Source organism: Streptomyces cyslabdanicus (genome assembly GCF_052663305.1).
This window is the reverse complement of sequence record NZ_JBQRUW010000001.1, coordinates 1-111,533: the sequence shown is the minus strand read 5'-3', so window position 1 is coordinate 111,533 and position 111,533 is coordinate 1. Positions and strand designations below refer to the sequence as shown.

Below are 111,533 nucleotides of genomic sequence, written 5' to 3'. Positions count from 1 at the left end.
CCGCCGCCCGAACGGTAGGTGACGCCCGGCCCGGACGGCTGGTTGTAGAAGATGAAGTCGTCGTCCGAGCGCACCTTGCCGTCGGCGGTGAGCAGCAGGCCCGATACGTCCAGCCGCACCGGAGCGGCGACGTCCACCGTCACACGCGCGGCGGCCAGAGGGATGTTCGAGCCGGGGGTCATAGCTGTCATGTGGGAGGTAACGACCGAGGGCGCTTTGCCGTTCCCTTACCCGGCGAACGGGGGAGCGCCCTCTGCGGCCCCGGGCCGGCCGGTCCTCGCTACGGCACGACCACGATCTTCCGACCGACCCCGGACGCGAACTGGTCCAGCGCTTGGGGGTACTCGTCGAGAGGCAGGCGGTCGCTGATGAAGACATCGGGGTCCAGCACCCCGTTGGCGAACAACTCGGCCGCCCGCTCGTAGCTGTGGAGTACGGCCATGGAACCGGTGATGGTCAGTTCCTGGTTGTAGATCCGGTACGGGTCGATCATCACCCGGGTCGCGTAGTCGGCCACCCCGAACTGGAGGAACGTGCCCGCCTTCGTCACCCGGTCCAGGCCGTCCTGGATCGCGGCCGCGTTGCCGGTCGCGTCGACCACCACGTCCCATCCCTGCGGCCGGTCCAGCTCGTCCGCGTTCGCCGCGGACGCCGACACGCCCAGCTGCCGGGCCGTCTCCAAGCGGGCCGGGTTCACGTCGACCACGTCCACGCTGGCCGCGCCTGTCCGCTTGGCCAGCTCCAGCATCATCAGTCCCATGGTCCCGGAGCCGTAGATCAGCACGTGCGCGCCCAGGCGGGAGCGCAGCACGTCGTAGCCGCGGACGGCGCACGACAGCGGCTCGATCAGGGCCGCGTCCTCGGTGCGGACGTGTTCGGGCAGTTTGACGCAGTTGGCGACCGGGGCCACGGCGTACTGGGCGGCGCCGCCTGCTGTGGTCACGCCGATCGCGGCCCACCGCTCGCACAGGTTGTTGTGCCCGTCGCGGCAGTAGCGGCACTCGTAGCAGTACAGCGACGGGTCGACCGCCACCCGGTCGCCGACCGACACCTCCGTGACCTGCGTGCCGACCGCGGCCACCTCGCCGGCGAACTCGTGCCCGGGCACGATCGGCAGCTTGGGCGCGAACTCGCCCTGGAGGATGTGCAGATCGGTGCCGCACAGCCCGCAGGCCGCCACCTCGACGACCACCTCGCGCGGTCCCGGCGTCGGGTCGGGGACCTCGGTGACGACGGCGCGGCCCACGGACTCGATGACGGCGGCCTTCATTTGACGGCTCCCAACGACAGGCCCTGGACCAGTTTGTCCTGGGCGGCGAACCCCGCGGCGAGTACCGGCAGGGAGATGACGAGCGACGCGGCGCACACCTTCGCCAGGAACAGGCCCTGGCTGGTGATGAAGGTGGTGAGGAAGACGGGCGCGGTCTCGGCGACCACACCCGTGAGGACCCGCGCGAACATCAGCTCGTTCCAGCTGAAGATGAAGCAGATCAGGGCGGTCGCCGCGATGCCGGGCAGGGCGATCGGGGCGACCACGCGGCCCAGCACGGTCGGCAGTCGGGCGCCGTCGATCTGGGCTGCCTCGATGATCGCGACCGGGACCTCGGACAGGAAGGACTGCATCATCCAGACCGCGATCGGCAGGTTCATGGCCGTGTAGAGGATGACCAGTGCCCAGATGTTGTCGAGCAGGCCGGTGTTCTTCGCGAACAGGTAGATCGGCAGCAGGCCGGCCACCAGGGGCAGCATCTTGGTGGACAGGAAGAAGAACAGGACGTCGGTCCACTTCTTCACCGGCCGGATGGACAGCGCGTACGCGGCGGGCAGCGCGAGGAGGAGGGTCAGCAGGGTGGAGACCAGCGAGGCGGTCATGGAGTTGATCAGCGCGGGCCAGGGACTGGCCCCGCCGGTCAGCCCGAAGAACTGCCGGTAGCCGTCCAGCGTCAGCGCGGCGGCCACCGACGGCGGGTTGGTCGCCGCGTCCGCCTCGGAGTGGAAGGACGTCAGGACCATCCAGAGCAGGGGCAGCACGAACACGAGTCCGGCCAGCCAGGCGACGACGCCCAGGGCCGCCCCCCGGAACCGGCCGCGCGGGTTGCCGTACCGCGGGGTGGTGGCGACGGTGGCCATCAGCGGGACACCTCCTCACGGAACAGCGACGACACCACGCGCAGCGCGAAGGTCGCCAGGATGATCGAGCCGATCACGACGACGACGCCGGCCGCGGAGGCGAGGCCGTTCTCGTGCGCCTGGTAGAAGGTCTGGTAGATCGTGTACGGCAGGTTCGCGGTGCCCAGGCCGCCGGAGGTGATGGTGAACACCGCGTCGAAGTTCTGCACGATGTAGATCGAGCCGAGCAGCACGCCGAGTTCGAGGTAGCGGCGCAGATGCGGCAGGGTGATGTGCACGAAGATCTGCCAGTTGCCGGCCCCGTCCATCCTGGCCGCCTCGAGCAGTTGTGAGTCGCGGCTCTGCAGTCCGGCCAGCAGGATCAGCATCATGAACGGGGTCCACTGCCAGATCAGCGCGGCCTCCACCGCCATCAGCGGCATGTCGGAGATCCAGTCCGGCTGGACCGCCCCGTCCCCGCCGACGGCGTGCAGGATGCCGTTGAACAGCCCGTACTCCGGGTTGAACAGCAGGTGCTTCCACATCAGCGCGGCGGCGATCGGCACCAGCAGGAACGGCGCGATGAGCATGGTGCGCACGGCGGCCCGGCCGCGGAAGCGGCGGTCCAGGAGCAGCGCGAGCAGCAGGCCGAGCAGCAGGCTGACCAGTACCACGGTGACGGTCAGCAGGATGGTCGTCCACACCGAACTGCGCAGCTCGGGATCGCTCAGCACCTTGCCGTAGTTGGCGAATCCGGCGAAGCGACGCCGGTCGGGGTAGAGCGCGTTCCAGTCGAGGAACGAGATCACCAGGGTGGCCACGAAGGGCAGCTGGGTGACGACGATCATGAAGACCAGCGCCGGCAGCAGGGGAGCCCGGGTGGCCCAGGCCCGCATGCGGTTCGGGCGCCGGGCCGCCGGCCGTCCGGGGACGGCGGCGGCGCGGGCCGGTGACGTCAAGGTCATGATCCCTCGTACTTCGCGGCGACTGCCTCGGCGAGCTTCTGGGACTTCGTCAGAGCGCTGTCCACCGACTGGCGTCCGGCGATGGCGGAGCTGATCTCCTGGGAGACCTTGGTGCCCAGGTCGGTGAACTCGGGGATGCCGACGAACTGGATGCCGGGCGCGGGCCGGGGCTGCACGCCCGGGTCCTCGGGCTTGGCGTTCGCGATGGCGTCCCGGGTGACGTCCGCGAAGGCGGCGGCCTCCTTGCGGTACTGCGGGATGTCGTAGGTCGAGGCGCGCTTGCCGGCCGGGACGTTGGACCAGCCGGCGTTCTCGCCGGCGAGCTTCTCGTAGTCCTTGCCGGAGGCCCAGGAGATGAACTTCCAGGCGTTCTCGGAGTTCTTGGACGCCTTCTGGATGCCCCACGCCCAGGTGTAGAGCCAGCCGGAGCCGTCGGTCTTCTCGACCGGGGCCGGGGCGTAGCCGATCTTGCCCTTGACCGGGGAGCCGTCGGCCTCCAGGGAGCCGGCTCCGGCGGTGGCGTCGTACCACATGGCCGTCTTGCCCTGGGTCATGTTGTTCAGGCACTCGGCGTAGCCGGACTGGGCGGCACCGGCCTCGCCGTGCTTGCGGACCAGGTCGACGTAGAACTGGGTGGCCTCCTTGAACTCCTTGGAGTTCAGGCGGGCCTTCCAGTCCTTGTCGAACCAGGTGCCGCCGTAGGTGTTGACCACCGTGGTCAGCGGCGCGATGACCTCGCCCCAGCCGGGCAGGCCGCGCAGGCAGATGCCCTTCATGCCGGGCGTCGAGCCGTCGATCTTGGCGGCCAGCTCGCCGACCTGCTTCCAGGTGGGCTTCTCCGGCATGGAGAGCCCCTCCTTCTCCAGGACGTCCTTGCGGTACATCAGGAAGGAGGACTCGCCGTAGAACGGCTCGCCGTACAGCTTGCCGTCGTCCGCGGTGAGCGCCTTGGTCATCGGCGGGAGGATGTCGCCCTGGTCGAAGGCGCTGTCCTTCTTGACGTGGTCGTCCAGGGGGTGCAGCCACCCGTTCTTGGCGTAGATCGGGATCTCGTAGTTGCTCAGGGTGGCGACGTCGTACTGCCCGGCCTGGTTGGCGAAGTCCTGACTGATCTTGTCGCGGACGTCGTTCTCCGGCAGGACGGTGAAGTTCACCTTGATGCCGGTGTCCTTGGTGAAGTGGGCGGCGGTCAGCTTCTGCAGCTCCACCATCTGCGGATTGTTCACCATCAGGACGTTGACGGAGCTGCCGCCGGCGGATCCGGATCCGCCGGCGCCCGAGCAGGCGGCGAGCGGAGCGATCAGCGTCCCTACCGCCGCCACGGCGAAGAGGGTCCGTGGCGAGCGTCGGCTCTGGGTTCGCATGGGTACTCCAGGAGATGTTGACACTGAGGGGGACTTGTGGGGGAACGAGGACGCCTCACGGGGCGGGTGGGGGGTGAGGTTGTGCGGGGTGCGGGGTGCGGGGTGCGGGGTGCGGGGTGGCTCGGCGGTCAGACCCGGATGACCTGCGGCCCGAGCAGGGAGTAGCGGTGTGCCTCGGTCGCCGGGAGCAGAGTGCTCGTCACGATCGCCTCCAGCGCGCCGACTTCGGCGAACCGGCAGAAGCTGACCGCCCCGAACTTGGTGTGGACGCCCGCGAACACCACCCGGCGCGCGGCCCTGACCGCCTGTGCCTTCACCTCGCTGACCGCCGGGTCGGGTGTGGTCAGACCGTGTTCGCGGGAGATGCCGTTGGCGCCGATGAACGCCAGGTCGATGACGAAACCGGACAGCATTCTCGTCGTCCAGTGGTCCACGGTGGCGAGGGTGCCGGAGCGGACCCGGCCGCCGAGCAGCAGCACGGAGATGGTGCCGGTCTCGGCGAGCGCGCCCGCGACCGGCAGGGAGGCGGTGACCACGGTCAGCGCGCGGTCCCGGGGCAGGGCCTCGGCGATGAGCTGCGGGGTGAAGCCCTCGTCGACGAAGACCGTTTCGGCGTCCCCGAGTAGTTCGGCGGCGGCGGTCGCCACCCGGCGCTTCTCGGGTACGTGGCTGGTGGCGCGGAAGGCCAGGGTGGTCTCGAAGCCGGCGCTCTCCACGGGGTAGGCGCCTCCGTGGGTACGGCGCACCAGACCGTGCTCCTCCAGGGACCGCAGGTCCCGCCGTACGGTCTCCTTGGCCACGCCCAGGTCGGTGGCGAGCGCGGTGACGTCGACCGATCCGGACGCACGCGCCAACCGCACGATCTCGCGCTGGCGCTCCTCGGCCGTCCCGTGGCTCATGGGTCGACCACCCGCTTCCTGGTTTCGATGCCCGTTCGGGCCCGGTGTGGCCCTTGCCGGATGTTCTACAGCGGGTGCGCGGTTCTGACCAGGCTTGTTTTGAGTTTGCTCCTGCCCGTTTGCGCCCGTTCGGCTCGGGTAGTGCCCGCCTCGGACCTGCACGGGGGCGTCCCGCGGCGTGGGAACGGGCAGCGCGGATGCCCGAAAATGAGGGCGGGCGGGCCCGTTCGGTGCCCGCCCGCCCTCGACTGCGTCGATTTCCCGCCGCGTCAGTAAGGCCAGATGGGCGGGTCCGTCACGAACGGGCCGCCGATGTAGACATGGGCCTTGTTGTCCGGGTCGGGCTCGCCCTGCTCGGCGATCAGCTTCTCGGCGTACCGCTCGGAGTTGTCCTGCGGCTCGTAGCCGAGCGCCCGCGCGCCGGACAGGTCCAGCCACAGGCGGGTGTTGGCGGAGACACCGTGGACGACGGTGTGGCCCACGTGCTCGGCGGTCAGGGCCGCGTGGAGGAGGCGGGCGCAGTCGGCGGGGCTCATCCAGAGGGAGAGCATCCGCACACTGGTCGGCTCGGGGAAGCAGGAGCCGATGCGCACCGAGACGGTCTCCAGGCCGTGCCTGTCCCAGTACAGCTGGGCGAGGTCCTCGCCAAAGGACTTGGACAGGCCGTAGAAGGTGTCCGGGCGGCGCGGGGTCTCGACCGGCAGGGGCGGTTGGCCGGGGCCGGGGTGCGGGGTGTGGCCCACCACGTGGTTGGAGGAGGCGAAGACGATCCGCCGCACGCCCTCCTCACGGGCCGCCTCGTACAGGTGGTAGGTCCCCTCGATGTTGGCCTTGAGGATCTTCTCGAAGGGGGCTTCCAGGGAGATGCCCGCGAGGTGGATGATCGCGTCGACGCCCCGGACGGCCTCGCGCAGGGCGTCCCGGTCGGAGAGGTCCGCGACGATCGCGTCCGGCTCGCCCTCGACGGGCCGCATGTCCAGCAGGCGCAGCGCGTAGCCGTGGTCGGGCAGCAGGCCCCGCATCAGGGTGCCGAGCCCGCCGGCGGCGCCGGTGAGCAGAACGGTGCGGGGAGCGGGCATCCTCGGACTCCTTGAGGGTCGTTCCTGTGTATGGACACGATTCACATGGATGGACACGCTATGAACAGGCGCCGTACCCCGTCAAGTGTGTCGCGCACACGCGAAATCCGCCCCTGTGTTGCCGGTTTGCGCGCTTGACCTGCCCGAATGGGGGCTCCTAACGTGATCGCGTTCATGAGCATGGACATGGCTCAGAAGCGTGCACTCGCCCGGCTGATCGAGCGTGGCCGCGCGCTGCTCGACGAGGAGGAAGCGTGAAGACCTCGGCCTTCGTCTACCCCTGGGACGTCAACGGCGACCCCGAGGCGCCCGGCCGTCTCGCCGCCCTCGGAGTGGAGCAGGTGACGCTCGCCGCCGCCTACCACTCCACGCGCGCACTGACGCCCCGCCACCCGCGCCACCGGGTGGTCACCGCCGAGCACGCCGCGGTGCTGTATCCGGTGGACGACCGCTGGGAGGGCCGGACGCTGCGTCCGTATCCGGCGGGCGACTGGGCGCCCGGCGACGCGTACGGCGAGGCGGCGGCGGCCCTGGCCGAGGCCGGTCTCGAGGTGCACAGCTGGGTGGTCCTCGCGCACAACTCCCGCCTGGGCGCCGAGCATCCGGACACCTCCGTCGTCAACGCCCACGGCGACCGCTACCCGTGGGCGCCGTGCGTCGCCCGCCCCGCCACGCGCGCGTACCTGACCGAGTTGGCCGCCGAGGCAGCCGTCCGCCCCGGGGCGCGCGGCACCGAGCTGGAGTCCCTCGGCTGGTACGGGCTCGCCCATCTGCACGCCCACGACAAGACCGCCGGGGTGGGCCCGGGGGACGCCGGGCAGTACCTGATGTCCCTGTGCTTCTGCCCGGACTGCCGCGCCGGTTACGGCGAACAGGGTCTGGACCCCGACGAGTTGGCGCACGCCGTACGGTCCGCCCTGGAACCGGTGTGGCAGGGGGCGCCCGCCGGCGAGGGCTGGGCCGGTGTGGTCGACCTGCTCGGCGAGACCAGGGCGGACGCCACGCGCGCCTGGCGTGAGGGGACCGCCCGCACCCTTCAGGAGGCGGCGGTCGCGGCGGTCCGCGCGGCGGCCCCCGACGGATTCCAGGTCCTGCTGCACGCCGACCCGGTGTCCTACCACTGCGGTGCCAACGCCGGGGTCGACCCCGCCCACATCCTGTCCGTCGCGGACGGCGTGGTGGTGCCCTGCACGGGCGGTTCCGGCCTGCTGGCCCCGTTCGCCGAACAGGGCCGTCCGGACGCCGTCCTGGCCGCCAACTTCACGATCGTCTCCGGCATGGGCGGCAGCCCGGGCACCCTCGCCGAGGACGCCGCCCGCGCGCGGGACCTCGGGGCGAGTGAACTTCGCCTGTATCACGCGGGGTTGGCCTCGGACGGCGACCTGTCGGCGGTGCGGTCGGCAGTGCGGGGCCTGTGAACAGTCTCGGGGACCATCGGTACAGCGGTTAACGCTAAGCCGGTGATCCTGAGCGTCTGGGGTGCGTATCGAGTCGTGATCAATCTGCGGGCGACGGGGCCTGGTCCGGTACGTCATCTTGCGTGACGCGAGCGCAAGTGACGGACATGGGGAGTTCATCGGGCCGTACTCGCCGATCGGCCAGTACGGCCCGTACCCCGCGTGGCCGCGGCGGCAGTTCGACCGCGTCGTGGAGCATCTCGGGGCCGTCTCGGAATACCTTGGGCGTGGCCGAGGCCGACCTGACCCTCGTGCGTGAAGCAGTACAACGAGCGCAAGCCGACGGCGTACGAGCACGCGTGGGAAATGCGGGACGCGTAACCCGGAAGCGGAGGAGGACGGCTCCAGTGCGTGATCACCCCATGGTGGAGCTACCGGAGCGGTCCTCGCTCGTCAACGTGGACAGTGGGCTCCGACGAGAACACGTCGGCATTCACCGGGCCATAGGCGATGTTGAAGGTGTCCAGCCAGTACGACCAGTCCCGCACACCCGCCGCGCTGCTGAAACGGTAGTTGAGCTGCCAGCGGACCCACTGGCCGGAGGCAAGGCGCACGGCTGGGGGCCGTCGCGGCCGAGGTGGTATGGCGAACAGAGACTGTACTCGGGGAAGGACGCGCAACCGACCGTCGGCTTCACGAAGCTGGACGTCGACCTTGCGCAGGTCTTCCTCGACGCCATGGGGCTCGAAGCCGTCTCGCTCATGCATGCGGACCACGTGGGCAAACGAGGGCGGCACATACGGGACAGTGAAGCCGACGGGGGCCGCGTTCCTACGGGCGGCGGCCTCTCCTCCGCGGGACTGTTTCGTCCAGGACGTCCGTATCCACTGGACGGTGATTTCCACGGCCTCCACCCCTGCCACTCCATCGAAAATCTCACTCTATGCGCGCGGCTTCTCCGGCCCGCACCAACGTCGCCAACGACCCGAAAGGCCGAGCACTTGCTGCGGATGGTCGACCCGGTCGACGACACCTACCGTCGGCAGGTGAACCGCCGGCTCACCGTGCAGGAGTCGCGTCACAAGCTCGCCTGCGACGTCTGCCACGGCAAGCGCGGCACCATCCACCAGGCGTACCGCGACGGCATGGAGGACCAGCCCGGCGCCCTCGGCCTGGTCCTCGACGCCATCGTGCTCTGGACCACGGGCTACATCGACGCCGCCGTCGCCCAACTCCGCGCCGAGGGGCACGAGATCCGGGACGAGGACATCGCCCGCCTGTCCCCGCTCAAGCACCGCAACCTGAATTCTCGGCCGCTGTGGCTTCACCTCCTCCACCCCGGCCGCCGGCGCCCTGCGGCCCCTGCGAGACCCGGATGTGCCGGAGCTGGGCGAGGACGACGACGGGGGTGGGCAGGATTAAGGGTGACCGACCAAGGTGGTGATGAGCTTGCGGGTCCTTGCCTTGGTCAGGCGCTTCGCGGCGGTGACGGTCCGCTGCCCGGGAGCCCGCGACTTGCCGGCCGACGGAAGGTGAGGGAATTGCCCGGTGCGATGGTGATCAGTGAAGAGGTAGGGCCGGTTCGCCATCAGAGGCCAGCGGAAGTTTGGGATTGCTCGTTGTCCGGCGGGACGTCGGCAGGTCTCGGGAGCGCCGGATCGGGGAGAAGAGCAGGATCAGTGCGGCGAGCGGGATCCCCGCTGTCGTGATGGCCATGGCGGTGCGGAGGCCGAGTGCGGTTCCGAGTATGCCGCCGAGCAGTGCTCCGATGGGGATCGCTCCGTAGCTGAGGAACGCTGTGCTTGCGGTGAGACGGCCGAGGAGATCCGGCGGGCAGTAGCGTTGCTGGAAGCTCGCCTTGATGATGTTGCCGGCGACGACGCCCGCGGAGACGCTGAAGCCCCCTGTCACGAAGAGCAGGATCCCGGCTCCGCCGACGGTCAGTGGGATGAGTAGACCGAGTGTGGGAAGTCCCAGTTCGAACAGCAGTGTTGCGCGGGCCGTGCCGATCCGGTGAGCGACCCGGCGTGCGGCGAATGCCCCGGCTACGCCTCCGGAACTGGTCGCCGCGATGAGTGCGCCGACCGTCCCCGGGGTCAGGTCGACGCTCCGGACCAGGAAGACCACTTGGATTGACTGGTATCCCATAAGGGCCAGGTTGGAGGCGGCTCCGAAGAGTGTGAACGTGCGGAACCAGGGGTCGTAGGCGATCAGCCGCAGGCCTTCGCGGACTTCGCTGACCAGTGAGGTGGGGCGGTGTTCGGTTCTGGTGATGCGTGGCTCGCGATGCCGGATGCCGGCGAGGCACAGGAGGGAGACGAGGAATGTGGCGGCGTTGGCGAACATCCCGTTCACCGCACCTGCCAACTGTGCGATCAGGCCGCCGGAGCCGAGCCCGGCAATCTGCGCGGCGGATGCGCTGCCGTGCAGTTTGGCGTTGCCCTCGGGCTGGTCATCGGGTTCCAGAATGGTGGGGAGATAGGCGGTGTAGGCGGTCTGGAAGAACACCGCTGCCGTGCCCGTCAGCAGGGCGACGGCCAGCAGCAGTCCGATACTCAGCCGGCCGGACCATGCGGCGACGGGGACGCCGGCGAAGAGTACGAGGGAGACCGCGGAGGCGGCCAGCATGACCGGTCTGCGCCGCAGCCGGTCCACCCAGGCACCGACCGGGAGACCGATGATCAGCCAAGGGGCCCAGGCAGCGGCGCTCAGCAGGCCGACCTCGAACGTGCTGGCGTGCAAGGTGGAGACGGCGACCAGCGGCATCGCCACCCCGGTGACGGACGCGCCGAACTTGCCGGCGGTCTCGCCGCACCACAGCAGGCGGAAATCGCGGTGGCGACGCAGGAGGCCACCGCGTGTGCCGTGGCTCATGCGGAGCCACGCACCTTGCGGGGGAAGGACTGGAGCTGTACCACGACGGGGAGCGCGTCCGGGGCGGGCTCGGCGTCCGGCGCAGGGGTATGGCGGGCGATGACGGCCATCAGCTCCGCGTTGAGCGCCTCCAGCTGCTTCGGGGTCATCCGCAGGTCACTCCAGTCCGAGACGGTGCCGGCGCTCCGCCACCTGTCGTCCCAGTCCTCGCTGAGGTAGTTCACGACCCGGCCGTAGTACTGCTGTACCAGTTCGTGCAAATAAACCGACAGCGCACCCCGGGTGTCGGGATCGTCGCGGAAATCGGCAGTGTTCAGCTCATTGGAGACGTCGACCCTTCTCCACCAGCGCTCGCGTTTCGTACCCCGTCCGGTTTCCTCCTCGATGAAGCCGTGCTCGGCGAGGTGGCGCACATGCCAACTGATGGTGCCGGTGTTCTCCCCGAGCCGTGCGGCGAGCCTGGTGGCGGTAGCAGGGCCGTCCAGGCTGAGCAGTTCAAAGATGTTCATCCGCAGCGGGTGGGCCAGCCCTCGCAGGCTGCGCGCATCGAGGCGTCGGGTCGGCTTGGCGGGCTGCGACGTGCGTTCAGGTTCGTCGGGCATGTCGACAGCGTAGGTTGCAGAGTCTTCTCTGCATAGGAGTTTATGCAGAGGGAACTCTGCCAATGCTCGCCGTCGCCGGACAGATCGAGCGCAACTACATCTGGGAGAAGACCCTGGAGGGCCAGGTCATCGCCGCGGCCAAGGGCAACCACGGCGGACGCCCGAAGGTCATCGACGACGACATGCTCACCTTCGCCGTCGCCCTCAAGGGCAAGGGCGTCCCTGTCCCCGAGATCGCGAAGAAGCTCACCATCAAGAGCGGCAAGAGCGTGGGCAAGTCACCCTCGGTCGCCTCGCTTTACCGGGCGCTCGCAGAAGCCGAGGCCGTCGCGGCGGACGACAGCCTGCCGTTGCGCCCGAAGCCTGTACGCATCCGCCGGCCTGGAGAGCCGCTCACCGCCGACGAGACCGACCTGTACGAACGGCTCCAGGGCCATTCCCACTCAAACGCCGAGCTGCGGTAGACGCGCTCCCGGCCTGCGTCGAGCCCGTGATCATCGGCTTAGCGTCAACCGCTGTACCGATGTTCCCCGAGGCCGGTGAAGCAGTAGCAGTGACGTGGCCAGCAGCCCCAGGGCCAGGAGCGTCAGGAGCACCGGCAGGGAGGCGACGCCGACCAGAGCGGCACCCGCGGCCAGGCCGACCACGTTGGGGACGAAGACCAGCGTGTTCGCCGTGGCGGCCGTCCGGCCGAGCAGTTCCGCCGGTGTCTCCCGCTGTACGGCGGTGAACGCGGCGATCAGTACGCATGGCAGTCCGGCGCCGTTCGCCACGCTGCTGACCAGGGCCACCGGGTCGGACGGGATCGCGCGCAGGGCCACGCCGGCCGCCGTGAGGGCGATGCCGAAGGCCGCGAAACGGCGGCTGCCCAGGCGGCGCAGGGCGGTGCCCGAGGCGAGACCGATCGCCACCGAACCGGCGCCCTGGACGGCGTACAGCACCCCGGCGTACGCGGGCGCGTGGCCGAGGCGGTCGACGACGGCGTAGAGCAGTGCGCCGGCCACGCCGGTGAACAGCATCGTGGCGCCGCCGGCCAGCACCAGGGGCCGCAGCCGCGGGTGGGACCACAGATGGCGGGCGCCCTCGGCGGTCTGCGCGCGCCAGGAGCTCTCGGGCCGGCGGGGCTTGTCCTCCCGGACCCGCAGCCTCGCGTACAGACCGGCGGCGAGCAGGAACGTGGCCGCGTCGAGCAGGGCCACGCACCGGCCGCCGTACGCCGCGTACAGGCCCGCGCCCGCCAGTGGGGCCAGCAGCTTCATGCCCTCGTTGGCCGTCATCCGCAGCCCGTTGAAGTCGCCGAGCAGCTTCGCGTCGACGGCGGTGGCGACGACCGCCGACTGCGCCGCGTCCTCCACGACGCCCGTGGCGCCGTAGAGGAACAGCACCCCGTACAGCACCCAGACGCGGGCGGGGGCGTCGACGGTGAGGAGGATCGGCAGCAGCGCCGCCAGGAACAGGTTCGTGCCGATCAGCACCGGCCTCCGGCGGGCACGGTCGGCGAGCGTGCCGAGCGCCGGGCCGGCCAGGGTCGGCGCCCACATCGCCAGCAGGCACAGCGCGGCCAGCCCGTCCGAGCCGGTGAGGTCCTTGACCCACACACCCGAGGCCAGCCACAGCGCCGACGTGCCGAAACCGGAGACCACCACGGCGGCCAGACACACCCCCGCCGCGCGGTCGCGCAGCACCCGGAGCAGGGTCCATTCAGTCGTCATACCGCTCGATCGTCGCCCTAAGACCCCGCCCCCGGGATCCGGCAGGTGCCGTAGAACCCGGCGTGCCCGGGTGGGACTCCACCGGCAGCCCTCGGTCATGTCACCGGTGGGCGACGGGGTGCGAGGGGGCGGCGGTGACACCGGCGGAGCTTCCCGGAGTTGCGGCGGCACACGGGTCCGGCCGCCGAGCGCCCGGCTGTCACACCCGGTGCCTTCGCACACTGACGCCCCCGCCGACGGTGCTCGCGCCCGACCGCGTCGCGAAGGCGAACGCCCGGCACGTGCCACCGCGCTGCGTCCGCCGGTGCAACCGCCCGCCCCGCACCCGCCGTTGACGGCGCGATTCTCCTGTGCCGGAAGCATTGACGAAACCCCGGGCCCCTCTTACCTTCATCGCGTCGTACTTCGTACGTCATATATGAGACGCGATACGCGAGACCAGGAACTCGCGATCCGAGCCGTGATGTGATCGACGAGATCCGAGAGGCGCGCATGACCTCTGTGCCCACGCCGATCCCCTCCCGCACGCAGGTCGTGCTGGAAGGGATCAAACACCGCATCCTCACCGGGCGGCTGACGCCCGGTCAGGCCCTGGTCGAGACTGAACTCGCCGCACAGTTCGGGGTGTCCAAGACCCCGGTGCGCGAGGCGCTGAAGACCCTGACCGGCACCGGACTGGTCGTGATGAACCAGTACAAGGGCGTCACGGTGCGCGAGGTGGACGCGGACATGGCACGCGAGGTCTACGACGTACGGCTGCTCCTCGAGCCGGAGGCGCTGCGGCGTTCGGTGTGCCGCGGCGCCTCCCTGGACGCCGCCCGCGACGCGCTGAAGCGGGCCGACGAGGCCGCGGACACCGCCGAACGCTCCCTCGCCAACCGCGAGTTCCACCGCGCCCTCTACCTGCCCTGCGGCAACCCGCTGCTCGGCCGGATGCTCGACGAGGTCCGCGACCAGGCCGCCCTCGTCTCCGCCGTCGCCTGGTCCGCCGACCCCTCCTGGGAACGGGAGGCCACCGAGCACCAGGAGATCCTGCGGCTCGCCCTGGAGGGTGACGCCGACGGCGCGGCCCGCGCCCTCCACGCCCACATCGCGTCGTTCGTGCAACGGGCCTTCCCCACAGCGGAGTCGAAGGCCCAGGGAGAGGACGGTCAGGCATGACAACGGCGTTCGAGACCCAGCGGGCGGCTCTGGCCGACGTGGTGGCGATCCCGGTGACCCCGTTCACCGAGGACGGCGGCGTCGACGGCACCACCTACCGGGCCCTGCTGCGCCGCCTGCTCGACGGCGGCATCACGACGCTGACGCCCAACGGCAACACCGGCGAGTTCTACGCCCTCACCCCCGAGGAGCGGCAGCGGGTCACCGAGATGACCGTCGAGGAGGCCGGGGGGCGGGCGGCCATCCTGGTCGGCGTCGGCCACGACGTGCCCACCGCGGTCGCCTCCGCCCGGCAGGCCCACGCGCTGGGCGCGCAGATGGTCATGGTCCACCAGCCCGTGCACCCCTACGTCTCCCAGGGCGGCTGGGTCGACTACCACCGCGCGATCGCCGAGGCCGTGCCCGAGCTCGGCGTCGTCCCCTACATCCGCAACGCCCAGCTGCCCGGCGCCCGTCTGGCCGAACTCGCCGACGCCTGCCCGAACGTCGTCGGTGTCAAGTACGCCGTCCCGGACGCCAGCCGCTTCGGCGCCTTCGCCCGGGACGCGGGCCTGGACAGGTTCGTGTGGGTGGCCGGCCTCGCCGAGCCCTACGCCCCCTCCTACTTCTCCGCCGGCGCCACCGGTTTCACCTCCGGCCTGGTCAACGTCGCCCCGGCCGTCTCGCTGAGCATGCTGCGGGCGCTCAGGGCCGGCGACTACCCCGCCGCCATGAAGGTCTGGGAGCGGATCCGCCGCTTCGAGGAGCTGCGCGCGGCCAACGGGTCCGCGAACAACGTCACCGTCGTCAAGGAGGCCCTCGCCGCGCTCGGCCTGTGCCGCCGGGACGTGCGCCCGCCGAGCAAGCCGCTGCCGGAGAACGAGCGCGCCGAGGTCGCCGCCATCGCCGCCGGGTGGTCGATATGAGCGCCCGGCCGAGCGAGAGGCGCCCGGAGGACCTGCGCAGCCACCAGTGGTACGGCACCGACGGCCTGCGCTCCTTCAGCCACCGCGCCCGCACCCGCCAGCTCGGCTACCTGCCCGAGGAGCACCTGGGCAAGCCGGTCGTCGCGATCCTCAACACCTGGTCCGACATCAACCCCTGCCACGTCCACCTGCGCGACCGCGCCCAGGCGGTCAAGCGCGGGGTGTGGCAGGCGGGCGGCTTCCCGCTGGAGTTCCCGGTCTCCACGCTCAGCGAGACCTTCCAGAAGCCGACCCCGATGCTCTACCGCAACATGCTCGCCATGGAGACCGAGGAGCTGCTGCGCTCCTACCCGGTGGACGGCGCGGTCCTGATGGGCGGCTGCGACAAGTCCACCCCCGCCCTCCTGATGGGCGCCGCGAGCGTCGACCTGCCCACCGTCTTCGTGCCCGCCGGGCCCATGCTGCCCGGCCACTGGCGCAGCGAGGTGCTCGGCTCCGGCACCGACATGTGGAAGTACTGGGACGACAAGCGGGCCGGCCTCATCGGCGACTGCGAGATGGCCGAACTGGAGAGCGGCCTGGCCCGCTCGCCCGGCCACTGCATGACCATGGGCACGGCCTCCACGCTGACCGCCGCCGCCGAGGCCCTCGGGGTGACCGTGCCCGGCGCCTCCAGCATCCCGGCCGTGGACTCCGGTCACGACCGGATGGCCGCCAAGGCGGGCCTGACCGTCGTCGAACTGGTCCACAGGGACCGGAAGCTGAGCGAGATCCTCACCCGCGAGGCGTTCGAGGACGCGGTCACCACCGTCCTCGGCCTCGGCGGCTCCACCAACGCGGTGATCCACCTGATCGCCATGGCGGGCCGCGCGGGCGTCACGCTCACCCTCGACGACTTCGACCGCATCGCCCGCACCGTCCCGGTCCTCGCCAACGTCCGCCCCGGCGGTCAGAAGTACCTCATGGAGGACTTCCACTTCGCCGGCGGCCTGCCCGGCTTCCTCTCCCGCATCCCCGACCTGCTCCACCTGGACCGGCCGACGGTGTCGCACGACACCCTGCGCGAGCAGATCGCCGGCGCGCGGGTGCACGACGACGATGTGATCCGGCCCCGCGACAAGCCGGTCGCGGACGAGGGCGGCGTGGCCGTGCTGCGCGGCAACCTCTGCCCGGACGGCGCCGTCATCAAGCACATCGCCGCCGAACCGCACCTGCTCGGGCACACCGGACCCGCCGTCGTCTTCGACGACTACCGGACCATGCAGCGCACCATCAACGACCCCACGCTCGGCATCACCGCCGACAGCGTGCTCGTACTGCGCGGCTCCGGCCCCAAGGGCGGACCCGGCATGCCCGAGTACGGCATGCTGCCGATCCCCGACCACCTGCTCAAGCAGGGGGTGCGGGACATGGTCCGGATCTCCGACGCCCGGATGAGCGGCACGAGTTACGGCGCCTGTGTGCTGCACGTCGCCCCCGAGAGCCACGTCGGCGGACCGCTGGCGCTGGTGCGCACGGGTGATGCGATCACCCTCGACGTCGAGGCCCGCACCCTGCGACTCCACGTGGACGACGAGGAGTTGGAGCGCCGCAGGGCCGAGTGGACGCCGCCGCCCGCACGCTACGAGCGCGGCTACGGCGCCCTGTACTCCGAGCAGATCACCCAGGCCGACACCGGCTGCGACTTCGAGTTCCTGGCCCGGCCGGGGAAGGTGCCGGACCCGTACGCCGGGTAGCCGGCCCGGCGCGCCGGCACCGAACCGCCCCACCCCTGCCCCTGCCCCTGTGCCGAAGTGCCTCACCCACGTGTAGATAGCAAGCGCTTCCTATGGACTGCCGCACTGCCCCACTCCGAGGAGAACAGTCATGGCCCAAGCCGCAGCCGTGGCGAAACCGCCCGCGCCACCCCGGCGGCGCCGTGCCTCCGCCACGCCGCGCAGGCTTCCGTACCTGCTGATCGCCCCGGCCGCCCTGCTCATGCTGGGCTTCATCGCCTACCCGGTGCTCAGCGTCTTCTACTACAGCCTGCAGAACTACAACCCCACCAAGCCGTGGCGGAACGGATACGCGGGCTTCGACAACTTCGTCCACGCCTTCACCCAGGACCCCCAGTTCTGGGACACGCTGATCTTCAGCGCCAAGTGGGTCGTCGTCGAGGTCGGGCTGCAACTGCTCTTCGGACTCGCGCTCGCCCTGATCGTCAACCAGACCTTCGTGGGCCGCGGGCTCGGCCGGGCGCTGGTGTTCTCCCCGTGGGCCGTCTCCGGCGTGCTCACCTCCGCGATCTGGGTGCTGCTCTACAACTCCCAGACCGGCATCACCCGCTACCTCGCCGACATGGGCCTCGGCTCCTACGGCACCAGCTGGCTGTCGGACACCTCCACGGTGTTCCCGGCGGCGGTGGTCGCCGACCTGTGGCGCGGGGTGCCGTTCTTCGCCATCCTCATCCTCGCCGACCTCCAGTCCGTCTCGAAGGACCTGTACGAGGCCGCCGAGGTCGACGGGGCGGGCCGGCTCCAGCAGTTCTGGCACATCACCCTGCCCCATCTGAAGGACGCCATCGTCCTGTCCACGCTGCTGCGCGCGGTGTGGGAGTTCAACAACGTCGACCTGCTCTACACCCTCACCGGCGGCGGGCCGGCCGGCGAGACGACCACCCTGCCGCTCTACATCGCCAACACCAGCGTGGACGCCCACAACTTCGGCTACGCGTCCGCCCTGACCACGGTGGCGTTCGTCATCCTGCTCTTCTGCTCGATCGTCTATCTGCGGCTGAGCAAGTTCGGAGGTGAGAAGTGATCACCGAGATCGCACCCGCGCCCGAGCGCGCGGAATCCGAGTCCGCCCGGCCGCCCGGCAGGCGCCGCGCCTGGGACGAGGTCCCGCGCTGGCACATCTACCTGCCGCTGTCCGTGTACCTGCTCTTCACGCTGGTCCCCTTCTACTGGATCCTGCTGTTCGCGCTGCGCCCGGCCGGCTCCACCTCGCTCGTGCCCTGGCCGATGACCTTCGACCACTTCGAGAAGGTGTGGACCGAGCGGAGCTTCGGCCTCTACTTCCAGAACAGCGTCCTCGTCGGCGTCGCGACCCTGGTCCTGACCACGGTCGTCGCCCTGGCCGGCGGCTACGCGCTGGCTCGCTTCGACTTCCGGCTCAAGCGCGGCTTCATGCTGGCCCTGCTCTGCTCCCAGTTCGTGCCCGGTGCGCTGCTGCTCGTCCCGCTCTTCCAGATCTTCGCCGAACTGTCGATGATCAACTCGCTGGGCAGCGTCGTCATCGCCGAGACCGTCTTCCAGCTGCCGCTGTCGATGATCCTGATCAGCGGCTTCATCAAGAACGTGCCGCCGTCCCTGGAGGAGGCCGCCTGGGTGGACGGCTGCAACCGCTTCTCCGCCTTCCGGATCGTGGTCCTGCCGCTGCTGCGTCCCGGGCTGATCGCCGTCGGCTCCTTCGCCTTCGTGCACGCCTGGAACCACTTCCTGTTCGCCCTGATGTTCCTCTCCGACCAGAGCAAGCAGACCATCCCGGTCGGTCTCAACACCCTGATGAGCGCGGACAGCGTCGACCTGGGCGCGCTGGCCGCGGGCGGCATCGTCGCCGCCGTACCCGTGGTGATCGTGTTCGCCTTCATCCAGAAGTGGCTCATCACCGGCTTCAGCGCGGGGGCGGTGAAGGGATGACGGACCCCACCACGCCGCTGCCGGTCGTGCTCGCCGGCGCCCGCGGTCACGGCCGCTGGCACCTGGACAACATCCGCCGCCTCCAGGACCAGGGCCTCGTTCGGCTCGTGGGGATCTGCGAGCTGACCCCGCTGGCCGAGGACGAGATCCCCGACGGCCTCGGCACACCGGCGCAGTCCGCCGACTTCGGCGCCCTGCTGGACGCCACCGGCGCGCGGATCGCGGTGGTCTGCACGCCCATCCCGACCCACACCGACCTGGCGCTCACCGCCGCCGGGCGGGGCGTCCACCTCCTGCTGGAGAAGCCGCCCGCCCCCTCCTACGCGGAGTTCCGCCGCATGGCCGACGGGGTCGCCGAGGCCGGTGTGGCCTGCCAGATCGGCTTCCAGGCGCTGGGCTCGCACGCGCTGCCCGCGATCCGGGAGCTGGTCGCGAAGGGCGCGATCGGGACGGTCACCGGGGTCGGCGCGGCGGGTGCCTGGGCGCGGGACGAGGCCTACTACCGGCGGGCGCCCTGGGCGGGCAGGCGCCGCCTGGACGGCGTCGACGTCGTCGACGGGGTGCTCACCAACCCCCTCGCGCACGCCGTGTCCACCGCGCTCGCCCTGCTCGGCGCCACCCGCGCCGAGGACGTCACCGGCATCGAGACCGAGCTGTGGCGGGCCAACGCCATCGAGGCCGACGACACCTCCTGCGTCCGGGTCACCACCCCGCACGGGCGGGCCGCCGTCGCGGCGACCCTGTGCGCCGAGCGCCCCGACGACCCGTACGTCATGGTGCACGGCGCCAGCGGCCGGATCACCTTCTGGTACAAGCAGGACCGGGTGCTGCTGCAACGGGCCGGCCACGGCCCGGAGGAGTTCGAGCACGGCCGCACCGACCTGCTGGAGAACCTGGTCGACCACCTGACCACCGGAGCCGGACTGCTGGTCCCGCCCGCCTCGACGGGCGCCTTCATGCGGGTCGTCGAGGCGATCCGCACGGCCCCCGACCCCGGCGAGCTGCCGGCCGGCTCCTGGCGGCGGCTGGCCGACGAGGGCCGCCGGGTCGTGCCCGGCGTCGACGGGCTCGTCGCGGCCGCCGCCGACACCCTCTCCCTGTACTCCGAGCTGGACGCCGACTGGGCGTCACCGAAGGAGGTGACCGCGGGATGACGGACTCCCCGGTCCTGCGCGTGGCGGGCCGCCCGGTCGCGCGCTACGTGACCCGGCCCGAGCTGCCCGACCGGCTCTCCCCGCGCCCGTATCTGCACCCCGTCACCACCCTGGCCGGCACGGCGGTCACCGAACTCGGCCCCGCCGACCACCCGCACCACCTCGGCGTCGGTGTCGCCGTTCCCGACGTGGACGGGCACAACTTCTGGGGCGGGCGCACCTTCGTGCGCGACCGGGGGCCGACCGAGCTGGACAACCACGGCGCCCAGCGGCACACCGGCTTTCCCCGGCGCGAGGCCGACCGGTTCGAGGAGGAGCTGCGCTGGGTCGCCGCGGGCCGTGAACTGCTGTGCGAGCGCCGCACCGTGGCGGCCACCGGACTCACCGCCACCGCCTGGGCCCTGGACTTCACCTTCGCCCTCACCAACGCCACCGCGCGGACACTGTCGATCGGCAGCCCCGCCACCAACGGCCGCCCCGGCGCGGCCTACGGCGGCTTCTTCTGGCGGGCCCGCAAGGAGGAGCGGCCCCCGCTCGTCCTCACCGCCGACCGGGACGGCGAGGCGCGGGCCCACGGCACCCGCGCCGACTGGCTGGCGCTCGTCGGCGGCACCTGGACGCTGGTGTTCGCCGGAGCCACCGGCGCCACCCGCGAGGACGCCTGGTTCGTGCGGGCCGCGGAGTACCCGGGGGTGGGCTCGTCGCTGGCGGCCGAGCGGCCGCTGGCGATCGAACCGGGCGGGACCGTCCTGCGCCGCGTCGTCACCGTCGTCGCCGACGGCCGGCTCGGCCGGGACGAGGCCGGGGAGCTGGCCCGCAAGGCGGCCCAGTCGTCTCCCACCCCCGACGAGCTCTGACCCACCCGCAGTCAACAGTCGGGAGCTGCTGTGGCACGTCCCTCGAGCAAGCGCTTACCGGCGAGTCTTCCCGCGTCGCAAGCCTCAAGCGCCGCGCTCCACCTCCTTGTTGGATCCAGAAGAAGAGAGCTGATCAATGAAGATCAACATCCGTAGAAGCAGGCGTGCCGCCGTGGCCGTCGTCCTGGGTTCCGCGCTCGCGCTGACCGCCACCGCGTGCGGTGACGACGGCAGCGGCTCCGGGAAGAGCAAGGGTTCCGAGGGCTCCGGCAAGGGCGAGATCACCTTCTGGGACAACAACGGCGGTGTGCGCACCGACGTCTGGAAGCAGATCATCGCGGACTTCGAGAAGAAGTACCCGGACATCAAGGTCAACTACGTCGGCATCCCGGCCGCGAGCGCCCAGTCCAAGTTCGACACCGCCATCCAGGGCGGCGGACTGCCGGACGTCGGCGGCGTGGGCACCGCGATGCTCGCCGAGATCGCCGCCCAGGGCGCCCTCGAGCCGCTGGACGACCGGCTGGCGAAGAGCGAGCTGAACGGCAAGCTCAGCGAGAACGTGCTCGGCGTCAGCAAGGCGGCGGGCGGTGGCGACACCCTGTACCAGGTGCCGACCTCGGTGAACAACGGCACCCTGTGGTACCGCACCGACCTGTTCGAGAAGGCAGGACTGGACGCGCCGACCACCTGGGGCAAGTTCTACGAGGCCGCGGACAAGCTCACGAACAAGGGCAAGAACGCGTTCGGCTTCACCATCCGCGGCGGCGAGGGCTCCATCGCGCCCGCCCTGGACGCGGTGTACGGGCAGACCGGCATCACCTCGTTCTGGAACGGCGACAAGACCACCGTCAACGACCCGAAGAACGTGGCGGCGCTGGAGAAGTACGTCGCGCTGTACAAGAAGGACACCCCGTCCGCCGACGTCAACAACGACTTCACCAAGATGGTCGCCCAGTGGGACAGCGGCACCATCGGCATGCTGAGCCACAACCTGGGCTCGTACCAGGACCACCTGAAGGCGCTGGGCAAGGACAAGTTCCGCGGCATCCCGAACCCCACGCTGGACGACGGCACCCGGGTGCAGGTGTCCAACCCGGTCGACGGTCTCGGCCTGTTCAAGGCGAGCAAGAACAAGGCGGCCGCCTGGAAGTTCATGGAGTTCGCCGCCTCGGCCGCGGAGAACTCCAAGTTCAACGAGTCCGCCGGGCAGGTGCCCACCAACGTCGACGCCGCCCAGGACGACTGGATCCAGCAGGCCGAGCCGACGAAGCTGGCGGCCGAGGCGCTGAACGGGGCCGACACGAAGATCGTGCAGCTGCCGTACTACCTGCCCGACTGGAACACCATCTCCAAGGCCGACAACGAGGCGAACTTCCAGAAGGTGCTGCTCGGCAGGATGAGCGCCAAGCAGTTCCTGGACACGCTGGCCGACCAGCTGAACACCGCGCAGGCCGAGTGGAAGCAGAACCAGGGCTGACGCCGGTCGACGAAGGCGGACGGTCCCGGGACCCCAGGTCGCCTGTCCGGGCCACGGGCCGTCCGTGGCCGGGCGCGCGGTTCCCCGCGCCCGCGCCCTTTCCCGCCCACCACCTGTTGAAAGGAAGACCCGCACCGTGCGTATCCAGAAGTGTCATGAGCGTGTCATCACGGCCGCCGTCGGCTGCACCGCCCTGGTGCTCGCCGTCACCGGCACCGCCTCCGCGACCCCCGGGCCCCACACCCCCGACACCGCCCGCCAGGTGCTCGCCGCCAAGGACGGCTGGGGCTCCTACGGCACCGGCACCACCGGCGGCGCGAACGCCGACGCCGCGCACGTCTACACCGTCACCACCTGGGACGACTTCAAGGCGGCGCTCGCCGCCGGCGGCAGCGCGCCGAAGATCATCAAGGTCAAGGGCACGATCGACGCCGACGGTCCGAGCTGCTCCGCCTTCGAGGTGCCCGGCTACGACTTCGACACCTACCTGAAGGCCTACGCGCCCCAGACCTGGGGCCGCGACCGGAACCTCGACGGCGAGCCCGACGACAGCCCCGAGGGGCTGCGCCGCGCCTCCGCCGCCCTCCAGGACAAGTACATCAAGGCGAACATCCCCGCCAACACCACCATCGTCGGCGTCGGCAAGGACGCGGGCTTCAAGGGCGCCAGCCTCCAGATCAAGAACGTGGACAACGTCATCGTCCGCAACCTCACCCTGGAGAGCCCGCTGGACTGCTTCCCGCAGTGGGACCCCACCGACACCGCCGACGGCAACTGGAACTCCGAGTACGACAGCGCGGTGATCACCGGCTCCACCCATGTGTGGATGGACCACAACACCTTCACCGACGGCGAGCACCCCAACAGCACCCTGCCGTACTACTACGGCCGGATCTTCGAGCAGCACGACGGTGAGCTGGACATCGTCAAGGGCGCCGACCACGTGACGGTCTCCTGGAACGTCTTCGAGGACCACGACAAGACCATCCTCATCGGCAACAGCGACAGCGCGTCCACCGCCGAGATCGACCGCGGCCACCTGAAGGTGACCCTGCACCACAACCTGTTCAGGAACCTCGTCGAGCGGGCCCCGCGCGTCCGCTTCGGTCAGGTGGACTCCTACAACAACCACTACGTGGCCAACGCCGGCTACGGCTACAGCCTCGGTGTCGGTATGGAGTCCCAACTCGTCGCCGAGCACAACGCGTTCACGCTGGCGCGCGGGGTCGACGCGGGCCTGATCCTCAAGAAGTGGAAGGACTCGCCGGTCAGTGAGTCCCACAACTACGTGAACGGCAAGCTCACCGACCTGATCGCCGTGCACAACGCCCAGGTCCCCGACGAGACCCTCCAGCGGGGCGGGGACTGGACCCCGACCCTGCGCACCCGGATCGACAACCCGAGGGCACTGCCGGGGATCGTCGACCACCAGGCGGGAGCCGGCCGTCTGCACTGACGACCCCTCGGTGCGGGCCGGGGCGCACCGCCGCCCCGGCCCGTCGGCCCGCCCGCCTCGCCGCGCCCCGCGGACTCCCCGCTCCCGGGGGGACGGCCACGTGACGTGGAGGTGGACACCATGGCGCGGCGATGACAGCTTCGGATGGTGCAAGTGAACAGTGAACGGCGAGAGATATCAATCGGGCAACAGACCTCGCAAACCGGGGATTGACGCGCGTAGAAAGCTCTCATGCGCAAATCACTCCGCATCGCGGCCGTTGCCGCCGCATGTGCCCTCACCGGTTCCGTCTTCTACGGCGCCAGCATGGCCACCGCCGACCCGTCCAAGGACAAGGCCACCCCGGAGCCCTACAACATCGGGCTCCTGGTCAACGACATCGACGCCTACTACGGCACCAAGCTGGACAGCAACGGTGTCTACCAGGCCTCTTCGGACAGCCCCTACGCCAAGGACCTGGCGAGCATCGACACCCAGGTCAAGAAGGCGATCGACAAGGCCGCCAAGCAGACCGGCAAGAAGAACCAGCCGAAGCCTGCCATCATGTTCGACATCGACGACACCCTGCTTCTCAGCCTGGACTACGAGAAGCGTTACAACTACACCTACAACTCGGCCAGCTGGAACGACTACGTGATGCGGGCCGACCGCCCGGCCGTTCCCGGCACCCCCGACCTCGTGCAGTACGCCAAGCAGAAGGGCGTCGAGGTCTTCTACAACTCGGGCCTGAACGAGGCGCAGCGCTCCGCCGCCGTGGAGAACCTGAAGAAGGTCGGCGCCGACGTGAACCTCGACTCCGCCCACATGTTCCTCAAGGACGCGGCCAACCCGCCGTCGTACCTGAAGGACTGCGCCACCCCGGGCACCTGGACCTGCACCACCGTCCAGTACAAGGGCGGCACCCGCAAGCACATCGAGGACCTCGGGTACAACATCGTCGCCAACATCGGCGACCAGTACTCGGACCTCGACGGCGGCCACGCCGAGCAGACGTTCAAGCTGCCCAACCCGACGTACTTCGTCGGCTAGTCACCCGCCCGTACCCCGCCCGAACCACGAGCCGGGCGGGGCACGGCCGGCTCCCGAGCACGACGGCGCGCGGCGCCCGGCAGGCCGCGCCGCGACTCCCGCGGGGTCAGCCCCGCAGCGTCAGCACCACCTCGTCGATCTCCTCGCCCCGCGCCTCGGCGAACCCCCGGGCCCGCGCGGACTCCCGGAAGCCGCACTTGGCGAGCACCCGCAGCGAGCCGGTGTTGTCCGCCGCCGCCCGCGCGTACAGCGGGCGTTCCGGGACCTCGGCCAGCAGCGCGCGCAGCGCGGCCGTGGCCACACCCCGGCCCCAGTAGGCGCGGTCCACCCAGTAGGTGACCTCACGCTCGCCCGGCTCGCCGTAGACGGCGGCGCTGCCCACCACGTCACCGTCCAGCAGGACGGCGCGCAGCACGACGGACGAGGCGCGCATCCGGCGCCAGTGCGCCGCGAACGCCTCGTGGTCGGCCGGGTCCTTCGGGGTGAAGGCGGCCATCCGCAGCGCCTCCGGGTCGTTCAGCTGCCGGAAGAACACCGGCAGATCACTGTCGTGGACCTCGCGCAGCACGACCTCCATGTCTCACAGCCTCCGGGTGGCGAGCGTCAGTCGGTCACGGGCGTCGAGGAGAGCATCCTTCACCATCTGCTCGTGCGCCGGCGTCAGGCGCGCCACCGGGACCGAGCAGCTCACCGCGTCCCGGGCCGGGGTGCGGTACGGGATCGCCACACCGAAGCAGCGCAGGCCCACCGTGTTCTCCTCGCGGTCGACGGCGTACCCCCGCTCGCGGATCTGGTGCAGTTCCTCGATGAGCAGCTCGCGGTCGGTGATGGTGTGCTCGGTCAGAGCGGGCAGCGTCTCGGGGAGCATCGTGCGCACCTGCTCGTTCGGGTACGTGCTCAGCAGCGCCTTGCCCAGCGAGGTGGAGTGGGCGGGCAGGCGGCGGCCGACCCGGGTGAACGGGCGCAGGTAGTGCTGCGACTGGCGGGTGGCCAGGTAGACGACGTTCGTGCCGTCCAGCCGGGCGAGGTGGATCGTCTCGGTGGTGTCGTCGGACAGCCGGTCCAGCGTGGGACGGGCCGCCGCGATCACCTCGTCGCCGTCGATGTAGGAGGTGCCGACGAGCAGCGCCCGCACCCCGATGCCGTAGCGCGTGCCGGTGGCGTCGGTCTCCACCCAGCCCAGTTCGACGAGCGTGCGAAGCAGCATGTACAGGCTGGACTTGGGGTAGCCGACGGCCTCCTGGACCGCGGCCAGCGAGTGCATACCGGGCCTGCCGGCGAAGAACTCGAGCAACTCCACAGTCCGTACGGCGGACTTGACCTGCGCCCCGCCGCCCGCGTCGCCTGCCGACATCGCCCTGGACCCCTTCGTTCGACGAGAAGCTGGAGATATAGTCTCCGACAGTGTATTCATCATCAGAGACGGCGTTCAGTATATAGAACGCCCTGGTGGTGACCCGAATGCGGCCGACCGTAGGGACCGGCCGCGTACTGCGGCAAGACATGTGGAGGGATCCGCGGTGGCAGCACCAGTCTGGAGTGTCGACCCCCGTACCGGGAAGCAGCGGGAACAGGTCGCGGTGGAGGCCACGACACAGGAGGTGGACGCCGTCGTGCGGGCCGCGCACGAGGCGCGCGGGGCACTCGCCGACCGCGCCGTCCGCGCGGCCTTCCTGCGCTCCGCCGCCGACCGGCTCGAAGGGGCCCGGGACCGGCTCGTCGAGGCCGCCGACGCCGAGACCGCGCTCGGACCGGTCCGGCTCACCGGCGAACTGGCCCGCACCTGCTACCAGTTGCGGGCCTTCGCGGACATCGTCGACGAGGGCGCCTTCCTCGACGTGATCATCAACCACCCCGACCCGACCGCGGCCCCGCCGATCCCGGACCTGCGCCGCTACAAGGTGCCGCTCGGGGTCGTCGCCGTCTACTCCGCCTCCAACTTCCCCTTCGCCTTCTCGGTCGCGGGCGGCGACACCGCGAGCGCGCTCGCCGCGGGCTGCCCCGTCGTCGTCAAGGCCCACCCCGACCACCCCGCCCTGTCCGAACTGGTCGCCAGGGTGCTGCGCGGGGCGGCCGCCCTCCACGGCGTCCCGGAGGCCGTGATCGGTCTCCTCCACGGCTTCGAGGCGGGCGTCGAACTCGTCGGGCACCCGCTGGTCGCCGCCGCCGGCTTCACCGGTTCCGTGCGCGGCGGCCGGGCCCTGTTCGACGCGGCGGCAGCGCGGCCGGCGCCGATCCCGTTCCACGGCGAACTGGGCTCGCTCAACCCGGTCCTCGTCACCGAGGCGGCGGCCGCCGAGCGGGCCGAGGACATCGGGGCCGGGCTCGCCGGTTCGATGACGATGGGCGTCGGGCAGTTCTGCGTGAAGCCCGGACTGGTCCTCGTGCCGTCCGGAGCCGCCGGCGACGGCCTGGTCAAGTCGCTCACCGACGCCGTCAGCGACACCGACCCGGGCGTCCTGCTCGACCACCGGATGCGCGACAACTTCCTCACCGGCATCACCGAGCGCTCCGCACTGCCCGGCGTCGAGTCGCCGGTCACCCCGGGCGCGGGCGGCGAACACACGGTCAGCGCGGGCTTCCTGACCGTCCCGGCCGGAAAGCTCGCCGAGGACGGGGAGCACGACCTGCTCCTGGAGGAGTGCTTCGGGCCGGTCACCGTGGTGGCCCGCTACGAGGACGAGACCGAGGTCGAGGCCGTCCTCGCCCGGCTGCCCGGCAACCTCAGCGCGACCGTGCACCTGTCCGCCGAGGAGGCGGCCGGCGAGGGGAGCGGCGCCGAACTGCTCGCCCGGCTGACCCCGCTCGCCGGACGCGTGGTCGTCAACGCCTGGCCGACCGGTGTCGCGGTGGCCCCCGCCCAGCACCACGGCGGCCCCTACCCCGCGACGACCTCGACGTCCACCTCCGTGGGCGGTACGGCGATCGAGCGGTGGATGCGCCCGGTGGCGTACCAGAACGCCCCGGAGGCGCTGCTGCCGCCGGAGTTGCGCGACGACAACCCGCTCGGGCTGCCGCGCCGCTTCGACGGCCGACTGGAGCGCTGACCCCGCACCCGTACGGAACCGGATCGCCGGGCCTCCGCGTCCTCCCTCGCATGATCGACAGCAATGCGCGTGGACGCCTGGTGATCCGTACGGCCGTGCCCGCCGAGGCGGAGGCCGTCGCCGGCCTGATGGTGCGGGCCCGGTCCACCTACTACCCGGACGGCATGCCGGACGCCGACGCCGACTGGACCGCCCGATGGCGCCAGGCCATCGAGCACCCCGACGGCCACGTGCTGTGCGCCGTCGACCAGGGCCGCATCGTCGGCATCGCCTCCTTCCGCACCCCACCGGACGGTCCCGCGGACACGGTCATGCTGTTCCAGTTCCACGTCGACCCCGACCGCTGGCGTGCGGGCATAGGCACGGCCCTGCACGCGGCCTGCGTCGAGCAGTGGCGCGCCGACGGCAGACGGAGCGCCGTCCTGGAGGTGCACACCGACAACGAGCGGGCGCAGCGCTTCTACGCCCGGCTGGGCTGGGTCCCGGATCCGCAGCTGCCGACCGACGAGGACGCGCACCATGTGTCGCTGCGCCATGCGGTGACGACCGGGGAATGAAACCCGCTGCTTGAACGTTCACGGACCCGGCGGAGGGCGTCCACCTCCGCTTCCGTACGAGCGGGAGAGAGCCGAGAGCATGCGCGTCGAGATCTGGTCGGACATCGCCTGTCCCTGGTGCTACGTCGGGAAGGCGCGCTTCGAGAAGGCGCTCGCGGCCTTCCCGCACCGGGAGCGGGTCGAGGTGGTGCACCGGTCGTTCGAGCTGGATCCGGGCCGGGCCAAGGACGACGTCCAGCCGGTGATCACCATGCTCACCAAGAAGTACGGGATGAGCGAGGCGCAGGCGCACGACGGCGAGGAGAACCTGGGGCGGCAGGCCGCCGCCGAGGGGCTCGCGTACCGCACCCGGGGCCGGGACCACGGCAGCACCTTCGACATGCACCGTCTGCTGCACCTCGCCAAGGAGCACGGCCGGCAGAGCGAGCTGCTGGACGCCCTGTACCGCGCGAACTTCGCCGAGGAGCGGTCCGTCTACACCGCGGGCGACGAGCGCCTGGTGGAACTGGCCGTCGCCGCCGGACTCGACGCCGACGCCGCCCGCAAGGTGCTCGCCGACCCCGACGCCTACGCCGCCGAGGTCCGCGCCGACGAGCGGGAGGCCGCGCAACTCGGCGCCTCCGGAGTGCCGTTCTTCGTGCTCGACCGGAAGTACGGCGTCTCCGGCGCCCAGCCCGCCGAGGTCTTCACCCAGGCCCTCACCCAGGCATGGGGTGAGCGCTCGCCGCTGACCCTCCTCCAGGGCGGCGAGGCGGACGGGGACGCCTGCGGCCCGGACGGATGCGCGGTGCCGCAGAACTGAGCGGCGGGCGGCGAGGCGCAGGTCAGGGCGCATGCATAAGGGAACTTTGGGAGTACCGCGCAAAAATTCGCAATGGACTGCGCCCACGCCGGGCCGCACAGTGGTCCCATGGACACCTTCGAGACCCTCGTCCGCACCGAGTTCGCCCCGAAGAACACCTACCTGAACACCGCGAGCACCGGTCTGCCGCCCGCCCGTACGGTGGACGCCCTGCGCACCGCCGTGGCGGCGGCCGCCGACGGGCAGCCGACCGACATGTTCGCCGACGTCGAGGCCACCCGCGCCTCCTTCGCCCGGCTGGTGGGAGTCCCGGACCGCCGTGTGGCGGCCGGCGCCTCGGTCGCCGTTTACAGCGGGCTGATCGCCGCCGCACTGCCCGAGGGCGCCGAAGTCCTCACCGCCGAGGGTGACTTCAGCTCCCTGGTGAACCCCTTCCACGTCCGCCGCGACCTGAAGGTGCGCAGTGTCCCGCTGGAGCAGGTCGCGGAGGCCGTACGGCCCGGCACGGCGCTGGTCGCGGTGAGCGCCGCGCAGTCGGCCGACGGCCGGCTCGCCGACCTGCCCGCGATCCGCGCGGCCGCGCGGGAGCACGGCGCGCGTACCTACGTCGACGCCTCCCAGGCCGCCGGCTGGCTGGACCTCGACGCGGACGCCCACGACTACGTCTCCGCGGTCGCCTTCAAGTGGCTCCTGTGCCCGCGGGGCGTGGCCTTCCTGGTCGTCCCCGACGACCTCGGCGGGCTGAACCCGCTGTTCGCGGGCTGGGTGGCGGGGGAGCGGCCCTGGGACAGCTGCTACGGCCCCGTCGAGGAACTCGCCCACTCCGCACGGCGGTTCGACGAGAGCCCCGCGCTCTTCTCCTACACGGGTGCCCGCCGCTCGCTCGAACTCCTCGAGGAACTCGGCGTGTCCGCCGTACGCGCCCACGACCTCGCCCTCGCCGACCGCTTCCGCGCCGGACTGCGCTCCCTCGGCCACGAACCGGTCCCGGCACCCGGCTCCCCGATTGTCTCCATGCCCGGACTCGGCGTTCATCAGGGCGAGTTGAGTGCCAAGGGCATCGAGGTCTCCCAGCGCGCCGGCAATCTGCGAGCCGCCTTCCACCTCTACAACACGCCCGCCGACGTCGACCGCCTGCTGGACGCGCTGGCTGGCTGAGGCCGTGACCCGGACACGGGCCGGGGCCTCCCGTCCCACACGAGGAGGCCCCGGCCCGCATCACTCCGGGTCACCGCACCGGGGTGAGCTCTCACCCCACCGGCGTGAAATCCCGAGCCCCGATGAACTCCGGACGCCGTACCGGTGCCGCGAACGGCTCCACCGCCGTGTTCTCCACGCTGTTGAACACGATGAACACGTTGCTGCGCGGGAACGGCGTGATGTTGTCGCCGGAGCCGTGCATGGCGTTGCAGTCGAACCAGGTCGCCGAGCCGGGCCTGCCCGTGAACAGCTTGATGCCGTACTGCCCGGCCAGAGCGGTCAGCGCCTCGTCGGACGGTGTGCCCGCGTCCTGCATCTGAAGCGACTTCTTGTAGTTGTCCTTCGGCGTGGCCCCCGCACAGCCGAGGAACGTGCGGTGCGACCCCGGCATGATCATGAGGCCGCCGTTGGTGTCGTGGTTCTCGGTCAGCGCGATCGAGACGGACACCGCCCGCATGTTCGGCAGGCCGTCCTCGGCGTGCCAGGTCTCGAAGTCCGAGTGCCAGTAGAAGCCGCCGGCCCCGAAGCCCGGCTTCACGTTGATCCGCGACTGGTGGACGTACACGTCCGAGCCGAGGATCTGCCGGGCCCGCCCGACGACGCGCTCGTCGCGCACCAGCCCGGCGAACACCTCACTGATCCGGTGCACCTCGAAGACCGAGCGGATCTCCTTCGACTTCGGCTCCACGACGGAGCGTTCGTCGGCCCGGATCGCCGGATCGCCCACCAGCCGCTCCAGCTCCCGCCGGTAGACGGCGACCTCGTCCTCGGCGATCAGCTGGTCGACGGCGAGGAAGCCGTCGCGCTCGAACGACTCGAGGCCGGCGGAGCCGATCGGTCCCGGTGTGTCGGGGGAGCCCCAGAGGACCGGGTCCTGGCGGGGAGTGGTCACTTCGGTGGCGCCGCGGGTGGGGTACAGGTCGGTGACGTCGGTCATGGGGTGCTCACACCTCCTCGGGCTCGGTGAGCAAGGGGTAGACGCCGTTCTCGTCGTGGTCCTCCCGCCCGGTGACGGGCGGGTTGAACACGCAGACGCAGCGGAAGTCCTCCTTGACGCGGAGCGTGTGCCGCTCGTGGCCGTCGAGGAGGTACATGGTCCCGGGCGTGATCGTGTAGGTCTTCCCGGTCTCACGGTCGGTCAGCTCGGCCTCGCCCTCGACGCAGACGACGGCCTCGATGTGGTTCGCGTACCACATCGACGTCTCCGTGCCCGCGTACAGGATCGTCTCGTGCACGGAGAAGCCGACCTTCTCCTTGGCGAGGACGATGCGCTTGCTCTCCCAGGTGCCGGACGCGGCCTTCACGTGCCGGTCGGTGCCTTCGATGTCCTTGAACGAACGGACGATCACGGTGGTGCGTGCCTCCTTGTGTCGTTGGCTCTGTGTCGTTGGCTCTGTGCCGTTGGCTTGGTGGCTCGGCGGTCAGGCGGTCTCGCGGACCGCGCGGGCGAGGACGCTCATGCCCTCGTCCAGCTCCTCGGGGGTGATGGTCAGGGCGGGCAGCAGCTTGACGACCTCGCCCTGCGGGCCGGACGTCTCCACCAGCAGCCCGAGGTCGAAGGCGCGCCGCGCGATCCGCCCGGCCCGCTCCGGGTCGTGGAACTCCATGCCCCACACCAGGCCCCGGCCCCGGTACTCCCTGACGTCGGCGAGGTTCTCCTCGGTGATCGAGATCAGCCACTGTTCCAGCAGCTCACCGCGGGCGCGGGTCTGCTTCTCCATCGCCGAGCCGTCCGTCCAGTAGGCCTCCAGGGCGGCCGTGGCCGTGACGAACGCCGGGTTGTTGCCGCGGAAGGTGCCGTTGTGCTCGCCCGGCTCCCACACGTCGAGCTCCGGCCGGAACAGGCACAGCGACATCGGCAGGCCGTAGCCGCTGATGGACTTCGAGACGGTGACGATGTCGGGCACGATCCCGGCCTCCTCGAAGGAGAAGAAGGCCCCGGTGCGCCCGCACCCCATCTGGATGTCGTCGACGATCAGCAGCATGTCCTGCCGCTCGCACAGCGCCTTGAGCGCGCGCAGCCACTCGGGCCGGGCGACGTTGATGCCGCCCTCGCCCTGCACGGTCTCGACGATTACGGCGGCCGGCTTGTTCAGACCGGAGCCCTGGTCCTCCAGCAGCCGCTCGAACCACAGGAAGTCCGGGACCTTGCCGTCGAAGTAGTTGTCGAACGGCATGGGCGTGCCGTGCACGAGCGGGATGCCGGCGCCCGCCCGCTTGAAGGCGTTCCCGGTGACGGCCAGGGAGCCCAGCGACATGCCGTGGAAGGCGTTGGTGAACGACACGATCGCCTCGCGCCCCTTGACCTTGCGGGCCAGCTTCAACGCCGACTCCACGGCGTTGGTGCCGGTCGGGCCCGGGAACATCACCTTGTACGGCAGGTCGCGGGGGCGCAGGACCAGGTTCTGGAAGGTCTGGAGGAACGTGCGCTTGGCGGTGGTCGACATGTCGAGCCCGTGGGTGACCCCGTCGCGCTCCAGGTAGTCGATCAACGCCCGTTTCAGGACGGGGGTGTTGTGGCCGTAGTTGAGCGAGCCCGCGCCCGCGAAGAAGTCGAGGTACTCGTGGCCGTCCTCGTCGTACATGCGGCTGCCGCGCGCCTGGTCGAAGACGGTCGGCCAGCCGCGGCAGTAACTGCGCACCTCGGACTCCAGGGTCTCGAAGACGCTCAGGTCCGGCTGGGTGATGGTCACGACGAATCGCTCCTCGGTGGGGAGTGAGAGGGAGGCGGGGAAAGGGGCTGGAACCAGGGGCCACAAGGGCCGGGGGCCGCAGGGACCGGGGGCTGCGGGGCCATCAGGGGCCGCGGAGGGCGCGGTCGGCGCGCGCTCAGCGCGGTCAGAAGGAGAGCGGGCCGATCCGGTGGAGGATCTCCGGGTCGTGCGGTCCGTCCGGGAACTGCTCGGCCCCGAACAGGACCTCGCGCTCGACCGTGGCGCCGTGCCGGGCGGCGTAGGAGGCGAAGAGCCGCTCGGAGGCGGTGTTGCCCGGGGTGATCGTGGTCTCCATGGAGGTGAGCCCGCGCTCGGCGGCGACCCGGGCGGTGAGCGCGTCGAGCAGCCGGGCGGCGAGGCCCCGGCCGCGGTGGCCGGCGTCCACGGCCACCTGCCAGACGAGCAGCGTGTGCGGACGGTCGGGCCGCACGTATCCGGTGACGAAGCCGACCGGCTCGCCGTCGGCGCCGCGCGCCACCGCCGACGTGGCGGCGAAGTCGCGGCACCAGAGGAGATAGCTGTACGAGGAGTTCACATCCAGCGTCCCGGATTCCTTCGCGAGTCGCCAGAGTGCGGCGCCGTCGGCGAGGGAGGGGCGCTCGATGCGGGGCGCCTCCGGCAATTCTGTGCGGGGGGAATGCAGGTCTGCTTGGGCGGCAGTCATGTGGAATGAACTTACCGAGCAGAATTCAAAATTGCATCGCCCTGGAGCCTTACGTGAAGTGTTCGTATGTGTTATCGCGCGGGCGCGTGATCGCGCGAGAGGGTGGTGGTGTGGGCGGGTTTGTTCGTGAAATACCGCGCAAAAGGGGCGCGTTCGTGGACCGCATCACAGTCACGTAACGCTCCTGGAGGGTCTCCGAATTGCATCGCCGAGCGTTGGTGAAATCTCTGCGTTTAGGCCCGGAGGAACGGGGCAGAAGAATGTGGGTAGCCGCCTGGAATTTAATTACCGAATTATCTCGCCAGGAAACCCCGTCAACCGTGTCCATCAGATTCCGAAGAATGCGGGCCCATCGTTTGCGCCGGCGGTTGCGCCGGGCGCAGTCCTCAACGATGTCGATGATGTCGCCACCATGTCCACGAACACCCCGACATTCCGGCCGCCGGCCGGCCCGCCGCCGGCAATTCGGTCGGCGGCCGGCCCGCAGCCCGCCTGCCTACCGCTGCCAGGCCTCCGTGACCGCCTGCCGGGCGGCCGCGACGTCCACGGTCGCGCCGTGCACGGTCAGGGCGGCGCCCAGGGCCGTCAGGGCGGCCTCGACCACGTCCTGGGCGGCGTCCGCCCCGTAGTGGTTGACGCGGATCATCTCCTTGGCGAGCGGGCCGCCACCCGCCGCCAGCGGGAGTGCGGGGTCGCTCTCCAGGGCGCGGGCCACCAGGTCGGAGGCGTCGATGTCCGACGGGGCCCGCAGCGTGGTGGCGACCGGGGCCGCCTCCGAGGCCTTGTGCACGTACGGCTCCAGGCCCCCGCCGAGGGCCAGCGCACCGGCGCGGGTCGCCGCGGCGGCGCGACGGTGGCGGTCCATCACCGCGTCCGGGCCGACCGCCTCGATGCGCTCCAGGCAGGCCTCGAGCGCCAGCATCTCCAACTGCGCGGGCGCGTGCAGCAGCGCCTTGCGGCCGCCGTCGATCCAGCGCTCCTTCCAGTCCAGCAGGGACAGGTAGGAGCGGCGCGGCGCCTGCGGGTTCGCCGCCATCCGGGCCCAGGCGCGCTCGCTGACCGACACCGCCGACACCCCGGCCGGGCCGCCCATCGCCTTCTGCGCCCCGATCACGCACAGGTCCACACCCCACGCGTCCGGCAGCACCGGCTCCGCGCCGACGGACGCCACGGCGTCCAGGTAGAAGAGGGCACCCTGCTCCGACACCGCCTTGCCGATCTCCGCGACCGGATTGGTGTTGCCGGTCGCCGCCTCCGCGTGCACCAGCGACACGAAGTCGATCTCCGGGTGCTCGGCGAAAGCGTCCCTGACCTGGTCCGCCGTGACCGCCGTGTGGTACGGCACGGACAGGTCGTACACCGTCGCGCCGCAGTCCCGCAGCCAGTTGCCGAACGTCTGCCCGTACGGCCCCGTGACCACGTTCAGCGCGGTCGTGCCGGGACCGGCCGTCCCTCTGATCGCGCCCTCCAGCGGCAGCAGGGCCTCGCCCTGCGTGATCACGACGTCCTGCTCGGTGGCCAGCAGCCGCGCCACCCGTTCCTCGATCGAGGCGAAGCGGTCGGCGCTCAGCGGAGCGAGGTCCAGGAAGGGGTTCGTCACGGCGGTGCTCTCTTCGTACGGGCGAGGGTGAACGCGTCGAGCGTAGTCGGCGGTTCTGCCCCGCTTTCACCCGGCGACCTGGGGCCTTCCCCCGGCGACCCGGGGCCGGGGGTCCGCGGCGGGCACCGGCTCACTAAGGTGCGGTGCATGAGCGATGACGCGGTGCTGCACGTGAAAGGGCGGGTCCTCGTCGGGCCGGACGAGGACCAGGTCCGGGACGAGCTGTGGGTGGTCGGCGGCCGGATCTCCTACGACCGCCCCGCCGGCGCCACCGACGCGACGACCGTGCGGGGCTGGGTGCTGCCTGGATTGGTCGACGCGCACTGCCACGTCGGCTTGGACGAGCACGGCCCGGTCCCCGACGACGTCTCCGAGAAGCAGGCGCTCACCGACCGCGATGCGGGCACCCTCCTCCTCCGGGACGCGGGATCGCCCTCGGACACCCGCTGGGTCGACGACCGCGAGGACCTGCCGAAGATCATCCGTGCGGGCCGTCACATCGCCCGCACCCGCCGCTACATCCGCAACTACGCCTGGGAGATCGAACCGGAGGACCTGGTCGCCTACGTCGCCCAGGAGGCCCGGCGCGGCGACGGCTGGGTCAAGCTGGTCGGCGACTGGATCGACCGCGACCTCGGCGACCTGTCGGCCTGCTGGCCGCGCGAGGCGCTCGAGGCGGCGATGGCGGAGGCCCACCGCCTGGGCGCGCGCGTGACCGCCCACTGCTTCGCGGAGGACTCCCTGCGCGACCTGGTCGAGGCGGGCATCGACTGCATCGAGCACGCCACGGGCCTGACCGAGGACCTGATCCCGCTGTTCGCCGAACGCGGCGTCGCGATCGTCCCCACCCTCGTCAACATCGCCACCTTCCCCGGCCTCGCCGCCGGCGGCGAGACCAAGTACCCCCGCTGGTCGGCCCACATGCGCCGCCTGCACGAACGCCGCTACGACACCGTCCGCGCCGCCTACGACGCCGGCATCCCGATCTACGTCGGCACCGACGCCGGCGGCTCCCTGCCCCACGGCCTGGCGGCGGCCGAGGTCGCCGAACTGGTCAAGGCCGGCATCCCGCCCCTCGAAGCCCTCTCCGCGACCACCTGGGCCGCCCGCACCTGGCTGGGCCGCCCCGGCCTGAACGAGGGCGCCCCCGCCGACCTCGTGGTCTACGACGAGGACCCGAGGGCGGATGTACGGGTACTGGGGACACCGCGACGGGTGGTGCTGAACGGCAAGGTCGTCGGCTGAGGGCCGTGCGCTGAAGGCTGAGGGTCGTCGAGTAGGCCCGCATTCGCGGCGCGGGTCGCGAAGGCACGCCCGTGCTTGGCGTAGTCAACAACGACGGCTCCAACGCTACCGCCCCTCCCTGACCGACGAGATCGCCGATCCGGAGTCGAAAATCCTCGACGTCAGGAAGTTCCTCATCCTCGTGGTCGTGCCTTCCCATCGGGACTCCGGCCGCCGAACGGCGGCTCGGGCAGCTCGGGAGCCGGTCAGCCATGCAGCCAGATCCGCAAAGGGCCGACTGGCTCGAAGCCATGGCGCACGGCGGTCGCCAGGCCATCGCCGCGCTCATAGCCGACCACCGGCAGGGTGGGGAACATCCAGTGCACAGCATCCAGTACTACCGGCCAGGCCACGTCAGGGCCCCCATCCTTTGAGAAGATGTTGGAGATTCCGACCACCTGGTCGCTGAGGCTCGCCACCGCTCCGGCGGACACTCCGCCGTCGGGGGAGTGCCCGCAGAGCACGAACGTGGTCGGGTCATCGAGTAGTTCGGGCCGGAAGAGGTCCGCAATTCCGTCCCCGTCGTCCCAGGCCAGTGCCCAGGCGCACAGCATGTCGGGGTCACCCGCCACGTCCCAGGCGAGATCCGACGCGGTGGCGGACGCACCCGCCGGGCGGTGGATCCACTGCGCCTCGAACAACACCTGGAAGCCAGCCTTCGTGAGGTCCAGGTCGGCGAAGCTGTCTTTGATGGAGGCGCCAGGCGCGGTGGTGTCGATCCGGTCCACCAGCGCGGCCGGGCGCGCGCCTGACACCAGCGTCACCGCGTCGGGGTAGTACAGCGGCGTGCGGACCGGGGCGGTCCACGCCTCATCTCCGAACTCGCTCGCCAAGCCATGCGATCGGCTCATCACTGCGCACCACTCGGCGTTGTTTCGGGCGGCGGCCTGGGCCAGGAATTGCTTCGGCGTCGTCACGAGTGCGGATCATGACTTGTCGAGACCTGGCTGGTCGAACGCTTTTCCGCTGCCCGCAGGATGGACGTCTCGCTGGGGATGGGGCCGGTTTCCCGGAGAACAACGTGATTGCCCACAGGCTGCGGCCACTGAGGTTCCTGCCCGCAGGAGTGGGGACACCTTCACCACTCCTCTACCGTCCCGGCTTCTCGGCGTGCTTTGAACCGTGACTCCCTATCGGTGATGAAACTCGACGTGACCTCATCCTGAAACCGGAGGAGGCGTTTGTCCCGTTGTACGAGCCAGGAGCGGATCCGTACGGGGCTTGGTCCGTGACCGCGGTGGGGCGTGCCGCGTTCAACCGAGCCAGGAACCTCGGCACATGGGGGCGCGGACGCGTGAGTACGGACAACATGATCGGTACAGGTGGTCAAACGAGCTCTCGGCGCAGGCGGCGATCCGAAGGCGGGGAGAATCCGGCCATCTGGGTCGGGTACGGCAAGCTGGCGAAGCTCTTCCGCACCAGGAAGGGACTCACCCAGCAGGAACTGGCCGATGCCGTCGGGTACTCCTCTGAGCAGGTGGCCTCCATCGAGCAAGGACGTCGGCCGGCGAAGGCCGCCTTCACGGAGGCGGCTGAGCGCGTCCTCGGAGCGGGCGGGGTGCTCGCGGAGCTTCAGGAGGACGTGGACAGGGCCAAACTGCCGGAGTTCTTCCAGGACTTCGCGTCGATCGAGGTTGAGGCGGTGAGTCGGTTCGATTACGACCCGTTGCTGGTGCCCGGGCTGCTGCAGACCGAGGGATACGCGCGGTCGCTCTTCTCGTCCCACTGCCCTCCATTGGACGATGAAACCCTCGAACTGCACACCGAAGCGCGCCTCAACCGCCAGAGGCTGCTGACGAGGACGCCGAAAGTGCAGCTCTCCTTCGTCATCGGCGAGGCGGCGCTCACCAATCCCATCGGCGGTAGCGAGGTGAGGCGGGAGCAGCTCCAGCATCTGCTCCAAGTTGGCTCACTGCGCAACGTCGAGTTGCAGGTTGTCCCGTGCAGCATCGGGTATCACCCTGGTCTCAACGGCGCCTTCGTCCTTCTGGAGACCCTGGAGCACAGGCATTACGGCTACATCGAAACGCAGGAAGTCGGCGTTGTGATCAGTGACCCGGCAAAGATCAGCACCCTTGGCTTGCGGTATGGCAAGCTGCGGTCGCAGGCTTTGAATGTCGGGGAGTCCGCACGTCACATCGAGCGACTTGCAGGAGCGGCATGAACAACGGTCAGAGCGCGAGGCACTGCGACTGGTTGGTCTGGCGGAAGAGTAGCTACAGCGGCTCGGGCGGCGGCAACTGCGTCGAAGTCGCCGAGGTGGCGGGCGAGATCCTCGTGCGGGACTCGAAGAACACCGCAGGAGCCAGGGTGCATGTCAGCCGGGAGGTCTGGGCGGCCTTTCTAGCCTGCTCCTGAGGTTGCTCCGTCTGCTGACCGCGTCACGGGAGTGGCCGGAGGGAACACCCGTGCATGGGGAATCGAATGAATGCGCGGAAACGTCCCGAAAGAGTGAAGTCACGCTAGATCGCTGACCGTTCACCCTCAGTACGTAATTCTTACCGGGTCCCAAGCATTCCTTTCTGGGGGTCCCACACCTTGAACGGCAACAACTTCCGTATGTCCGCCCGCCGTTGCGCCACCGCAGCCGCGGCCACCGTCCTGGCCGCCGGGCCGGTGACGCTGGTCGGCGCGGGATCCGCGCACGCGACCGGTGGGCAGGAAGGGCACGCGAGCGCCTCCGTCCTGCGCACCGGGCTGGACGTGTCCCTGCTCAACAAGACGGTGAACATCCCGCTCGCCGTCTCCCTCAACGAGGTCGAGGCGCCGCGGAGCGCGCAGCAGACCGCGCTGACCGCCAAGCTCGACGGCGTCGACGGCGGGAAGCCCTTCAGCGTGCTCCGCGCGGACGTGGCGAAGACCGACGCCACCGTCTCCGCGGACAAGGCGGAGGGCCTGGTCCAGCTGGCCCACGCCCGCATCCACGTCCCTGGCCTGCCCCGGCTGTCCCTGATCGAGGTCGACCAGGTCACGTCCAAGGCGACCTGCGAGGCCGGCGAGTCCCCGGTCGCCAGCAGCAACGTCCTGGGCTCCGTGACGGTACTCGGCAAGAGGGTCACGCTCAGCGCCGGCGGCACGACCGACGTCCGTGTCCCCGGCGTCGGCGAGGTCCGCCTGGACCTGTCGAAGCGGGAGACGACCTCCCGCACCGCCGCGGCGACGGCCCTGGAACTCAAGGTCTCCGTCAACCCGCTCAATCTGAACGTGGCCGAGGTGGAGGGCACCGTCACCCTCGCCAAGGCGACGTGCGAGTCCCCGACGGCGCCGGAGAAGGAGGCGGCCCCGCCCGCCGACCAGGGCGGCGACGACAAGCCCCAGGGCACCGAGGACAAGTCCGGGACCGACGACGTGAAGCCCCAGGCCGCCGCGGATGTGAAGCCGCAGACCGTCTCCGAGAAGAAGAACGTCGACCTGGCGGAGACGGGCGGCAGCTCCGTCACGCCGTACCTGGCGGCGGGCTCCGCCGTCCTGCTGGCGGCGGGAGGAGGCGCGCTGGCGGTGGCACGGCGGCGCCGCGGCTGACGGCCGGGCAGCCGAGCAGCCGGGCCTCAGGGCCTGTCCGACCGTTCGCGTCGCGGGCCCGGCAGGCCCGGCGGGAACGGTCGGACGGGCCCGGCGGCTCAGCCGGGGAGTCCTGGCCCAGCGGGACTCCCCGGCTCGGTGAGCCAGGGGCCGGTGGGCGGTGTCAGCGTCGAGCCCAGGGCGCGGACGAAGCCGTCCACCGTCCCCCCGTCCCGTACCGCGAGCCGCAGCCAGTCCTCGCCCAGTCCGGGGAACGTGTCCCCGCGCCGCACCGCGTATCCCAGGGCGCGCAGCCGTCGCCGTACGTCCGCCGCCCCCGGCATGCGCACCAGCACGAAGGGGCCCTCGGCCGGTCGCACCACCCGCACCCCGTGCTCCGCGAAGGAGGCCAGGCCCGCCACCAGGTGGGCCCGGTCCGCGGCGATGCGGCGGGCCGCGTCCTCCGCCTCCGCCAGCGCCCGCGGCTCCACGCACGCGACGGCCGCCGCCAGCGCGGGTGTGGACACGGGCCACAGCGGCTGGGCCCGCTCCAACTCGGCGATCACCTCGGGTGACGACAGCACGTAGCCGATCCGCAGCCCCGCGAGACCCCACGTCTTGGTCAGGCTGCGCAGCACCACCAGGCCGGGCACGTCCGTCCGCCCCGCCAGTGCCTCCCGCTCGCCCGGCACCGCGTCCATGAAGGCCTCGTCGACCACCAGCACCCGCCCCGGGCGGGCCAGTTCGGTGAGCACAGAGGCCGGGTGCAGTACCGACGTCGGGTTGGTCGGGTTGCCGACCACCACCAGGTCCGCGTCCTCGGGGACGGCCGCCGGATCGAGCCGGAAGCCGTCCTCCGCCCGCAGCAGCACCCGGTCCACCGCGTGCCCCGCGTCCCGCAGCGCCGCCTCCGGCTCGGTGAACTGCGGGTGCACGACGACCGGCCGCCGCACCTTCAACGCCCGCGCCAGCAGCACGAACGCCTCCGCGGCCCCCGCCGTCAGCAGCACCCGCTCCACCGGCAGCCCGTGCCGCGCCGCCACCGCCGCCCGCGCGGCCCGCCCGTCCGGGTAGGCGGCGAGATTGGTCAGCGAGGCGGCGATCCGGTCGCGCAGCCACGCCGGCGGCGTGTCCGCCCGTACGTTCACGGCGAGGTCGATCAGGGCCGCCCCGTCGTCGCGCATCTCGGCGTCCCCGTGGTGCCGCAGATCGTGCCCGGCCGGCACCGCGTCCTCAGTGCGCATGGGAGTGCGCGTGTCCATGGCCGTGGTGGTGATGCCCGTCGTCGTCCGGGTGGAAGTGCGGCTGCTGCGGCAGCCCCACCTTGTCCTCGAAGCCCGGCAGCGCGATCCGGTACACGCACGAGTCGCAGTTCATCCGCAGATCGCCCTTCACCGCCTCCTCGTACCGTTCCATCACCAGGTCCAGCAGCTCCGGATCCGGCCCGATGACGTCCGCCGAGCGCACGTCGGCCTCCGGGCGCGCGGCGGCCCAGTCCGCCGTCTGCCGCCGTACCCGGTCCGGCAGGATGCCCGTGAACAGGAAGTAGGGGAGGACCACGATCCGCCGCGCCCCCAGCCGCACGCACCGGTCCAGCCCGCTCGGCACGTCCGGTGCCGCCAGCGACACGAAGGCCGTCTCCACGCCCACGTATCCGCGCCCCTCCCACAGCAGCCGCGCCGCCTTGTGCACCTCGGCGTTGGCGTCCGGGTCGGTCGAGCCGCGCCCCACCAGCAGCACCGTCACCTCGGAGCGGTCCCAGGAGGGATCGACCGCCTCGTCCAGGCGTCGCTCCAGCACGCTCAGCAGTGAGGGGTGCGGGCCCAGCGGCCGGCCGTAGGTGTACGAGATCCCCGGGTGCCGTTCCTTCTCGCGGGTCAGCGCCGCCGGGATGTCGCCCTTGGCGTGCCCGGCGGACACCAGCATCAGCGGTACGGCGGCGAACCGTCGCACGCCCCGCTCGACCAGCTCGGCGACGGCCTCGCCCAGCGGCGGCGGGGACAGCTCGATGAACCCGCCCGCGACGGGCAGTTCGGGGTGGCGGCGCCCCAACTCCCGTACGAAGGCGCGGAACGCCTCGGCTCCGGCGTCGTCCCGGGTGCCGTGACCGGCGACGAGCAGGGCAGGCGGCGGCGGGGTGGTCACAGGGTCTCCTCAAGCGAAGTGGGGTGGTACAGCAAGGCGTTGAGCGCGGCCGCGGCGACCGCCGAACCGCCCTTCTCGGACACGTTGCTCACGGCGGGCAGCCCGCTCTCGCGCAACGCGGCCTTGGACTCGGCCGCGCCGACGAAGCCGACGGGCAGGCCGATGACGAGCGCGGGGGAGGCGTCCAGCCTCAGCAGCTCCTCGAGGGCGGTCGGCGCGCAGCCGATCACCCAGAGCGCGCCGGGGCCGACGTCCTCGTAGGCCAGCCGGACGGCGTGCGCGGAACGGGTCATCCCGGGTCCCGACCTGGCGTCCTTGAGCCGGCAGACGGTCTCGCGCCGGGTGATCCCGGCGGCCACCATCTCCACGTCCACGACCACGGGCGCGCCCGCGTGCAGCGCCGCGTGGGCCGTCACCAGCTCGCTCTCGTCCATGACGAGGTCCGAGGCGTACTCCAGGTCGGCGGAGGAGTGGACGACCCGCTCCACCACCGCCCGGGTCAGCGGCGCGAAGTGCGAGGTGTCCAGGCGGGCGCGCAGCCGCCGGAAGGACTCCTGCTCGATCGGGTGGACCACGCGGTTCACCGGTTCTCCTCCTGTGAGTGGCCCTGCCAGCGGTAGCCGCGCGGCGTGACCATGCGCCCCGCGATCTCACGGGTCGCGGTGTTGCCCACGGTCACGACCGTCATCATGTCGACCGTCGCCGGGTCCAGAGCGGCCAGCGTGGTGACCCGGCTGGACTCGCCGGGCCGCGAGGCGTTGCGTACGACACCGACCGGCGTCGTCGGCTCCCGGTGCCCGGCGAGGATCGCCAGCGCCTTCGGCAGCTGCCAGTCCCGGCCCCGGGAGCGGGGGTTGTAGAACGTCACGACGAGATCCGCCTCGGCCGCCGCTCGCACCCGCCGCTCGATGACCTCCCACGGCGTGTGCAGGTCGGAGAGGCTGATCGACACGTGGTCGTGCCCGAGCGGCGCACCGAGGATCGCACCGGCCGCGAGCGCCGCCGTGACTCCCGGAACCCCGACCACGTCGATGTCGTCGGACGCCTCGGCGAGCGCGGGGGAGGCCATGGCGTACACCCCGGCGTCGCCGCTGCCGATCAGCGCGACGGCGTGCCCGCGCCGGGCCTCGGCGACCGCCGTGCGCGCCCGCTCCTCCTCCGCGCCCAGGCCCGACTGGAGGATCCGGGTGCCGGGCCGCAGCAGGTCGCGGATCTGGTCGACGTACTGGTCGAGCCCCACGAGGACGGAGGCGCGTCGCAACTCCGCCTGCGCGCGCGGCGTGAGCAGGTCCCGGGCGCCAGGCCCGAGCCCGACGACCGCGAGCCGCCCGCGCCCCGGCCGTCGTACGACCGCGCAGGTGGCCATCGCGGGTGCGCCGTCGGCGCGCTCCGACTTCCGCTTGGGCACGAGGAGTTCACCGCCGCGCACGAGCGCGGCGGCCTCCGCGACCGACGGGGTGCCGACGGCGGCGAGCGGTGCCCGTGACGGGTTGGGCACGTCGACGGCCGCCAACTCCTCGGCGGAGTGGGTCACCAGGGGCACCCTGAGCCGCCGGGCCGCCTCGACGAGTCCTGGCTCCTCGGCCTTGGCGTCGACCGTGGCCAGTTCGGCGAGCGACGCCGGGGACAGGCCGGCGTCCCGCAACGCGCCCTCGACGAGGCCCAGTACCTCCTCGACGGGTGCGCCCCGGGAGGCGCCGACGCCCACCACCAGGGTCGGCGGCCGCAGGACGACCTCCCGCTCGGCGGGGGCGGTGGCACGGTCGGTGACCCGGATCGTGGACGCGCCCTCGGCGGCGACCGGCAGCGGCGGCAGCGGCCAGCGCACCTGCGCGTCCAGCGCGACCGGCTCCCCGTCGAGCAACGCCCGCGAGACCCCGGCGACATCGCCCTCCACCGGAAGCCCGAGCGTGTCCAGGCCGGGCAGCCCCACGGCGTCCGTCGCGGTCGTCACGACCGGCTCGGCGTCCAGCACCGCGCCCACCGCGCGGGCCAGTTCGTTGGCCCCGCCGGCGTGCCCGCCCACCAGGGACACCGCGAACCGGCCGCCCTCGTCGACGCACACCACACCCGGGTCGGAGGCCTTCTCGGCCAGCAGCGGTGCGATCAGCCGTACGACCGCCCCCGTCGCCAGGAAGCACACCAGCTGCCCGCACTCGGCGAAGGCGGCCCGCACGGCGTCCCCGACGGGCCCTTCGTACACCCGGGTACGGTCCGGCCAGGCCGCGGCCAGCCGGTCCCGGGCGGTCGCACCCGCCGCCGTGGCGGAAATGAGGCCGATCACTCAGGGACTCCTTCACAAAGCGCCGGGGGCCGCGTGCCCCACAGCAGGAAGACAGGGTTGGTGGCCGCGAGCCGGGTCACGTCGCCCGGCAGCGGCGCGAGCCGCGAGGACTGGAGCAGCACGCCGTCGCAGGTGAGCCCGGCGGCGGCCAGCGCCTCGCGGACGGCAGGCACCCGGTCGAGCGCCGCCACGGCGACCACGACGGTCCGCCGGGCCCGCCGCGCGCACGCGGTCACCACGGTGGGCAGCGCGCGCCCGCCGCCGCCGACGAACACCGCGTCGGGGTCGGCGAGCCCGTCCAGCGCCTGTGGCGCGGTCCCGTGCACCACCGACACGTCCACGGCGTGCGCCGCCGCGTTGGCGCGGATCCGCTCCACACCGTCGGCCGTCCGCTCGACGGCGGTGACGGCGGCGCCGAGCCGGGCGCACTCCACGGCGACCGACCCTGAGCCCGCGCCCACGTCCCAGACCAGGTCGCCGAGGCGCGGCCCGAGCCGGGCCAGCGCCAGGGCGCGCACCTCGAACTTGGTGATCATCGAGTCGCGGTGGGCGAACTCGCTCTCCTCCAGGGCCCATCGGGACGGGCCGGCCGGTGGCCCCGCGACCGTGCGCAACGGCCAGGGCGCCCGCGCCCCGGCCAGGCACAGCACCACGTTCACCGCCGTGCCCCAGTCGCGGGCCGCGGCCTCGGCGGGGGTGAGCCGTTCCACGCGCTCGCCCGCCGGATCGCCCAGCGCGGTGGCGACGACCAGGACCCGCTCGTCGCCGCGGGTGCCGGCCAGCGCGGCCCCCAGCTCGGCGGGCCCGGCCCCCGGCCCGGTCAGCACGGCGACCTTCCCACGCGCGCGGCACACGTTCACCGCCGTCCGCAGATCCCGCCCGTGCGCGCTGACCACCACCGCGTCGTCCCAGGGCAGCCCGATCCGCGCGAAGGCGGCGGCGACGGAGGAGACACCGGGACGGACGTCGAGCAGCCCGGGCCCGAACCGCTCGGCGAGCGCCCGTACGATCCCGAAGAAGCCGGGGTCCCCGGAGGCCAGCACGAGCACGGGCCGCTCCTCCGCGACGTACTCCCCGATGGTGTCGAGCGCGGGCGCCAGCGGACCGAGAACGACCTGTTCGGCGTCCGCCGGCAGGCGTACGGCGTCCAGGTGCCGCCGCGCGCCCACGACGAGCCCGGTGCCGTCCGGCACCCGGGTGCCGGACGCCGCCCCGGTGCCCGTGCCGACGACCGTGATCACGTGCGCGCACCCCGCGCGCGCAGGGCCTTGCGGGCCTCGGGGTCGGCCTTGCGGTGGCCGTGGAAGTGACCGGGGTGGTACAGGTGCGAGCGGGTGCCGCGGGCGTCGAGGGCCGGGCCGACCAGGAACAGCGTGTGCTTCCACAGCTTGTGCTCCTTGACGGTCTCCTCCAGCGTGCCGATCGTGCAGGTGACGATCAGCTCCTCCGGCCAGGTCGCCTGGTACGCGACCACGACCGGCGTGGACGTCGGGTAGCCGCCCTCCAGCAGCTCCCGCACCAGCTGGCCGCTGCGCGCCGCCGACAGGAACACCGCCATGGTGGTGCCGTGCCGGGCGAACTCGCGCACCTCCTCACCGGGCGGCATCGGCGTCTTCCCGCCACCGAGCCGGGTCAGCACGACCGACTGCGCCACCTCCGGGATCGTCAGCTCCCGGCGGGCCAGCGCGGCGACGGCCGAGAAGGACGAGACGCCGGGCACGACCTCCGTCGCGATGCCGATGTCCGCGCACCGGTCGAGCTGCTCCTGCGTGCCGCCCCACAGCGCCGGGTCGCCGGAGTGGACACGGGCCACTCTCAGCCCCTGGGCGTGCGCCCGCTCGTACACGGCGACGACGTCCTCAAGGGACAGGGCCGCCGAGTCCAGGATCTCCGCGTCCTCGCGCGCGTGCTGGAGCACCTCGGCCTGCACCAGGCTGGCCGCCCAGATCACCACGTCGGCCTCGGCGATCGCGCGGGCGGCACGGAACGTCAGCAGGTCGGCGGCGCCGGGGCCGGCACCGACGAAGGTCACCTTGCCGGTCGGGGCATCGGCCATGGGATCGGGTCCTCTCATGCGAAATGTCCTGGTATGCAGTGATGTGGTAGTGGCCGGATGTGCGCGATCGGGGCCCGATCGGATAGCAAGGGCACATGGCGGTCTTCGTCGCGCTCGGCGCGTTCCTGATGACGCTGGCCGGCGGCTGGACGGCACAGCGGGTGACCGACCGTCGCCACCTGGTCCTGGGACTGGCGGGCGGCCTGATGCTGGGCGTGGTCGGCCTGGACCTGCTGCCCGAGGCGCTGCGCGCGGCCGACCGGGAGGTGTTCGGCGTACCGGCGGCCCTGCTGCTGTTCGTGGCCGGGTTCCTGCTGGCCCACCTGGTGGAGCGTCTGCTGGCCGCGCGGCAGGCCGCGCACGGCGGCGACGAGCGGCACAACCACCGCGCCCCCGAGGTGGGCCTGACGGCGGCGGCCGCCATGGTCGGTCACAGCGCCATGGACGGCGTCGCCATAGGGGCCGCCTTCCAGGTGAACAACGGCATGGGCACCGCGGTCGCGCTCGCCGTCATCGCCCACGACTTCGCCGACGGCTTCAACACGTTCACCCTCACCAGCCTGTACGGCAACGCGCGCCGCAAGGCCGTCGCCATGCTCGTCGCGGACGCCGTGGCCCCCATGGTGGGCGCCGCCGCGACCACGCTCGTCAGCATCCCGGAGTGGTTCCTCGGCGGCTATCTCGGCCTCTTCGGCGGGGCGCTGCTCTACCTCGCCGCGGCCGAGATCCTTCCCGAGGCCCACCACGAGCACCCCGCCCGCTCGACCCTGCTGTGCACGGTCGCGGGCGTGGCCTTCATCTGGGTGGTGGTCGGCCTGGCGGCCTGACCGGTGCCGGCGCGCGCGGGTACGGCTCACAGCTTGCCGCCCCGCCCGCCCTCGCGCCGCGCGGGCGCGATGAGCGTCGACAGGTACGGCAGTGGCCCCCCGTCGAGCTCCGACGCCGGCCGGATCGACTCCTCCGGCAGCCCCAGCGCCGACCCCCACACCGCGTCGTCGAGCCGCCCGCTGTCCCGCAGCGCCTCGGCCACCTCCCGCGCCTGCCGCCCGAACTTGTACGCCACGACGGTCCCTGGCCCGCTCAGCGCCTCCTTGAGCACGGCGGCCCCCGCGGTGACCGGCACCAGGGTCAGCGGCTCGGTGCCCTCGGTCAGCACGGCCCCCGAACGCGCCGCCAGATCCTGCATCGCGGTGATCCCGGGCACCGTCTCCACCACGGTCCCCGGCACCAGGGCGGCGACGGTCTGCGCGAGATAGGTGAAGGTCGAGTAGACGTTGGGATCGCCGATGGTGGCGAAGGCGACCGTGCCGCGGTCCTCGAGCAGCCCGGCGACCCGCTGCCCGGCCGCGTCCCAGGCGGCCTCCCGCCGCGCCCGGTCCGACCGCTCGTTCAGCGCGAACACCACCCGGACGACCTTCTCCGAGGGCACGTAGTGCAGCACGGTCGCCTCGGCACGCCCGGGCTCCCCGCCGTCCGTTCCGTCGGACGCGCCCATGACGGGCACCACGACGACGTCCGCGGCACGCAGGGCGTTGACGCCCTTGACGGTCACCAGCTCCGGATCGCCGGGACCCACCCCGACTCCGATCAACCTGCTGCTCATGACGTCCGGCACCTCTCGACGAACCGACGGGCGACACCGGGCGCGGCGGCCCAGTGCGTGTGCAGATAACTCGCGTGCACGTTCCGCTGTACGAAGCCTTCGACCCGCCGCTCGGGGACGCGCACACCCCAGGCGGGGGCCGCCGCTCCCGTCCCCGAGCCGGGCTCGACGGCGGTCCGGTGGAACTCGTGCCCCCGCATCCGCTCCCCGGCCCCGGCCAGCACGCTGTCGCTCACGGCCACGGCGTCCCGGTAGCCGAGCGTGAGCCGCCCGGTCATCCGCGCCGAGGCGTCCAGCACCCCGCACATCGGCTGCCCGTCCAGCTCCCGGCACAGATACAGCAGCCCGGCACACTCGGCGGCGACGGGAGCACCACCGAGCGCGAGCCCGGCGACGGCCCCGCGCAACGGCTCGTTGGCGGACAGCTCCGCCGCGTACACCTCGGGAAACCCGCCCCCGACGACCAGCCCGCGGGTCCCCTCGGGCAGCCGCTCGTCCCGCAGCGGGTCGAAGGGCACCACCTCGGCCCCGGCGGCGCCGAGCAACTCGGCGTGCTCGGCGTAGGAGAAGGTGAAGGCGGACCCGCCGGCGACGGCGACCCTCGGCCTCTCCCGGGGCTCCTCACCACCCGGGGAGGGCAGCGCCCCGGCCGCGTCCCAGGCCGCGCACGACAACGTCCCCGCGCCGCGCGCCAGCGCGACCAGCGCCTCCAGATCGCACCCGCCGGCGACCTGCGCCGCCATCGCCGCCACCGCGTCCACGGCCGCCGCCCGCCGCTCGGCGACCGGCACCAGACCGAGATGACGGGACGGCGTGTCCACCTGCTCGACCCGGCGCAGAACCCCCAGCACGGGCACCCCGACCGAGTCCAGCGCCTCGCGCAGCAGCGCCTCGTGCCGGTCGGAGGCCACCTTGTTGAGGATCACGCCCCCGACCCGTACCTCGGGGTCCCAGGTCACGAACCCGTGGACCAGCGCCGCCACCGACCGGGACTGCGCCGACGCGTCGACGACCAGCACCACCGGCGCCCGCAGCAGCTTCGCCACCTGCGCGGTGGACGCCAGCTCACCCTCCCCGGCGGCCCCGTCGTACAGCCCCATCACGCCCTCGACGACGGCGATGTCGCACCCGCGCGCACCGTGCAGGAACAGCGGCCCGATCAGCTCGGGCCCGCACAGGTACGCGTCCAGGTTGCGCCCCACCCGCCCGGTGGCGAGCGCGTGATACCCGGGGTCGATGTAGTCCGGGCCGACCTTGTGCGGGGACACGGCAAGCCCCCGCCCGGCGAGCGCGGCCATCAGCCCCGTGGCGACGGTGGTCTTGCCGCTGCCGGAGGCCGGCGCGGCGATGACCAAGCGGGGAACAGACGAGGACATCACCACTCGATGCCCCTCTGCCCCTTCTGCCCGACGTCCATCGGATGCTTGACCTTGGACATGTCGGTGACGAGGTCGGCGAGGTCGACCAGTTCCTGCGGCGCGTTCCGCCCGGTGATCACGACATGCTGGGTACCCGGCCGGTTCCGCAGCACGTCCACGACCTCGGCGGTGTCCACCCAGCCCCAGTGCATCGGGTACGCGAACTCGTCGAGCACGTACAGCCGGTACGTCTCGGCGGCCAGGTCCCGCTTGACCTGCTCCCAGCCCTCGCGCGCCTTCTGCTCGTTGTCCATCTGCGCGTCGCGCTGCACCCAGGACCAGCCCTCGCCCATCTTGTGCCAGTCGACGGACCCGCCCTCGCCGGAGTCGCCGAGCACCCGCAGCGCGCGCTCCTCGCCGACCCGCCACTTCGCCGACTTGACGAACTGGAACACCCCGATCGGCCAGCCCTGGTTCCAGGCGCGCAGCGCCAGACCGAAGGCGGCGGTGGACTTGCCCTTGCCGACGCCGGTGTGCACGACGACCAGCGGCCGGTTGCGCCGCTGACGCGTCGTCAGCCCGTCGTCGGGTACGGCACTCGGCTGTCCCTGCGGCATTAGGCGGCCCTCCTTGACGTTCCTTGGACGTCCCTGACGAGACCGGCGATGCTGTCCGCGCGCAGCTCGTCCAACGTCACGGCCGTGCCGTCCAGTTCACCCGCGAGCTGTCCGGCGAGCCCCAGCCGTACCGGCCCCGACTCGCAGTCCACGACCACGGACGCGGTCCCCTCGGCCGCCAGCAGCCGCGCCGCACGCCCGGCGAGGGCGACCGGCTCGGGACCGCCGGTGGCCCGTCCGTCGGTCACCACCACGACCAGGGCCCGCCGCGCGGGGTCCCGCAGCCGCTCGATCCGCAGCACCTCGTGCGCCTTGAGCAGCCCGGCCGCCAGCGGAGTGCGCCCGCCCGTGGGCAGCGACTCCAGGCGGGCCGCGGCGGCGTCGACGGACGAGGTCGGCGGCAGCGCGACCTGTGCGTCCTTGCCGCGGAAGGTCACCAGGCCCACCTTGTCGCGCCGCTGGTAGGCGTCGAGGAGCAGGGACAGCACGGCACCCTTCACGGCGCTCATGCGCTGCCGGGCGGCCATGGACCCGGAGGCGTCGACCACGAACAGGACGAGGTTCCCCTCGCGCCCCTCGCGGGTCGCCTGCCGCAGATCGTCCCGGCGGACTACCAGCCCCGGCCCGGACCGCCCACGCGCCACCTGGTGCGGGGCGGCGGCCTGCACGGTGGCCGCCAAGTGCAGCTTGGTCAGGGCGCCTTGGGGCCGTCGGGCCCCGATCGTGCGCCCGTGCTCGGTCCGCGCCCGCGAACGCCGCCCGGCGGCACCCTCGCCGAGGCCGGGCACGCTCAGCACCTTGGTACGGAACGGCTCGGAGGCGCGTACGGGGGACTGCTCACCGGCGCCGGCCCCGGAGGGCTGCGGCTCGCCGCCGCCGTCGCCGGCCTCGGGCTGTGCGGCGGTGTCACCGTCCTGCGGGCCGCCGTCGTCATCGGGGGCGGGCTGCCCGCCGCCACCGCCGGGTCCGTCGGGATCGGGGTCGGGATCGTCGTCCTCCGAGCCCCCGAACTCCTGGAGGGTCTCGTCGAGCTTGTCCTCGTCCAGGCCCGGCGCGTCGAAGGGGTTGCGGCGCCTGCGGTGCGGGAGGGCCAGCAGCGCGGCCTGCCGGACGTCCTCGGCGAGCACGTCGGTCCGCCCGGCCCAGGCGGCCAGCGCGGTGGCGGTACGCGCCATCACGATGTCGGCGCGCATCCCGTCCACCTCGAAGGCAGCACAGGTCGCGGCGATCTGCCGCAGCGCGCCATCGCCCAGCCGGACCTGCGACAGCAGCTCCCGCGCGGCCACGATCCGCTGCCGTACGGCGGCCTCCTCGTCGGCCCAGCGCGCGGCGAAGGCGGCGGGATCGTCGTCGTAGGCGAGTCGCCTGCGTACGACCTCCACCCGCTGGTCGGGCTCGCGCGAGGCCGCGACCTCGACGGTGAGCCCGAACCGGTCGAGCAGCTGTGGCCGCAGCTCGCCCTCCTCCGGGTTCATGGTCCCGACGAGCAGGAACCGGGCGGCGTGCCGTACGGAGACGCCCTCACGCTCGACGTACGAGGCACCCATGGCGGCGGCGTCCAGCAGCAGGTCCACGAGGTGGTCGTGCAGCAGGTTGACCTCGTCCACGTACAGGATTCCCCGGTGCGCGTCGGCGAGCAGGCCCGGCTCGAAGGCCTTCACGCCCTCGGCGAGCGCCCGCTCGATGTCGAGCGCGCCCACGAGCCGGTCCTCCGAGGCGCCGACGGGAAGTTCGACCATCCGCGCCGGCCGCGTCGTACCGGCCCCCGGCTCGTGCGGCCCGTCCGGGCAGGCGGGGTCGGGCGATCCGGGGTCACAGGAGAAACGGCACCCGGGGACGACGTCCACCTGGGGCAGCAGCGCCGACAGCGCGCGCACCGCCGTGGACTTGGCGGTGCCCTTCTCGCCTCGCACCAGTACTCCGCCGACCGCCGGGGAGACGGCGTTCAGCAGCAGTGCGAGCCGCAGGTCGTCCTGTCCGACGACAGCCGTGAACGGAAACGGGGTGGTCACTTGTCCTCGCCCTCCAAGTCGCCCTCCAGCTCCAGGTAGGTGGCCCGAAGCCGCTCCAGCGTGTCCGCGTCCGGCTCCGCCCACAGCCCGCGGTCGGCCGCTTCCAGCAGTCGCTCGGTGATGCCGCGCAGCGCCCACGGGTTGGACTTCGTCATGAAGTCCCGGTTCTCGGCGTCGAAGACGTACTCGGCCGACAACTTCTCGTACATCCAGTCGTCGACCACGCCCGCCGTGGCGTCGTAGCCGAAGAGGTAGTCCACGGTCGCCGCCATCTCGAAGGCGCCCTTGTAGCCGTGCCGGCGCATGGCCGCCATCCAGCGGGGGTTGACCACCCGGGCACGGAAGACGCGGTGCGTCTCCTCGCCCAGCGTCCGCGTCTTCACCTGGTCCGGTACGGCGGAGTCCCCGACGTACGCCTCCGGGCTCGCCCCCGTCAGGTGCCGCACCATGGCCACCATGCCGCCGTGGTACTGGAAGTAATCATCCGCGTCCGCGATGTCATGTTCACGGGTGTCGACGTTCTTCGCCGCCACCGCGATCCGCCGGAACGCCGTCTCCATGTCCCCGCGCGCCGCCCGCCCGTCGAGCCCGCGGCCGTAGGCGTAGCCGCCCCAGACCGCGTACACCTCGGCGAGGTCGGCGTCACTGCGCCAGTTGCGCGCGTCGATCAGTGGGAGCAGACCCGCGCCGTACGCGCCCGGCTTGGAGCCGAAGATGCGGGCCGTGGCGCGGCGCCGGTCGCCGTGTTCGGCGGTGTCCTCGTCGGCGTGGGCCTTGACGAAGTTCCGGTCGGCGGGCTCGTCCAGCTCGGCCACCGCCCGTACCGCGTCGTCGATCAGGCCGACCACGTGCGGGAACGCGTCCCGGAAGAAGCCCGAGATGCGGACCGTCACGTCGACGCGCGGCCGGCCCAGCTCCTCCAGGGAGACCACCTCGAAGCCGGTCACCCGGCGCGAGGCGTCGTCCCACACCGGGCGGCAGCCCAGCAGTGCCAGGATCTCGGCGATGTCGTCGCCCTGCGTGCGCATCGCGGACGTACCCCAGACCGTCAGGCCGACCGACTTCGGGTACGCGCCGGTGTCCTGGAGATAGCGGGCCACCAGCGAGTCCGCGAGCGACTGGCCGACCTCCCAACTCAGCCGGGACGGGATCGCCTTGGGGTCGACCGAGTAGAAGTTGCGCCCGGTCGGCAGCACGTTGACCAGGCCCCGGGTCGGCGAGCCGGACGGGCCGGCGGGGACGTAACCGCCGTCCAGTGCCCGCAGGATGTGCCCGATCTCGTCCGTCGTACGGGCCAGTCGCGGTACGACCTCGGTGCAGGCGAACTCCAGCACGGCCGTGGCGTCCGGGAGTTCGGTGCCCAGCACGTCCCGTACGAGCGCGGGACCCGCGTCGGCCGCCCAGCCGCGCTCCTCCATGCCCTCGGCGATCCGCCGGCACAGCTGCTCCAGCAGGTCGATGGCGTCCGCCGCCGTGCGCGAGGGGCCCTCCACCAGGTCCGTCAGCTCCACCGGCACCTTCACCGCGGCGCCCGGCTCGGCCAGCAACTCCTTCTCCACCAGGCCGAAGTGCTCCGCGAGACAGGCCCGCAGCCCCGGCAGCGCGTTCGCCTGCCCGCCCCACACCTGGGAGGCGCGCAGCACGGCCAGCACCAGGTTCACGCGCGGCTCGCCGACCGGTCCGCCGCCCAGGATGTGCAGACCGTCCCTGATCTGCACGTCCTTGATCTCGCAGAGATAGCCGTCGATATGCATCACGAACTCGTCGAAGTCGCCGTCGTCCGGCTGCTCGTCCACATGCAGGTCGTGGTGGAGCTCGGCTGCCTTGACCAGGGTCCAGATCTGCGCCCGTACGGCCGGTGCCTTGACCGGGTCCAGATCGGAGACCAGCGCGTACTCGTCGAGGAGCTGCTCCAGCTTGGCCAGGTCGCCGTAGGTGTCCGCGCGCGCCATCGGCGGGACGAGGTGGTCGACGACCGTGGCGTGCCCGCGCCGCTTGGCCTGGGTTCCCTCTCCGGGGTCGTTGACGATGAAGGGGTAGATCAGCGGCAGGTCGCCGAGGACCGCGTCCGGGGCGCACCCGCCGCTCAGCCCCAGGCCCTTGCCCGGCAGCCACTCCATCGTGCCGTGCTTGCCCATGTGGACGACGGCGTCGGCGCCGAAAGAGTTCTCCAGCCAGCGGTAGGCCGCCATGTAGTGGTGCGACGGCGGCATGTCGGGGTCGTGGTAGATCGCGATCGGGTTCTCGCCGAAGCCGCGCGGCGGCTGGATCATCACCACGACGTTCCCGAACTGGAGGGAGGCGAGGACGATGTCGTCGCCGTCGACGTACAGGCTGCCCGGCGGTTCGCCCCAGGTCTCCAGCATGGCGTTTCGCAGTTCGGGGTCCAGGGTGTCGAACCACGCCCGGTAGTCCGCGAGCGGCACCCGTGCGGGCGCGGCGGCCAGCTGGTCCTCGGTCAGCCACTCGACGTCGTGGCCGCCGGCCTCGATGAGCCGGTGGATCAACTCGTCGCCGTTGTCCGGGTATTCCGTGAGGGAGTATCCGGCGTCCCGGAGCGCGTCGAGCACCCGCACCGCCGAGGCGGGGGTGTCGAGGCCGACGGCGTTGCCGACCCGGGAGTGCTTGGTCGGATAGGCGGTGAAGACCAGCCCGAGCTTCTTCTCGGCGTTCGGCTTGTGTCCGAGCCGCGCGTGCCGTACGGCGATCCCGGCGACCCGGGCGGCCCGCTCGGGGTCGGCCGCGTACACCGGCACGTCGTCCGGGCCCTGCTCCTTGAAGGAGAACGGGACGGTGATCAGCCGCCCGTCGAACTCCGGGATGGCGACCTGCATGGCCGCGTCCATGGGGGACAGCGCGGCGTCGGACTCGTCCCACGCGGCGCGCGAGGAGGTCAGGCAGAGCCCTTGCAACACCGGGATGTTCAGGTCCGCGAGCGCCCCGATGTCCCAGGCCTCCTCGTCTCCGCCCGCCGACGCCTGCGAGGCGTGGGTGCCCCCGGCCGCGAGGACGGTGGCGACCAGGGCGTCGGCGCGTCCGAGGATCTCGTACAGTCCGGCGTCCGCGCCGCGCAGCGAACCGCAGTAGACGGGAAGGGCGTTGGCGCCGTGCGCCTCGATCGCGTCGCACAGGGTGTCCACGAACGCGGTGTTGCCGCTGAGTTCGTGGGCGCGGTAGAAGAGCACGCCGACGGTCGGGCGGCCTTCCACGAAGGCGCGTTCGCCGTGGACGCCGTACTCCGGCATCCGCTGCGGCTCCTCGAAGCCCTCACCGGTCAGCAGCACCGTGTCGGACAGGAACCGGGCGAGTTCCGCGAGGTTCTCCGGGCCGCCCTCGACGAGGTACTTCAGCGCCTCCGCCACGACTCCGGCCGGCACCGACGACTCGGCCATCAGCTCGGCGTCCGGTACGGCCTCTCCGCCCAGCAGCACCGTCGGGACGCCGGAGGCCCTCAGCGCGGCGAGCCCGTCCTCCCAGGCGCGCTTGCCGCCGAGCAGCCGTACGACGGCGATGTCCGCGCCGTCGAGCAGCGCCGGAAGCTCCTCGCCGACGTCCACGCGGGTCGGGTTGCCGATCCGGTAGGAGGCCGCCGAGGCTCGGGCGGCGAGCAGATCGGTGTCGGCGGTCGACAACAACAACACTGTGCTCATGCGGGCGCTCCCGGTGGAATGAAAGGCAGTCCTTGCGGCGCGCCGGACTCGATGAGCCGCCACAGCGCGTCCGTGTCCGCGTGCTGTTCGATCAGGTCGCCGAGCCGGTCGAGCTGCTCCTCGCGCAGTGCGGCGAACGAGGTGTCGGGCGCCGGCACGAAACGCCGGCCGGCGGCGGCCGCCACCTCGCGCAGGAAGGCCCGGCGGAAGCCGTCCGACTCCAGGGAGCCGTGCCAGTGGGTGCCCCAGACGGCACCGACCCGGCACCCGTCCAAGAAGGGACTTCCGCCGGTGACTTCGGCGACCCCGTGGTGGATCTCGTACCCCTCGACCCGTTCGCCGAGGGCTTCGCCCTGCGGCCGGGTGAGGGTCTTCTCGCGGGCGAACCGGACGCGTACGGGCAGCAGTCCGAGGCCGTCCACGTGTCCGGCCCGCGACTCGACGTCGTCCTCGACGTGCTCGCCGAGGAGCTGGAAGCCGCCGCAGATGCCGAGTACGGGCCGCCCGTCCGCCGCCCTTCTCGCGAGGGCGCGCGCGAGCCCGCGCTCCCGCAGCCACTCCAGCGCCCTGACCGTGCCCCGCGTGCCGGGTACGACGACGAGGTCGGCGTCGGTCAGTTCCTCGGGTCGGTCCACGAACCGCACGACGACGCCCGGTTCGGCGGCGAGCGCGTCGACGTCGGTGAAGTTGGACATCAGCGGCACGGCGCAGACGGCGACCCGCAGCACGTCCTCGCCGACCGGCGGCGCCACGGTGGACTCCCGCACGGCGCCCCGCAGGGAGACCCTCAGCCCGTCTTCCTCGTCGATGCCGAGCCCGTGCCGGAACGGCAGCACGCCGTACGTACGCCGTCCGGTGAGCCCGTGCAGCATGTCGAGGCCGGGTTCGAGCAGGGAGACGTCGCCGCGGAACTTGTTGACGAGGAACCCGGCGACGAACTCCTGGTCCTCGGGCGACAGCAGGGCGAGCGTGCCGAAGAAGGAGGCGAACACCCCGCCGCGGTCGATGTCGCCGACGACGAGCACGGGCAGCCGCGCGCCGCGCGCGATCCCCATGTTGACGATGTCGGTGCGGCGCAGGTTGATCTCCGCCGGGCTGCCCGCCCCCTCGCAGATCACCGCGTCGTACGTGCTCCGCAGCTCGGCGAGGCAGTCGAGGACGGTGCCGAGAAGCTTCTGCTGCCGCCCGCCGTGGTAGCCGCGGGCACTCATCTCTCCCACCGGCTTCCCCAGCAGCACCACCTGGCTGCTCTGCTCGCCGCCCGGCTTGAGCAGCACCGGGTTCATCAGCGCGGTCGGCTCGACGCGGCACGCCTGGGCCTGCATGGCCTGCGCCCGCCCGATCTCGGCGCCCTCGCGGGTGACGAAGGAGTTGAGGGACATGTTCTGCGCCTTGAACGGGGCGACCTTCACGCCCTGGCGCACCAGCCACCGGCAGATGCCGGCCGTGACGACGCTCTTCCCGGCGTCGGAGGTGGTGCCGGCGACGAGCAGACCGCCGCTCATGACGTCCGTCCTCTCTTCAGCAGCCGTACGCCCGCGCACACGCCGAGCGCGAGCCAGCCCACACGGCGGGAGAGCCGTACCGCGCGCTCGATGTCACCCGGCCGGACGGCGCGTCCGGCGCCGTTGAGCACGGGGCGGTGCTCCACGCGCCCGGCGTACGAGAGCGTGCCGCCAAGGCGCACCCCGAGCGCCCCCGCGAACGAGGCTTCCACCGGACCGGCGTTGGGGCTCGGGTGCTGGCCGGCGTCGGCGCGCCAGGCGCGTACGGCACCGCGCGCGTCGTCTCCCGCGACGGCCGCCAGGGCGGCGGTGAGCCGCGCCCCCGGCCAACCGGCGAGGTCGTCGAGCCGGGCCGAGGCCCAGCCGTAGCGGCGGTAGCGGGGGGACTTGTGCCCGACCATGGCGTCCAGGGTGTTGACCGCGCGGAAGCCGAGGAGCCCCGGCACACCGGCGGCGGCGCCCCACACCAGCGCGCCCACCACCGCGTCGGAGGTGTTCTCGGCGACGGACTCGACCACGGCGCGGGCGATCCCGTCGGCGTCCAGCGCCTGCGGGTCGCGCCCGCACAGATGCGGCAGCCGCGCCCGGGCGCCGTCGATGTCCCCGGCCTCCAGCGCGCGCCCGATCACCCGCGCCTCCCGGGCGAGGGAGGTCCCGCCGACGACGGCCCAGGTGGCGGCGGCGGTCAGCGCGACGGACGCGGTACGGGAAGGACGCAGGGCGGACGCGGCCAGCGCGGCCGACGACACGACGCCCCCCACGCACACGGCGGTGTGCAGGGCGCCCCAGCCGCGGTGGTCCCGCCACAGCGCGCGTTCCACGGCACCCGCGGCCCGTCCGAACACGGCGACGGGGTGCCCGCGGCGCGGATCGCCGAGGAGCAGGTCACCGAGGAGGCCGGCGGCGGCGCCGTACGCGAAGTCGCGATCGGCACCCATCGGGTCAGCCGGTCGTGCGGTCGGTCAGTGAGTTACTGGTGAACCTCGGTCGGCAGCCGCGCATGGCGATACATGTCCTCACTCAGGGTGTCCACGCCCTGGTTCGACGAGACCGGCGGTGAGAGTTCCTGACTCCCGGGGATGTTCATCCCCGGTCACAGTGGCGGGACCGCGCCGGATTCGCACCGGACTTCCTCTCCTGCCGCCGTATGTGGCTACGGCAGTCCACCACGCACCGCGAACACCCGTCAACCTGCCGTTGACCTGCGCAGGGGTACTGAGATGAGGCCCACACCCCGGGGCGGGCCGGACGGGAAAACCCGCCCTTCCCGGGCCGTCGCGGGGACGGTCCGGCAAGAGCGGGTGACGTGGTGACGTGTGGGTCGGGCGGGACCCGTCACGCGGATCCGACCCGGTCGCCAGGGTCCCGGGCGCGCCGGGCAGTACGGCTACGCCATGATCAGGTGGATCCCGTAGGCCACCGCGGCGGCGCACGCGGCGAAGCAGGCGTAGGCGCCGGTGACCGCGAGGACCCCGCTGCCGTCGCCCTGGGCGACGGCCCGCTCGCGGCGGGAGAGACCGGCGATGCCGAGGGTGAACAGGGCCACGAGGCCCACCGTGACGCCGAGGCTGACGCCGAAGACGGAGCCGAGGGCCGCCCAGTCGATCTTCATGGTGTTCTCTTCCTTCTGCCTGGACGCGGGCTCAGACGGCGGCGGCCGGCGGGGGCGCGACGGACGCGGGGTCGGTGGCGGGCGCGGAGGGCTGGGCGGGGATCGTGGCCGTGAGCGCGTCGGTCACCGGGGAGGCCGGGGGCGGGATGACGGCGGCGATGGCCTGGGTGACCACGCCGGCCGGCTCCTCGGTTTCGGCGTCGGTGCCGGTGTTGTTGACGTTGGTGTGGTCGACGACCTCACGGCGGGAGATCTTCCAGATCGCGGCGCTGGAGGCCACCAGGAACACGGCGACGAGGCAGGTGCCCCAGGCGCCGAGCCGGGTCACGGCCTCCGCGCCGGCCCCGACCAGAGCCGCGGCGGGCAGGGTGAGCGCCCACGCGACGGCCATGCGGGTCGCGGTGGACCAGCGGACCACGCCGCCCTTGCGGCCCAGGCCCGCGCCCATCACCGAACCCGAGACGACGTGCGTGGTGGACAGGGAGAAGCCGAGGTGGGAGGAGGCCAGGATGGCGGTGGCCGCGCTGGTCTGGGCGGCGAAGCCCTGCTGCGGCTGGAGGTCGGTCAGGCCCTTGCCCATGGTGCGGATGATGCGCCAGCCGCCGATGTAGGTGCCGAGCGCGATGGCCAGACCAGCGGAGAGGATGACCCAGGTGGGAGGGTTCGAGCCGGGGGCGAGGGCGCCGCCGGTGACCAGGGCGAGGGTGATGACGCCCATCGTCTTCTGCGCGTCGTTGGTGCCGTGGGCCAGCGAGACCAGGCCCGCGGAGGCGATCTGCCCCGCGCGGTGGCCCTTCTCGGCCGCCCTGCCGTGCGATCGCGACTTGCTGCCGATGCCGTACGACAGCCGGGTCGCGACCAGCGCGGCCAGACCAGCGACGACCGGGGCGGCGACCGCCGGGATGAGGACCTTGGTGAGCAGGACACCGCCGTGCACGGCGCTGAAGCCGGCCGAGGCGATGGTGGCGCCGATCAGACCGCCCATGAGGGCGTGCGAGGAGCTGGAGGGGAGTCCGACCAGCCAGGTCAGCAGATTCCAGAGGATCGCGCCCACCAGGGCGGCGAAGATGACCTCGGGACGGATGCCGCTCTCGTCGACGAGACCCTTGGAGATCGTGTTGGCGACCTCCACGGAGAGGAAGGCGCCCACCAGGTTCAGCGCGGCGGACATGGCCACCGCGACCTTGGGCTTGAGCGCGCCGGTGGAGATGGTCGTGGCCATCGCGTTGGCGGTGTCGTGGAAACCGTTCGTGAAATCAAACGCGAGTGCGGTGATCACCACCATCGCGAGGATCAGCGAGAAGCTTTCCATTTACCCAGGCAATCGTTCGAGCGTCATTGGCGCGTTGAACGTAGGTAACCCGGGTGAACGGAAGATGAACTGAGGCGGTCATCGCGGTGTTCCTTCCCGCGTTCCGGCGGACAGGAACGGCCGCTCGCGGGAGGTGTCCTGGCAGGATCGGCGCATGACCGAACAGCGGCGGGACCGAGCGGACGCACGAGGCGAGCGGGCCAAGGCGCGAGGGGCCGGGGCGGACGTGTCCGGGGACACGGCGCGCGCCTGGCGGGAGCTGGTCGCGGCGGCCCGCCGCACGGTGTCGGACGGGCTGGTCGTCGGCACCTCGGGCAACGTGTCCGTACGCGTCGGCGACACCGTCCTGGTCACCCCCTCGGGCGTCCCCTACGACCGGCTCACGGACGACGACGTCACCGGCGTCGACCTGGACGGCAGGCAGGTGCTCGGCACCCTGGTGCCGACCAGCGAACTGCCCATGCACCTCGCCGTCTACCGCGGCACCGACGCGGGCGCCGTCGTCCACACCCACGCCGTGCACGCGACCGCCGTCTCGACGCTCGTCACCGAGCTGCCGCTGATCCACTACATGGCCGGCGCGCTCGGCGGCCCCGTCCGGGTCGCCCCGTACGCGACGTACGGCACCGAGGAACTGGCCGGGAACGTGCTGCGCGCCCTCGCCGGCCGCACCGGCTGCCTGCTCGCCAACCACGGCACCCTCACCCACGGAGCCGGCCTCGACCAGGCCTACGACCGCACGGCCCAGCTGGAGTGGATGTGCCGTGTGTGGCTGGCGGCGTCCAGCGTCCCCGGCCTGGCACCGGCCCTGTTGACGCCGGAGCAACTGGCGCAGGCGGGGGAGCGGCTGCGGGCGTACGGACAGCAGGGGCAGGGGCAGGGGCGGGGGTAGAGAGGGGAGGGAGCCGGGGCGGAGATCGGGAAGGGCTGCGGCGAGGAATGAACGGCGCTCTTCATGGAACCCGCGCGAACATGTCACCCCGACCCTCCGTCCCACTGGCCGGTGACCGGGTGCGCCAGGACACTGGAGCCGTGCCCACTGCCAAAGCGACGGCCGCGGCCGTCACCGCAGCCCTGGCGGCCGGCGCGGCGAGCGTCGCCGCGGGCCGGCTCGCCAGCGACGCCGCGCTCAAGGCGCTCCCGGGCCGGCCCCTGCCCACCGAACCCCGGCTCACCGTGCACGGCACGGCCGCCGGCCGGATCAGCCTCACCCGGGACCTCGCCTCCCTGCGCCCGGGCACCTACGGACTGGCGGGCGACGGCTCCCACGCGGTGGTCGGCCCCGTGCTGCCCACCGCCCCGCACCGGCCCGACACCGTCGTACGCCGGCTGGAACGCGTCACCCACGGCGTCCTGCAGCGCGGCGACAAGGTGTGGCTCACCCCGAACCTGCACGTCGGCAACCCGCGCAGCGCCCTCGGCATCGAGCACGCCGACGTCGACGTCCCCGGCGAACTCGGCCCGCTGCCCGCCTGGTTCGTGCCCGGGGTGCGCGAGACCTGGGTGATCGCGGTGCACGGCCTCGGCAGTACCCGCGAACTCCCCATGAACATCCTGGGGTTCCTCCACCGCCGGCACTTCCCGGTACTGGCCCTCGCCTACCGCGGCGACCTCGGCGCGCCCCGCCCGCCGGACGGCCTGAACCACCTCGGCGAGACCGAGTGGCGGGACTTGGACGCGGCGATCCGCTACGCCCTGCGGTACGGGGCCGAGCGGATCGTGCTGCACGGCTGGTCCACCGGCGCCACGATGGCGCTGCGCGCCGCCACCCGCTCGGCGGTGCGCGAGCGGATCTCCGGACTCGTGCTGGACTCCCCGGTGCTCAACTGGGAGGTGACGCTGCGGGCCCTGGCCCGGGCGCGGCACACCCCGGGCCCGCTGCTGCCGCTCGCCGTGCGCGCCGCGCAGGGGCGCACCGGTCTGTACGGCGACCGCCTGGCCGAGGCGACGGACCCGGAGGGGCTCACCGTACCGACGCTGATCTTCCACGGCCCGGGCGACCGGGTGGCCCCCTGGCAGCTCTCCCGCCGCCTCGCCGAGCGCCGCCCCAACCTGGTCGCGCTGCACATGGTGCCGAGCGCTCCGCACGGCGCGATGTGGAACGCCGACCCCGAGGGGTACGAGGAGTCCCTGCGGCGCTTCCTGACACCGCTGATGTGAGGCGGCGGCACGGTTCCGTTTCGCCCCGCCTCCCCCGCCCCGGGAGCGGTGTCGGGACAGGTCTGCGGCACCCTTTGGAAACCGGCCGGACGGCGCCCGGCAGGGGTCCTCTTGGTCCTCCCTTGGCCTTCTCGATCGCCTGCCGTGACATTCCGTTTGGGTTTTCGGACCGTCAACCGGAAGACTGCACCCGTGACGTCCCGTATCCCGCGCGACTCCAGGCTTCGCATCGTCCGCCCACGACCCCTGGCCGCCGCCCCCCGAGCCGTGAACCAGCGGCAATCGCGCCGCCCCGCCCCGCGCCCGCCGGAGGGCACCCCGGCACCCGCGGAGCTGGCCAGAATGGCGCGCTCCCTTCTGGCCGGCGCGGCCCGCGTCGCCCGCTGGGCGGACGCCGCCCTCGGGCCCGGCCGCCAGGGGCCGACGGCCGACGACAAGGCCACCCTCTCCGACGCGACCGCCGAACGGGCGGCTGCCGATCTGGGCCTGACCGCCGCACAGGTCCGTGCCGACTGGGACACCGCCCGGCTCGCCGGCCTCATCGAGGTGCACGGCGACGATGTCCGTCCCGGCTGGCGGCTGCGTGCCTGGGACCGCGACGACAGCGCCGTCCTGCGCGGCTGGGTGGCCTTCTTCGACGCATGGTCGCTCGCCTGCCCGGAACCGGAGGACCAGGAGGCGGCCGCCGTCGCCGAGGTCGTCTCGGCCATGCCGCAGGTCCTGTCCTTCCTCCAGCTCTCCGCCGGCCCCGTCCCCGTCGAGCAGCTCCTCGACCTCCTCCGCCAGCGCGTCACCGAACTGCGCACCGACCGCTGCGAGGTCCCCTACGACCCCGTCGGCACGGCGGCCCCGGCCCCGAACGACACCACGACCTCCGCGCCGCCGGCCGAGCAGCCCGCCCCCGAGCCCGCCGCAAGGCTGGGCGCCGTCTCCGGGCCGGCTGCACGCGCTGCCGCGCCCACGGCCGTCCCCGCCCCCGCCTCCACCCCCGACAGGGGCGCCACGGCGACCGAGGCTGTCACCGTCCCCGGGCCGGAGGCCGGTCTTCGGGTGGTCCCCGCCGCAGGGACCGCCACCGTTTCCGCCGTCTCCGCACCCGACAGTGCCGCCTCCGAACCTGCCCCCGGTGACGGGATCGGGGCGGAGGGCGGGGCGCAGACCCCGGCGGCGTGCGCACCCGAGCCCGCGTGGTCGGCGCCCGACGGTGCCGCCGTCGCTCCCGTGTCCGGGGCGGAGACCGAGGTGCCGGGTGGACCGGTCACGGCCGGCTCCGGGCCCGAGGGCCGGGGCGCCCCGGTGCCCGGCGGTGCCGCTGCCGCCGTTCGTGAGGCGGGGAGCGCCGTGGCGCCCCTCGCCGCCCCCGTCGAGGACACCGCGCTGGCGCCCCTCCTCGACTGGGCGCTTCGGGCCCTCGCCGCGGTGGGCGCGCTGACCGACGGGGACGGGCAGGCCACCCTCACCCCGCTCGGCAGCTGGGCGGTGTGGGTGAAGCTGGAGCAGATCTGCGTGGCCGCGCAGAGCCCCGCCGGGAACATCGAGCAGTCGGCCGAGGACATGCTCCGCGGCTGCGCGCAGCTGCGGCCCAACGCCGCCCGGGCCGAGTACCGCGCCTGGCTCGCCGCCCGGCCCGTCGGCAGCGCCGTCACCGAGCTGCTCGCCGGCGCCCGGGGCGAGGACGCGCTGCTGCGCGGGCTCGCCTTCGAGGCGCTGCGGGTCGTCGGCGCGCCCGCCGAGCCCGACGTACGGGCCGTGCTCGACGAGCCGGCGCTCAGGCCGTACGCCCTGCTGTGGCTCGCCGAGCACGACGGCGTCGACGCGGAGGACGCCCACGAGGTGCTCACCCGCGAGGAGGCCACGTGGCTGTGGGTCGACACCGCCGCCGCGGTCACCGACCACGGCGAGGCCTCGATGCTCGTACGGCACCTGGAGGCCGCGGTGCAGCCCACCGTCCCGATGCTGCTCGACGAGGTGCGCACCGTGGGCCACCCCCGCACCGTGCAGGTGCTGGTCGCGCTCGCCGCCGCGCACCCCGACCCGGCGCTGGCCAAGGCCGTCCGCCGGGCGGCCTTCCAGGTGCATACCGGGGGCAACTGACGCCCCGGGGTCAGCCCTCGACGCGGGGGGCGTACGTGCCGAAGCTCCAGATGTTGCCCTCGACGTCCCGGGCCATGTAGTCCCGGGAGCCGTAGTCCTGGTCCGTCGGGGGCATCAGGATCTCCGCGCCGTGGTCGGCCGCGCGCCGGTGGTGGGCGTCCACGTCGTCCACCACCACGTACACCCCCGTGGGGCCCGCGCCGCGCATCGCCTCGTCGAAGCGGCCGCCGCGGCCCTTCGAACCCAGCATCACCGCGCCGTTGCCCTGCACCAGCTCGGCGTGGTGCACGAGGCCGTCCTCCCCCTCGTACACCGCGAGTTCCGTGAAACCGAAGGCCTGCGTCAGCTGTTTGACGGCCGCCTCGGCGTCCGCGTACAGCAGCGTCGGGTAGATGCTCGGGCGTTCGCCGGCCGTGTTCGCCATGCCGATCACTTCCCTGTGAGTCGGTTCGCACCGACAAGTCCGGTGCGCCGCCCAGTCTGGCACCGGCCACTGACAACGCCCCGGCGCAAACACCCGGAAAAGCGCTTGCCCGCCCCCGTTAGACTGTCCCCCATGGCCATTCTCCTCGTGCATTAGACGGCGGGTCCGTCTCAGCCACCCACCCGCCACCACACCTGCCCTGGAGTCTGTCCGTGATCTCCGCTTCCGGCATCGAGCTGCGCGCCGGTGCCCGCGTCCTCATCGAGTCCGCCACCTTCCGTGTCGCCAAGGGCGACCGCATCGGCCTGGTCGGCCGCAACGGCGCGGGCAAGACCACCCTCACCAAGGTCCTGGCCGGCGAGGGCATCCCCGCCGCCGGCACCGTCACCCGCTCCGGCGAGGTCGGCTACCTCCCGCAGGACCCGCGCACCGGCGACCTCGACGTACTCGCCCGGGACCGCGTCCTGTCCGCGCGCGGCCTGGACGTGCTGATCCGCAAGATGCGCGATAACGAGCAGCGCATCGCCAGCGGCAAGGGCTCCACCCGCGAGAAGGCGCTCAAGCAGTACGAGCGCCAGGAGACCGAGTTCCTCACCAAGGGCGGGTACGCCGCCGAGGCCGAGGCCGCCACCATCGCCGCCGCGCTCAACCTGCCCGACCGGGTGCTCGGCCAGCCCCTGCACACCCTCTCCGGCGGTCAGCGCCGCCGCATCGAGCTGGCCCGGATCCTGTTCTCCGACGCCGACACCCTGCTCCTCGACGAGCCCACCAACCACCTCGACGCCGACTCGATCATCTGGCTGCGCGACTACCTGAGGACCTACCGCGGCGGCTTCATCGTCATCTCCCACGACGTCGACCTGGTCGAGACGGTCGTCAACAAGGTGTTCTACCTGGACGCCAACCGCGCCCAGATCGACGTCTACAACATGGGCTGGAAGCTGTACCAGCAGCAGCGCGAGGCCGACGAGAAGCGCCGCAAGCGCGAGCGGGCCAACGCGGAGAAGAAGGCCGCCGCGCTCAACGCGCAGGCCGACAAGATGCGCGCCAAGGCCACCAAGACGGTCGCCGCGCAGAACATGGCCCGCCGCGCGGACAAGCTGCTCAGCGGCCTGGAAGCGGTCCGCCAGTCCGACAAGGTGGCCAAGCTCCGCTTCCCGGAGCCGGCGGCCTGCGGCAGGACGCCGCTGACCGCCGAGGGCCTGTCGAAGTCGTACGGCTCCCTGGAGATCTTCACCGACGTCGACCTGGCCATCGACAAGGGCTCCCGAGTCGTCATCCTGGGCCTCAACGGCGCGGGCAAGACCACGTTGCTGCGCCTGCTGGGCGGGGTGGAGCAGCCCGACACCGGCCGGGTCGTCGAGGGCCACGGGCTCAAGCTTGGCTACTACGCCCAGGAGCACGAGACCCTGGACGCGGACCGGACGGTGCTGGAGAACATGCGCTCGGCCGCTCCCGACATGGACCTGGTCGAGGTCCGCAAGGTGCTGGGCTCGTTCCTGTTCTCCGGCGACGACGTCGACAAGCCGGCCGGGGTCCTCTCCGGCGGTGAGAAGACCCGCCTGGCGCTGGCGACCCTGGTCGTCTCCGCCGCCAACGTCCTGCTGCTCGACGAGCCCACCAACAACCTCGACCCGGCCAGCCGCGAGGAGATCCTCGGCGCGCTGCGCACCTACAAGGGCGCCGTCGTCCTCGTCACGCACGACGAGGGGGCGGTCGAGGCGCTGCAACCGGAGCGGATCATTCTGCTGCCCGACGGTGTCGAGGACCTGTGGGGCGCCGACTACGCGGACCTCGTCGCCCTCGCTTGACCGAACAGGCGATCAACGGCGTATGGATCATTCGGCCCATCGGTGATCCACCATCTGCGTGAGATCTCCTCGTATCGAGGTGTGTCCTCCGTAGATTTCGCGGCCGAGCCCTTATGTGCCAAGGGCTCGGCCGCCGTGCGTCGCTGACCAGGTACTTCGTGGAAGAACCCGATCGGCGGTACGGACGCCGAAGCGCGGAAGAATGGATTCCGCTTGTGGGGATGCCTTCCTGTCGTCACGGGCGGGTCTCACGGACCTTGCCGAATGGGTGGCCATCGGGCCCCGGAGGGGTGATCATGAGGGGACCAGAGCGCACTTCCCATGAGGAGGCACGGGTGGCCGAGACTCTGAAGAAGGGCAGCCGGGTGACCGGCGCCGCGCGCGACAAGCTCGCGGCAGACCTGAAGAAGAAGTACGACGCCGGTGCGAGCATTCGGGCGTTGGCCGAGGAGACCGGCCGCTCGTATGGCTTCGTTCATCGGATGCTCAGCGAGTCGGGTGTCACGCTCCGTGGGCGTGGCGGGGCGACGCGGGGCAAAAAGGCCTCGTCGGCCTGAAACCGAGGGCGGCCCATCGGCTTTCGATGGTGACCACCCGGTCGGTTCTCCGTTCGGCCGGGTGGTTACTGTGCAGTCACTTACGATGTCCGCAGGGCATCCACGATGACCGCACCCGTCGGAGGCGCACCATGGCTTCGCCCGAGCACGACCTCGATCCGGTACTGGACAAGGACGGCGTACGGCTCACCGTCGACGACGCGGTCGCCACGGTGACGCTGACCAACCCGGCCAAGCGCAACGCGCAGAGCCCGGCTCTGTGGCGGGCGCTCACCGAGGCCGGGCGGCTGCTGCCGGGCTCCGTCCGCGTCGTGCTGCTGCGCGGTGAGGGCAAGTCCTTCTCCGCGGGGCTCGACCGGCAGGCGTTCACGCCGGAGGGCTTCGACGGCGAGCCGTCGTTCATCGACCTCGCGCGTGGCTCCGACGCCGAGCTGGACGCGACCATCGCCGAGTACCAGGAGGCGTTCACCTGGTGGCGGCGCAACGACATCGTGTCCGTCGCCGCGGTCCAGGGGCACGCCATCGGGGCGGGTTTCCAGCTGGCACTGGCCTGTGATCTGCGCGTCGTCGCGGACGACGTGCAGTTCGCCATGCGCGAGACCGGCCTCGGGCTGGTGCCGGACCTCACCGGCACGCATCCGCTGGTGGGGCTGGTCGGCTACGCCCGCGCGCTGGAGATCTGCCTCACCGGCCGGTACGTGGGTGCCGCCGAGGCGGTGAGCACCGGGCTGGCGAACGTCGCCGTGCCCGCGGACCAGCTCGACGCGACGGTACGGGACCTGGCCGCGGCGCTCCTGGCCGCGCCCCGCGACGCCGTGGTCGAGACCAAGGCGCTGCTGCGCGGTGCGCGGGAACGGTCGTACGCGGAGCAGCGCACCGCCGAACGCGAGGCGCAGGCCCGGCGTCTGCGGGATCTCGCCGGCGCCGGCGACTGACGGCCGCGCCGCGTCGGGCGCGGGATCGCGCCGGTCCGCCTACCGTGGTGCGGGACGACGACCGAGAGGACGTACGGCGATGACCACGGAGCAGGACGGGACGAGCACTCCGAGGACTCCCGAGGGCGAGCGGGAGGTGCCGGAGACCAGCGCGACCCGCAGGGCCCAGGCGACCCGGCGCGGTCTGGGAGACCCCGCCACCCGGGGGCGGACCACCATCGCCGACGGGGTCGTGGAGAAGATCGCCGGGATGGCCGCGCGCGACGTGATCGGCGTGAGCGCCATGGGCAGCGGCTTCTCGCGGACCTTCGGGGCCGTACGGGACCGCGTACCGGGCGGCACCAAGTCCGTGACCCGCGGGGTGAAGGCCGAGGTCGGCGAGGTGCAGACCGCGCTCGACCTGGAGATCGTCGTCGACTACGGCGTGTCCATCACCGAGGTGGCGCGGGCGGTCCGGGAGAACGTGATCGCGTCGGTGGAGCGGATGACCGGTCTCGAGGTCGTCGAGGTCAACATCGCCGTCACCGACGTGCAACTGCCGGAGGAGGCGGAGGAGGAGCTCGAGCCGCGCATCCAGTGACGCACCGGCCACCACGCCGGCGAAGAGCCGATGACGGCGAAGGACCGATGACAAGGGGCGAGCGGAAGACGACCCGGCGACGGCCGAGGAGTTGAGGAGCGCGCAATGAGCATGGCCGTGGCCGGCATGATCGCCGGTATGGCGCTGGGCTTCGCCGGGTACTTCGGCGGATTCGGCGCCTTTCTGCTGGTGGCGGCCCTGGGCGCCGTCGGCTTCGTCGTCGGCCGGTTCCTGGAGGGGGACCTGGAACTCGGCGACTTCTTCCGCCCCCGTGACCAGCGCCGGAGGTGACCCGCGGTGAACGGTGGGAACGGCCGGCCGGGCACCACCCCGGTCGACATGCCGCCCGGCGAGCGCGGCGCGACGACGATCGCCGACCGCGTCGTCGCCAAGATCGCCGAGCGGGCGGCCCGCGAGGCCCTCGGCGTCCTGCCGCCGGACGCCGAGCCACCGCAGGCCACGGTCGTGGTACACCACGACGTCGCCCGCGTCCGGATCGTCCTCGACCTCGCCTACCCGAGCGACGTCGGCGCGTGCTGCCGCGCGGTGCGCCGGCACGTGGTCGAGCGGGTGGGCGCGTTGACGGGAATGCAGGTGCCGGAGGTCGCGGTCCGGGTGGAACGGCTGCACCTGGAACCCGCGTACGGCGCGGCACAGGGGAGGACGCGATGAGCGAGCCCCAGGGCATCGAGGACACCACGCAGCGCCTGCCGGTCGTCGGGAAGGACGACGCCCCCGGGTGGCCCGCCGCCCCGGACCCCGACGGCTCCCCGTCCGTCCTGGACGGCGCGGACGGCCGCGACGGCCGTTTCTGGTCGGTGCGCCGGGTGCCCGCGGGCACCGTCGCGCTGCTGCTCCTGATCGTCGCGGGCGCCTTCCTGTACGACGTCGCGGCCGTGCGCGCCCACCGCCCCGGACTGCGCTGGCGCCGTGAGCTGGCCCGGCAACTGGCCGAGCGGCCGCTGGACGACACCTGGGTGCTCGTCGGCGCCGCCGTCACCGCGGTCCTCGGACTGTGGCTGATCGTGCTGGCGGCCACTCCGGGGCTGCGCCGCCTGCTGCCCATGCGGCGCACCCACCCCGACGTACGTGCCGGGCTGCACCGGGACGCCGCCGCGCTGGTGCTGCGCGACCGGGCCATGGAGATCGCCGGTGTGCGGTCGGTACGCGTACGGCTGCGCCGCCGCAGGGCCGACGTCCGGGCGGTCTCGCACTTCCGTGCGCTGGAGGAGGTGCGTGCCGACCTGGAGACCGTGCTCACCGAAGCGGTCGAGGGGCTGGGCCTGGCCCGGCCGCCCGCCCTGTCGGTGCACGTCGCACGGCTCGGACGGAAGGGGTGAGGACGTGCTCGGGATCGTCAACCGGGTGCTGACCGGACTCGTCGGTCTTGTGCTGCTGGTGGTGGGCGGATCGGTGCTCGCCGTGGGGCTGGGCGTACGGCCGCCCTCGTGGTGGATCCACGGCGGCCCGCACGACGTCCTGCTGAGCACCGCCGAGCGGACGCGGTGGCGGGAGGCAGACCGGTGGTGGCCCGCCGTTCTGGCCGGGCTTGCCGCCTTGGTGCTGCTGGCCCTGTGGTGGCTGGTCGCGGTGGTGCGCCGGCGGCGGCTCGCCGAGGTGGTCGTCGACACCGGCGACGGCGGGGTGGCCCTGTTGCGGGGCCGGGCCCTGGAGGGCGTCCTGGCCGCGGACGCCGAGCAGCCGGACGGCGTCGCCCGCGCCCAGGTCCGCCTGACCGGCCGCCGCGCCGCCCCCAGGACCCACGTGCGCCTCCTCCTGGAACCGCACGTGGACCCGGGAGTGGCCCTGGACCACCTCACCGGCCGGGCCCTCGTTCACGCCCGGGACTCCGCCCACCTCGCGGCGCTTCCGGCGGAGGTCAGGCTGAGGGCGGTCGGGCACGGTGTGGAAAGGGTGAGCTGACCCGCGCCGAGGCCCGGCGTCCCGGCCGAGCCGGGCTCAGAAACCGTGCCGGGCCCCGCCGTCCACCGGCAGCATCACACCGCTGATGTAGGACGCCGCGGGCGACAGCAGGAACGCGGCCGCCCGGCCGAACTCCTGCGGCGCCCCGTACCGCCGCAGCGGCACTCGCGACTCGGCGGCCGCCCGTGTCGCCTCCGGATCCGCGGACAACGCGTCCAGCTCGCGCACGCGGTCCGTGTCGATGCGGCCCGGCAGCACGCCCACGACCCGGATGCCCCGCGGGCCCAGCTCGTCGGCGAGGGACTTGGCGAACCCGGCCAGACCGGGCCGCAGCGCGTTGGAGATGGTCAGCCCCGGAATCGGCTCGTACACGGACCCGGACAGCACGAACCCGACGACCCCGCCGGGCTCCAGCTCGGCCGCTGCCGCGCGGGCGAGCCGCACCGCGCCGAGGAACACCGACTCGAACGCGGCCTGCCACTGCGCGTCGGTGTTGTCGGCGACGAAACCGGCCGGCGGCCCGCCGACGCTCACCAGCACGCCGTGGAAGCCGCCGAAGTGCTCCCGCGCCGCCGCGATCAGCCGCGCCGGCGCTTCGGCGTCCGCGTTGTCCACGGCCACCCCGACGGCGTTCGGCCCCAGCTCGGCCGCCGCCTCGGCGACCCGCTTGCCGTCCCGCCCGGTGACGACCACCTTCGCGCCGTCGGCGACGAGCTCGCGCGCGGTGGCGTTGCCCAGTCCGCGAGTGGAGCCGGTGACGACGTACACCCGGTCCTTCAGTCCAAGATCCATGGCCCCCATCCTGCCCGGTCGTTCCGGTCGAAGCACCAGGGTCCGAGGCCGGCGGGGAGGACCGGCGCTACACCGCGGCGGGTGCCGCCTCCGGCGCCGCTTCCTTCGCCGCCGCCTGCGCGCGCTCACGTGCCTCGCGGCGCAGCAGCACCACCCAGCCGACGGGGACGCCCGCGGTGAACAGCCACCACTGGATGGCGTACGCCAGGTGCGGGCCGATGTCGCCGTGGTCCGGGTCGGGCAGCAGCTGGGGGCTGCCCCCCCGGGGCGCGGGCGAGGTCATCTGGATGTAGCCGCCGAGGACCTGCTTCCCGAGCCGCTCGGCCTGCTGCGCGCTGCTGATCAGCATCACCTGGCGGTCGGGCAGGCCCTTGACGTCCTTGATGCCGCTCGCCGCGGTCGTCTCGTCGGGCATCAGCCGGCCGGTGACGGTGATCTCCCCGCGAGGGGGCGCCGGGATGGCCGGGAACGCCGTCTGCGAGGCGTCCGCGGGGACCCAGCCCCGGTTGACCAGGAGGACCTTGCCGTCGTCGAGGACGAAGGGGGTCAGCACGTGGTAGCCGACATCGCCGTCGGCGTTGGTGCGGCGGCGCACGACCTCCTCGTCCGCGGTGTCGAAGTGCCCCTGGGCGGTGATCCTGCGGTAGAGGTCGTCCTGGGGCACCGTCGCGCCGGGCGAGGTCAGCGACTCGGCCGGGACGGGCCGCGCGGCCAGTGAGTCGGCGATCACCTTGTTCAGCGCGACCTTGTGCTCATGGCGGTGCAACTGCCAGAAACCCAGCCGGATCATCGTCGGGATCAGCGCGATCGCGACGATGGTGAGGATCACCCACTGGCGGGTCAACAGGAAGCGGTACACCCCACGACGGTACATCCGCGGGCGTGGGGTGTTTTCGGCAGGGGTGTCCTCAAACGCGGTCGACGATTCCGATCCTCCCCTCGGCGCGGGCGCAGTGCGCGCCGCAGTACCAGTGGCCCTCGACCTCGACACCCTGGCCGATGATCTGGACACGACAGTGCTCACAGATCGGTGCCATGCGGTGGATCGCGCAGGCGAAGCAGTCGAAGACGTGCACCGATCCCTGGGCGTGCACCTCGAAGGTCATTCCGTAGTCATTGCCGCATACTTCACATCTCGCCATGCGCCACAGGGTGGGCCGTGGCCCCGGCGCGTGCGAGCGGACCGTGGGCGAGTCGCCCGGCAATCACCCGTACGCCCGTCAGCGGCTCTCCGCCGGTTCCACGTCCCTGAGCAACTGCCCGAACGCCGCCTCGTCCACCACCGGAGTGCCGTACTGGCGCGCCTTGACCACTTTCGACGTACTCGAGTCCGGGTCGTTGGTCACCAGCAGGCTGGTCAGCCGGGACAGGCTGGTGGCCACGTGCAGTCCGGCCTCGACGGCCCGGTCCTCCAGCAGCTCGCGCTCGGTGGAGGTGTCGCCGGAGAAGGCCACCCGCATGCCCTGCCTGAGGCGCTTGCCCTCCTCGTAGCGGCCCGGGTTGGGGTACGGGCAGGCGGGCCGCTTGCGCGAGGGGCGCCAACTGCTCGCGCGGTAGCCGCCGTAGCCGCCGGACTGCTGCCGGGGCACCGGCCGGTCCGACCACTCCGTCAGCGGCCGGCACTCCAGCAGCGGCAGCCGCATCCCGCCCGCCGCCGCGGCCCGCAGGCTCGGCCGGAACGCCTCGGCGAGCACGCGCGCGTCGTCCAGCGCGTGGTGCGCCCGCTGCTGTACGACGCCGAAGTGGGCCGCCAGCGACTCCAGCTTGTGGTTGGGCAGGGGCAGGTCCAGCTCCTTGGCCAGCGCGATGGTGCACAGCCGCTGGCGCACCGGCGCCTCACGCTTCGCGCGCGCGTACTCCCGCGCGATCATCTGCCAGTCGAACACCGCGTTGTGCGCGACGAGCACCCGGTCCGCCAGCCGCACGGCGAACTCCTCCGCGATGTCCGCGAACAGCGGCGCGCCCTGAAGGGTCTCGCTCGTCAGCCCGTGGATCCACACCGGCCCCGGGTCCCGCTCGGGGTTGACCAGCGTGTACCAGTGGTCCTCGACCTCGCCGCGCGCGTCCAGCCGGTAGACCGCCGCGGAGATGATGCGGTCGTCCCGGGCCAGGCCGGTGGTCTCCACGTCAACGACCGCGTATCCGTTCGGATACGCGGCCGGCCACGGTGTGGGGGACAACCCTGCGAGCGTGCGGTCTTCGAGCATGGTCACTGAGGATACGGGCCACGACCGACAGCCCCGCCCACCGGTCGCCCCGGGAGGCCGGCGAACGGCTTCCCGGAAAGCCGCGGGTGGGCCTCACGGGACATCAGGAACCGCGCGGGGACAGGACGGACGAAGCGTGCGATCCTCCGTCCTGTGACGGAACCAACGCATGACGAGCCGCACGGCGGCGCGCTCGGCTCGCGGCTCAACTGGCTGCGGGCGGCCGTCCTCGGCGCCAACGACGGCATCGTGTCCACCGCGGGGCTCGTCGTCGGCGTGGCCGGTGCGACGGACTCCCGTTCGGCACTGCTGACCGCCGGTCTGGCCGGTCTGCTCGCCGGGTCGATGTCGATGGCGGCGGGGGAGTACGTGTCGGTGTCGACGCAGCGGGACTCGGAGATGGCCGCGCTGGCCGTGGAGAGACGGGAACTGCGCGAGGAGCCCGAGGCGGAGCTGCGGGAGCTGACGGAGCTGCTCCAGGCGCGCGGACTCTCGCGCGAGGTGGCCAGGGAGGCGGCGGAGCAGCTCACCGAGCGGGACGCGCTGCGGGCGCACGCGAGCGTGGAGCTCGGCATCAACCCCGACGAGCTGACCGACCCGTGGCACGCGGCGGGGGCGAGCTTCCTGGCGTTCACGGTGGGCGCGCTGCTCCCGCTGCTGGCGATCGTGCTGCCACCGGCGGCCTGGCGGCTGGGCGTCACCGTGGTGTCCGTCCTGGCCGCCCTCGTCCTCACCGGCTGGAGCAGCGCCCGCCTGGGCGCGGCCGGTCCGGGCCGGGCGGTCCTGCGGAACGTGGCCGGCGGGGCGCTGGCCATGGCGGTGACCTACGTGGCGGGAACCCTGCTGGGCGCGGTGGGGGTCTGACGCGGCCTTCGCCCGGCGGGGCGGCCGCGTCCGCTCACCAGCGGATCGGCAGCGGCAGCGCCGTCAGCAGTCCCGACACCGCGACGACCGCGCCGAGGACGGCGACCTCGGCCCGCGCGGGGGCGCACGCGGTCAGCGGGTCGGGTGCCCGCCGCAGCCGGATCCGGGCCCACAGGGCGAGCAGGGCGACGCCGGCCACGAGGACCACCTTGGCGAGCAGGGTGCGGCCGTAGGCCGTCGCCGTCAGCTGGTGCAGCACCGTGTCCGCCGGCATCCGGCGCAGCGTGCTGCACACACCCGTCGCGGTCACGCCGGCGAGCGCGACGGCCGCCACGCGTGCGTAGCGGCCCAGCAGGGCGGCACCCGCGGCCGCCCCGCGCCACAGCCGCAGGGTGCGCAGCACGTGCAGCAGGCCGCCCACCCACAGCGCGGCGCAGACCAGGTGCACGACGGTCAGCGCGGAGCCGGCCAGCGGGGTGCTCTCGGTCCCGGGATGCGCGCGCAGCGCCTCGGCCACGACCACCGTGGCGAGCGGCCACAGCTGCGTCGCCGGGCGCCGGGAGAGCGCGCACAGGCCGGCGACGAGGAACGCGTTGACCTCCAGCAGGGCCAGTGCCCCGTCCCGGGTCCGGTGGAGGCCGCCCAGGTCGATCTCGTCCGGGCTGTGCGGCACCAGGTTGCCGGTGGCCACCACGGAGGCGAGGCCCAGGGCGGCGAGGAAACCGGCGGCGGCCGCGTAGAGGGCCCGGCTGCGCGGGCGTTCGGCCGGGCTCCCGGGGACGCGGTCGGCCAGCCGGTTCACGAACAGCTCGCCGACGGGGAGGCAGAGGGCCGCGAATTGCACCGTCCGCAGCACGGCTGTCGCTCCGACGCCGGGGGCCGCCGCCTCTCCGGTGCCGTGCAGGGCGGCGGACGGACCGAGCAGCGGTATGAGTGCGGCGAGCGCCACCAGGACGAGGACGGCGACGGCCCGGACCGTCGCGCCGCGCCGCCCCGTCCCCCGCGCGTCCCCCGTCCCGGCGGCCGGTCGTATGAGCGTCACCCAATGATCGTCGCCAGCCACCTCGAACGGGGCAAGCGCGCGCGGCCAAGTGGGGGAACCCGGTTCCGCCCCACGCCCCCGGACGGCTTGGCGCGCCCCGCCCCGGGCAACCCCGCGTGCCCTCTCCCCTGCGCGGTCAGGTCCAGTGGGGTGTGTCCGTGCCCCAGGGGCTCGGTGGGCGGGACCAGGCGGGTGGGGCGTCGGTGAAGGTGACGGCCGGGAGGGCGTGGCGCAGGTGGCCGATCCGGCTGGTCGTCCCGCCGAGCCAGGCATCGGGGCCGTCGTACGCGGAGCCCTCCACCACGTGCGCGCCGGTGGTCGGCCCGACGTCCGCCCGTGTCAGCCAGGACGCCGTGCGGGCCAGGGCCAGCCGTAGGAGCCGGGTGCCGCCTTCCCGTGTCTGCTCGGTGAGGGCGCGCAGCACCGCCGCCGCCAGCAGATAGCCCGTGCCGTGGTCCAGGGCCTGTGCGGGCAGGGCGCCGGGCTGCTCCGGGGACCCCTCGGTCGCGGCGATGCCGGTGGCGACCTGGACGAGGCTGTCGAAGCCCCGGCGTCCGCCCCACGGCCCGTACGCGCCCCACGCCGACAGCTGCGCCACGACCAGGCCGGGCCGCCGTTCGGCCAGCGCGTCGGGGGAGAGCCCGAACCGGTCCAGGGCGCCCGGCCGGTACCCGGTGACCACGACGTCCGCCTCGGCGAGCAACTCCTCGAAGGCGGCCCGGTCGGTCGCGAGGTCCAGCGCCGCCGACCGCTTCCCGAAACCGGTGTCCGCGTGCAGCCCCGCTTCTTCGGGGTGGTCCGGCGCGTCCACGCGCAGGACGTCCGCGCCCAGCAGGGCGAGCGTGCGGGTGGCGACGGGACCCGCGAGCACCCGGGTCAGGTCCAGGACGCGCAGCCCGGCGGCGGGCAGCAGGGGGGCACTCGCGACGGACGGCAGGACGCGCGCGTGGGTCTCGTCCAGCCGCTCCCGCTCCACCAGCGGCCGCGCGGCCACCGCGACGCTCTGCTCGTGCGCGGCCCACTCCTCGGGGGTGCGCAGTGCGACGGCGAGGCCGCCGGCCGCGTACACGGCCTCCTCGACGTCGGTCGCGGACCGTTCGGCGAGCGCGGAGGCGACCCGGTCGACGTCGTCCGGCACGTCCAGCGCGCAGAGCAACCGCTCCCGGTGATGCGGGTAGTTGGCGTGTGTGCGCACCCATCCGTCCGCCGTCCGCCAGAACCGCGACAGCGGTGCGAAGGAGACCGGCGCCCGCCCGTCCACCCGCAGGTGCCGCTCACTGAGGAACGCCGTGGCCACGGCCCCGTCGTCGACCCGCACGGACGGCACCTCGGCGAGTCCCGCCCGCCGGGCGCCGAGTTCGGCGGCGGCCAGGGCACTGGCACCCACGCACGCGCGTGCCAGTGCCCGTACGGGAAGGCGCGCCCGGAGCGCGCCTTCCCGCTGCACGGTGGTGACCCGCGAAAGGAGGGCGGGATCGCCGCCCAGCGCGGACCACGCGAAGGAAAGTTCGGTCATGACCGCACTATGCGGTACTGACCGGGATCCGCCGTGTCTACTTGGTCACAGCGTTGAGGGCGTTGACGACGCCCTCGCCGTAGAAGGCGTTCTTGCCCTTGCCGCCCTTGCACACGGCGTCGATCTTGCCGTCGCCGTTGATGTCGTACGGGGTCGTGCACTCCTTCTTGTCGGCACCCTGGGCCAGCAGCGCCTTCACCTGGTTCGGCGTGGCGTTCGGGTGCGTCGACTTGATGAGCGCGGCGACGGCGGCGGCGTGCGGCGAGGCCATCGACGTGCCGGCCATGTAGCCGTACTGGTTGCCCGGCAGCGTGCCGAGGATCAGGCCGCTGGTGGCGGGGGCGTCGGGCGTCTGGTAGACGGTCGAGTCGCCGCCCGGCGCGGCAACGTCGATCATGCCCTGGCCGTAGTTGGAGAACGACGACTTGATGCCCTTGGCGCCGATGGAGGAGACCGTGACGGTGCCGGGCAGCATCGCCGGGATGTCCAGGCACTTCTTCGGGTCGATCACCCGGTCGCCGGGGGTGGAGTCGTTCGGGCTGCCCGGGTCGAGGATGGTCTTCCCGGCGAGGTCCCAGTTGTCGTTGCCGGCGGCCGCGACGTTGACGGTGCCCTTGCTCTCCGCGTACTTGGTGGCCCGCGACACGGCCTCGACCAGAGCCTTCTGGTCGGGGTCGTCGTTGCAGTTGAAGTTCCACGGGTCGGTGTAGTAGCTGTTGTTGGTGATGTCCACGCCGTGCTCGGCGGCCCAGACGAAGCCGCACACCACGGCCTCGGTGTAGAACCAGCCCTCCGGCGTCGACACCTTGATGCCGGACACCTTCACGCCCGGGGCGACACCGACCATGCCGACGCCGTTCTTCGCGGCGGCGATCTCACCGGCGACGTGGGTGCCGTGCGGGCTCTCGCCCGCGTTCGGCCGCCAGGCGCCGTCCGCCGTGTTCGGCTTGCCCGACACGCAGTTCACCGACGCGGCCCGGTTGAAGTTGGGGGCGAGGTCCGGGTGGGTGTCGTCCACACCGGTGTCGATCACGCCGACCGTGACCTTGGAGCTGCCCAGGGTGATCTCGTGCGCCTTGTCGGCCTTGATCATCGGCAGGTCCCACTGCAGGTACTCCAGCGGCTCCTGGCCGTCGGTGGCGGCCGCGGCCGCGGCCTTCACCTCGGAGTCGGAGAGCACCTGCGGCGACCACATCTCGGTGGTCGACTGCGGGGACAGCGGAGCGGTCCGGGTGGCGCCGGCCGACTCGACGCCCTTGTCCTTGCGTATCTCCTTGGCGAAGTCGGCGTTCGCCGAGTGGACGACGATGACGCCGATCTGGTCGTAGGCGATGACGACGGAGCCGCCGGCCTTGCCGATCGCCTTCTGCACGGCCGAGGAGCTGTGGCCGGGACGGACGTTGACGACGTAGCTCAGCGCGTCGCCGTCGGCGGCGGCGGAGATGCTCTGCGCGGCGGCCACCTGCTGGCCGGCCTCGGTGGCGGACGCCACGTTCGGCAGGAACGCGAGAGCGGAGGCGACGGCCATGCCGAGCGGGATGGTGACGGTACGCCGGTTGAGGCGAACGCTCATGTGAACTCCAGTGTTTCGAACCATTGCGGTGCGGCATGCGACAGGCATGCGGAGTGCGTGGGGGGCGTTTGGGGGAAGTGACGGGCCGTGCCGGTCACTTGACCGCGCGGAGCGCGTTGACGACGCCGGAGCCGTGGAACCCGTTGCGGTTGTCGTCGCCCTTCAGGACGAGTCGACGACGCCGTCGCCGTCCGCGTCGTGGGGCTCGGCCGGGCATCCCGGGGTGTCCGCCGGGGTCTTGAGAAGGGCCGGCAACTGGGCGGGCCTGGCGTTCGGACGGGTCGACGTCGGCAGCGCGGCGACACCGGCGACGTGCGGAGCGGCCGTCGACATGCCCTGGAGGGAGCCGTACAGGGCGAGGCGGCGTCTGGAACGCAGATGAGCCATGGGGTCTCCACATCATCCGGGCGCAGGCCTGCCCGACCGCAGGTGGCAGCCCAGGCAGGTACATGACGGGTGGTGCAGGCTGAAACTATCCCGCCACATCCCTCACCAGCAATGACTTGGCAATGACTTGTTCAGACCGGTTGCGAAACAACGAACAGGACTTGAACCGGGCGCCGCGTGGCTCCGTGGACCTTGGGCGGGGAACCCGAGCACGATCGGGCCCCTGCCCACCACATCCGACACGCGAGGAGACCGAAGTGGCCACCGAGACACCGCCACCGTCGAAAAGCCAGGCCCCACTCCCGACCACCGAGGAGTTCGTCGCGGTGCGGGACAGCGCGGAGTTCGGTGAACTGCGCCGCTCCTACCGATCCTTCGCCTTCCCGCTGACCGTCGCCTTCATCGCCTGGTACCTGCTGTACGTGCTGCTCTCGAACTACGCCGGCGGCTTCATGGGCACCAAGCTGTTCGGCAACATCAACGTCGCACTCGTCCTGGGCCTCGCCCAGTTCCTCACCACGTTCCTCATCGCCTGGTGGTACGCGCGGCACGCCGCCACCAAGCTCGACCCCAAGGCCGAGGCCATCAAGTCCCGGATGGAGGGCGCCGCATGAGCCCCGCGATCGCACCCACGCTCACCCTCGCGGCCGGTGAGGCCACCCGGCACCGGCCGCTGATCATCACCCTGTTCGCGGTGTTCGTCCTGGCGACCCTCGTCATCACCGTCTGGGCCGGCCGGCAGACCAAGGACGCCGCCAACTTCTACGCCGGCGGACGGCAGTTCACCGGATTCCAGAACGGCCTCGCCGTCTCCGGCGACTACATGTCCGCCGCGTCCTTCCTCGGCATCGCCGGCGCCATCGCGCTGTTCGGCTACGACGGCTTCCTGTACTCCATCGGCTTCCTCGTCGCCTGGCTGGTCGCCCTGCTCCTGGTCGCCGAACCCCTGCGCAACTCCGGCCGCTACACCATGGGCGACGTGCTGGCCTACCGGATGCGCCAGCGGCCGGTCCGCACCGCGGCCGGCGCCTCCACCATCGTCGTGTCGATCTTCTACCTGCTGGCCCAGATGGCCGGCGCCGGCGTCCTGGTCTCCCTGCTGCTCGGCATCACCAGCGACGGCGGCAAGATCGGCATCGTCGCGCTGGTCGGCCTGCTGATGATCGTCTACGTCACCATCGGCGGCATGAAGGGCACCACCTGGGTGCAGATGGTCAAGGCCGTGCTGCTCATGGCCGGCGCCCTGCTGCTCACCTTCCTGGTCCTGCTGAAGTTCAACTTCAACATCTCCGACCTGCTCGGCAAGGCCGCCTCCACCAGCGGCAAGGGCTCCGCCTTCCTGGAGCCCGGACTGAAGTACGGCGCCACCGGCACCACCAAGCTGGACTTCCTCTCGCTCGGCATCGCCCTGGTCCTCGGCACCGCCGGCCTGCCGCACATCCTCATCCGCTTCTACACGGTCCCCACGGCCAAGGCCGCCCGTAAGTCCGTGATCTGGGCGATCGGCCTGATCGGCGCCTTCTACCTGATGACCCTCGCGCTCGGCTTCGGCGCCGCCGCGCTCATCAAGCCCGACGAGATCATCGCCTCCAACAAGGCGGGCAACACCGCGGCACCGCTGCTCGCCCTGCATCTCGGCGGGGTCGACTCCAACTGGGGCGCCATCCTGCTGGCCTCCATCTCCGCGGTCGCCTTCGCCACGATCCTCGCCGTCGTCGCCGGCCTCACCCTGGCCTCGTCCTCCTCCTTCGCCCACGACATCTACGCCAACGTCATCAAGAAGGGCACCGCCTCCGAGAAGCAGGAGGTGAGCGCGGCGCGCTGGGCGACCGTCGGCATCGGCGCGGTCTCGATCGTCCTGGGCGCCCTCGCCCGCGACCTGAACGTCGCGGGACTGGTCGCGCTCGCCTTCGCCGTCGCCGCCTCCGCCAACCTGCCCACGATCCTCTACAGCCTGTTCTGGAAGCGGTTCACCACCTCCGGCGCCCTGTGGTCGATCTACGGCGGCCTGGTCAGCGCGGTCGGCCTGGTGCTGTTCTCGCCGGTGGTGTCGGGCAAGCCGACGTCGATGTTCCCCGACGTCGACTTCCACTGGTTCCCGCTGGAGAACCCGGGCCTCATCTCGATCCCGGTCGGCTTCCTGCTCGGCGTCGTGGGCACCCTCCTGTCCAAGGAGACCCCGGACGACGGCAAGTACGCCGAACTGGAGGTGCGCTCCATGACGGGCACCGGAGCGCACTGAGCGCCCACCCGTCCAAGGCGGCCGCGTCGCGGGGATCGTAGATCCCTACGACGCGGCCGTGCCGCATCTCGTGACTTCCGGCGCTGTCGTTGTCAGTGGTGTCACGTAGGCTCGCAGATGACGAGAACTTCGAGTGGTACGCCACATGGATCACGCGACTGGATCACGCGACGAGGGAGGGGGCCCACGTGCTCATCGACACCTACGGCCGGGTGGCCACCGACCTGAGGGTCTCGCTGACCGACCGGTGCAACCTGCGCTGCACGTACTGCATGCCGGAAGAGGGCCTGCAGTGGCTGGCCAAGCCGACCCTGCTCACCGACGACGAGATCGTCCGCCTGATCGACATCGCCGTCGGCTCCCTCGGCGTCACGGAGGTCCGCTTCACCGGCGGCGAACCCCTGCTGCGCCCCGGCCTGGTCGGTATCGTCGAGCGGGTCGCGGCCCTGGCCCCCCGCCCCCGGACGTCCCTCACCACCAACGGCATCGGACTGAGCCGCACCGCGACCGCCCTGAAGGCCGCCGGCCTGGACCGGGTCAACGTCTCCCTGGACACCCTGCGCCCGGACGTCTTCAAGGCCCTCACCCGCCGGGACCGGCACCACGACGTCATCGAGGGCCTCGAAGCCGCCCACGCGGCCGGCCTGACCCCGGTGAAGGTCAACACCGTCCTGATGCGCGACCTGAACGCGGACGAGGCCCCGGACCTGCTGGCCTGGGCGGTGGAGCACGGCTACGAGCTCCGCTTCATCGAGCAGATGCCCCTGGACGCCCAGCACGGCTGGAAGCGTGAGGGGATGGTGACCGCGGCCGAGATCCTGGACTCGCTGGGCACCCGCTTCGAACTGACCCCCGAAGGCGCCGGGGAGCGCGGCTCGGCTCCGGCCGAGCGCTGGATCGTGGACGGGGGCCCGCACCGCGTCGGCGTCATCGCCTCCGTCACCCGCCCGTTCTGCGCGGCCTGCGACCGCACCCGGCTCACGGCCGACGGACAGATCCGCACCTGCCTGTTCGCCACCGAGGAGACCGACCTGCGCGCCGCCCTGCGCTCCGGAGCCCCCGACGAGGAGATCGCCCGCATCTGGCGGGTGGCGATGTGGGGCAAGAAGGCGGGAGCGGGCCTGGACGACCCGTCGTTCGTCCAGCCGGACCGTCCGATGTCCGCGATCGGCGGTTAGGCGCTGCCCTCCGCACCCGCGTCCGGCGCTTCCCACTCGCCGAAGGGGACCACGTCCTTCAGAAGGCCCCGCACGCCGAGGAACTGCGACAGGTGCTCCCGGTGCTCCTCGCACGCCAGCCATGTCTTGCGGCGCTCAGGCGTGTGGATCTTCGGGTTGTTCCAGGCCAGCACCCACACGGCGGCCGCACGGCAGCCCTTGGCGGAGCAGATCGGGGTTTCGTCAGTCACGGGTTCGTCTCACAGCCACGGCACACAAGGCGACGCCGAGCAGCCACGGGGGGAGCTGCCCGGCGTCGGTCTGTCGCTCCGACGGGGGATGCGGAGCGCGTAGGCAGTATGTCACGGGTCACCTGCCGCCCGGCACAGGAACAACATGATTGATCTGAGCTTTTCATGAGCTTCCCGGGAGGCCCGAGTCCGGGCGTCGCGACGGGCCAGGTCAAGCCTGGTCACGCGGCTCGCGCGCCGCACCCGCCGCGGGGTCGCCCGGGGTGTCCTCCGGGGCGGGCCGCGCGAAACCGTCGTCGGTCCGCGGCGGTGTGATCATCGGCTTCGTCGGCATGGTGACGAAGGTCGACGGCAGCTTGGGAGCGCCCTCCCGCCCGGCGTTCGCGATGACCACGGCGACGTAGGGCAGCACCGCCCCGAGCACCAGTGCCACGATCGCCACGTAGCGCTCGACGTTCCACAGCGCCACCGCGAGGATCACCGACGCCGTGCGGATCGACATCGAGATGACGTACCGGCGCTGCCGGCCGCGCACGTCCTCCTGAAGGCCCGCCCGGGCTCCCGTGATCCGGAACACCTGGGCGTTGCCGTCGCCGTGCTGTTTCCGCATCACCTGTCCACCATTCGTCCGTATCGGACAACTCCCCGCACGCCCTCCACGTTACGCCGCGTTCCCGGCACCCACGAGGGCGGGGCCGCCCTCTGCCTGCGCGAACGGCCCGGGCCGCGCCCCGCGGTGCACCCGCGGCTTCCGGTCGGCCGCACCCGACGTGCGACGCACGGGGAGCGCCCCGACACTGGGCGTAATGCTCACGTCGAGCCGGACGAGGAGGCAGCCATGGGCTGGTTGTGGGCGATCATCGTGGGTTTCGTGCTGGGGATGATCGCGAAGGCGATCATCCCGGGCAAGCAGCACAGCCCGATCTGGCTCACCACGATCTTCGGCATGCTTGGCGCGATCGTCGGCAACGCGGTCGCCCGCGCCGCCGGTGTCGCCTCGACCCGCGGTATCGACTGGAGCCGGCACTTCTTCCAGCTCGTGGCCGCGATCATCATCGTCTTCGTCGGCGACATGGCGTACATGGCCCTGTGGGGCAACAAGAAACGGCAGGACGCCCAGCAGGCGTAGCACGGACACACGGGCCGAAGGCAACCGAAGGGGCGGTCCACCGGAATCCCCGGTGGACCGCCCCTTCGCACGTGCCTCCGTGCCCCGGCTCAGCCGCGCGTGAACTCGACCGCCGCCAGGTTCTTCTTGCCCCGGCGCAGCACCAGCCAGCGGCCGTGCAGCAGGTCCGCCTCGGCGGGGACCGCGTCCTCGGCGGTGACCTTGACGTTGTTCACGTAGGCGCCGCCCTCCTTCACCGTGCGGCGCGCGGCCGACTTGCTGGGCACCAGGCCGACCTCGGCGAACAGGTCGACCACCGGTCCGAGCTCGGTCACCTCGGCGTGCGGCACCTCCGACAGCGCCGCGGCCAGGGTCCGCTCGTCCAGCCCGGCCAGCTCGCCCTGGCCGAACAGCGCCTTGGACGCGGCGATCACGGCGGCCGTCTGGTCGGCGCCGTGCACCAGCGTCGTCAGCTCCTCGGCCAGCGCGCGCTGCGCGGCCCGGGCCTGCGGACGCTCCTCGGTCTGCCGCTCCAGCTCCTCCAGCTCCTCGCGGGACCTGAAGGACAGGATGCGCAGGTAGCGGGGGATGTCCCGGTCGTCCACGTTCAGCCAGAACTGGTAGAACGCGTACGGCGTCGTCATCTCCGCGTCGAGCCAGACCGCGCCGCCCTCGGTCTTGCCGAACTTGGTGCCGTCCGCCTTGGTCATCAGCGGCGTCGCGAGCGCGTGCACCGCCGCGTCCGGCTCGAGCCGGTGGATCAGGTCGAGGCCCGCCGTGAGGTTGCCCCACTGGTCGCTGCCGCCCTGCTGGAGCGTGCAGCCGTACCTCCGGTAGAGCTGGAGGAAGTCCATGCCCTGGAGGATCTGGTAGCTGAACTCGGTGTAGCTGATGCCCTGGTCGGACTCCAGCCGGCGGGCGACGGAGTCCTTCGTCAGCATCTTGTTGACCCGGAAGTGCTTGCCGATGTCCCGCAGGAACTCGATCGCGGACAGGCCCTGGGTCCAGTCGAGGTTGTTCACCATGACGGCGGCGTTCTCGCCCTCGAAGGACAGGAACGGCTCGATCTGGCCCCGCAGCCGGTCCACCCAGCCGGCCACCGTCTCCGGGTCGTTCAGCGTGCGCTCGGCGGTCGGCCGGGGGTCGCCGATCAGGCCCGTGGCGCCGCCGACCAGCGCCAGCGGCCGGTGCCCGGCCTGCTGGAGCCGCCGCACGGTGAGCACCTGCACCAGGTGCCCCACGTGCAGGGACGGCGCGGTCGGGTCGAAGCCGCAATAGAACGTGACGGGACCGTCCGCGAGCGCCTTGCGCAAAGCGTCCTCGTCGGTGGACAGGGCGAACAGCCCCCGCCACTTCAGCTCGTCGACGATGTCCGTCACGGTTCTCGTGTCTCCTAGGTGAAGCGATGGTGCTCAGTGGTCTTCGGCAGTCGGGTGACGGCCGACTACGAGGTTATACGCCCTGGCTCACGGAACTCATGTTGAAATCCGGGACGCGCAGCGCCGGCATCGCGGCCCGGGTGAAGTAGTCGCTCCACTCCCTGGGCAGCGTCTTCTCGGTCCGCCCGGCCTCCGTCGCCCTGCCCAGCAGGTCCACCGGCGACTCGTTGAACCGGAAATTGTTGACCTCGCCGGTCACCTCGCCGTTCTCCACGAGGTACACGCCGTCCCGGGTCAGGCCCGTGAGCAGCAGCGTCGCGGGGTCCACCTCGCGGATGTACCACAGGCAGGTGAGCAGCAGCCCACGCTCGGTGCCGGCGATCATCTCCTGAAGCGAGCGGTCGGTGCCGCCGTCGAGGACGAGGTTGCCCGCCGAGGGGGCGAGCGGCAGACCGGTCAGGCCGGCGCTGTGCCGGGTGGTCAGCAGGTGTCGCAGCTCGCCGTCGGTGATCCACTCCGTGGCGTACACGGGCAGCCCGTTGTCGAACACCGACCGGTCGTCCCCGGAGGAGTGCGAGACCACGAACGGCGCGCACTCCAGACCGGGCTCGTTCGGATCGCTGCGCAGCGTCAGCGGAAGCTCGGTCAGCCTCTCGCCGACGCGGGTGCCGCCGCCGGGCTTGGAGAACACCGTGCGCCCCTCGGCGGCGTCCCGGCCCGAGGACGACCAGATCTGGTAGATCAGCAGATCGGCGACCGCCGTCGGCGGCAGCAGCGTCTCGTACCGCCCGGCGGGCAGCTCGATCCGGCGCTCCGCCCAGCCGAGCCGTACGGCCAGCTCCGCGTCCAGCGCCGCCGGGTCGACGTCCTTGAAGTCCCGCGTGGACCGCCCGGCCCACGCCGAGCGGGTGCGGTCCGGCGACTTGGCGTTCAGCTCCAGCGTCCCGGCCGGCTGGTCGTGGCGCAGCCGCAGACCCGTCGACGTGCCCAGGTAGGTCGACACCATCTCGTGGTTGGCGAAGCCGTACAGTTCGCGGCCACCGGCACGCGCGCGGGCGAACGACTCGCCGAGCGCCGGCGCGAAGTCCGCGAACACCGCCGAGGAGGTCTCGGCGGGCGCGTCGGTGAAGTCAGGGGACTGCGGTACGTCCGCGACCAGCGGCTGGGCGTCCTCGGCGGGCCCCGCCCCGCGCGCCGCGGCCTCCGCGGCCCGCACCAGCGGCTCCAGATCGTCCTCGGTCACGGCCGCCCGCGACACCACGCCCGAGGCGGTGCCTTCCCGGCCGTCGACGGTCGCGATCACGGTGAGGGTGCGCCCGCGGGTGACACCGTTCGTGGTCAGCGCGTTGCCCGCCCAGCGCAGATTGGCGGTGGACTGCTCGTCGGCGATCACGACGCACCCGTCGGCCCGGGACAGTGCGAGGGCGCGCTCGACGATCTCGTGCGGCTTGCTGGTACGCGGGCTCATCGACCGGCCTCCTGCGTGGTGTTCAGAATGTTGACGCCCTTGAAGAGGGCCGACGGGCAGCCGTGGGAGACCGCCGCGATCTGGCCCGGCTGGGCCTTGCCGCAGTTGAAGGCGCCGCCCAGGACATACGTCTGGGGGCCGCCCACGGCCGCCATGGAGCCCCAGAACTGGGGAGTGATCCCCTGGTAGGCGAAGTCCCGCACCTGTCCGTCGAGCCGGCCGTTGCGGATCATGTAGGCCCGCTGACCCGTGAACTGGAAGTTGTAGCGCTGCATGTCGATCGACCAGGACCGGTCCCCGACGACGTAGATCCCCCGGTCGACGCTCCCGATGAGGTCCTCGGTCGACAGCCCGGCCGGGTCCGGCTGGAGCGACACGTTCGCCATGCGCTGCACGGGCACATGGCCGGGGGAGTCGGCGAAGGCGCACCCGTTGGACCGCTCGAACCCGGTCAGCCTCGCGATCCTGCGGTCCAGCTGGTAGCCGACCAGCGTCCCGTCCTTGACCAGGTCCCAGGACTGACTCTCCACGCCTTCGTCGTCGTAGCCGACGGTGGCCAGGCCGTGCTCGGCGGTGCGGTCGCCGGTGACGTTCATCAGCTCGGAGCCGTACGTCAGCTTGCCCAACTGGTCGAAGGTGGCGAAGGAGGTGCCCGCGTAGGCGGCCTCGTACCCGAGGGCCCGGTCCAGCTCGGTGGCGTGCCCGATGGACTCGTGGATGGTCAGCCACAGGTTGGAGGGGTCGACGACCAGGTCGTACAGGCCCGCCTCGACGCTCGGTGCGCGCATCTTCTCGGCGAGCAGCCCGGGGATCCGCTCCAGCTCGCCGTCCCAGTCCCAGCCGGTGCCGGTCAGGTACTCCCAGCCGCGCCCGACGGGCGGGGCGAGGGTGCGCATCGAATCGAACTCGCCGCTGGAGCCGTCCACCGAGACGGCGGTCAGCTGCGGATGCAGCCGCACCCGCTGCTGCGTGGTCACGGTCCCGGCCGTGTCGGCGTAGAACTTGTTCTCGTGCACGGTCAGCAGCGAGGCGTCGACATGGTCGACCCCGTCGGCGGCGAGCAGCCGCGCGCTCCACTCGGCGAGCAGCGCGGACTTCTCCTCGTCCGGCACGGAGAACGGGTTGATCTCGTACGACGAGACCCAGGTCTTCTCGGCGTGCACCGGCTCGTCCGCCAACTCGACCCGCTCGTCGGATCCCGCGGCCTTGATGACCTGCGCCGACAGCTTGGCCATCGCCACGGCCTGCGAGGCGACCTTGGCGGCCGCGTCCAGCGTCAGATCCACCCCGGAGGCGAACCCCCACGTCCCGCCGTGCACGACCCGCACCGCGTACCCCAGGTCGGTGGTGTCCGACGACCCGGCGAGCCGGGCGTCCCTGAGCCGCCAGGACGCACTGCGCACCCGCTCGAACCGGAAGTCCGCATGCTCGGCCCCGAGCGCCCGCGCCCGCGCGAGAGCGGCGTCGGCGAGGGCGCGTAGGGGCAGTTCCAGGAATGACTGATCGACTTCATGGGGCACGGTGGGGTCCTCCGAGGTGCTTGCCTGTGATGCCCGTCGCAGGCAGTGAACCACGACTCACCGACCGCGCTCCCCGGAATAACCACCGCTGACTCAGCCCTCCGGCGAGCCACCCGCCGCGAGTGCCGTGAACGCCGCCCAGGTGGTCGGCGTGACGACGAGGGGACGGATCCCCTTGTCCTTGGAGTCCCGGATGTGCACGGAGTCGGGGCGTAGCGCGACCTCGACGCAGTTGTCGCCGTCTCCGCCGCTGTAACTGCTCTTGTACCAGGACAGTTCGGTACTCATAGCGCTCCTCGCATCTGTTCCAGCAGGTTCACCGTCGCCCGGCAATCAAGGGCTTGGGAACGGAGCTTGCCATAGCGTTGGTGGAGGACGCTCACTTCGCCGGGATCAGCGATCAGGCTGCTGGACCGATGCCCCTCGGTGTAGCCGAACCATTGGTGTCCCGGCGTCTCTGCCAAGTACAACTGGCCGTCGACTCCGCAGTGGTCTTCCTGGTACCGAGGCATGATCTGGATCTCGACGTTCGTACGCCTGCCGACGTTCAGCAAGTGGTCGATGACAGCGCTGGTGACTGATGCGCCACCGACCCCACGCTCCAGGATGGCCTGCTCGATGATGAATGTGAACGCGGTATTCGGCCGCTGAGTCAGTAACGCCTGACGTTCCAGTCGTGCTGCAAGCTTCTGATTGATCTGCTCACCCGTCCACGGCGGGAGCTGACGCTCGAACACCGCCCGCGCGTAGCCCTCCGGCTGCAACAACCCCGGAACCGCCCGGCACTCGTACGCGTACAGGGAGATCGCCTCCTCCTCGATCCCCGCCCACTGGCGGAACCACGAGGCCAGCCCCGCCCGCCTCGTCAGGCTCCGCGCCGCCGCCGTGAGGACCTTGAGGGCCACCGGCCCCAGCACCTCCTCCGCCCGCGAGGGCAGATCCCCCGGAGGGAACCGCTTCCCCTGCTCGATCTTCGCCACGTACGCGGCCGAGTACCGTACCCGCACGGCGAACTCCTCCTGCGTCAGCCCGGATTCCTCCCGCAGGGCCTTCAGGACCGCGCCGAAGGTCTTGAGACTGTCGGAGAGTTCGGGTTCCGTGGTCGCGTTGCCGCCTCCGCCGTGGTCCGCCGTCATCGCCGCACCCTCCCGTGCTCACGTTCTCACCGGTGTTCGCTCAATCCGCCCAACCCGCCCAACCCGGCAAGCGTCACGCGGAGTTACCCACCCAGTCCACAGTGTGCACTGATACAAACCGGTCTGTATCGGTGTCGTGCCTGTTGGCAGGGTCGGGGCAGCCGGAACGCTGGGCGTCATGCCAGCACCGCATGCCCAAGAGGCCGTAACCGTCAGTGTGTTCGCCCTACGTCTGTCCGCCACTCGGCGCGGGGCCCGGCTTGCGCGTCGCCTGGCCGTGCACCAGCTCGACCTGTGGGGCGTGCCGTACGGGAGCGTGGTCTCCGAGACGGTCGCCCTGGTGGTCGCCGAACTCAGCGCCAACGCGGTGCTGCACGGCCGGGTTCCCGGACGGGACTTCGCGCTGCGGCTGCGCTGCGACCGCGCCGCCGGTGTCGTACGGGTGGAGGTGTCCGACACGCACCCGAGCCGCCCCGAGCCCCCTGCACCGGCTCCGGACCCCGCGGACACCGACGGCGGCAGGGGCCTGCTCCTCGTGGAGGCCCTCGCCGACCGCTGGGGCGTGACCGAGCGCATCGGCCCGGGCAAGACCGTGTGGGCGGAGTGCGCGCTCTGTGAGCCCCCATTTCCGGCATAACCGGAGACAGGGGGCGGCCGGGTTGACGGTCGCCCCTCTCCTGCACCACCCTTTCACTACTTAACTAGTGAAAGGGTGGTGGTGGAGCGCATGGTCGAGTACCGCATCGACCGGCACAGCGGCGTCGCCACGTACGTGCAGATCGTTCAGCAGACCAAACAGGCCCTGCGCCTCGGACTGCTGTGCCCCGGCGACCGGCTGCCGACCGCCCGCGAGGTGGTCGAGGCCACCGCCATCAATCCCAACACCGTCCTCAAGGCCTACCGCGAACTGGAGCGGGAGGGCCTGGTCGAGGCGCGGCGCGGGCTCGGCACCTTCGTCCGCAAGGCACTGGGCGCCACGCCGGCCGACTCCCCGCTCCGCACAGAGCTGGAGGAGTGGGCCCGGCGCGCCCACGAGGCCGGACTCGAACGGGACGACGTGGCCGCGCTTTTCACCGCCGTACTCGACAAGCAATTCTTGGGAGATCCGTCATGAGCAGCGACACGGCCCTGCGGGCCGACGCTCTGGGGAAACGGTTCGGCCGCCGTGCGGGCTGGGCCCTGCGGGACTGCTCGTTCCGGCTGCCGACCGGGCGCGTGTGCGCCGTCGTCGGGCCGAACGGCGCGGGCAAGTCCACCCTGCTGACCCTGGCCGCCGCCCTGACGGCGCCCACCGAGGGCACGCTGACCGTCCTCGGCACCACCCCGGCCGAGGCCCGCCCCCGGGTCGGTTACGTCGCCCAGGACAAGCCGCTCTACCCCCAGCTCGCCATCGCCGACATCCTGCGCATGGGCGCCGGGCTCAACCCCGGACGCTGGGACGCGGCCGTCGCCGAACGGGTCGTCGCGGGCGGTGACCTGGATCCCGGCGCCCGGATCCGTACTCTGTCCGGCGGTCAGCGCACCCGGGTCGCGCTCGCCCTCGCCCTCGGCAAGCGGCCCGATCTGCTGCTCCTGGACGAGCCGATGGCCGACCTGGACCCGCTGGCCCGGCACGAGCTGATGGGCACGCTGATGGGACAGGCCGCCCAGTACGGCACCACCGTCGTGATGTCCTCGCACGTCGTCGCCGAGCTGGCGGACTCCTGCGACCACCTGCTGCTGGTCGGCGGCGGCCGGGTCCGGCTGGCCGGTGAGATCGACGAGCTGCTCGCCGCCCATCTGCGGATCTCCGGCGCCGCCGCGGACACCGACCTCGGCCCGCACACCGTGGTCGAGTCCCGGATCACCGGCCGCCAGCTCACCGCGCTGATCCGCCCCGCCGGACCGCTCGCCACCGGCTGGCGCGCCACCGCGCCCTCCCTGGAGGAACTGGTCCTCGCCCATCTGCGCAGCCCCGGCGCACCGACCCTGACCGAGGAGCGTGCCGCGTGACCGCCGCGACCCCGACCGCCCCGGCCGCCGACCGGCCCCGACTGACCCGCTGGCTGCTGCGGCTGCACCGCCCGGCGCTCTGCGTCTGGGCCGGCCTGGCGCTCGCCCTGGCCACCCTGCTGCTCGCCCTGGCAGGCCCGCTCGCGGACGCGGCGGCCGAGGGCTGGCGCCAGTACAACGCCTGCGCCATGTCTTCGCGGTGCAGCTACGGCCAGGACGCGATCCTGCGCTACAAGGACTACTACAACTACGCCACCATCGCGCTGAACCTGCTGCCCTTCGCGGTGGCCGCCTGGGCGGGCGCCGCGCTGACCGGCAAGGAGCTGGAGTCCGGCACCGCCCGGCTGGCCTGGACCCAGGCCACCTCCCCGGCCCGCTGGCTGGCGGTACGGCTGACCGTCCCGGCACTCGCCGTCGCCCTCTGCACCGGGCTGCTGGGCTGGCTGCACCACCGCGCCTGGGCCGCGGGCCAGGGCCGGATCGACAGCGCCAAGGAGTGGTACGACCGCTTCACCTTCCACACCAACGGGCCCACCCTCGCCGCACTCGCCCTCGCCGGGCTCGCGGCCGGTGCCCTGGCCGGACTGCTGCTGCGCCGGGCGCTGCCCGCGCTGATCGTGGGCGTGCTGGTCACGGGGGGTGTGCGGGGACTGGCGGAGCTGGCGCTGCCCCATCTGTGGCCCGCGGTCACCCGCACCAGCGCCGTGGACACGTTCCCTGGCGTCGGTCTGGAGGTCGAGCAGGGCATGGTGACCCGGGACGGTGCCCATGTGCCGATGCCGTCGTGCAACACCGCTGCGGAGTGCGACGCGGCGTACCGGGACTTCACTGGCCGCTACAACATCTTCCACCCGCTTTCCCACTTCTGGCCCCTCCAGCTCACCACCACCGCGCTGGTGCTGGCCGTCGCCGGGTTGCTGGCTGCGGGCTGCTTCCTGGCACTGCGCCGGGTGACGGGCCCGCTGCGGCCGGGGCGCACCGCGAAGGCTCGGACGGGCACGGCGAAGGCCCTGAAGACCGCCGTCTGACGCCTCTCCCGGCCGGGGCGCACTACGGTGGAGCCATGTCCGGCAAGCGGCGTGGTGGCCGGGCGTGGACGAACCGGTCCCCTGCGGCGGGCGGGGTCCCGCCCGAGGCCTTTGGTACGTGGGCGGCGCGGGAGTACGAGCGGCTGGCGGAGCGGCATCCGGAGGACCGTGAGGAGCTTCTGCTGGAGGCGGCCGACGCCTGGAGCGAAGCGGACGAGCACGGACGTGCGGTCACCGTCTACGAGCGGCTGCTGGAGCCGGGGAACGGGGCCTGCTCGGAACCGGACCTGGTGGACGCCTTCCGGATCGGTTCGCTGTGGGACGCGGGCCGGGAGACGGACGCCCGCGCCGCGGCAGCCGCGTTCCGTGCGCGCCACCCCCGGCACCCGGCCGCCTGGAACGTCGTCGCCGAGGCCTTCGAGGGCGTGGACCAGCCGGCGGCGGCCGCCGAGTGGTTCACGGCGGGCGTCACCCATGCGCTGGGCGCGGGCGCCCCGGTGACGGCGGACGCCGTGGAGGAGGCCCCGTACGGCTTCGACGTGGAGACCCTGGTCATCGGGCGCCACCGGGTGCGGCGCCTCCTGGGGTTCCCGCACGATGACTGGGACGACGTGGCCGACCAGCTGCACGAGCGGCGTGAGTCCGCCTGGCTGGGCCGGGCACGCCCGCTCGACGAGGTCCATGATCCCGTCCGCCTCAGGCGGCTCAGGGAGGGCGGCGCCGAGGCACTGCACGCCGAGGTCGCGGCGCTGACGGACACCTCGCCCGTGGACCGTACGGACCGGACCGCGCCCGTGGCCCCGCACCGGACCTGTGTCCTCTTCTGGCCGCTGGAGGAGTTCGCGCGGCTGCGCTCACGCAGCCCGGAAGCCGCCGGGGAGTACGGCGACGACCACGCCGGCCACACCCGGCAGGTCGAGCGGACCCTCGGGGAGCTGTCCGAGCGCGGGGTCCCGCACCTGGCGGTCGGCCATGCCACGGTGTCCGGACTCGAGGCCCTCGCGGAACGGATCGACGGATCACCGGATGCCTCGGACACCCTCGCCGAGTACGCGGCCGAACTCGCGCGTACGGGACACACCACCGACTGGCCACCCCCGCGCAACGGACCCTGCTGGTGCGGCTCGACGCGCAAGTACAAGAAGTGCTGCGGAAACCCGGCTCTCACCTGAGGGCGCGGAAGGCCCGGCGAGGCGGGGGGTCGAGAACGAGCGGCACCTGTTGCCCCGGGGTGCGGCGTTCGTCGCGGGAGGCTGGCCGTCTGTAGGAACCCAACAGGAGCCAGGTGGCGCCACTGTCGGTGCCCGAATGCCCGCCGACCTGGTCGGACCGATAGGTTTTCGGTGAAGGCACCTGCCTCGGCAGGGGTTCCAGTCCGCTATCGAAAGGGTGATCCGTTGAGCCGCTCGGTTCTCGTCACCGGAGGCAACCGGGGCATCGGCCTCGCCATCGCCCGTGCGTTCGCCGACGCCGGAGACAAGGTCGCCATCACGTACCGTTCGGGGGAGCCGCCGGCCGCCCTCAAGGAAATGGGCTGCCTCGCCGTCAGGTGCGACATCACCGACCCCGAGCAGGTGGAGCAGGCCTACAAGGAGGTCGAGGCCGAGCACGGCCCCGTCGAGGTCCTCGTCGCCAACGCCGGCGTCACCAAGGACCAGCTCCTGATGCGCATGTCCGAGGAGGACTTCACCTCGGTCCTGGAGACCAACCTCACCGGCACCTTCCGCGTCGTCAAGCGGGCCAACCGCGGCATGCTGCGCGCCAAGAAGGGCCGCGTCGTCCTGATCTCCTCGGTGGTCGGTCTGCTCGGCTCGGCGGGGCAGGCCAACTACGCCGCCTCCAAGGCCGGCCTGGTCGGCTTCGCGCGCTCCCTCGCCCGTGAGCTGGGCTCGCGCAACATCACCTTCAACGTCGTCGCCCCCGGCTTCGTGGACACCGACATGACCCGGGCGCTCTCCGACGAGCAGCGCGAGAACATCATGGGGCAGGTGCCGCTCGGCCGGTACGCGCAGCCCGAGGAGATCGCCGCCGCGGTGCGGTTCCTCGCCTCCGACGACGCCTCGTACATCACTGGAGCCGTCATCCCCGTTGACGGCGGACTGGGAATGGGTCACTGATCACCATGAGCGGAATTCTCGAGGGCAAGCGCGTCCTGATCACGGGTGTGCTCACGGAGGCCTCCATCGCCTTCCACACGGCCAAGCTGGCCCAGGAGCAGGGCGCCGAGGTCATCCTCACCGCCTTCCCGCGGCCGACGCTGACCGAGCGCATCGCCAAGAAGCTGCCCAAGCCCACCAAGGTCATCGAGCTGGACGTCACCAACGACGAGCACCTCGGGCGCCTGGCCGACGTCGTCGGCGAGGAGCTGGGCGGTCTGGACGGCGTCGTCCACTCCATCGGCTTCGCGCCGCAGGACGCGCTCGGCGGCAACTTCCTCAACACGCCGTTCGAGTCCGTGGCCACCGCCATGCACGTCTCGGCGTTCTCGCTGAAGTCGCTGACCATGGCCTGCCTGCCGCTGATGCAGAACGGCGGCTCGGTCGTCGGCCTCACCTTCGACGCGCAGTACGCCTGGCCGCAGTACGACTGGATGGGCCCGGCCAAGGCCGCCCTGGAGGCCACCAGCCGCTACATGGCGCGCGACCTGGGCAAGCAGAACGTCCGCTGCAACCTCATCTCGGCGGGCCCGCTCGGCTCCATGGCCGCCAAGTCCATCCCCGGCTTCAGCGAGCTGGCCTCCGTCTGGGACACCCGTGCTCCGCTGGAGTGGGACCTCAAGGACCCCGAGCCGGCCGGCCGCGGTGTGGTCGCGCTGCTCAGCGACTGGTTCCCGAAGACGACCGGCGAGATCGTCCACGTGGACGGCGGTCTGCACGCCATCGGCGCGTGACGCTGCCGCTGGGGCCCGGCCGGGTCCCAGCGACGTTCGAGGGCCCGCACCCCGAGGGGGTGCGGGCCCTCCGCGTTCCCGCGCGGGCCGTTCGGACGACCGGCCGCTGCGGGAAGGAAGGCGCGCTCGGTCCGGGTCACTCACCCGCGGGCGAGGTGAACCGGCCCGGACGGCACATCAGCGGGTAGGTAGCCGCCGCGGCGGCGGCCGCCTCGCGGTCGCCCGCTCGGATCGCGTCGAGCAGCCGGGCGTGGTCCATGTACGTGTCCGGCGTCAGCTCCGCGCCGATGTCCGCGCGCAGCCAGTCCCGCAGCACCTCGCCCAGATCCGCGTACATCGCGGTCATGACGTCGTTGTGGGCGGCGGCCACCACCGCCAGATGGAAGGTGGCGTCCGCGGTCACGAACGCCTCCGTGTCACCGGACTCCCAGGCCTCCTCGCGGCGCAGCCACTGCGCATGGAGCTGCTTGAGGTCCTTCTCGGTGCGCCGCTCCGCGGCCAGCCCCGCCGCGGTCGACTCCAGCGTGGAGCGCAGCTCGGCGATGTGCTGCGGATCGGCGTCGGCGAACCTGCGGTGCATCACGCCCGCCAGCTCGCTGGTCGCCACGACGTACGTGCCCGAACCCTGGCGGATGTCCAGCAGGCCGTTGTGGGCCAGTGCCCGGACCGCCTCGCGGACGGTGTTGCGGGCGACACCGAGCTGCTCCACCAGCTCCGGTTCTGTCGGGATGCGGGAACCGACCGGCCACTCGCCCGTGGTGATCTGGCCGCGCAGCGCGGCGATGATCTGTTCGGACAGCGCCGACCGGCGCGGCTGGCTCAGAGACATGGCACACCTTCGGACACGGGACCCGGGGGCGGACCCCCGAGCCGTCGACAACCAATCATCCCATCATTCTATGATGGTCCTCATGCCACGCGAGGAAACGACCCGAACGACGACCCCGACCACCGAACGCATCCCGGCCGTGACCACCGGGTCCCCGTCCGTCCCGGAACCGGAACCGCATGGCCGGCGGGCGTCCGGCGCCGCGCGCGTGTGGACCACGCGCCTGGTCGTCGTCGGCCTCGTGCTGTCCGCGCTGAACCTCCGCCCCGCCATCACCAGCCTCGGCGCGCTCCTGGAGGAGGTCCGCCAGGGGCTCGGCATGAGCGGCAGCGTGGCCGGACTGCTCACCTCCGTGCCGCCGCTCTGCTTCGCCGCCTTCGGCGTCATGGCCCCCCGGCTGGCCCGCCGCTTCGGACCGGCCGCGGTGGTGTGCTCGGGCATGCTCGCCATCGCCGCCGGACTGGTGATACGCCCCTACGCGGGCAGCACGGCCGCGTTCCTCGCCGCCAGCGCGCTGGCCCTCATGGGCATCGCCGTCAGCAACATCCTGATGCCGGTCATCGTCAAGCGCTGGTTCCCCGACCGGGTCGGCACCATGACCGGTCTGTACTCGATGGCCCTCGCCCTCGGCACCTCGGCCGCCGCCGCGGTGACCGTGCCGCTGACCGGGGCGCTCGGGGGCAACTGGCGGTCCGGACTGTCGGTGTGGGCCCTGCTCGCAGCGGTGGCGGTGCTGCCGTGGCTGCCGCTGGTACGGGACCGGGGCGCCCGGTCCGCCGCGCGGACGACGGCCCGTACCGGATCCGCGTCCGAGGCGCCGGCCCACGCGCGGGAGGCGCAGGCGCCGCCGCTGCGCATCGCCCGCAGCCGTACCGCCTGGGCCCTGGCCGTCTTCTTCGGGCTCCAGGCGACCGCCGCCTACATCACCATGGGCTGGATGGCCCAGATCTTCCGGGACGCGGGCGTGCCCGCCGGCAAGGCCGGGCTGCTCCTCGCCGTGACGATGGCGATGGGCGTGCCGCTGGCCTTCGTCATCCCGCGCCTGGCCACCCGGCTGCCCCACCAGGGCCCGATCGTGCTGGTGCTCGGGGTCTGCGGCCTGGCCGGCTACGCCGGTCTCTACCTCGCGCCCGCCGCCGGCTCCTGGGCCTGGGCCCTGCTCCTCGGGATCGCCAACTGCGCCTTCCCGCTCGCGCTCACGATGGTCGGCATGCGGGCCAGGACCGGTCAGGGCGTGGCCCAGCTGTCCGCGTTCGCCCAGAGCACCGGCTATCTGATCTCCATCCCGGGTCCGCTCCTGGTGGGCGTGCTGTACCAGAGCAGCGGCGGCTGGGGGCTGCCCATCGCGCTCATGGCCGGCCTGATGGTGCCGCAGATGGTGGTGGGATACGTGGCGGGCCGCAACCGCACGGTGGAGGACGAGGCGACGCGCTGAGGCGGACCCGGAGGCCGCGTTCCGGACGAAGGGTGCGAGACTGGGGCGCATGCAGCCTGTGCTCGACCCGAACCCCAAGAACGGCCAGCGGAAGATGCTGCTCGTCCTCGGCGCGTTCTTCGCCATCTTCGTGATCATCGCCATCGTCGCGACCCTCGCGGCGCCGTGACCCCCGCGCCGCACGTGCGTCCCGTGACGCCCGCGCGTCCGTGAGCCCGGTCCTCAGGGTCGATGGTGGGGTTAACCCCCCATCCCCTAGGGGGTGCGGGTCAGGGGGGAAGTGGGTGGATCACCGGATGGGCCGGGGCGCGCCGGTTCCGTAGCTTCGAGATGTGACCGCGAAGGGCGGTCCGCGGACCTCGGAGACCAGCGGAGGCGATCATGTCGGCCCCTACGCACACCCGGCCCCGCCCGGCGACCACGGGCGCCGGCGTCGACCCCCGGCTGCCGTGGTGGGCCCTGGCGCTGCCCGTGCTGGCCTTCGTCGTGCTGCTCCTCCTCATCCGCAACCCGGCGGACGCGCAGGCGGCCACCGGCGACCCCGCGATCACCCAGCTGCTCCGGCACGCCCGGGAACTGCTCGCCCTCTGACGGCCCCGAGCAGGCGCCGGGACGCCGTCCCCGGACCCGGCCGCGTGCCGTCCGCCCCGCCCAAGAAGTCGCATGTCAACTCCCTGCGCCCCATGGCCTGTTTCATGCGAAGCTGGGACGCATGAGCGTCGCAGAACCCCGCAGGATTGTCCTCTTCCGGCATGCGAAAGCCGACTGGCCGCAGGTGACCGACCACGAACGACCACTCGCCGAGCGGGGCCGCACGGACGCCGCAGTCGCCGGCCGCAGGCTGGCCGACACCGGTGTCCCCTTCGACCTGGCCCTGTGCTCCACCGCGACCCGAACCCGCGAGACCTGGAAGCTCGCCGTCCACGAGTTGCCGCATCGGCCGAAGACCGTCTACGAGGAGCGGGTCTACGACGCCTCGCCCGGCGAGCTGATCACCGTGCTCAACGAGACGCCGGACGATGTGCGGAACCTGGTCCTCATCGGCCACAACCCGGGCATCCGGGGACTGGCCGAGGTGCTGTCCGGCTCGGCCGAGGAGGACGCCCGCGAGCGGATGAGCCGCCGTGGGTTCCCGGCCGCCGCGTTCGCCGTGATGTCCTTCGACGGCTCCTGGAAGGCCCTGGAACCGGGCGTGGCCACCCTGCTCGACTACTGGGCGCCGTCGGAGTAACCCGACGGCGGTGCGGGAGGCGGCCGGCGCGGGCCGCTCAGCCCTCCTCGTGCGCGTCCGCCGCCTCGACCTCTTCGCGGGTGACCCCGAGCAGGTACAGGACCGTGTCGAGGAACGGCACGTTCACGGCCGTGTGCGCCGCCTCCCGCACCACCGGCTTGGCGTTGAAGGCGACCCCGAGACCGGCCGCGTTGAGCATGTCCAGGTCGTTCGCGCCGTCACCGATCGCGACCGTCTGCGACAGCGGAACGCCCGCCTCGGCGGCGAACCGGCGCAGCAGCCGCGCCTTGCCCGGCCGGTCGACGATCTCGCCGGTGACCCGGCCGGTCAGCTTCCCGTCGACGATCTCCAGGGTGTTGGCCTGCGCGAAGTCCAGCCCGAGCCGCTCCTTCAGATCGTCCGTGACCTGGGTGAATCCACCCGAGACGACACCGACCTGGTAACCGAGCCGCTTGAGCGTGCGGATCAGGGTGCGCGCGCCCGGCGTCAGGCGCACCTCGCTGCGCACCTTGTCCACCACGGAGGCATCCAGCCCCTCCAGCAGGGCCACGCGCGCGTGCAGCGACTGCTCGAAGTCCAGCTCGCCGCGCATCGCCGCCGCCGTCACCTCGGCGACCTTGTCCTCGCAGCCGGCGTGGCCGGCGAACAGTTCGATCACCTCGTCCTGGATGAGCGTGGAGTCCACGTCCATGACGACCAGGCGCTGGGCCCGCCGGTGCAGGCCCGCCCCGACTACCGCGACATCGACACCGAGTGCCGCGGCCTCTGTCGCCAGCGCGGTGCGCAGCGGCTCCGTCTCCACGCCGGACACCGCGAACTCCACCGCCGTCACCGGGTACTTGGCCAGCCGGAAGATACGGTCGATGTTGCCGCCGACGCGGGTGATCCGCGCGGCGATCCGGGCCGTCGCCTCGGCGGTGAGCGGGTGGCCGAGAACGGTGACCAGCGAGCGGCCGAGGCCGCGCGGCCGGTTGTCGCCGCGGCCGGAGATGATCTCCGCCTGCATCTTCATCGACTCGGCCCAGCTGTGCACGGTGGCCCGCAGATCGCCCTCAAGACCGGCGGACGGCTGGGTGACGAGCGCGCACAGCACGATCCGGCCACGGGTGACGACCTGCTCGATGTCGACCACGTCGACGGAGTAGGCGGCGAGGGTGTCGAAGAGGCCGGCCGTGATGCCAGGCCTGTCCTTCCCGAAGATCTTGACGAGAAGAGTGGGATCGGCAGAGGTCTGCGAAGCGCTCATGGTGTTTCCACCGTATCCGGCACCCAGTGCCCGCTGCCCCTCAGGTCCGCCTGACGGACAGCGAACAACAGGTGTCCGCCGGATGGCGACCTCGATACCGCCCGGGGCTCACGTCTCCGGAGACCGGGGCGGCGTCGGCGGCATCGGTGGCGGCGGAGGCGCCGTACCGTCGCCCGGCGCTCCCGGCGCTCCCGGCGCTCCCGGCGCTCCCGGCGGCCGAGGGGGACGAGGGGGACGAGTGGGCCCAGGGAGTGGTCCCGGGGGAGGAAGGGGCTGCACAGGACCGACCACCGTGGGCGCCTCGTACACGTCGCCCCCCGAAGCCCCCGATCGCCCCCGCCCACCGCTGCCCGGTCCGCCCGCCCTGCCTGGCTCGGTGGGCTCCGCCCAGCCGGGCTGCCGTCGGCCGTCGGAGGGACGGCCGTCTGCCGGAGTGGCGTGCTGTGGGTCTCGCGATCCGCCCGAAGCTGCCGGCCGGGTCCGCCCACCGCCGGGTCCGCCCGGCTCGGTGGGCTCCGCCCCGCCGGACTTCCCCCGGCCGTCCGGAGGGCGGGCGTCCTGCGGATTACGCAGCTCGTCCGGCAGGCGCAGGTAGGGGTTGGTGTGCGGGTTCGGGGGGCGGTGCGGCGTCTTCGGCGCGTAGGGACTTCCCGGCGCGTGGGCCGCAACCTCTGAGGCGTCCCCTGCCACGACGGCCCTGCCACCCCGTGCCAAGGGCGCCGCACGACGGCCGGCGGCTCCGGTCGCGCTCGCCAGCAGGGCGCCGGCGGCGCCCGCGCCGGCCCCCCACACGGCGCCGAGCAGCAGCGCCGTGCCCAGATGCCCGCGCAGCTCCACACCGGCGCCGAACGCGTCGAAGCCGAGTACGGACAAGGACGCGTCCACCGACACCTCCGCCAGCCACGCGAGCAGCGGCAGCGCCAGCGCGGTGGTGATGCCCAGCCGCAGCGCGCACCGCCCCGCGAAGCCGAGAGCGGCCCGGCGCGGGGCCGCCTCCACCTGTGCCCCCACGGGTATCCGTACCGGTGTCCGCACCGCCGTCAGCACCCCCGCCAGCAGCATCGCCAGCGCCGCCGCGACGCTCAGCAGCCACACCCGGCCGTCCAGGTCGGCCAGCCGGGACAGCGTGACCGGCTGGTCGGAGTGCGCGGTCAGCAGCCTGTCCAGCGGGCCCGGCAGAAGCCCGGTCAGTCCGCCGGTCGCCCTGCCGTCCCAGGGGACGAAGAGGCCGATCGGGAGGCCGAGCCACACCCCGTTGGGAGCGCCGAGCAGTGCCGCACCCGCGATACGCCGGGGATGGTCGTCGCCGACCGCCGCGTACGCGGCCGCCGCGAGCCCCGCCACCACGGCGACGACCAGCACCGTGACGAGCGCCGACACGGCCGGCCGCACCACCCGGTGCACGGCGTCCCAGCCGCGCGGCAGCGGCGTGCGGCGCGAGGCGAGGAGCGCGATCAGCAGGACCCCGGCCGACCAGCCGAGTCCGCCCAGCAGGGTCGGCGCCGCGTCGACCGTGAAGCCGACCGCCGCCTTGGCGTCGACGAGCCCGCCGACGCGGTCGGGCAGGAGCCCACCGATGTCCCCCAGATCACCGAGCCCGGGAATGCTCACGCCGCCGGATCCCGCGCCGCCCGGCAGCCTGCCGAGCCCGAGCGAGCCCCCGTCGATCGTGACGACGTCGTGCCCCGCCCACGCCAGCCCGCCCAGCACCGCCACGAACAGCGCCACCACCGCGCCCGCCCGGGCCAGGAGTTCGGCCGGGGCGATCACAACTCCCGCCGCGCGCAAGGACCGTAGGAAGACCCACGACAGCAGCAGCGCCCCGACCAGGCTCACTCCCAATGGCGTGATCTGGAGGGCGGTGTGCGCCTCGGCGCCCTTCAGACCGAACGCGGACACGTCGCCGGACGGTGTGACCGAACCACCCGCCCCGAGGGCCACCACCGCCGCGGTCATCGTTCCGAGCGAACCCGCCGCGTCGGCCCGCAGCAGATGCAGCCCGAGCGCGGCCGTACCCGCCATGCCGACCAACGCCCAGCTCACGGAGGCGATCGCCGACAGCAGCACGTCGAGCCAGGGCACGCGCGCACCGCGCCTCGCGGTCCCGACGCCCGTGGCAGCGCTCATGGCAGACCCCCCGATCCGCGGCGCGGCCCGGCCGCCGCGCATGTCCCCTCGCCTGAAATACCACTCTGCGGCCGGGTTTCAACCCTGTCGGCGAAAAAGCAGTCGAAGCGGACGTACACACTCTTCACAAGGCCCGGCTTTCGGTCAGCGGGCTGAGCCTGGAATAGTTCCCCACGATGTTCGACATCCCTAGACTCCCCGCGACGGGGGCAATTCGGGGGACAACTCAGTGGGGCTTGGAGTGCCGGAACTCGTACTGGAAACCAATGGACGAACCTGGACGCTCGACCCGTCCAGGTCCTACACCCTGGGACGTGATCCGCAGGGGGACATCGTGTTCGACGACGCCAGGGTCTCCTGGCGTCACGCCACGGTCAGCTTCAACGGCAGCAGTTGGGTCATCGAGGACCACGGCAGCACCAACGGCACGTTCGCGCAGGGCCGGCGGATCCACCAGCTGGAGCTCGGTCCCGGCGCGGCCGTCCATCTCGGCAACGCGACCGACGGGCCGGTGCTGAACCTTCTGGGCGCCGCGGCCCCGGCGGCGACGCCGCAGGCCCAGCCCCAGCAGCAGCCGTACGCGGCCCAGGGCGCGAACCCCGGCTGGGCGCAGCAGCAGGCACCGCAGCAGCCCCCGCAGGCCGACTGGCAGCAGCCGCAGCAGACGCCGTCGATCCCGCAGCAGCAGGGCCCCGGCAGCGGCGCGGGGGCGCCACCGGTCTACGGCGACCGCAGCCCGACGACCTTCCACCAGTTCTCGCTCGGCCGCGTGATGCGCATCGGCCGTGCCCTGGAGAACGACCTGGTCGTCTCCGACCTCCAGGTCTCCCGCAACCACGCGGAGTTCCACGCCACGCCCGACGGCCGTTTCGAGATCAGGGACCTCGGCTCGCACAACGGCACGTACGTCAACGGCCACCCGGTTCCCAAGGGCGGCTCGGTGCAGCTCGGCCCGACCGACATCGTCGGCGTCGGCCACTCGACGTTCCGGATCGTCGGCGACCGGCTGGAGGAGTTCGTCGACACCGGTGAGGTGTCCTTCTCCGCCCGCCACCTGACCGTGACGGTCGACGGCGGCAAGCAGATCCTGCGGGACGTCTCCTTCGGCCTCCCGGAGAAGTCGCTGGTCGGAGTCATCGGCCCGTCCGGTTCCGGCAAGTCGACGCTGCTGAACGCGCTCACCGGCTACCGGCCCGCCAACCAGGGCGAGGTCCTCTACGACCACCGGAACCTCTACAAGCAGTTCGCCGAGCTGCGCCGGCGCATCGGCCTGGTCCCGCAGGACGACATCCTGCACAAGGAGCTGGCCGTCAAGAAGGCTCTGACGTACGCGGCCAAGCTGCGCTTCCCGGCCGACACCACGGCGGCCGAACGCGAGGCCCGCATAGACGAGGTGCTGCGCGAGCTGAAGCTGGACGTCCACAAGGACAAGAAGGTCACCTCCCTCTCGGGCGGCCAGCGCAAGCGCGTCTCGGTGGCCCTGGAGCTGCTCACCAAGCCGTCGCTGATCTTCCTGGACGAGCCGACCTCCGGTCTCGACCCGGGCATGGACCGCGACGTCATGCAGCTGCTGCGGGGACTGGCCGACGACGGCCGCACGGTCCTCGTCGTCACCCACTCGGTGGCCGAACTGGCCCTGTGCGACAAGCTCCTGGTGATGGCGCCGGGCGGCGCCGTGGCCTACTTCGGCCCGCCGGAGGAGGCGCTGAACTTCTTCGGCTACGACACCTGGGCCGATGTGTTCTCCGCCTTCGAGAACTACCGCGACTACGACTGGGCGGGCCGCTGGAAGGGCTCGCAGCACTACCAGATGTACGCCGCGGACGTCGACGCCGTCGAGCCGCAGTCCGTACATGCGCCCCTGCCGCAGGCCGTCAAGCCGCCCAAGCCGCAGGGCTGGGGCTCGCAGCTGATGACCCTGATCCGCCGGTACGTGTCGGTGATCGCCTCCGACAAGGGCTTCCTGGCGCTGTCGGTGATCCTGCCGGCGGTGATCGGCGCGGTCAGCCTGCTCATCGACCACAACCGCGGTCTGCTGGTCAACGAGCAGGTCAACCCTAGGACGGGGCTGCACATCCCGAACGGCACGGCGACCACGGTGCTGTTGATCATCGCGGTCGGCGCCTGCTTCGCGGGCGCCGCGAACTCCGTCCGCGAGCTGATCAAGGAACGGGTCATCTACGAGCGGGAACGCGCCACCGGCCTGTCCCGTTCGGCGTACCTGATGTCCAAGGTCGTCGTGCTCGGCGTGGTCACCATGCTGCAGGGCCTGATGGTCGGCCTGATCGGCTTCTCCAGCCGTGAGATCCCCGACCAGGGCCTGATCCTGGGCAGCGCGACGCTGTTCGAGCTGTGCCTGCCGATCATGGCGCTCGGCTTCGCCTCGATGATGTTCGGCCTGGTCATCTCCTCGCTGGTGAAGACCGCCGAGAAGACCATGCCGCTGCTGGTGATGTTCGCCATCGTCCAGGTCGTGTTCACCGGCTGCCTGTTCACGCTGAACGGCACCATCGGCGTCAACGAGTTCTCGTACCTGATGCCGTCGCGCTGGGCGGTGGCCGCCGCCGGTACCACGCTGGACTTCAACAACATCGCCCCGAACACCGACGACCCGACCAGCACCGACCCGCTGTGGGACCACACGGCCTCCGCCTGGGGCCTCGACATGGTCGCGCTGATCGCGCTCGGTGTCGTGTGCGGCTTCCTGGTGGCGCGCTTCCTGCGCCGCCACGAGCCGGAGGTCATGCGCAAGTAACCGCGCCGCGCCACGGCCGAAGGGCGGCACCCCGCAGTGGGGTGCCGCCCTTCGGCATGCTGGTCACAGGGGCCGCGCCGGCCTCAGTACGCGCTGTTGACGTGGTCGATGGAACCGTACCGGTGCGCCGCGTAGTTGGCGGCGGCGGTGATGTTGGCGACCGGGTCGTAGATGTTCTGGGACGTGCCGGGCACGTGGTACGCGTTGAAGGTCGGGGGGATGACCTGGAGCAGGCCCTTGGACGGGATGCCGTTGCGGGCGTTGATGTCCCAGTTGTTGATGGCGTTCGGGTTGCCCGAGGACTCCCGCATGATGTTGCGGTGCAGGCCGCTGTAGGAACCGGGGATGTTGTGCTGCTTCATGACGGCGAGCGCCTGCCGGATCCAGCCGTCCAGGTTGTTGCCGTAGCTGGTGTGCGCGGCGACCATCTGCATGTGCGGGCGGTGGGCGGACCGGTTCGCGGCCTGCTTGGCCGCGTGGGCGGCCTTGGCCCGCTGGGCCGCCTTGGCCTTGTGCAGGGCGGCGGTCACGGCCTGCTGCTTCACGACGGCCTGCCGCTTGGCCGCGATGGCCTGGACCTTCACGCTGTCGCCTGCGAGCTGGTCGGTGACGCTGGCCTTGACGCCCTTGATCGGCTGGGCGCCGAGCTGCACCGGGGCGGCTGCGACGCTGCTCGTCGGCTCGGCATGGCTGGGCGCGGCCGAGAAGGCCACGGCGGCCGCACCGAGGACGGAGACGCCGGCGACGGCGATCCTGCGGGGCTGGGCCAGGGCGCGACTGTGACGACGGAAGTTTGCGGGCATGGCGAAATAGACCTCTTCGAGTAGCTCGGAGGTCGCTCTCCGGACTGCGGGAGGGGGTCCGTCCCACACAAACGCCGCGATCGGAAAACCCGCGGCGTTGAGCGACGAGAGCAATTCTTAGCTGCCGCAAAATCCGCTGGCAAAGGTGTGACGTACGAAGCCGGATAGTGGAGCGGAACGGACAAAACGGGACAGATTGGATCGTCTTTCCCGTTCGAAGTGGGCCCCTGTGTCTCCTATGTCCGTTCGTACGTGACCTGTGCCCTATGGGGGCCCTCACATCGGGAGAGGGGCTTTCTCACCCTTGGTTGCCGCTGCAACGCTCTGGGTGAGTGGGTCGTCCGGCCGGAGCGGTGAGCGTCGCCGCCCCCGACCGGGCCGCCGGACCTAGGTCCAGCGACCGGGGCGCGGCCGTCACAGGGCCGATCCGGTCCGCCACCCCCCGCCGGTACCGTGAGGACATGAGTCAAGGCCCCAGGTCCGGCCTCGCCGCGGTGAGTTCCGCGCTGCTGGCCATGAGCAGGCACCTCGAGGTGCGCGACGTCCTGAAGACGATCGTCGCCTCGGCCCGCGAACTGCTCGACGCGCAGTACGCCGCCCTTGGCGTACCGGACGACCACGGCGGCTTCGCCCAGTTCGTGGTCGACGGGGTCAGCGAGGAGCAGTGGCGGGCCATCGGCCCGCTCCCGCGCCAGCACGGCATCCTCGCCGCGATGCTGCACGAGGCCCGGGCCGAGCGCCTCGCGGACCTGCGCGAGGACCCGCGCTTCGAGGGCTGGCCCGCCGCCCACCCGGAGATGTCCGACTTCATCGGCCTGCCGATCCGCGACGGCGACGAGGTCATCGGCGCACTGTTCCTGGCGAACAAGAACTGCGAGAGGCCCCAGGGCGGCTGCGGCTTCACCGAGGAGGACGAGGAACTGCTCGCCATCCTCGCCCAGCACGCCGCGATCGCCCTCACCAACGCCCGCCTCTACGAACGCAGCCGCGAGCTGACCATCGCCGAGGAGCGCTCGCGCCTCGCCCACGAGCTGCACGACGCGGTCAGCCAGAAACTGTTCTCCCTGCGCCTGACCGCCCAGGCCGCCACCGCCCTCGTCGACCGCGACCCGGCACGCGCGAAGGGCGAGCTGCAGCAGGTGGCCGCGCTCGCCGCCGAGGCCGTCGACGAACTGCGCGCCGCCGTCGTGGAGCTGCGCCCCGCCGCCCTCGACGAGGACGGCCTGGTCGCCACCCTCCGCAACCAGATCCAGGTCCTCGACCGCGCCCACAGCGCGCGCGTCACCTTCACCACCCGCGGCATCCGCGCCCTGCCGGCCGCGCAGGAGGAGGCCATGCTGCGCGTCGCCCAGGAAGCCCTGCACAACGCGCTGCGCCACGCGTGGGCGGACCACGTCGACGTCGCCCTGGACCGCCGCGGCTGCGGTGCCGTCCTGCGGATCACCGACGACGGGGCCGGCTTCGACCCGAAGGCGGTGCGCCGCGCGGGCCGCCACCTCGGCCTGGTCTCCATGCGGGACCGGGCGAGCGGGGTCGGCGGACGGCTGACGGTGGAGTCGGCGCCCGGCAAGGGCACCGCGATCGAGATGGAGGTCCCCGGTGGCTGACGCAATCAAGGTGCTGCTCGTCGACGACCACCAGGTGGTCCGCCGCGGCCTGCGCACCTTCCTGGAGGTGCAGGACGACATCGAGGTCGTCGGCGAGGCCGCGGACGGCGCCGAGGGCGTCGCCCGCGCCGAGGAACTGAGGCCCGACGTCGTCCTCATGGACGTCAAGATGCCCGTCATGGACGGCGTCGAGGCGCTGCGCCGGCTCCGCGAACTCGACAACCCCGCGCGCGTGCTGATCGTCACCAGCTTCACCGAACAGCGCACGGTGGTCCCGGCCCTGCGGGCGGGCGCCGCCGGATACGTCTACAAGGACGTGGACCCCGACGCGCTCGCCGGCGCCATCCGCTCGGTGCACGCCGGGCACATCCTCCTCCAGCCGGAGGTCGCGGGCGCCCTGCTGTCCCAGGAGGAGAGCAGCTCGGGCCAGGGCCGGGGAACGTCGCTGACGGAGCGGGAGCGTGAGGTGCTCGGCCTGATAGCGGACGGCCGCTCGAACCGCGAGATCGCCCGGGCCCTGGTGCTCTCCGAGAAGACCGTCAAGACCCATGTGTCGAACATCCTGATGAAGCTCGACCTGGCGGACCGCACCCAGGCCGCGCTGTGGGCGGTACGCCACGGCCTGAGCGGCTGACCGGACCTGCCCGGGCTCGGGTCCGCGCTCGCCCGGGCTCGTCGGGGGCAGTGCGGAGGGCGGCCCGGAGAGCAGCCCGGAGGGTCCCACTCCGGACTGAGGTTCATACCGTCGTGGGAATGTCCCCCGGACGGCGCAACCTCCGTGCGGGCCGCCCGTTCTCCAGTGCGTGCCGCGACCGGAGGCCTCCCGGCTCCCCCCGGGAGGCCGCCGGTCGCTCCGCGGGCAGCCCGACGCCTCTCACGCCGCCCGTCACCGCGCCCCCTTCTCCCGCTCCTCCAGCACCGAGTTGTACGCCGCGACCTGCGCCCGCCGAGCCGTCCGCTCCACCGGCCGCAGCGCGGCCCCCCGCGCCGCCATCTCGGACGCGCTCACCGCGCCCCCGTGGCCGTTCTCGTACGCCAGCGAGATCAGCAACCCCACCCGCCGCGCCAGCTCCAGCACCCGCACCGCCCGCGCCGGATACCCCGGCGCCAGCACCTCCGGGCCCCGCTCGGCCCGCGCCCGGTACACGTCGATCGCCGCCTCGGCCACCGGCCCCGAACCGGCCACGTCCAGCCGCGACAGCACCGAGGTCGCCTCCCGCAGCGCCTCCGCCAGCTCCCGCTCGGCCTCGCCCAGCGACGGCACGTCGGCCGGCGGCGCCTCTCGCACGGGCAGCACGTGCCACAGCACCTCCGCGTGCACATCGCCCTGGGGTCCCGCCTCGTGCACCTCGGGCACCAGCCCGAAGGCGGCCCCGTGACAGAGCACCGCCTCCCCGGCCTCCAGCGCCCGCGCGTTGAACTCCGGCGGCCCGCTCAGCCCCAGCGGATGCCCCGGCGCGGGCAGCGCCACCAGCAGCGTGCCCACCCCGATCCCGCGCAGCCGCCCCAGCGCCAGCGTGAGCCCCACCGGCCCCGGCTCCCCGGGCAGCCCCACCACCCGGTGGACCGCGTCGTCCCCGACGATGGCGAGCACGGCGTCGTCCGGCGAGACAAGTCCGGACAAGAGGGAGTTTCCCCAAGCGGCGAGGCGTCCAGAGCGCGGTTCCGAGAGCATGCTCCCACCCTAAGGACCGGACCGATGGAACGGGCCGCCCGGCTCGTGGCGTAGATTCGGTGAGGGCTGCGCCCACCGGCGCGGCGGACCCAGCCACAGGCGTACGCGACAGCCGAGACCGGCGGCACACTGCAAGGGGAGACAACGCGCTCATGAGCGATGTTCTGGAGCTTCAGGACGTATCCGTGGTCCGTGAGGGCCGGGCTCTCGTGGACCAGGTCTCCTGGTCGGTCAAGGAGGGTGAGCGCTGGGTCATCCTCGGCCCCAACGGCGCCGGCAAGACCACCCTGCTCAACGTCGCCTCCACCTACCTCTTCCCGAGCAGCGGCACCGCCACCGTCCTCGGCGAGACCCTCGGCAGGCCCGGCACCGACGTCTTCGAGCTGCGCCCCCGCGTCGGCGTGGCCGGCATCGCCCTGGCCGAGAAGCTCCCCAAGAGCCAGACCGTGCTCCAGACCGTGCTGACCGCCGCCTACGGCATGACCGCCGCCTGGCAGGAGGAGTACGAGGACATCGACGAGCAGCGCGCCCGCGCCTTCCTCGACCGCCTCGGCATGAGCGAATACCTGGACCGCAAGTTCGGCACCCTCTCCGAGGGCGAGCGCAAGCGCACCCTGATCGCCCGCGCCCTGATGACCGACCCCGAGCTGCTCCTGCTCGACGAGCCCGCCGCCGGCCTCGACCTCGGCGGCCGCGAGGACCTGGTCCGCCGCCTCGGCCGGCTCGCCCGGGACCCGATCGCCCCCTCGATGATCATGGTCACCCACCATGTCGAGGAGATCGCCCCCGGCTTCACCCACGTTCTGATGATCCGCCAGGGCAAGGTCCTCGCCGCCGGCCCGCTGGAGCTCGAACTCACCTCCCGCAACCTCTCCTTGTGCTTCGGCCTCCCGCTTGTCGTCGAACAGGCCGGTGACCGCTGGACCGCCAAGGGACTGCCGCTGTCCTGAACCCGTCCCGCACCCTGTCCGCCGTCACCGTCCGCGGCCTAACATGACCATGTGAACAACATCGACGCATGGGTGTGGTGGCTGGTCGGCGCGGCGGCGCTCGGAATCCCGCTCGTGGTGACCGCGATGCCGGAGTTCGGCATGTTCGCGGTGGGCGCGGTGGTCGCCGCGGTGGTCGCGGGCTTCGGCTTCGGTGTCGTCGTCCAGGTGCTCACCTTCGTCGTCGTCTCGGTCGCCCTCATCGCCGTCGTCCGGCCCATCGCGGCCCGGCACGGCAAGCAGCGTCCCGAACTGGCCACAGGAGTGGACGCGTTGAAGGGCAAGCAGGCCGTCGTGCTGGAACGCGTCGACGGCGCCGGCGGCCGTATCAAGCTCGCCGGGGAGATCTGGTCGGCCCGCGCGCTCGACACGGACCACGTCTACGAAGCCGGCGAACAGGTCGACGTCGTGGACATCGAGGGCGCCACCGCCGTCGTCATGTGACCTCGCACCAAAGACAACTACGCAAGTGGACGGAACCGGCCACGAGTTGGGCAACGGTCTGTCAGACTCGACCAGCAAGATCTTCGACAACCGTAAGATCTTCCGAAAGAGCCGAGGCGGAGAAGGGTACGGGCAGCAACGATGGCACCGGTCATCATCGTCCTGATCATTCTGGTGGTGTTGGTCTTCATCGCCCTGATCAAGACGATCCAGGTCATCCCACAGGCGAGCGCCGCCATCGTCGAGCGCTTCGGCCGCTACACACGGACACTGAACGCGGGCCTCAACATCGTCGTCCCGTTCATCGACACCATCCGCAACCGCATCGACCTGCGCGAACAGGTCGTCCCGTTCCCACCGCAGCCGGTGATCACCCAGGACAACCTGGTCGTGAACATCGACACGGTCATCTACTACCAGGTGACCGACGCCCGCGCCGCCACCTACGAGGTCGCCAGCTACATCCAGGCCATCGAGCAGCTCACGGTCACCACCCTGCGCAACATCATCGGTGGCATGGACCTGGAGCGCACCCTGACCTCCCGTGAGGAGATCAACGCGGCCCTGCGCGGCGTCCTCGACGAGGCCACCGGCAAGTGGGGCATCCGCGTCAACCGCGTCGAGCTGAAGGCCATCGAACCGCCCACCTCCATCCAGGACTCGATGGAGAAGCAGATGCGCGCCGACCGTGACAAGCGCGCCGCGATCCTCCAGGCCGAAGGTGTCCGGCAGTCCGAGATCCTGCGCGCCGAGGGTGAGAAGCAGTCCGCGATTCTGCGCGCCGAAGGTGAGGCCAAGGCCGCCGCCCTGCGCGCCGAGGGCGAGGCCCAGGCCATCCGTACGGTCTTCGAGTCCATCCACGCCGGAGACCCGGACCAGAAGCTGCTCTCCTACCAGTACCTCCAGATGCTCCCGAAGATCGCCGAGGGCGACGCCAACAAGCTCTGGATCGTGCCCAGCGAGATCGGCGACGCCCTCAAGGGCCTGTCCGGAGCCATCGGCGGCTTCGGCTCCATCGGCGGCGCCCCGGGCGGCGGCAACGCCCCCGCGGCCACCGAGCGCCGCGAGAAGCCGTCCATCGACTGACCCGCCAGTCCGCCATGGCAGTGGGGG

The 111,533-nt window shown here is 72.1% G+C and carries 109 protein-coding genes, 1 pseudogene and 1 riboswitch (1 of these 111 running past the window's edge); of the genes and pseudogenes, 55 read left to right on the top strand and 55 right to left on the bottom strand.

Annotated features, from left to right (window positions below):
- The 7 genes from ACTYVM_RS00550 to ACTYVM_RS00520 form a co-directional block, all read right to left on the bottom strand.
- Positions 1–182, bottom strand: the 5' portion of a protein-coding gene (locus tag ACTYVM_RS00550; protein WP_445523984.1) for a TerD family protein. It extends 1,039 nt beyond the left edge of the window; only the first 182 of its 1,221 coding nucleotides appear in the window; its start codon is at positions 180–182; the stop codon falls past the left edge of the window.
- Between the two features lie 98 nt (positions 183–280).
- Complete coding sequence (locus ACTYVM_RS00545) at positions 281–1,270, bottom strand: zinc-dependent alcohol dehydrogenase family protein (protein WP_400026375.1); 990 nt, start codon at positions 1,268–1,270, stop codon at positions 281–283.
- A complete protein-coding gene (locus ACTYVM_RS00540; RefSeq protein WP_400026377.1) occupies positions 1,267–2,130 on the bottom strand; it encodes a carbohydrate ABC transporter permease in 864 nt (287 codons plus the stop codon). Before ACTYVM_RS00540 ends, ACTYVM_RS00545 begins: the two co-directional genes overlap by 4 nt.
- Complete coding sequence (locus ACTYVM_RS00535; protein ID WP_445523975.1) at positions 2,130–3,074, bottom strand: carbohydrate ABC transporter permease; 945 nt, start codon at positions 3,072–3,074, stop codon at positions 2,130–2,132. Before ACTYVM_RS00535 ends, ACTYVM_RS00540 begins: the two co-directional genes overlap by 1 nt.
- The gene (locus tag ACTYVM_RS00530) at positions 3,071–4,438 is read right to left on the bottom strand and encodes an ABC transporter substrate-binding protein (protein WP_445523974.1); all 1,368 of its coding nucleotides are present in this window, start codon (positions 4,436–4,438) and stop codon (positions 3,071–3,073) included. The genes ACTYVM_RS00535 and ACTYVM_RS00530 overlap by 4 nt, the downstream gene beginning before the upstream one ends.
- 128 nt (positions 4,439–4,566) lie before the next feature.
- Positions 4,567–5,337: a DeoR/GlpR family DNA-binding transcription regulator gene (locus ACTYVM_RS00525; protein ID WP_445523973.1), complete on the bottom strand. Its 771-nt coding sequence runs from the start codon at positions 5,335–5,337 to the stop codon at positions 4,567–4,569.
- A gap of 269 nt (positions 5,338–5,606) precedes the next feature.
- Positions 5,607–6,416 carry an NAD-dependent epimerase/dehydratase family protein gene (locus tag ACTYVM_RS00520; RefSeq protein WP_445523972.1) on the bottom strand — a complete coding sequence of 270 codons (810 nt, stop codon included), beginning with the start codon at positions 6,414–6,416 and terminating at the stop codon, positions 5,607–5,609.
- A 254-nt stretch (positions 6,417–6,670) separates the two neighbouring features.
- Between ACTYVM_RS00520 and ACTYVM_RS00515 the strand changes: the two genes are divergently transcribed.
- Positions 6,671–7,834 carry a hypothetical protein gene (locus ACTYVM_RS00515; protein ID WP_445523971.1) on the top strand — a complete coding sequence of 388 codons (1,164 nt, stop codon included), beginning with the start codon at positions 6,671–6,673 and terminating at the stop codon, positions 7,832–7,834.
- A gap of 410 nt (positions 7,835–8,244) precedes the next feature.
- Here ACTYVM_RS00515 and ACTYVM_RS00510 read toward each other — a convergent pair whose 3' ends face one another.
- Positions 8,245–8,718, bottom strand: a complete 474-nt coding sequence (locus ACTYVM_RS00510) for a hypothetical protein (RefSeq protein ID WP_445523970.1) — start codon at positions 8,716–8,718, stop codon at positions 8,245–8,247.
- 84 nt (positions 8,719–8,802) lie between these two features.
- On the opposite strand from ACTYVM_RS00510, the pseudogene ACTYVM_RS00505 reads away from it, so the two are divergent.
- A pseudogene (locus ACTYVM_RS00505) lies at positions 8,803–9,235 on the top strand (Tn3 family transposase); the annotation flags it as partial.
- Positions 9,236–9,373: 138 nt separating this feature from the next.
- On the opposite strand, the gene ACTYVM_RS00500 reads toward ACTYVM_RS00505, so the two are convergent.
- Positions 9,374–10,687 carry an MFS transporter gene (locus ACTYVM_RS00500; protein WP_445523969.1) on the bottom strand — a complete coding sequence of 438 codons (1,314 nt, stop codon included), beginning with the start codon at positions 10,685–10,687 and terminating at the stop codon, positions 9,374–9,376.
- On the bottom strand, positions 10,684–11,289 hold the full coding sequence (locus ACTYVM_RS00495) for an ArsR/SmtB family transcription factor (protein WP_445523968.1): 606 nt from the start codon (positions 11,287–11,289) through the stop codon (positions 10,684–10,686). Before ACTYVM_RS00495 ends, ACTYVM_RS00500 begins: the two co-directional genes overlap by 4 nt.
- A gap of 62 nt (positions 11,290–11,351) precedes the next feature.
- Here ACTYVM_RS00495 and ACTYVM_RS00490 point away from each other — a divergent pair, with 62 nt between their 5' ends.
- Positions 11,352–11,753, top strand: a complete 402-nt coding sequence (locus tag ACTYVM_RS00490; protein ID WP_445523967.1) for a hypothetical protein — start codon at positions 11,352–11,354, stop codon at positions 11,751–11,753.
- Between the two features lie 30 nt (positions 11,754–11,783).
- Here the strand turns inward: ACTYVM_RS00490 and ACTYVM_RS00485 are convergent, their stop codons facing one another.
- Positions 11,784–13,001, bottom strand: a complete 1,218-nt coding sequence (locus tag ACTYVM_RS00485; protein WP_445523966.1) for an MFS transporter — start codon at positions 12,999–13,001, stop codon at positions 11,784–11,786.
- Positions 13,002–13,493: 492 nt separating this feature from the next.
- Between ACTYVM_RS00485 and ACTYVM_RS00480 the strand changes: the two genes are divergently transcribed.
- The 10 genes from ACTYVM_RS00480 to ACTYVM_RS00435 all read left to right on the top strand — a co-directional run bounded on the left by ACTYVM_RS00480 (position 13,494) and on the right by ACTYVM_RS00435 (position 24,720).
- Positions 13,494–14,162 (top strand): GntR family transcriptional regulator, encoded by a 669-nt coding sequence (locus ACTYVM_RS00480; protein ID WP_445523965.1) that lies wholly within the window; start codon positions 13,494–13,496, stop codon positions 14,160–14,162.
- The gene (locus ACTYVM_RS00475) at positions 14,159–15,067 is read left to right on the top strand and encodes a dihydrodipicolinate synthase family protein (RefSeq protein WP_445523964.1); all 909 of its coding nucleotides are present in this window, start codon (positions 14,159–14,161) and stop codon (positions 15,065–15,067) included. The genes ACTYVM_RS00480 and ACTYVM_RS00475 overlap by 4 nt, the downstream gene beginning before the upstream one ends.
- Complete coding sequence (gene araD / locus ACTYVM_RS00470) at positions 15,064–16,803, top strand: L-arabinonate dehydratase (RefSeq protein ID WP_445523963.1); 1,740 nt, start codon at positions 15,064–15,066, stop codon at positions 16,801–16,803. The genes ACTYVM_RS00475 and araD overlap by 4 nt, the downstream gene beginning before the upstream one ends.
- Before the next feature lie 130 nt (positions 16,804–16,933).
- Entirely contained in the window at positions 16,934–17,866 is a 933-nt protein-coding gene (locus ACTYVM_RS00465) for a carbohydrate ABC transporter permease (protein ID WP_445523962.1), read from the top strand.
- Complete coding sequence (locus tag ACTYVM_RS00460; protein WP_445523961.1) at positions 17,863–18,747, top strand: carbohydrate ABC transporter permease; 885 nt, start codon at positions 17,863–17,865, stop codon at positions 18,745–18,747. The genes ACTYVM_RS00465 and ACTYVM_RS00460 overlap by 4 nt, the downstream gene beginning before the upstream one ends.
- Entirely contained in the window at positions 18,744–19,901 is a 1,158-nt protein-coding gene (locus tag ACTYVM_RS00455; protein ID WP_445523960.1) for a Gfo/Idh/MocA family protein, read from the top strand. The genes ACTYVM_RS00460 and ACTYVM_RS00455 overlap by 4 nt, the downstream gene beginning before the upstream one ends.
- Positions 19,898–20,758 carry a DUF6807 domain-containing protein gene (locus ACTYVM_RS00450; RefSeq protein ID WP_445523959.1) on the top strand — a complete coding sequence of 287 codons (861 nt, stop codon included), beginning with the start codon at positions 19,898–19,900 and terminating at the stop codon, positions 20,756–20,758. Before ACTYVM_RS00455 ends, ACTYVM_RS00450 begins: the two co-directional genes overlap by 4 nt.
- Before the next feature lie 136 nt (positions 20,759–20,894).
- Positions 20,895–22,235, top strand: coding sequence for an ABC transporter substrate-binding protein (locus ACTYVM_RS00445; protein WP_445523958.1), 1,341 nt, complete (start codon positions 20,895–20,897; stop codon positions 22,233–22,235).
- Between the two features lie 136 nt (positions 22,236–22,371).
- Positions 22,372–23,691 (top strand): pectate lyase family protein, encoded by a 1,320-nt coding sequence (locus tag ACTYVM_RS00440; protein WP_445523957.1) that lies wholly within the window; start codon positions 22,372–22,374, stop codon positions 23,689–23,691.
- 231 nt (positions 23,692–23,922) lie between these two features.
- Entirely contained in the window at positions 23,923–24,720 is a 798-nt protein-coding gene (locus tag ACTYVM_RS00435; protein ID WP_445523956.1) for an HAD family acid phosphatase, read from the top strand.
- A gap of 106 nt (positions 24,721–24,826) precedes the next feature.
- Here ACTYVM_RS00435 and ACTYVM_RS00430 read toward each other — a convergent pair whose 3' ends face one another.
- The gene (locus ACTYVM_RS00430; protein WP_445523955.1) at positions 24,827–25,297 is read right to left on the bottom strand and encodes a GNAT family N-acetyltransferase; all 471 of its coding nucleotides are present in this window, start codon (positions 25,295–25,297) and stop codon (positions 24,827–24,829) included.
- Positions 25,298–25,300: 3 nt separating this feature from the next.
- Positions 25,301–26,074 (bottom strand): IclR family transcriptional regulator, encoded by a 774-nt coding sequence (locus ACTYVM_RS00425; protein ID WP_445523954.1) that lies wholly within the window; start codon positions 26,072–26,074, stop codon positions 25,301–25,303.
- 166 nt (positions 26,075–26,240) lie between these two features.
- Here ACTYVM_RS00425 and ACTYVM_RS00420 point away from each other — a divergent pair, with 166 nt between their 5' ends.
- The 4 genes from ACTYVM_RS00420 (at position 26,241) to ACTYVM_RS00405 (ending at position 30,284) form a co-directional block, all read left to right on the top strand.
- Positions 26,241–27,767 (top strand): aldehyde dehydrogenase (NADP(+)), encoded by a 1,527-nt coding sequence (locus tag ACTYVM_RS00420; RefSeq protein WP_445523953.1) that lies wholly within the window; start codon positions 26,241–26,243, stop codon positions 27,765–27,767.
- Between the two features lie 50 nt (positions 27,768–27,817).
- Complete coding sequence (locus ACTYVM_RS00415; protein ID WP_445523952.1) at positions 27,818–28,324, top strand: GNAT family N-acetyltransferase; 507 nt, start codon at positions 27,818–27,820, stop codon at positions 28,322–28,324.
- A gap of 79 nt (positions 28,325–28,403) precedes the next feature.
- Positions 28,404–29,126, top strand: coding sequence for a DsbA family oxidoreductase (locus tag ACTYVM_RS00410; RefSeq protein ID WP_445523951.1), 723 nt, complete (start codon positions 28,404–28,406; stop codon positions 29,124–29,126).
- A gap of 108 nt (positions 29,127–29,234) precedes the next feature.
- Positions 29,235–30,284: an aminotransferase class V-fold PLP-dependent enzyme gene (locus tag ACTYVM_RS00405; protein ID WP_445523950.1), complete on the top strand. Its 1,050-nt coding sequence runs from the start codon at positions 29,235–29,237 to the stop codon at positions 30,282–30,284.
- A 91-nt stretch (positions 30,285–30,375) separates the two neighbouring features.
- Here the strand turns inward: ACTYVM_RS00405 and thpD are convergent, their stop codons facing one another.
- From thpD to ACTYVM_RS00380, 5 genes are all read right to left on the bottom strand, one after another.
- Complete coding sequence (thpD, locus tag ACTYVM_RS00400) at positions 30,376–31,263, bottom strand: ectoine hydroxylase (RefSeq protein ID WP_445523949.1); 888 nt, start codon at positions 31,261–31,263, stop codon at positions 30,376–30,378.
- Between the two features lie 7 nt (positions 31,264–31,270).
- The gene (locus tag ACTYVM_RS00395; RefSeq protein ID WP_141362143.1) at positions 31,271–31,675 is read right to left on the bottom strand and encodes an ectoine synthase; all 405 of its coding nucleotides are present in this window, start codon (positions 31,673–31,675) and stop codon (positions 31,271–31,273) included.
- A gap of 72 nt (positions 31,676–31,747) precedes the next feature.
- Entirely contained in the window at positions 31,748–33,019 is a 1,272-nt protein-coding gene (ectB, locus tag ACTYVM_RS00390) for a diaminobutyrate--2-oxoglutarate transaminase (protein WP_445523948.1), read from the bottom strand.
- Between the two features lie 145 nt (positions 33,020–33,164).
- Positions 33,165–33,704: a diaminobutyrate acetyltransferase gene (gene ectA, locus ACTYVM_RS00385; protein ID WP_445523947.1), complete on the bottom strand. Its 540-nt coding sequence runs from the start codon at positions 33,702–33,704 to the stop codon at positions 33,165–33,167.
- Between the two features lie 496 nt (positions 33,705–34,200).
- Positions 34,201–35,304, bottom strand: a complete 1,104-nt coding sequence (locus ACTYVM_RS00380; RefSeq protein ID WP_445523946.1) for a pyridoxal-phosphate-dependent aminotransferase family protein — start codon at positions 35,302–35,304, stop codon at positions 34,201–34,203.
- Positions 35,305–35,451: 147 nt separating this feature from the next.
- Here ACTYVM_RS00380 and ACTYVM_RS00375 point away from each other — a divergent pair, with 147 nt between their 5' ends.
- On the top strand, positions 35,452–36,549 hold the full coding sequence (locus ACTYVM_RS00375; RefSeq protein ID WP_445523945.1) for an amidohydrolase family protein: 1,098 nt from the start codon (positions 35,452–35,454) through the stop codon (positions 36,547–36,549).
- A 245-nt stretch (positions 36,550–36,794) separates the two neighbouring features.
- On the opposite strand, the gene ACTYVM_RS00370 is transcribed toward ACTYVM_RS00375, so the two are convergent.
- A complete protein-coding gene (locus tag ACTYVM_RS00370; protein ID WP_445523944.1) occupies positions 36,795–37,505 on the bottom strand; it encodes a hypothetical protein in 711 nt (236 codons plus the stop codon).
- A 392-nt stretch (positions 37,506–37,897) separates the two neighbouring features.
- On the opposite strand from ACTYVM_RS00370, the gene ACTYVM_RS00365 reads away from it, so the two are divergent.
- From ACTYVM_RS00365 to ACTYVM_RS00355, 3 genes are all read left to right on the top strand, one after another.
- Positions 37,898–38,752, top strand: coding sequence for a helix-turn-helix domain-containing protein (locus tag ACTYVM_RS00365; RefSeq protein WP_445523983.1), 855 nt, complete (start codon positions 37,898–37,900; stop codon positions 38,750–38,752).
- Complete coding sequence (locus tag ACTYVM_RS00360; RefSeq protein ID WP_445523943.1) at positions 38,749–38,946, top strand: DUF397 domain-containing protein; 198 nt, start codon at positions 38,749–38,751, stop codon at positions 38,944–38,946. Before ACTYVM_RS00365 ends, ACTYVM_RS00360 begins: the two co-directional genes overlap by 4 nt.
- A 180-nt stretch (positions 38,947–39,126) precedes the next feature.
- Complete coding sequence (locus ACTYVM_RS00355; protein ID WP_445523942.1) at positions 39,127–40,110, top strand: SCO1860 family LAETG-anchored protein; 984 nt, start codon at positions 39,127–39,129, stop codon at positions 40,108–40,110.
- 98 nt (positions 40,111–40,208) lie between these two features.
- Here the strand turns inward: ACTYVM_RS00355 and cobC are convergent, their stop codons facing one another.
- From cobC to cobM, 6 genes are read right to left on the bottom strand one after another with little or no spacing between them, the layout of a single operon-like run.
- Positions 40,209–41,333, bottom strand: coding sequence for an Rv2231c family histidinol phosphate aminotransferase CobC (gene cobC, locus ACTYVM_RS00350; RefSeq protein WP_445523941.1), 1,125 nt, complete (start codon positions 41,331–41,333; stop codon positions 40,209–40,211).
- Positions 41,323–42,234 (bottom strand): sirohydrochlorin chelatase, encoded by a 912-nt coding sequence (locus ACTYVM_RS00345; RefSeq protein WP_445523940.1) that lies wholly within the window; start codon positions 42,232–42,234, stop codon positions 41,323–41,325. The genes cobC and ACTYVM_RS00345 overlap by 11 nt, the downstream gene beginning before the upstream one ends.
- Entirely contained in the window at positions 42,231–42,818 is a 588-nt protein-coding gene (locus ACTYVM_RS00340; protein WP_445523939.1) for a precorrin-8X methylmutase, read from the bottom strand. Before ACTYVM_RS00340 ends, ACTYVM_RS00345 begins: the two co-directional genes overlap by 4 nt.
- The gene (gene cobJ / locus ACTYVM_RS00335; RefSeq protein WP_445523938.1) at positions 42,815–44,518 is read right to left on the bottom strand and encodes a precorrin-3B C(17)-methyltransferase; all 1,704 of its coding nucleotides are present in this window, start codon (positions 44,516–44,518) and stop codon (positions 42,815–42,817) included. The genes ACTYVM_RS00340 and cobJ overlap by 4 nt, the downstream gene beginning before the upstream one ends.
- Positions 44,515–45,759: a precorrin-6y C5,15-methyltransferase (decarboxylating) subunit CbiE gene (cbiE, locus tag ACTYVM_RS00330; protein ID WP_445523937.1), complete on the bottom strand. Its 1,245-nt coding sequence runs from the start codon at positions 45,757–45,759 to the stop codon at positions 44,515–44,517. Before cbiE ends, cobJ begins: the two co-directional genes overlap by 4 nt.
- Positions 45,756–46,574 (bottom strand): precorrin-4 C(11)-methyltransferase, encoded by an 819-nt coding sequence (gene cobM, locus ACTYVM_RS00325; RefSeq protein ID WP_445523936.1) that lies wholly within the window; start codon positions 46,572–46,574, stop codon positions 45,756–45,758. The genes cbiE and cobM overlap by 4 nt, the downstream gene beginning before the upstream one ends.
- A 95-nt stretch (positions 46,575–46,669) precedes the next feature.
- Here cobM and ACTYVM_RS00320 point away from each other — a divergent pair, with 95 nt between their 5' ends.
- Positions 46,670–47,401 carry a ZIP family metal transporter gene (locus ACTYVM_RS00320; protein ID WP_445523935.1) on the top strand — a complete coding sequence of 244 codons (732 nt, stop codon included), beginning with the start codon at positions 46,670–46,672 and terminating at the stop codon, positions 47,399–47,401.
- A 26-nt stretch (positions 47,402–47,427) separates the two neighbouring features.
- Here the strand turns inward: ACTYVM_RS00320 and cobI are convergent, their stop codons facing one another.
- The 9 genes from cobI to ACTYVM_RS00275 all read right to left on the bottom strand — a co-directional run bounded on the left by cobI (position 47,428) and on the right by ACTYVM_RS00275 (position 60,243).
- Entirely contained in the window at positions 47,428–48,177 is a 750-nt protein-coding gene (cobI, locus tag ACTYVM_RS00315) for a precorrin-2 C(20)-methyltransferase (RefSeq protein WP_445523934.1), read from the bottom strand.
- Positions 48,174–49,553: a cobyrinic acid a,c-diamide synthase CobB gene (locus tag ACTYVM_RS00310; protein ID WP_445523933.1), complete on the bottom strand. Its 1,380-nt coding sequence runs from the start codon at positions 49,551–49,553 to the stop codon at positions 48,174–48,176. The genes cobI and ACTYVM_RS00310 overlap by 4 nt, the downstream gene beginning before the upstream one ends.
- Positions 49,553–50,152 (bottom strand): cob(I)yrinic acid a,c-diamide adenosyltransferase, encoded by a 600-nt coding sequence (cobO, locus tag ACTYVM_RS00305; protein WP_400026443.1) that lies wholly within the window; start codon positions 50,150–50,152, stop codon positions 49,553–49,555. Before cobO ends, ACTYVM_RS00310 begins: the two co-directional genes overlap by 1 nt.
- On the bottom strand, positions 50,152–52,164 hold the full coding sequence (locus ACTYVM_RS00300; protein WP_445523932.1) for a putative cobaltochelatase: 2,013 nt from the start codon (positions 52,162–52,164) through the stop codon (positions 50,152–50,154). Before ACTYVM_RS00300 ends, cobO begins: the two co-directional genes overlap by 1 nt.
- Positions 52,161–55,814 carry a cobaltochelatase subunit CobN gene (gene cobN / locus ACTYVM_RS00295; protein WP_445523931.1) on the bottom strand — a complete coding sequence of 1,218 codons (3,654 nt, stop codon included), beginning with the start codon at positions 55,812–55,814 and terminating at the stop codon, positions 52,161–52,163. The genes ACTYVM_RS00300 and cobN overlap by 4 nt, the downstream gene beginning before the upstream one ends.
- Positions 55,811–57,319: a cobyric acid synthase gene (locus tag ACTYVM_RS00290; protein WP_445523930.1), complete on the bottom strand. Its 1,509-nt coding sequence runs from the start codon at positions 57,317–57,319 to the stop codon at positions 55,811–55,813. The genes cobN and ACTYVM_RS00290 overlap by 4 nt, the downstream gene beginning before the upstream one ends.
- On the bottom strand, positions 57,316–58,257 hold the full coding sequence (locus tag ACTYVM_RS00285) for a cobalamin biosynthesis protein (RefSeq protein WP_445523929.1): 942 nt from the start codon (positions 58,255–58,257) through the stop codon (positions 57,316–57,318). The genes ACTYVM_RS00290 and ACTYVM_RS00285 overlap by 4 nt, the downstream gene beginning before the upstream one ends.
- A 103-nt stretch (positions 58,258–58,360) precedes the next feature.
- A riboswitch (cobalamin riboswitch) is annotated at positions 58,361–58,502 on the bottom strand.
- Positions 58,503–58,706: 204 nt separating this feature from the next.
- A complete protein-coding gene (locus tag ACTYVM_RS00280; protein ID WP_400026449.1) occupies positions 58,707–58,931 on the bottom strand; it encodes a hypothetical protein in 225 nt (74 codons plus the stop codon).
- Between the two features lie 31 nt (positions 58,932–58,962).
- On the bottom strand, positions 58,963–60,243 hold the full coding sequence (locus ACTYVM_RS00275) for an inorganic phosphate transporter (protein WP_445523928.1): 1,281 nt from the start codon (positions 60,241–60,243) through the stop codon (positions 58,963–58,965).
- Positions 60,244–60,397: 154 nt separating this feature from the next.
- Between ACTYVM_RS00275 and ACTYVM_RS00270 the strand changes: the two genes are divergently transcribed.
- From ACTYVM_RS00270 to ACTYVM_RS00260, 3 genes are all read left to right on the top strand, one after another.
- A complete protein-coding gene (locus tag ACTYVM_RS00270; RefSeq protein ID WP_445523927.1) occupies positions 60,398–61,135 on the top strand; it encodes a class II aldolase/adducin family protein in 738 nt (245 codons plus the stop codon).
- Between the two features lie 140 nt (positions 61,136–61,275).
- Positions 61,276–62,403, top strand: a complete 1,128-nt coding sequence (locus ACTYVM_RS00265) for an alpha/beta hydrolase (protein WP_445523926.1) — start codon at positions 61,276–61,278, stop codon at positions 62,401–62,403.
- A gap of 798 nt (positions 62,404–63,201) precedes the next feature.
- The gene (locus ACTYVM_RS00260; RefSeq protein ID WP_445523982.1) at positions 63,202–64,497 is read left to right on the top strand and encodes a hypothetical protein; all 1,296 of its coding nucleotides are present in this window, start codon (positions 63,202–63,204) and stop codon (positions 64,495–64,497) included.
- Positions 64,498–64,507: 10 nt separating this feature from the next.
- On the opposite strand, the gene ACTYVM_RS00255 is transcribed toward ACTYVM_RS00260, so the two are convergent.
- The gene (locus tag ACTYVM_RS00255) at positions 64,508–64,921 is read right to left on the bottom strand and encodes a VOC family protein (RefSeq protein ID WP_445523925.1); all 414 of its coding nucleotides are present in this window, start codon (positions 64,919–64,921) and stop codon (positions 64,508–64,510) included.
- A gap of 212 nt (positions 64,922–65,133) precedes the next feature.
- On the opposite strand from ACTYVM_RS00255, the gene ACTYVM_RS00250 reads away from it, so the two are divergent.
- The 8 genes from ACTYVM_RS00250 (at position 65,134) to amaP (ending at position 70,727) form a co-directional block, all read left to right on the top strand.
- On the top strand, positions 65,134–66,732 hold the full coding sequence (locus tag ACTYVM_RS00250) for an ABC-F family ATP-binding cassette domain-containing protein (RefSeq protein ID WP_445523924.1): 1,599 nt from the start codon (positions 65,134–65,136) through the stop codon (positions 66,730–66,732).
- Between the two features lie 335 nt (positions 66,733–67,067).
- Positions 67,068–67,289, top strand: coding sequence for a helix-turn-helix domain-containing protein (locus ACTYVM_RS00245; protein WP_030404458.1), 222 nt, complete (start codon positions 67,068–67,070; stop codon positions 67,287–67,289).
- A gap of 131 nt (positions 67,290–67,420) precedes the next feature.
- Positions 67,421–68,224: an enoyl-CoA hydratase/isomerase family protein gene (locus ACTYVM_RS00240; protein WP_445523923.1), complete on the top strand. Its 804-nt coding sequence runs from the start codon at positions 67,421–67,423 to the stop codon at positions 68,222–68,224.
- Between the two features lie 79 nt (positions 68,225–68,303).
- Complete coding sequence (locus tag ACTYVM_RS00235) at positions 68,304–68,804, top strand: Asp23/Gls24 family envelope stress response protein (RefSeq protein ID WP_445523922.1); 501 nt, start codon at positions 68,304–68,306, stop codon at positions 68,802–68,804.
- Positions 68,805–68,909: 105 nt separating this feature from the next.
- A complete protein-coding gene (locus tag ACTYVM_RS00230; protein WP_400026466.1) occupies positions 68,910–69,095 on the top strand; it encodes a hypothetical protein in 186 nt (61 codons plus the stop codon).
- Positions 69,096–69,143: 48 nt separating this feature from the next.
- Complete coding sequence (locus ACTYVM_RS00225; RefSeq protein WP_445523981.1) at positions 69,144–69,476, top strand: Asp23/Gls24 family envelope stress response protein; 333 nt, start codon at positions 69,144–69,146, stop codon at positions 69,474–69,476.
- Entirely contained in the window at positions 69,473–70,144 is a 672-nt protein-coding gene (locus ACTYVM_RS00220; RefSeq protein WP_445523921.1) for a DUF6286 domain-containing protein, read from the top strand. The genes ACTYVM_RS00225 and ACTYVM_RS00220 overlap by 4 nt, the downstream gene beginning before the upstream one ends.
- Before the next feature lie 4 nt (positions 70,145–70,148).
- On the top strand, positions 70,149–70,727 hold the full coding sequence (amaP, locus tag ACTYVM_RS00215) for an alkaline shock response membrane anchor protein AmaP (RefSeq protein WP_445523920.1): 579 nt from the start codon (positions 70,149–70,151) through the stop codon (positions 70,725–70,727).
- A 36-nt stretch (positions 70,728–70,763) separates the two neighbouring features.
- Here amaP and ACTYVM_RS00210 read toward each other — a convergent pair whose 3' ends face one another.
- From ACTYVM_RS00210 to ACTYVM_RS00195, 4 genes are all read right to left on the bottom strand, one after another.
- The gene (locus ACTYVM_RS00210; protein ID WP_445523919.1) at positions 70,764–71,519 is read right to left on the bottom strand and encodes an SDR family oxidoreductase; all 756 of its coding nucleotides are present in this window, start codon (positions 71,517–71,519) and stop codon (positions 70,764–70,766) included.
- Between the two features lie 67 nt (positions 71,520–71,586).
- Positions 71,587–72,378, bottom strand: coding sequence for an SURF1 family cytochrome oxidase biogenesis protein (locus ACTYVM_RS00205; RefSeq protein WP_445523918.1), 792 nt, complete (start codon positions 72,376–72,378; stop codon positions 71,587–71,589).
- 49 nt (positions 72,379–72,427) lie between these two features.
- Positions 72,428–72,661, bottom strand: a complete 234-nt coding sequence (locus ACTYVM_RS00200; RefSeq protein ID WP_400026475.1) for a metallothionein — start codon at positions 72,659–72,661, stop codon at positions 72,428–72,430.
- 78 nt (positions 72,662–72,739) lie between these two features.
- Entirely contained in the window at positions 72,740–73,726 is a 987-nt protein-coding gene (locus ACTYVM_RS00195) for a DEDDh family exonuclease (RefSeq protein WP_445523917.1), read from the bottom strand.
- Positions 73,727–73,879: 153 nt separating this feature from the next.
- Here ACTYVM_RS00195 and ACTYVM_RS00190 point away from each other — a divergent pair, with 153 nt between their 5' ends.
- Positions 73,880–74,590: a VIT1/CCC1 transporter family protein gene (locus ACTYVM_RS00190; protein ID WP_445523916.1), complete on the top strand. Its 711-nt coding sequence runs from the start codon at positions 73,880–73,882 to the stop codon at positions 74,588–74,590.
- 34 nt (positions 74,591–74,624) lie between these two features.
- On the opposite strand, the gene ACTYVM_RS00185 is transcribed toward ACTYVM_RS00190, so the two are convergent.
- The 4 genes from ACTYVM_RS00185 to ACTYVM_RS00170 all read right to left on the bottom strand — a co-directional run bounded on the left by ACTYVM_RS00185 (position 74,625) and on the right by ACTYVM_RS00170 (position 79,108).
- Positions 74,625–75,632, bottom strand: a complete 1,008-nt coding sequence (locus ACTYVM_RS00185) for a CopD family protein (protein ID WP_445523915.1) — start codon at positions 75,630–75,632, stop codon at positions 74,625–74,627.
- Positions 75,633–75,768: 136 nt separating this feature from the next.
- Positions 75,769–77,148 (bottom strand): CoA transferase, encoded by a 1,380-nt coding sequence (locus tag ACTYVM_RS00180; protein WP_445523914.1) that lies wholly within the window; start codon positions 77,146–77,148, stop codon positions 75,769–75,771.
- Positions 77,149–77,185: 37 nt separating this feature from the next.
- Positions 77,186–78,721: a S8 family peptidase gene (locus ACTYVM_RS00175; protein WP_445523913.1), complete on the bottom strand. Its 1,536-nt coding sequence runs from the start codon at positions 78,719–78,721 to the stop codon at positions 77,186–77,188.
- A gap of 162 nt (positions 78,722–78,883) precedes the next feature.
- On the bottom strand, positions 78,884–79,108 hold the full coding sequence (locus ACTYVM_RS00170; RefSeq protein WP_445523912.1) for a S8 family serine peptidase: 225 nt from the start codon (positions 79,106–79,108) through the stop codon (positions 78,884–78,886).
- Positions 79,109–79,365: 257 nt separating this feature from the next.
- On the opposite strand from ACTYVM_RS00170, the gene ACTYVM_RS00165 reads away from it, so the two are divergent.
- The 3 genes from ACTYVM_RS00165 to moaA all read left to right on the top strand — a co-directional run bounded on the left by ACTYVM_RS00165 (position 79,366) and on the right by moaA (position 82,528).
- Positions 79,366–79,722: a DUF485 domain-containing protein gene (locus ACTYVM_RS00165; RefSeq protein ID WP_445523911.1), complete on the top strand. Its 357-nt coding sequence runs from the start codon at positions 79,366–79,368 to the stop codon at positions 79,720–79,722.
- Positions 79,719–81,350, top strand: a complete 1,632-nt coding sequence (locus ACTYVM_RS00160; protein WP_445523910.1) for a monocarboxylic acid transporter — start codon at positions 79,719–79,721, stop codon at positions 81,348–81,350. The genes ACTYVM_RS00165 and ACTYVM_RS00160 overlap by 4 nt, the downstream gene beginning before the upstream one ends.
- A gap of 188 nt (positions 81,351–81,538) precedes the next feature.
- Positions 81,539–82,528 (top strand): GTP 3',8-cyclase MoaA, encoded by a 990-nt coding sequence (gene moaA, locus ACTYVM_RS00155; protein ID WP_445523909.1) that lies wholly within the window; start codon positions 81,539–81,541, stop codon positions 82,526–82,528.
- On the opposite strand, the gene ACTYVM_RS00150 is transcribed toward moaA, so the two are convergent.
- The gene (locus ACTYVM_RS00150) at positions 82,525–82,758 is read right to left on the bottom strand and encodes a hypothetical protein (protein WP_445523908.1); all 234 of its coding nucleotides are present in this window, start codon (positions 82,756–82,758) and stop codon (positions 82,525–82,527) included. The genes moaA and ACTYVM_RS00150 overlap by 4 nt on opposite strands.
- A 211-nt stretch (positions 82,759–82,969) precedes the next feature.
- On the bottom strand, positions 82,970–83,368 hold the full coding sequence (locus ACTYVM_RS00145) for a DUF3099 domain-containing protein (RefSeq protein WP_445523907.1): 399 nt from the start codon (positions 83,366–83,368) through the stop codon (positions 82,970–82,972).
- Positions 83,369–83,596: 228 nt separating this feature from the next.
- Here ACTYVM_RS00145 and ACTYVM_RS00140 point away from each other — a divergent pair, with 228 nt between their 5' ends.
- Positions 83,597–83,887, top strand: a complete 291-nt coding sequence (locus tag ACTYVM_RS00140) for a GlsB/YeaQ/YmgE family stress response membrane protein (RefSeq protein WP_445523906.1) — start codon at positions 83,597–83,599, stop codon at positions 83,885–83,887.
- 89 nt (positions 83,888–83,976) lie between these two features.
- Here the strand turns inward: ACTYVM_RS00140 and tyrS are convergent, their stop codons facing one another.
- The 5 genes from tyrS to ACTYVM_RS00115 all read right to left on the bottom strand — a co-directional run bounded on the left by tyrS (position 83,977) and on the right by ACTYVM_RS00115 (position 89,369).
- Positions 83,977–85,245: a tyrosine--tRNA ligase gene (gene tyrS, locus ACTYVM_RS00135; protein WP_445523905.1), complete on the bottom strand. Its 1,269-nt coding sequence runs from the start codon at positions 85,243–85,245 to the stop codon at positions 83,977–83,979.
- Between the two features lie 73 nt (positions 85,246–85,318).
- Positions 85,319–86,713, bottom strand: coding sequence for a metallopeptidase TldD-related protein (locus tag ACTYVM_RS00130; protein ID WP_445523904.1), 1,395 nt, complete (start codon positions 86,711–86,713; stop codon positions 85,319–85,321).
- The gene (locus ACTYVM_RS00125; RefSeq protein ID WP_445523903.1) at positions 86,710–88,233 is read right to left on the bottom strand and encodes a TldD/PmbA family protein; all 1,524 of its coding nucleotides are present in this window, start codon (positions 88,231–88,233) and stop codon (positions 86,710–86,712) included. The genes ACTYVM_RS00130 and ACTYVM_RS00125 overlap by 4 nt, the downstream gene beginning before the upstream one ends.
- Before the next feature lie 93 nt (positions 88,234–88,326).
- Entirely contained in the window at positions 88,327–88,521 is a 195-nt protein-coding gene (locus ACTYVM_RS00120) for a DUF397 domain-containing protein (protein ID WP_445523902.1), read from the bottom strand.
- On the bottom strand, positions 88,518–89,369 hold the full coding sequence (locus tag ACTYVM_RS00115) for a helix-turn-helix domain-containing protein (RefSeq protein ID WP_445523901.1): 852 nt from the start codon (positions 89,367–89,369) through the stop codon (positions 88,518–88,520). Before ACTYVM_RS00115 ends, ACTYVM_RS00120 begins: the two co-directional genes overlap by 4 nt.
- A gap of 178 nt (positions 89,370–89,547) precedes the next feature.
- Here ACTYVM_RS00115 and ACTYVM_RS00110 point away from each other — a divergent pair, with 178 nt between their 5' ends.
- The 7 genes from ACTYVM_RS00110 (at position 89,548) to fabI (ending at position 95,279) form a co-directional block, all read left to right on the top strand.
- On the top strand, positions 89,548–90,006 hold the full coding sequence (locus tag ACTYVM_RS00110; RefSeq protein ID WP_445523900.1) for an ATP-binding protein: 459 nt from the start codon (positions 89,548–89,550) through the stop codon (positions 90,004–90,006).
- Positions 90,007–90,096: 90 nt separating this feature from the next.
- Complete coding sequence (locus ACTYVM_RS00105) at positions 90,097–90,483, top strand: GntR family transcriptional regulator (RefSeq protein WP_445523899.1); 387 nt, start codon at positions 90,097–90,099, stop codon at positions 90,481–90,483.
- A complete protein-coding gene (locus tag ACTYVM_RS00100; RefSeq protein ID WP_445523898.1) occupies positions 90,480–91,361 on the top strand; it encodes an ABC transporter ATP-binding protein in 882 nt (293 codons plus the stop codon). Before ACTYVM_RS00105 ends, ACTYVM_RS00100 begins: the two co-directional genes overlap by 4 nt.
- Positions 91,358–92,389: an ABC-2 membrane transporter-related protein gene (locus tag ACTYVM_RS00095; RefSeq protein ID WP_445523897.1), complete on the top strand. Its 1,032-nt coding sequence runs from the start codon at positions 91,358–91,360 to the stop codon at positions 92,387–92,389. Before ACTYVM_RS00100 ends, ACTYVM_RS00095 begins: the two co-directional genes overlap by 4 nt.
- 35 nt (positions 92,390–92,424) lie before the next feature.
- Entirely contained in the window at positions 92,425–93,561 is a 1,137-nt protein-coding gene (locus ACTYVM_RS00090) for an SEC-C metal-binding domain-containing protein (RefSeq protein ID WP_445523896.1), read from the top strand.
- A 225-nt stretch (positions 93,562–93,786) separates the two neighbouring features.
- On the top strand, positions 93,787–94,506 hold the full coding sequence (fabG, locus tag ACTYVM_RS00085) for a 3-oxoacyl-[acyl-carrier-protein] reductase (RefSeq protein WP_445523895.1): 720 nt from the start codon (positions 93,787–93,789) through the stop codon (positions 94,504–94,506).
- 5 nt (positions 94,507–94,511) lie between these two features.
- On the top strand, positions 94,512–95,279 hold the full coding sequence (gene fabI / locus ACTYVM_RS00080; protein ID WP_400026508.1) for an enoyl-ACP reductase FabI: 768 nt from the start codon (positions 94,512–94,514) through the stop codon (positions 95,277–95,279).
- A gap of 136 nt (positions 95,280–95,415) precedes the next feature.
- Here fabI and ACTYVM_RS00075 read toward each other — a convergent pair whose 3' ends face one another.
- Positions 95,416–96,108 carry a FadR/GntR family transcriptional regulator gene (locus ACTYVM_RS00075; protein ID WP_445523894.1) on the bottom strand — a complete coding sequence of 231 codons (693 nt, stop codon included), beginning with the start codon at positions 96,106–96,108 and terminating at the stop codon, positions 95,416–95,418.
- A gap of 82 nt (positions 96,109–96,190) precedes the next feature.
- Here ACTYVM_RS00075 and ACTYVM_RS00070 point away from each other — a divergent pair, with 82 nt between their 5' ends.
- The 4 genes from ACTYVM_RS00070 (at position 96,191) to ACTYVM_RS00055 (ending at position 98,774) form a co-directional block, all read left to right on the top strand.
- Positions 96,191–97,543: a CynX/NimT family MFS transporter gene (locus tag ACTYVM_RS00070; protein ID WP_445523893.1), complete on the top strand. Its 1,353-nt coding sequence runs from the start codon at positions 96,191–96,193 to the stop codon at positions 97,541–97,543.
- Positions 97,544–97,592: 49 nt separating this feature from the next.
- The gene (locus tag ACTYVM_RS00065; RefSeq protein WP_400026512.1) at positions 97,593–97,712 is read left to right on the top strand and encodes an SGM_5486 family transporter-associated protein; all 120 of its coding nucleotides are present in this window, start codon (positions 97,593–97,595) and stop codon (positions 97,710–97,712) included.
- Between the two features lie 212 nt (positions 97,713–97,924).
- Complete coding sequence (locus ACTYVM_RS00060; RefSeq protein ID WP_400026514.1) at positions 97,925–98,134, top strand: hypothetical protein; 210 nt, start codon at positions 97,925–97,927, stop codon at positions 98,132–98,134.
- Positions 98,135–98,255: 121 nt separating this feature from the next.
- On the top strand, positions 98,256–98,774 hold the full coding sequence (locus tag ACTYVM_RS00055; RefSeq protein ID WP_445523892.1) for a SixA phosphatase family protein: 519 nt from the start codon (positions 98,256–98,258) through the stop codon (positions 98,772–98,774).
- Positions 98,775–98,811: 37 nt separating this feature from the next.
- On the opposite strand, the gene serB is transcribed toward ACTYVM_RS00055, so the two are convergent.
- Both serB and ACTYVM_RS00045 read right to left on the bottom strand, forming a co-directional pair.
- Positions 98,812–100,020, bottom strand: coding sequence for a phosphoserine phosphatase SerB (gene serB / locus ACTYVM_RS00050; protein ID WP_445523891.1), 1,209 nt, complete (start codon positions 100,018–100,020; stop codon positions 98,812–98,814).
- A 108-nt stretch (positions 100,021–100,128) separates the two neighbouring features.
- Positions 100,129–102,147 carry a streptophobe family protein gene (locus tag ACTYVM_RS00045; protein ID WP_445523890.1) on the bottom strand — a complete coding sequence of 673 codons (2,019 nt, stop codon included), beginning with the start codon at positions 102,145–102,147 and terminating at the stop codon, positions 100,129–100,131.
- Positions 102,148–102,388: 241 nt separating this feature from the next.
- On the opposite strand from ACTYVM_RS00045, the gene ACTYVM_RS00040 reads away from it, so the two are divergent.
- Positions 102,389–104,902 carry an ABC transporter ATP-binding protein/permease gene (locus ACTYVM_RS00040; protein WP_445523889.1) on the top strand — a complete coding sequence of 838 codons (2,514 nt, stop codon included), beginning with the start codon at positions 102,389–102,391 and terminating at the stop codon, positions 104,900–104,902.
- A gap of 83 nt (positions 104,903–104,985) precedes the next feature.
- On the opposite strand, the gene ACTYVM_RS00035 is transcribed toward ACTYVM_RS00040, so the two are convergent.
- A complete protein-coding gene (locus tag ACTYVM_RS00035; protein ID WP_445523888.1) occupies positions 104,986–105,705 on the bottom strand; it encodes a transglycosylase SLT domain-containing protein in 720 nt (239 codons plus the stop codon).
- A 461-nt stretch (positions 105,706–106,166) separates the two neighbouring features.
- On the opposite strand from ACTYVM_RS00035, the gene ACTYVM_RS00030 reads away from it, so the two are divergent.
- Together ACTYVM_RS00030 and ACTYVM_RS00025 are read left to right on the top strand one after the other, a co-directional pair.
- Complete coding sequence (locus ACTYVM_RS00030; RefSeq protein WP_445523887.1) at positions 106,167–107,312, top strand: GAF domain-containing sensor histidine kinase; 1,146 nt, start codon at positions 106,167–106,169, stop codon at positions 107,310–107,312.
- Complete coding sequence (locus ACTYVM_RS00025) at positions 107,305–107,946, top strand: response regulator (RefSeq protein ID WP_400026527.1); 642 nt, start codon at positions 107,305–107,307, stop codon at positions 107,944–107,946. The genes ACTYVM_RS00030 and ACTYVM_RS00025 overlap by 8 nt, the downstream gene beginning before the upstream one ends.
- Positions 107,947–108,198: 252 nt before the next feature.
- Here the strand turns inward: ACTYVM_RS00025 and ACTYVM_RS00020 are convergent, their stop codons facing one another.
- A complete protein-coding gene (locus ACTYVM_RS00020) occupies positions 108,199–108,987 on the bottom strand; it encodes an Rv1486c family protein (RefSeq protein WP_445523886.1) in 789 nt (262 codons plus the stop codon).
- Positions 108,988–109,139: 152 nt separating this feature from the next.
- Here ACTYVM_RS00020 and ACTYVM_RS00015 point away from each other — a divergent pair, with 152 nt between their 5' ends.
- The 3 genes from ACTYVM_RS00015 (at position 109,140) to ACTYVM_RS00005 (ending at position 111,506) form a co-directional block, all read left to right on the top strand.
- Complete coding sequence (locus ACTYVM_RS00015) at positions 109,140–109,937, top strand: ABC transporter ATP-binding protein (protein WP_400026531.1); 798 nt, start codon at positions 109,140–109,142, stop codon at positions 109,935–109,937.
- Positions 109,938–109,988: 51 nt separating this feature from the next.
- A complete protein-coding gene (locus ACTYVM_RS00010) occupies positions 109,989–110,420 on the top strand; it encodes an NfeD family protein (RefSeq protein WP_400026533.1) in 432 nt (143 codons plus the stop codon).
- 141 nt (positions 110,421–110,561) lie between these two features.
- Positions 110,562–111,506, top strand: coding sequence for an SPFH domain-containing protein (locus tag ACTYVM_RS00005; protein WP_445523885.1), 945 nt, complete (start codon positions 110,562–110,564; stop codon positions 111,504–111,506).
- Positions 111,507–111,533 lie beyond the last annotated feature (27 nt).

What these genes read in the sequence shown, in the direction of transcription:
- ACTYVM_RS00545 (WP_400026375.1), bottom strand. Translation starts at nt 1,270, where the DNA reads ATGAAGGCCGCCGTCATCGAGTCCGTGGGCCGCGCCGTCGTCACCGAG.
- ACTYVM_RS00540 (WP_400026377.1), bottom strand. Translation starts at nt 2,130, where the DNA reads ATGGCCACCGTCGCCACCACCCCGCGGTACGGCAACCCGCGCGGCCGG.
- ACTYVM_RS00535 (WP_445523975.1), bottom strand. Translation starts at nt 3,074, where the DNA reads ATGACCTTGACGTCACCGGCCCGCGCCGCCGCCGTCCCCGGACGGCCG.
- ACTYVM_RS00530 (WP_445523974.1), bottom strand. Translation starts at nt 4,438, where the DNA reads ATGCGAACCCAGAGCCGACGCTCGCCACGGACCCTCTTCGCCGTGGCG.
- ACTYVM_RS00525 (WP_445523973.1), bottom strand. Translation starts at nt 5,337, where the DNA reads ATGAGCCACGGGACGGCCGAGGAGCGCCAGCGCGAGATCGTGCGGTTG.
- ACTYVM_RS00520 (WP_445523972.1), bottom strand. Translation starts at nt 6,416, where the DNA reads ATGCCCGCTCCCCGCACCGTTCTGCTCACCGGCGCCGCCGGCGGGCTC.
- ACTYVM_RS00500 (WP_445523969.1), bottom strand. Translation starts at nt 10,687, where the DNA reads ATGAGCCACGGCACACGCGGTGGCCTCCTGCGTCGCCACCGCGATTTC.
- ACTYVM_RS00495 (WP_445523968.1), bottom strand. Translation starts at nt 11,289, where the DNA reads ATGCCCGACGAACCTGAACGCACGTCGCAGCCCGCCAAGCCGACCCGA.
- ACTYVM_RS00490 (WP_445523967.1), top strand. Translation starts at nt 11,352, where the DNA reads ATGCTCGCCGTCGCCGGACAGATCGAGCGCAACTACATCTGGGAGAAG.
- ACTYVM_RS00485 (WP_445523966.1), bottom strand. Translation starts at nt 13,001, where the DNA reads ATGACGACTGAATGGACCCTGCTCCGGGTGCTGCGCGACCGCGCGGCG.
- ACTYVM_RS00480 (WP_445523965.1), top strand. Translation starts at nt 13,494, where the DNA reads ATGACCTCTGTGCCCACGCCGATCCCCTCCCGCACGCAGGTCGTGCTG.
- ACTYVM_RS00475 (WP_445523964.1), top strand. Translation starts at nt 14,159, where the DNA reads ATGACAACGGCGTTCGAGACCCAGCGGGCGGCTCTGGCCGACGTGGTG.
- araD (WP_445523963.1), top strand. Translation starts at nt 15,064, where the DNA reads ATGAGCGCCCGGCCGAGCGAGAGGCGCCCGGAGGACCTGCGCAGCCAC.
- ACTYVM_RS00465 (WP_445523962.1), top strand. Translation starts at nt 16,934, where the DNA reads ATGGCCCAAGCCGCAGCCGTGGCGAAACCGCCCGCGCCACCCCGGCGG.
- ACTYVM_RS00455 (WP_445523960.1), top strand. Translation starts at nt 18,744, where the DNA reads ATGACGGACCCCACCACGCCGCTGCCGGTCGTGCTCGCCGGCGCCCGC.
- ACTYVM_RS00450 (WP_445523959.1), top strand. Translation starts at nt 19,898, where the DNA reads ATGACGGACTCCCCGGTCCTGCGCGTGGCGGGCCGCCCGGTCGCGCGC.
- ACTYVM_RS00445 (WP_445523958.1), top strand. Translation starts at nt 20,895, where the DNA reads ATGAAGATCAACATCCGTAGAAGCAGGCGTGCCGCCGTGGCCGTCGTC.
- ACTYVM_RS00435 (WP_445523956.1), top strand. Translation starts at nt 23,923, where the DNA reads ATGCGCAAATCACTCCGCATCGCGGCCGTTGCCGCCGCATGTGCCCTC.
- ACTYVM_RS00430 (WP_445523955.1), bottom strand. Translation starts at nt 25,297, where the DNA reads ATGGAGGTCGTGCTGCGCGAGGTCCACGACAGTGATCTGCCGGTGTTC.
- ACTYVM_RS00425 (WP_445523954.1), bottom strand. Translation starts at nt 26,074, where the DNA reads ATGTCGGCAGGCGACGCGGGCGGCGGGGCGCAGGTCAAGTCCGCCGTA.
- ACTYVM_RS00415 (WP_445523952.1), top strand. Translation starts at nt 27,818, where the DNA reads ATGATCGACAGCAATGCGCGTGGACGCCTGGTGATCCGTACGGCCGTG.
- ACTYVM_RS00410 (WP_445523951.1), top strand. Translation starts at nt 28,404, where the DNA reads ATGCGCGTCGAGATCTGGTCGGACATCGCCTGTCCCTGGTGCTACGTC.
- ACTYVM_RS00405 (WP_445523950.1), top strand. Translation starts at nt 29,235, where the DNA reads ATGGACACCTTCGAGACCCTCGTCCGCACCGAGTTCGCCCCGAAGAAC.
- thpD (WP_445523949.1), bottom strand. Translation starts at nt 31,263, where the DNA reads ATGACCGACGTCACCGACCTGTACCCCACCCGCGGCGCCACCGAAGTG.
- ectA (WP_445523947.1), bottom strand. Translation starts at nt 33,704, where the DNA reads ATGACTGCCGCCCAAGCAGACCTGCATTCCCCCCGCACAGAATTGCCG.
- ACTYVM_RS00375 (WP_445523945.1), top strand. Translation starts at nt 35,452, where the DNA reads ATGAGCGATGACGCGGTGCTGCACGTGAAAGGGCGGGTCCTCGTCGGG.
- ACTYVM_RS00365 (WP_445523983.1), top strand. Translation starts at nt 37,898, where the DNA reads ATGATCGGTACAGGTGGTCAAACGAGCTCTCGGCGCAGGCGGCGATCC.
- ACTYVM_RS00360 (WP_445523943.1), top strand. Translation starts at nt 38,749, where the DNA reads ATGAACAACGGTCAGAGCGCGAGGCACTGCGACTGGTTGGTCTGGCGG.
- cobC (WP_445523941.1), bottom strand. Translation starts at nt 41,333, where the DNA reads ATGCGCACTGAGGACGCGGTGCCGGCCGGGCACGATCTGCGGCACCAC.
- cobM (WP_445523936.1), bottom strand. Translation starts at nt 46,574, where the DNA reads ATGGCCGATGCCCCGACCGGCAAGGTGACCTTCGTCGGTGCCGGCCCC.
- ACTYVM_RS00320 (WP_445523935.1), top strand. Translation starts at nt 46,670, where the DNA reads ATGGCGGTCTTCGTCGCGCTCGGCGCGTTCCTGATGACGCTGGCCGGC.
- cobI (WP_445523934.1), bottom strand. Translation starts at nt 48,177, where the DNA reads ATGAGCAGCAGGTTGATCGGAGTCGGGGTGGGTCCCGGCGATCCGGAG.
- ACTYVM_RS00310 (WP_445523933.1), bottom strand. Translation starts at nt 49,553, where the DNA reads ATGTCCTCGTCTGTTCCCCGCTTGGTCATCGCCGCGCCGGCCTCCGGC.
- cobO (WP_400026443.1), bottom strand. Translation starts at nt 50,152, where the DNA reads ATGCCGCAGGGACAGCCGAGTGCCGTACCCGACGACGGGCTGACGACG.
- cobN (WP_445523931.1), bottom strand. Translation starts at nt 55,814, where the DNA reads ATGAGCACAGTGTTGTTGTTGTCGACCGCCGACACCGATCTGCTCGCC.
- ACTYVM_RS00290 (WP_445523930.1), bottom strand. Translation starts at nt 57,319, where the DNA reads ATGAGCGGCGGTCTGCTCGTCGCCGGCACCACCTCCGACGCCGGGAAG.
- ACTYVM_RS00285 (WP_445523929.1), bottom strand. Translation starts at nt 58,257, where the DNA reads ATGGGTGCCGATCGCGACTTCGCGTACGGCGCCGCCGCCGGCCTCCTC.
- ACTYVM_RS00280 (WP_400026449.1), bottom strand. Translation starts at nt 58,931, where the DNA reads ATGAAGATCGACTGGGCGGCCCTCGGCTCCGTCTTCGGCGTCAGCCTC.
- ACTYVM_RS00275 (WP_445523928.1), bottom strand. Translation starts at nt 60,243, where the DNA reads ATGGAAAGCTTCTCGCTGATCCTCGCGATGGTGGTGATCACCGCACTC.
- ACTYVM_RS00270 (WP_445523927.1), top strand. Translation starts at nt 60,398, where the DNA reads ATGACCGAACAGCGGCGGGACCGAGCGGACGCACGAGGCGAGCGGGCC.
- ACTYVM_RS00255 (WP_445523925.1), bottom strand. Translation starts at nt 64,921, where the DNA reads ATGGCGAACACGGCCGGCGAACGCCCGAGCATCTACCCGACGCTGCTG.
- ACTYVM_RS00240 (WP_445523923.1), top strand. Translation starts at nt 67,421, where the DNA reads ATGGCTTCGCCCGAGCACGACCTCGATCCGGTACTGGACAAGGACGGC.
- ACTYVM_RS00235 (WP_445523922.1), top strand. Translation starts at nt 68,304, where the DNA reads ATGACCACGGAGCAGGACGGGACGAGCACTCCGAGGACTCCCGAGGGC.
- ACTYVM_RS00230 (WP_400026466.1), top strand. Translation starts at nt 68,910, where the DNA reads ATGAGCATGGCCGTGGCCGGCATGATCGCCGGTATGGCGCTGGGCTTC.
- ACTYVM_RS00225 (WP_445523981.1), top strand. Translation starts at nt 69,144, where the DNA reads ATGCCGCCCGGCGAGCGCGGCGCGACGACGATCGCCGACCGCGTCGTC.
- ACTYVM_RS00220 (WP_445523921.1), top strand. Translation starts at nt 69,473, where the DNA reads ATGAGCGAGCCCCAGGGCATCGAGGACACCACGCAGCGCCTGCCGGTC.
- ACTYVM_RS00210 (WP_445523919.1), bottom strand. Translation starts at nt 71,519, where the DNA reads ATGGATCTTGGACTGAAGGACCGGGTGTACGTCGTCACCGGCTCCACT.
- ACTYVM_RS00200 (WP_400026475.1), bottom strand. Translation starts at nt 72,661, where the DNA reads ATGGCGAGATGTGAAGTATGCGGCAATGACTACGGAATGACCTTCGAG.
- ACTYVM_RS00195 (WP_445523917.1), bottom strand. Translation starts at nt 73,726, where the DNA reads ATGCTCGAAGACCGCACGCTCGCAGGGTTGTCCCCCACACCGTGGCCG.
- ACTYVM_RS00180 (WP_445523914.1), bottom strand. Translation starts at nt 77,148, where the DNA reads ATGACCGAACTTTCCTTCGCGTGGTCCGCGCTGGGCGGCGATCCCGCC.
- ACTYVM_RS00175 (WP_445523913.1), bottom strand. Translation starts at nt 78,721, where the DNA reads ATGAGCGTTCGCCTCAACCGGCGTACCGTCACCATCCCGCTCGGCATG.
- ACTYVM_RS00170 (WP_445523912.1), bottom strand. Translation starts at nt 79,108, where the DNA reads ATGGCTCATCTGCGTTCCAGACGCCGCCTCGCCCTGTACGGCTCCCTC.
- ACTYVM_RS00160 (WP_445523910.1), top strand. Translation starts at nt 79,719, where the DNA reads ATGAGCCCCGCGATCGCACCCACGCTCACCCTCGCGGCCGGTGAGGCC.
- ACTYVM_RS00145 (WP_445523907.1), bottom strand. Translation starts at nt 83,368, where the DNA reads ATGCGGAAACAGCACGGCGACGGCAACGCCCAGGTGTTCCGGATCACG.
- ACTYVM_RS00140 (WP_445523906.1), top strand. Translation starts at nt 83,597, where the DNA reads ATGGGCTGGTTGTGGGCGATCATCGTGGGTTTCGTGCTGGGGATGATC.
- ACTYVM_RS00130 (WP_445523904.1), bottom strand. Translation starts at nt 86,713, where the DNA reads ATGAGCCCGCGTACCAGCAAGCCGCACGAGATCGTCGAGCGCGCCCTC.
- ACTYVM_RS00120 (WP_445523902.1), bottom strand. Translation starts at nt 88,521, where the DNA reads ATGAGTACCGAACTGTCCTGGTACAAGAGCAGTTACAGCGGCGGAGAC.
- ACTYVM_RS00115 (WP_445523901.1), bottom strand. Translation starts at nt 89,369, where the DNA reads ATGACGGCGGACCACGGCGGAGGCGGCAACGCGACCACGGAACCCGAA.
- ACTYVM_RS00110 (WP_445523900.1), top strand. Translation starts at nt 89,548, where the DNA reads ATGCCAGCACCGCATGCCCAAGAGGCCGTAACCGTCAGTGTGTTCGCC.
- ACTYVM_RS00105 (WP_445523899.1), top strand. Translation starts at nt 90,097, where the DNA reads ATGGTCGAGTACCGCATCGACCGGCACAGCGGCGTCGCCACGTACGTG.
- ACTYVM_RS00100 (WP_445523898.1), top strand. Translation starts at nt 90,480, where the DNA reads ATGAGCAGCGACACGGCCCTGCGGGCCGACGCTCTGGGGAAACGGTTC.
- ACTYVM_RS00090 (WP_445523896.1), top strand. Translation starts at nt 92,425, where the DNA reads ATGTCCGGCAAGCGGCGTGGTGGCCGGGCGTGGACGAACCGGTCCCCT.
- fabI (WP_400026508.1), top strand. Translation starts at nt 94,512, where the DNA reads ATGAGCGGAATTCTCGAGGGCAAGCGCGTCCTGATCACGGGTGTGCTC.
- ACTYVM_RS00075 (WP_445523894.1), bottom strand. Translation starts at nt 96,108, where the DNA reads ATGTCTCTGAGCCAGCCGCGCCGGTCGGCGCTGTCCGAACAGATCATC.
- ACTYVM_RS00070 (WP_445523893.1), top strand. Translation starts at nt 96,191, where the DNA reads ATGCCACGCGAGGAAACGACCCGAACGACGACCCCGACCACCGAACGC.
- ACTYVM_RS00065 (WP_400026512.1), top strand. Translation starts at nt 97,593, where the DNA reads ATGCAGCCTGTGCTCGACCCGAACCCCAAGAACGGCCAGCGGAAGATG.
- ACTYVM_RS00060 (WP_400026514.1), top strand. Translation starts at nt 97,925, where the DNA reads ATGTCGGCCCCTACGCACACCCGGCCCCGCCCGGCGACCACGGGCGCC.
- ACTYVM_RS00055 (WP_445523892.1), top strand. Translation starts at nt 98,256, where the DNA reads ATGAGCGTCGCAGAACCCCGCAGGATTGTCCTCTTCCGGCATGCGAAA.
- serB (WP_445523891.1), bottom strand. Translation starts at nt 100,020, where the DNA reads ATGAGCGCTTCGCAGACCTCTGCCGATCCCACTCTTCTCGTCAAGATC.
- ACTYVM_RS00045 (WP_445523890.1), bottom strand. Translation starts at nt 102,147, where the DNA reads ATGAGCGCTGCCACGGGCGTCGGGACCGCGAGGCGCGGTGCGCGCGTG.
- ACTYVM_RS00035 (WP_445523888.1), bottom strand. Translation starts at nt 105,705, where the DNA reads ATGCCCGCAAACTTCCGTCGTCACAGTCGCGCCCTGGCCCAGCCCCGC.
- ACTYVM_RS00030 (WP_445523887.1), top strand. Translation starts at nt 106,167, where the DNA reads ATGAGTCAAGGCCCCAGGTCCGGCCTCGCCGCGGTGAGTTCCGCGCTG.
- ACTYVM_RS00020 (WP_445523886.1), bottom strand. Translation starts at nt 108,987, where the DNA reads ATGCTCTCGGAACCGCGCTCTGGACGCCTCGCCGCTTGGGGAAACTCC.
- ACTYVM_RS00015 (WP_400026531.1), top strand. Translation starts at nt 109,140, where the DNA reads ATGAGCGATGTTCTGGAGCTTCAGGACGTATCCGTGGTCCGTGAGGGC.
- ACTYVM_RS00005 (WP_445523885.1), top strand. Translation starts at nt 110,562, where the DNA reads ATGGCACCGGTCATCATCGTCCTGATCATTCTGGTGGTGTTGGTCTTC.